At 43.6% G+C, this 115,343-nt stretch carries 110 protein-coding genes and 1 other RNA gene (2 of these 111 cut by a window edge); 63 read left to right on the top strand and 48 right to left on the bottom strand.

What is annotated here, in order from left to right:
• The 4 genes from Q4492_RS04815 to thiO form a co-directional block, all read left to right on the top strand.
• A protein-coding gene (locus Q4492_RS04815; protein ID WP_303416130.1) for a pilus assembly protein crosses the window boundary here: on the top strand, positions 1-3,735 show its 3' portion. Its footprint begins 810 nt before the window's first position; 3,735 of the gene's 4,545 nt are visible here — the last part of the coding sequence; its start codon lies beyond the left edge, outside the window; its stop codon occupies positions 3,733-3,735.
• Positions 3,735-4,127 carry a type IV pilin protein gene (locus Q4492_RS04820; protein WP_303416386.1) on the top strand — a complete coding sequence of 131 codons (393 nt, stop codon included), beginning with the start codon at positions 3,735-3,737 and terminating at the stop codon, positions 4,125-4,127. The genes Q4492_RS04815 and Q4492_RS04820 overlap by 1 nt, the downstream gene beginning before the upstream one ends.
• Positions 4,128-4,178: 51 nt before the next feature.
• Complete coding sequence (locus tag Q4492_RS04825; protein WP_303416132.1) at positions 4,179-4,733, top strand: GspH/FimT family protein; 555 nt, start codon at positions 4,179-4,181, stop codon at positions 4,731-4,733.
• A 77-nt stretch (positions 4,734-4,810) separates the two neighbouring features.
• Complete coding sequence (gene thiO / locus Q4492_RS04830; protein ID WP_303416134.1) at positions 4,811-5,896, top strand: glycine oxidase ThiO; 1,086 nt, start codon at positions 4,811-4,813, stop codon at positions 5,894-5,896.
• 104 nt (positions 5,897-6,000) lie between these two features.
• Here thiO and nadE read toward each other — a convergent pair whose 3' ends face one another.
• On the bottom strand, positions 6,001-6,834 hold the full coding sequence (gene nadE / locus Q4492_RS04835) for an ammonia-dependent NAD(+) synthetase (protein WP_303416136.1): 834 nt from the start codon (positions 6,832-6,834) through the stop codon (positions 6,001-6,003).
• 126 nt (positions 6,835-6,960) lie between these two features.
• Positions 6,961-7,881, bottom strand: coding sequence for an outer membrane protein assembly factor BamD (locus Q4492_RS04840; protein WP_368389431.1), 921 nt, complete (start codon positions 7,879-7,881; stop codon positions 6,961-6,963).
• 155 nt (positions 7,882-8,036) lie between these two features.
• On the opposite strand from Q4492_RS04840, the gene rluD reads away from it, so the two are divergent.
• The 10 genes from rluD (at position 8,037) to Q4492_RS04890 (ending at position 17,976) form a co-directional block, all read left to right on the top strand.
• Entirely contained in the window at positions 8,037-9,005 is a 969-nt protein-coding gene (rluD, locus tag Q4492_RS04845) for a 23S rRNA pseudouridine(1911/1915/1917) synthase RluD (protein WP_303416138.1), read from the top strand.
• Between the two features lie 6 nt (positions 9,006-9,011).
• Positions 9,012-9,743 (top strand): peptidoglycan editing factor PgeF, encoded by a 732-nt coding sequence (gene pgeF, locus Q4492_RS04850; protein ID WP_303416139.1) that lies wholly within the window; start codon positions 9,012-9,014, stop codon positions 9,741-9,743.
• Positions 9,744-9,790: 47 nt separating this feature from the next.
• Positions 9,791-10,417 (top strand): M15 family metallopeptidase, encoded by a 627-nt coding sequence (locus Q4492_RS04855; RefSeq protein WP_303416140.1) that lies wholly within the window; start codon positions 9,791-9,793, stop codon positions 10,415-10,417.
• A 316-nt stretch (positions 10,418-10,733) separates the two neighbouring features.
• The gene (locus Q4492_RS04860) at positions 10,734-11,696 is read left to right on the top strand and encodes an ATP/GTP-binding protein (protein WP_303416141.1); all 963 of its coding nucleotides are present in this window, start codon (positions 10,734-10,736) and stop codon (positions 11,694-11,696) included.
• Positions 11,693-12,043, top strand: coding sequence for a hypothetical protein (locus Q4492_RS04865; protein WP_067862732.1), 351 nt, complete (start codon positions 11,693-11,695; stop codon positions 12,041-12,043). The genes Q4492_RS04860 and Q4492_RS04865 overlap by 4 nt, the downstream gene beginning before the upstream one ends.
• 201 nt (positions 12,044-12,244) lie before the next feature.
• Positions 12,245-13,201: an ATP/GTP-binding protein gene (locus Q4492_RS04870; protein WP_303416143.1), complete on the top strand. Its 957-nt coding sequence runs from the start codon at positions 12,245-12,247 to the stop codon at positions 13,199-13,201.
• Positions 13,185-13,511 (top strand): hypothetical protein, encoded by a 327-nt coding sequence (locus Q4492_RS04875; RefSeq protein WP_303416144.1) that lies wholly within the window; start codon positions 13,185-13,187, stop codon positions 13,509-13,511. The genes Q4492_RS04870 and Q4492_RS04875 overlap by 17 nt, the downstream gene beginning before the upstream one ends.
• Before the next feature lie 170 nt (positions 13,512-13,681).
• On the top strand, positions 13,682-16,261 hold the full coding sequence (gene clpB / locus Q4492_RS04880) for an ATP-dependent chaperone ClpB (protein WP_303416145.1): 2,580 nt from the start codon (positions 13,682-13,684) through the stop codon (positions 16,259-16,261).
• Positions 16,262-16,378: 117 nt separating this feature from the next.
• Positions 16,379-17,059 carry a hypothetical protein gene (locus Q4492_RS04885; protein ID WP_303416146.1) on the top strand — a complete coding sequence of 227 codons (681 nt, stop codon included), beginning with the start codon at positions 16,379-16,381 and terminating at the stop codon, positions 17,057-17,059.
• A 131-nt stretch (positions 17,060-17,190) separates the two neighbouring features.
• On the top strand, positions 17,191-17,976 hold the full coding sequence (locus tag Q4492_RS04890; protein ID WP_303416147.1) for a response regulator: 786 nt from the start codon (positions 17,191-17,193) through the stop codon (positions 17,974-17,976).
• Between the two features lie 76 nt (positions 17,977-18,052).
• Here Q4492_RS04890 and Q4492_RS04895 read toward each other — a convergent pair whose 3' ends face one another.
• Entirely contained in the window at positions 18,053-18,319 is a 267-nt protein-coding gene (locus tag Q4492_RS04895) for a hypothetical protein (RefSeq protein WP_067983930.1), read from the bottom strand.
• Between the two features lie 459 nt (positions 18,320-18,778).
• Between Q4492_RS04895 and Q4492_RS04900 the strand changes: the two genes are divergently transcribed.
• A complete protein-coding gene (locus Q4492_RS04900) occupies positions 18,779-20,500 on the top strand; it encodes an acetolactate synthase 3 large subunit (RefSeq protein WP_303416148.1) in 1,722 nt (573 codons plus the stop codon).
• Positions 20,501-20,502: 2 nt separating this feature from the next.
• The gene (gene ilvN, locus Q4492_RS04905; RefSeq protein ID WP_067862709.1) at positions 20,503-20,997 is read left to right on the top strand and encodes an acetolactate synthase small subunit; all 495 of its coding nucleotides are present in this window, start codon (positions 20,503-20,505) and stop codon (positions 20,995-20,997) included.
• A 141-nt stretch (positions 20,998-21,138) separates the two neighbouring features.
• On the opposite strand, the gene Q4492_RS04910 is transcribed toward ilvN, so the two are convergent.
• Together Q4492_RS04910 and Q4492_RS04915 are read right to left on the bottom strand one after the other, a co-directional pair.
• The gene (locus Q4492_RS04910) at positions 21,139-21,417 is read right to left on the bottom strand and encodes a hypothetical protein (protein ID WP_067862707.1); all 279 of its coding nucleotides are present in this window, start codon (positions 21,415-21,417) and stop codon (positions 21,139-21,141) included.
• 138 nt (positions 21,418-21,555) lie between these two features.
• The gene (locus Q4492_RS04915) at positions 21,556-22,728 is read right to left on the bottom strand and encodes a cytochrome-c peroxidase (protein WP_303416149.1); all 1,173 of its coding nucleotides are present in this window, start codon (positions 22,726-22,728) and stop codon (positions 21,556-21,558) included.
• A 172-nt stretch (positions 22,729-22,900) separates the two neighbouring features.
• On the opposite strand from Q4492_RS04915, the gene Q4492_RS04920 reads away from it, so the two are divergent.
• Positions 22,901-24,337 (top strand): sensor domain-containing diguanylate cyclase, encoded by a 1,437-nt coding sequence (locus Q4492_RS04920; protein ID WP_303416150.1) that lies wholly within the window; start codon positions 22,901-22,903, stop codon positions 24,335-24,337.
• Here the strand turns inward: Q4492_RS04920 and Q4492_RS04925 are convergent, their stop codons facing one another.
• The 3 genes from Q4492_RS04925 to Q4492_RS04935 all read right to left on the bottom strand — a co-directional run bounded on the left by Q4492_RS04925 (position 24,338) and on the right by Q4492_RS04935 (position 27,819).
• Positions 24,338-24,619, bottom strand: a complete 282-nt coding sequence (locus tag Q4492_RS04925) for a peptidylprolyl isomerase (RefSeq protein WP_303416152.1) — start codon at positions 24,617-24,619, stop codon at positions 24,338-24,340. It lies immediately after the preceding gene.
• A gap of 84 nt (positions 24,620-24,703) precedes the next feature.
• Positions 24,704-25,531 carry an NAD-dependent protein deacetylase gene (locus tag Q4492_RS04930; RefSeq protein WP_303416154.1) on the bottom strand — a complete coding sequence of 276 codons (828 nt, stop codon included), beginning with the start codon at positions 25,529-25,531 and terminating at the stop codon, positions 24,704-24,706.
• A gap of 110 nt (positions 25,532-25,641) precedes the next feature.
• A complete protein-coding gene (locus tag Q4492_RS04935) occupies positions 25,642-27,819 on the bottom strand; it encodes a malate synthase G (protein WP_303416155.1) in 2,178 nt (725 codons plus the stop codon).
• Positions 27,820-28,095: 276 nt separating this feature from the next.
• On the opposite strand from Q4492_RS04935, the gene Q4492_RS04940 reads away from it, so the two are divergent.
• Positions 28,096-29,070 (top strand): alpha/beta hydrolase, encoded by a 975-nt coding sequence (locus tag Q4492_RS04940; protein ID WP_303416156.1) that lies wholly within the window; start codon positions 28,096-28,098, stop codon positions 29,068-29,070.
• A gap of 54 nt (positions 29,071-29,124) precedes the next feature.
• Here Q4492_RS04940 and serA read toward each other — a convergent pair whose 3' ends face one another.
• The 3 genes from serA to Q4492_RS04955 form a co-directional block, all read right to left on the bottom strand.
• The gene (gene serA, locus Q4492_RS04945; protein WP_067862693.1) at positions 29,125-30,357 is read right to left on the bottom strand and encodes a phosphoglycerate dehydrogenase; all 1,233 of its coding nucleotides are present in this window, start codon (positions 30,355-30,357) and stop codon (positions 29,125-29,127) included.
• Between the two features lie 258 nt (positions 30,358-30,615).
• Entirely contained in the window at positions 30,616-30,897 is a 282-nt protein-coding gene (locus tag Q4492_RS04950; protein ID WP_067862691.1) for a pyrimidine/purine nucleoside phosphorylase, read from the bottom strand.
• A gap of 83 nt (positions 30,898-30,980) precedes the next feature.
• Entirely contained in the window at positions 30,981-31,862 is an 882-nt protein-coding gene (locus Q4492_RS04955) for a LysR family transcriptional regulator (RefSeq protein WP_303416157.1), read from the bottom strand.
• Between the two features lie 92 nt (positions 31,863-31,954).
• Here Q4492_RS04955 and Q4492_RS04960 point away from each other — a divergent pair, with 92 nt between their 5' ends.
• The 4 genes from Q4492_RS04960 to Q4492_RS04975 are packed head-to-tail and all read left to right on the top strand — an operon-like array spanning position 31,955 to position 35,072.
• Positions 31,955-33,160, top strand: a complete 1,206-nt coding sequence (locus tag Q4492_RS04960; protein WP_303416158.1) for an MFS transporter — start codon at positions 31,955-31,957, stop codon at positions 33,158-33,160.
• A 43-nt stretch (positions 33,161-33,203) separates the two neighbouring features.
• Entirely contained in the window at positions 33,204-33,866 is a 663-nt protein-coding gene (locus Q4492_RS04965; RefSeq protein ID WP_303416159.1) for a fumarylacetoacetate hydrolase family protein, read from the top strand.
• Between the two features lie 53 nt (positions 33,867-33,919).
• Positions 33,920-34,648, top strand: a complete 729-nt coding sequence (locus Q4492_RS04970; protein ID WP_303416160.1) for a DUF2927 domain-containing protein — start codon at positions 33,920-33,922, stop codon at positions 34,646-34,648.
• A gap of 10 nt (positions 34,649-34,658) precedes the next feature.
• Positions 34,659-35,072: a CopD family protein gene (locus Q4492_RS04975; RefSeq protein ID WP_303416161.1), complete on the top strand. Its 414-nt coding sequence runs from the start codon at positions 34,659-34,661 to the stop codon at positions 35,070-35,072.
• Between the two features lie 28 nt (positions 35,073-35,100).
• Here the strand turns inward: Q4492_RS04975 and Q4492_RS04980 are convergent, their stop codons facing one another.
• From Q4492_RS04980 to Q4492_RS05015, 8 genes are all read right to left on the bottom strand, one after another.
• A complete protein-coding gene (locus Q4492_RS04980; protein WP_303416162.1) occupies positions 35,101-35,712 on the bottom strand; it encodes an SCP2 domain-containing protein in 612 nt (203 codons plus the stop codon).
• A 10-nt stretch (positions 35,713-35,722) separates the two neighbouring features.
• Positions 35,723-36,481 (bottom strand): bifunctional demethylmenaquinone methyltransferase/2-methoxy-6-polyprenyl-1,4-benzoquinol methylase UbiE, encoded by a 759-nt coding sequence (gene ubiE / locus Q4492_RS04985; protein WP_303416163.1) that lies wholly within the window; start codon positions 36,479-36,481, stop codon positions 35,723-35,725.
• Between the two features lie 105 nt (positions 36,482-36,586).
• Entirely contained in the window at positions 36,587-36,970 is a 384-nt protein-coding gene (locus Q4492_RS04990; RefSeq protein WP_303416164.1) for a DUF971 domain-containing protein, read from the bottom strand.
• Positions 36,971-36,986: 16 nt separating this feature from the next.
• A complete protein-coding gene (hslU, locus tag Q4492_RS04995) occupies positions 36,987-38,327 on the bottom strand; it encodes an ATP-dependent protease ATPase subunit HslU (protein WP_303416165.1) in 1,341 nt (446 codons plus the stop codon).
• A 15-nt stretch (positions 38,328-38,342) separates the two neighbouring features.
• A complete protein-coding gene (gene hslV / locus Q4492_RS05000) occupies positions 38,343-38,876 on the bottom strand; it encodes an ATP-dependent protease subunit HslV (RefSeq protein WP_303416166.1) in 534 nt (177 codons plus the stop codon).
• Positions 38,877-39,084: 208 nt separating this feature from the next.
• Entirely contained in the window at positions 39,085-39,726 is a 642-nt protein-coding gene (locus Q4492_RS05005) for an SPOR domain-containing protein (protein WP_303416167.1), read from the bottom strand.
• 4 nt (positions 39,727-39,730) lie between these two features.
• Positions 39,731-41,416, bottom strand: coding sequence for an arginine--tRNA ligase (argS, locus tag Q4492_RS05010; protein WP_303416169.1), 1,686 nt, complete (start codon positions 41,414-41,416; stop codon positions 39,731-39,733).
• A 166-nt stretch (positions 41,417-41,582) separates the two neighbouring features.
• Positions 41,583-43,778 (bottom strand): primosomal protein N', encoded by a 2,196-nt coding sequence (locus tag Q4492_RS05015; protein WP_303416170.1) that lies wholly within the window; start codon positions 43,776-43,778, stop codon positions 41,583-41,585.
• A 167-nt stretch (positions 43,779-43,945) separates the two neighbouring features.
• Here Q4492_RS05015 and rpmE point away from each other — a divergent pair, with 167 nt between their 5' ends.
• Together rpmE and Q4492_RS05025 are read left to right on the top strand one after the other, a co-directional pair.
• Positions 43,946-44,161, top strand: a complete 216-nt coding sequence (gene rpmE / locus Q4492_RS05020; protein ID WP_067863299.1) for a 50S ribosomal protein L31 — start codon at positions 43,946-43,948, stop codon at positions 44,159-44,161.
• A gap of 335 nt (positions 44,162-44,496) precedes the next feature.
• Positions 44,497-45,744: a malic enzyme-like NAD(P)-binding protein gene (locus Q4492_RS05025; protein ID WP_303416171.1), complete on the top strand. Its 1,248-nt coding sequence runs from the start codon at positions 44,497-44,499 to the stop codon at positions 45,742-45,744.
• Positions 45,745-45,821: 77 nt separating this feature from the next.
• On the opposite strand, the gene Q4492_RS05030 is transcribed toward Q4492_RS05025, so the two are convergent.
• Positions 45,822-48,173, bottom strand: coding sequence for a penicillin-binding protein 1A (locus tag Q4492_RS05030; RefSeq protein ID WP_303416172.1), 2,352 nt, complete (start codon positions 48,171-48,173; stop codon positions 45,822-45,824).
• A 162-nt stretch (positions 48,174-48,335) separates the two neighbouring features.
• On the opposite strand from Q4492_RS05030, the gene pilM reads away from it, so the two are divergent.
• The 10 genes from pilM (at position 48,336) to Q4492_RS05080 (ending at position 62,633) form a co-directional block, all read left to right on the top strand.
• Positions 48,336-49,397 (top strand): type IV pilus assembly protein PilM, encoded by a 1,062-nt coding sequence (gene pilM / locus Q4492_RS05035; protein ID WP_303416173.1) that lies wholly within the window; start codon positions 48,336-48,338, stop codon positions 49,395-49,397.
• A 6-nt stretch (positions 49,398-49,403) separates the two neighbouring features.
• Positions 49,404-49,955 carry a PilN domain-containing protein gene (locus Q4492_RS05040; RefSeq protein ID WP_303416174.1) on the top strand — a complete coding sequence of 184 codons (552 nt, stop codon included), beginning with the start codon at positions 49,404-49,406 and terminating at the stop codon, positions 49,953-49,955.
• On the top strand, positions 49,955-50,551 hold the full coding sequence (locus Q4492_RS05045; RefSeq protein WP_303416176.1) for a type 4a pilus biogenesis protein PilO: 597 nt from the start codon (positions 49,955-49,957) through the stop codon (positions 50,549-50,551). The genes Q4492_RS05040 and Q4492_RS05045 overlap by 1 nt, the downstream gene beginning before the upstream one ends.
• Positions 50,552-50,561: 10 nt before the next feature.
• Positions 50,562-51,122, top strand: a complete 561-nt coding sequence (locus Q4492_RS05050; protein WP_303416177.1) for a pilus assembly protein PilP — start codon at positions 50,562-50,564, stop codon at positions 51,120-51,122.
• Positions 51,123-51,133: 11 nt separating this feature from the next.
• Positions 51,134-53,236, top strand: coding sequence for a type IV pilus secretin PilQ (gene pilQ / locus Q4492_RS05055; protein ID WP_303416178.1), 2,103 nt, complete (start codon positions 51,134-51,136; stop codon positions 53,234-53,236).
• 6 nt (positions 53,237-53,242) lie between these two features.
• On the top strand, positions 53,243-53,776 hold the full coding sequence (gene aroK, locus Q4492_RS05060; RefSeq protein WP_303416179.1) for a shikimate kinase AroK: 534 nt from the start codon (positions 53,243-53,245) through the stop codon (positions 53,774-53,776).
• 12 nt (positions 53,777-53,788) lie between these two features.
• Positions 53,789-54,883: a 3-dehydroquinate synthase gene (gene aroB, locus Q4492_RS05065; protein WP_303416180.1), complete on the top strand. Its 1,095-nt coding sequence runs from the start codon at positions 53,789-53,791 to the stop codon at positions 54,881-54,883.
• A gap of 41 nt (positions 54,884-54,924) precedes the next feature.
• Positions 54,925-56,487, top strand: coding sequence for an AAA family ATPase (locus Q4492_RS05070; protein WP_303416181.1), 1,563 nt, complete (start codon positions 54,925-54,927; stop codon positions 56,485-56,487).
• Positions 56,488-56,678: 191 nt separating this feature from the next.
• Positions 56,679-61,130: a glutamate synthase large subunit gene (gene gltB, locus Q4492_RS05075; RefSeq protein WP_303416182.1), complete on the top strand. Its 4,452-nt coding sequence runs from the start codon at positions 56,679-56,681 to the stop codon at positions 61,128-61,130.
• An 81-nt stretch (positions 61,131-61,211) separates the two neighbouring features.
• Positions 61,212-62,633 (top strand): FAD-dependent oxidoreductase, encoded by a 1,422-nt coding sequence (locus tag Q4492_RS05080; RefSeq protein WP_303416183.1) that lies wholly within the window; start codon positions 61,212-61,214, stop codon positions 62,631-62,633.
• A 46-nt stretch (positions 62,634-62,679) separates the two neighbouring features.
• Here Q4492_RS05080 and Q4492_RS05085 read toward each other — a convergent pair whose 3' ends face one another.
• Positions 62,680-63,132: a hypothetical protein gene (locus tag Q4492_RS05085; protein WP_303416184.1), complete on the bottom strand. Its 453-nt coding sequence runs from the start codon at positions 63,130-63,132 to the stop codon at positions 62,680-62,682.
• A gap of 99 nt (positions 63,133-63,231) precedes the next feature.
• On the opposite strand from Q4492_RS05085, the gene hemE reads away from it, so the two are divergent.
• Positions 63,232-64,299 carry a uroporphyrinogen decarboxylase gene (gene hemE, locus Q4492_RS05090; RefSeq protein WP_303416185.1) on the top strand — a complete coding sequence of 356 codons (1,068 nt, stop codon included), beginning with the start codon at positions 63,232-63,234 and terminating at the stop codon, positions 64,297-64,299.
• A 48-nt stretch (positions 64,300-64,347) separates the two neighbouring features.
• Positions 64,348-65,076, top strand: coding sequence for a carbonate dehydratase (gene can / locus Q4492_RS05095; RefSeq protein WP_303416186.1), 729 nt, complete (start codon positions 64,348-64,350; stop codon positions 65,074-65,076).
• 98 nt (positions 65,077-65,174) lie between these two features.
• Here can and Q4492_RS05100 read toward each other — a convergent pair whose 3' ends face one another.
• Positions 65,175-66,452, bottom strand: coding sequence for an O-acetylhomoserine aminocarboxypropyltransferase/cysteine synthase family protein (locus tag Q4492_RS05100; RefSeq protein WP_303416187.1), 1,278 nt, complete (start codon positions 66,450-66,452; stop codon positions 65,175-65,177).
• A 173-nt stretch (positions 66,453-66,625) separates the two neighbouring features.
• On the opposite strand from Q4492_RS05100, the gene radA reads away from it, so the two are divergent.
• On the top strand, positions 66,626-68,005 hold the full coding sequence (radA, locus tag Q4492_RS05105) for a DNA repair protein RadA (protein ID WP_303416188.1): 1,380 nt from the start codon (positions 66,626-66,628) through the stop codon (positions 68,003-68,005).
• On the opposite strand, the gene Q4492_RS05110 is transcribed toward radA, so the two are convergent.
• Complete coding sequence (locus Q4492_RS05110) at positions 68,002-68,382, bottom strand: PilZ domain-containing protein (RefSeq protein ID WP_303416189.1); 381 nt, start codon at positions 68,380-68,382, stop codon at positions 68,002-68,004. The genes radA and Q4492_RS05110 overlap by 4 nt on opposite strands.
• Before the next feature lie 215 nt (positions 68,383-68,597).
• Between Q4492_RS05110 and Q4492_RS05115 the strand changes: the two genes are divergently transcribed.
• On the top strand, positions 68,598-69,692 hold the full coding sequence (locus tag Q4492_RS05115) for a diguanylate cyclase (RefSeq protein ID WP_303416190.1): 1,095 nt from the start codon (positions 68,598-68,600) through the stop codon (positions 69,690-69,692).
• Positions 69,693-69,773: 81 nt separating this feature from the next.
• Here Q4492_RS05115 and ettA read toward each other — a convergent pair whose 3' ends face one another.
• Positions 69,774-71,441 (bottom strand): energy-dependent translational throttle protein EttA, encoded by a 1,668-nt coding sequence (ettA, locus tag Q4492_RS05120; RefSeq protein WP_303416191.1) that lies wholly within the window; start codon positions 71,439-71,441, stop codon positions 69,774-69,776.
• Between the two features lie 322 nt (positions 71,442-71,763).
• On the opposite strand from ettA, the gene glyA reads away from it, so the two are divergent.
• From glyA to Q4492_RS05165, 9 genes are all read left to right on the top strand, one after another.
• Complete coding sequence (glyA, locus tag Q4492_RS05125) at positions 71,764-73,020, top strand: serine hydroxymethyltransferase (RefSeq protein ID WP_303416192.1); 1,257 nt, start codon at positions 71,764-71,766, stop codon at positions 73,018-73,020.
• Between the two features lie 200 nt (positions 73,021-73,220).
• Entirely contained in the window at positions 73,221-73,694 is a 474-nt protein-coding gene (gene nrdR, locus Q4492_RS05130) for a transcriptional regulator NrdR (RefSeq protein ID WP_303416193.1), read from the top strand.
• A gap of 9 nt (positions 73,695-73,703) precedes the next feature.
• Positions 73,704-74,840, top strand: a complete 1,137-nt coding sequence (gene ribD, locus Q4492_RS05135) for a bifunctional diaminohydroxyphosphoribosylaminopyrimidine deaminase/5-amino-6-(5-phosphoribosylamino)uracil reductase RibD (protein WP_303416387.1) — start codon at positions 73,704-73,706, stop codon at positions 74,838-74,840.
• Positions 74,841-75,506, top strand: coding sequence for a riboflavin synthase (locus Q4492_RS05140; protein WP_303416194.1), 666 nt, complete (start codon positions 74,841-74,843; stop codon positions 75,504-75,506). It begins immediately after the preceding gene.
• 16 nt (positions 75,507-75,522) lie between these two features.
• A complete protein-coding gene (ribBA, locus tag Q4492_RS05145) occupies positions 75,523-76,641 on the top strand; it encodes a bifunctional 3,4-dihydroxy-2-butanone-4-phosphate synthase/GTP cyclohydrolase II (RefSeq protein WP_303416195.1) in 1,119 nt (372 codons plus the stop codon).
• A 19-nt stretch (positions 76,642-76,660) separates the two neighbouring features.
• Complete coding sequence (gene ribE / locus Q4492_RS05150) at positions 76,661-77,134, top strand: 6,7-dimethyl-8-ribityllumazine synthase (protein WP_067862615.1); 474 nt, start codon at positions 76,661-76,663, stop codon at positions 77,132-77,134.
• Positions 77,135-77,140: 6 nt separating this feature from the next.
• Positions 77,141-77,626 (top strand): transcription antitermination factor NusB, encoded by a 486-nt coding sequence (nusB, locus tag Q4492_RS05155; RefSeq protein ID WP_303416196.1) that lies wholly within the window; start codon positions 77,141-77,143, stop codon positions 77,624-77,626.
• A 5-nt stretch (positions 77,627-77,631) separates the two neighbouring features.
• Positions 77,632-78,591: a thiamine-phosphate kinase gene (gene thiL / locus Q4492_RS05160; RefSeq protein WP_303416197.1), complete on the top strand. Its 960-nt coding sequence runs from the start codon at positions 77,632-77,634 to the stop codon at positions 78,589-78,591.
• Between the two features lie 16 nt (positions 78,592-78,607).
• A complete protein-coding gene (locus tag Q4492_RS05165; RefSeq protein WP_303416198.1) occupies positions 78,608-79,084 on the top strand; it encodes a phosphatidylglycerophosphatase A in 477 nt (158 codons plus the stop codon).
• Positions 79,085-79,086: 2 nt separating this feature from the next.
• On the opposite strand, the gene dxs is transcribed toward Q4492_RS05165, so the two are convergent.
• Genes dxs through Q4492_RS05180 form a run of 3 tightly spaced genes read right to left on the bottom strand, consistent with a single transcriptional unit; the run spans position 79,087 to position 82,001 of the window.
• Positions 79,087-80,859 carry a 1-deoxy-D-xylulose-5-phosphate synthase gene (dxs, locus tag Q4492_RS05170; protein ID WP_303416199.1) on the bottom strand — a complete coding sequence of 591 codons (1,773 nt, stop codon included), beginning with the start codon at positions 80,857-80,859 and terminating at the stop codon, positions 79,087-79,089.
• Between the two features lie 16 nt (positions 80,860-80,875).
• The gene (locus Q4492_RS05175) at positions 80,876-81,757 is read right to left on the bottom strand and encodes a polyprenyl synthetase family protein (protein WP_303416200.1); all 882 of its coding nucleotides are present in this window, start codon (positions 81,755-81,757) and stop codon (positions 80,876-80,878) included.
• A 1-nt stretch (position 81,758) separates the two neighbouring features.
• Positions 81,759-82,001, bottom strand: a complete 243-nt coding sequence (locus Q4492_RS05180) for an exodeoxyribonuclease VII small subunit (protein WP_303416201.1) — start codon at positions 81,999-82,001, stop codon at positions 81,759-81,761.
• 180 nt (positions 82,002-82,181) lie between these two features.
• Between Q4492_RS05180 and pomA the strand changes: the two genes are divergently transcribed.
• Together pomA and Q4492_RS05190 are read left to right on the top strand one after the other, a co-directional pair.
• Positions 82,182-82,940 (top strand): flagellar motor protein PomA, encoded by a 759-nt coding sequence (pomA, locus tag Q4492_RS05185; RefSeq protein ID WP_303416202.1) that lies wholly within the window; start codon positions 82,182-82,184, stop codon positions 82,938-82,940.
• A gap of 19 nt (positions 82,941-82,959) precedes the next feature.
• Positions 82,960-83,901, top strand: a complete 942-nt coding sequence (locus Q4492_RS05190) for a flagellar motor protein MotB (RefSeq protein WP_303416203.1) — start codon at positions 82,960-82,962, stop codon at positions 83,899-83,901.
• A gap of 60 nt (positions 83,902-83,961) precedes the next feature.
• Here Q4492_RS05190 and Q4492_RS05195 read toward each other — a convergent pair whose 3' ends face one another.
• The 5 genes from Q4492_RS05195 to Q4492_RS05215 form a co-directional block, all read right to left on the bottom strand.
• Positions 83,962-84,267 carry a cytochrome c5 family protein gene (locus Q4492_RS05195; protein ID WP_067862597.1) on the bottom strand — a complete coding sequence of 102 codons (306 nt, stop codon included), beginning with the start codon at positions 84,265-84,267 and terminating at the stop codon, positions 83,962-83,964.
• 221 nt (positions 84,268-84,488) lie between these two features.
• Entirely contained in the window at positions 84,489-84,692 is a 204-nt protein-coding gene (locus Q4492_RS05200; protein ID WP_303416204.1) for a hypothetical protein, read from the bottom strand.
• 72 nt (positions 84,693-84,764) lie between these two features.
• Positions 84,765-85,592, bottom strand: coding sequence for a polyphosphate kinase 2 family protein (locus tag Q4492_RS05205; RefSeq protein ID WP_303416205.1), 828 nt, complete (start codon positions 85,590-85,592; stop codon positions 84,765-84,767).
• An 80-nt stretch (positions 85,593-85,672) separates the two neighbouring features.
• Positions 85,673-87,157 carry a diguanylate cyclase gene (locus tag Q4492_RS05210; RefSeq protein ID WP_303416206.1) on the bottom strand — a complete coding sequence of 495 codons (1,485 nt, stop codon included), beginning with the start codon at positions 87,155-87,157 and terminating at the stop codon, positions 85,673-85,675.
• 278 nt (positions 87,158-87,435) lie between these two features.
• Complete coding sequence (locus Q4492_RS05215; RefSeq protein ID WP_303416207.1) at positions 87,436-90,453, bottom strand: EAL domain-containing protein; 3,018 nt, start codon at positions 90,451-90,453, stop codon at positions 87,436-87,438.
• A 167-nt stretch (positions 90,454-90,620) separates the two neighbouring features.
• Here Q4492_RS05215 and Q4492_RS05220 point away from each other — a divergent pair, with 167 nt between their 5' ends.
• Entirely contained in the window at positions 90,621-91,373 is a 753-nt protein-coding gene (locus tag Q4492_RS05220; RefSeq protein WP_303416208.1) for an ABC transporter substrate-binding protein, read from the top strand.
• 102 nt (positions 91,374-91,475) lie between these two features.
• On the opposite strand, the gene ssrA is transcribed toward Q4492_RS05220, so the two are convergent.
• From ssrA to smpB, 14 genes are all read right to left on the bottom strand, one after another.
• Positions 91,476-91,834: a transfer-messenger RNA gene (ssrA, locus tag Q4492_RS05225) on the bottom strand.
• A 65-nt stretch (positions 91,835-91,899) separates the two neighbouring features.
• The gene (locus tag Q4492_RS05230; RefSeq protein ID WP_303416209.1) at positions 91,900-93,315 is read right to left on the bottom strand and encodes a hypothetical protein; all 1,416 of its coding nucleotides are present in this window, start codon (positions 93,313-93,315) and stop codon (positions 91,900-91,902) included.
• Between the two features lie 90 nt (positions 93,316-93,405).
• On the bottom strand, positions 93,406-93,726 hold the full coding sequence (locus Q4492_RS05235) for a hypothetical protein (protein WP_303416210.1): 321 nt from the start codon (positions 93,724-93,726) through the stop codon (positions 93,406-93,408).
• A gap of 12 nt (positions 93,727-93,738) precedes the next feature.
• Entirely contained in the window at positions 93,739-94,317 is a 579-nt protein-coding gene (locus tag Q4492_RS05240) for a PASTA domain-containing protein (RefSeq protein WP_303416211.1), read from the bottom strand.
• Positions 94,318-94,319: 2 nt separating this feature from the next.
• Positions 94,320-95,432, bottom strand: a complete 1,113-nt coding sequence (locus Q4492_RS05245; protein WP_303416212.1) for a PASTA domain-containing protein — start codon at positions 95,430-95,432, stop codon at positions 94,320-94,322.
• A gap of 10 nt (positions 95,433-95,442) precedes the next feature.
• On the bottom strand, positions 95,443-96,099 hold the full coding sequence (locus Q4492_RS05250) for a hypothetical protein (protein ID WP_303416213.1): 657 nt from the start codon (positions 96,097-96,099) through the stop codon (positions 95,443-95,445).
• 27 nt (positions 96,100-96,126) lie between these two features.
• Positions 96,127-97,020 (bottom strand): hypothetical protein, encoded by an 894-nt coding sequence (locus Q4492_RS05255; RefSeq protein ID WP_303416214.1) that lies wholly within the window; start codon positions 97,018-97,020, stop codon positions 96,127-96,129.
• Positions 97,021-97,033: 13 nt separating this feature from the next.
• Positions 97,034-97,591 carry a hypothetical protein gene (locus Q4492_RS05260; protein ID WP_303416215.1) on the bottom strand — a complete coding sequence of 186 codons (558 nt, stop codon included), beginning with the start codon at positions 97,589-97,591 and terminating at the stop codon, positions 97,034-97,036.
• 28 nt (positions 97,592-97,619) lie between these two features.
• Positions 97,620-98,192 (bottom strand): hypothetical protein, encoded by a 573-nt coding sequence (locus Q4492_RS05265; RefSeq protein WP_303416216.1) that lies wholly within the window; start codon positions 98,190-98,192, stop codon positions 97,620-97,622.
• 27 nt (positions 98,193-98,219) lie between these two features.
• A complete protein-coding gene (locus Q4492_RS05270; protein ID WP_303416217.1) occupies positions 98,220-98,714 on the bottom strand; it encodes a hypothetical protein in 495 nt (164 codons plus the stop codon).
• 14 nt (positions 98,715-98,728) lie between these two features.
• A complete protein-coding gene (locus Q4492_RS05275) occupies positions 98,729-99,358 on the bottom strand; it encodes a hypothetical protein (protein ID WP_303416218.1) in 630 nt (209 codons plus the stop codon).
• A gap of 134 nt (positions 99,359-99,492) precedes the next feature.
• Positions 99,493-100,029, bottom strand: a complete 537-nt coding sequence (locus Q4492_RS05280) for a hypothetical protein (protein WP_303416219.1) — start codon at positions 100,027-100,029, stop codon at positions 99,493-99,495.
• A 4-nt stretch (positions 100,030-100,033) separates the two neighbouring features.
• Positions 100,034-101,161 (bottom strand): hypothetical protein, encoded by a 1,128-nt coding sequence (locus Q4492_RS05285; protein ID WP_303416220.1) that lies wholly within the window; start codon positions 101,159-101,161, stop codon positions 100,034-100,036.
• A gap of 305 nt (positions 101,162-101,466) precedes the next feature.
• Entirely contained in the window at positions 101,467-101,940 is a 474-nt protein-coding gene (gene smpB, locus Q4492_RS05290) for an SsrA-binding protein SmpB (protein WP_067862561.1), read from the bottom strand.
• Positions 101,941-102,130: 190 nt separating this feature from the next.
• Here smpB and Q4492_RS05295 point away from each other — a divergent pair, with 190 nt between their 5' ends.
• From Q4492_RS05295 to Q4492_RS05305, 3 genes are read left to right on the top strand one after another with little or no spacing between them, the layout of a single operon-like run.
• On the top strand, positions 102,131-103,495 hold the full coding sequence (locus Q4492_RS05295; protein WP_303416221.1) for a sodium-dependent transporter: 1,365 nt from the start codon (positions 102,131-102,133) through the stop codon (positions 103,493-103,495).
• Positions 103,496-103,510: 15 nt separating this feature from the next.
• Positions 103,511-103,942: a type II toxin-antitoxin system RatA family toxin gene (locus Q4492_RS05300; protein WP_303416222.1), complete on the top strand. Its 432-nt coding sequence runs from the start codon at positions 103,511-103,513 to the stop codon at positions 103,940-103,942.
• A gap of 9 nt (positions 103,943-103,951) precedes the next feature.
• A complete protein-coding gene (locus tag Q4492_RS05305) occupies positions 103,952-104,260 on the top strand; it encodes an RnfH family protein (protein ID WP_303416223.1) in 309 nt (102 codons plus the stop codon).
• Positions 104,261-104,265: 5 nt separating this feature from the next.
• On the opposite strand, the gene Q4492_RS05310 is transcribed toward Q4492_RS05305, so the two are convergent.
• Positions 104,266-104,613 carry an outer membrane protein assembly factor BamE gene (locus tag Q4492_RS05310; RefSeq protein ID WP_303416224.1) on the bottom strand — a complete coding sequence of 116 codons (348 nt, stop codon included), beginning with the start codon at positions 104,611-104,613 and terminating at the stop codon, positions 104,266-104,268.
• Between the two features lie 117 nt (positions 104,614-104,730).
• Between Q4492_RS05310 and fur the strand changes: the two genes are divergently transcribed.
• Positions 104,731-105,156, top strand: coding sequence for a ferric iron uptake transcriptional regulator (fur, locus tag Q4492_RS05315; protein WP_303416225.1), 426 nt, complete (start codon positions 104,731-104,733; stop codon positions 105,154-105,156).
• Between the two features lie 87 nt (positions 105,157-105,243).
• Here fur and recN read toward each other — a convergent pair whose 3' ends face one another.
• On the bottom strand, positions 105,244-106,908 hold the full coding sequence (gene recN / locus Q4492_RS05320) for a DNA repair protein RecN (RefSeq protein ID WP_303416226.1): 1,665 nt from the start codon (positions 106,906-106,908) through the stop codon (positions 105,244-105,246).
• A 195-nt stretch (positions 106,909-107,103) separates the two neighbouring features.
• On the opposite strand from recN, the gene grpE reads away from it, so the two are divergent.
• From grpE to Q4492_RS05365, 9 genes are all read left to right on the top strand, one after another.
• Complete coding sequence (gene grpE, locus Q4492_RS05325) at positions 107,104-107,697, top strand: nucleotide exchange factor GrpE (RefSeq protein ID WP_303416227.1); 594 nt, start codon at positions 107,104-107,106, stop codon at positions 107,695-107,697.
• Positions 107,698-107,853: 156 nt separating this feature from the next.
• Positions 107,854-109,779: a molecular chaperone DnaK gene (gene dnaK, locus Q4492_RS05330; RefSeq protein ID WP_303416228.1), complete on the top strand. Its 1,926-nt coding sequence runs from the start codon at positions 107,854-107,856 to the stop codon at positions 109,777-109,779.
• A gap of 139 nt (positions 109,780-109,918) precedes the next feature.
• Complete coding sequence (gene dnaJ / locus Q4492_RS05335; RefSeq protein WP_303416229.1) at positions 109,919-111,052, top strand: molecular chaperone DnaJ; 1,134 nt, start codon at positions 109,919-109,921, stop codon at positions 111,050-111,052.
• 76 nt (positions 111,053-111,128) lie between these two features.
• Positions 111,129-111,932 (top strand): serine O-acetyltransferase, encoded by an 804-nt coding sequence (gene cysE, locus Q4492_RS05340; RefSeq protein WP_303416230.1) that lies wholly within the window; start codon positions 111,129-111,131, stop codon positions 111,930-111,932.
• 11 nt (positions 111,933-111,943) lie between these two features.
• A complete protein-coding gene (dapB, locus tag Q4492_RS05345) occupies positions 111,944-112,750 on the top strand; it encodes a 4-hydroxy-tetrahydrodipicolinate reductase (protein ID WP_303416231.1) in 807 nt (268 codons plus the stop codon).
• A gap of 211 nt (positions 112,751-112,961) precedes the next feature.
• Positions 112,962-113,216: a hypothetical protein gene (locus Q4492_RS05350; protein ID WP_303416232.1), complete on the top strand. Its 255-nt coding sequence runs from the start codon at positions 112,962-112,964 to the stop codon at positions 113,214-113,216.
• Between the two features lie 6 nt (positions 113,217-113,222).
• The gene (locus Q4492_RS05355) at positions 113,223-113,534 is read left to right on the top strand and encodes a YqfO family protein (protein WP_303416233.1); all 312 of its coding nucleotides are present in this window, start codon (positions 113,223-113,225) and stop codon (positions 113,532-113,534) included.
• A gap of 34 nt (positions 113,535-113,568) precedes the next feature.
• Positions 113,569-114,942: a V-type ATP synthase subunit B gene (locus Q4492_RS05360; RefSeq protein WP_303416234.1), complete on the top strand. Its 1,374-nt coding sequence runs from the start codon at positions 113,569-113,571 to the stop codon at positions 114,940-114,942.
• A gap of 18 nt (positions 114,943-114,960) precedes the next feature.
• On the top strand, positions 114,961-115,343 hold the 5' portion of the coding sequence (locus tag Q4492_RS05365; RefSeq protein WP_303416235.1) for a V-type ATP synthase subunit D. The gene runs 220 nt beyond the window's last position; the window shows 383 of its 603 coding nt (coding positions 1-383); it begins with the start codon at positions 114,961-114,963; its stop codon lies off the right edge, out of view.

Consider the following 115,343-nt stretch of genomic DNA (forward strand, 5'->3'; position numbering starts at 1 on the left):
TATGATAATTTTATCTTTACTGGGCGGATCTATCGTCCTGTCGGCGGGCCTACTAACGGTGGTTCTGATCGATTAGCTTTGTCTGATAGTGATGGGAATGGTTATGGTTTTTCGGTTTCCGGTAGTTCTATCAAGGTAGAAAAGCGTACTAAAAGTGGTTCATCTGTTAGTTCTAATACGCTAGGGAGTAGTGTTTCGATTAGTCGACCAACAGGGAGTTGGTATAGTTTTGTTTTTGAATCTGTATCCGGGAATAAGTTTAAATTAACCGTTTATAATGAAGGCGGTACAGAGTTAGGAAGCGTCACCAGCAGTTCATCTTCATCTCATTCAGATTTTAACTATTTATTTGTTCATGGTGGGTCAGATTATTATATTGATGATCTGAGTATTGTTGAGAGTGATGGAGGCGGTGGTATTGCTTACCATGCTATATCTGGTGATCGTTTTGAAACTAGCGTACGCGTTAAAGTATGCGATCCTGCCGTAGGTGTTGAAGATAACTGTCGGCTGTATGGTTCGAACTGGAAGCCTGAAGGGCTAATTCAACGCTATTCCGATAATGTACGTTATAGTGTATTTGGCTATTTAAATGATGATAACGGCCTGCGAGACGGCGGTGTATTGAGGGCTAAGCAAAAGTTTGTTGGGCCTGAGCAATTAGATCCTAGTTCTGGGTTAATAGCGAATCCAAATAAAGAGTGGGATGAAAGTACCGGTATTTTAATTCAAAATCCTGATGCGAGTGATGCGAGCGATGCCGCTGGTTATTATGGGGTGACCATTAATGATAGCGGTGTGATCAATTATATTAATAAGTTTGGTCAGCTTAATTCTAATTCTTTTAAAAGTATCGACCCTGTTAGTGAGCTGTATTACACCGCGTTGCGTTATTATAAAAATCAATCAAATGTTGCGGCATATTATTCTAAATCCCCTGCTCATAACTCTTCACCTAGCACTGGAACAATCTCGCAGTGGGTAGATAATTTTCCGGTAGTTAGAAGTTGGGATGACCCAATTCAATACGCTTGTCAGAAAAACGTGGTATTGGGAATTGGTGATGTGAACACTCATAGGGACAAAAACTTGCCTGGTAATACTTCAAGCACGAATGAGCCAACAAAACCCGCAGAAGTTAGCAGTGACACTACAGTTAATGTACGAACTGCCACAGATCTTATAGCTGATTTGGAAGGTATTAGTATTGATACGGCGGCAGGTAGTTATTCCGGGCGTAGTAACTCGGCATTTATGGCAGGTCTTGCCTACGATGCCAATACTTCAGATATTCGAGATGATTTTGCCGGTACCCAAACCGTTCAGACCTACTGGGTAGATGTGCTGGAAGGGCAGGTTCTTCAAGATAAAAGGGATAACCAATTTTGGCTAACCGCTAAATATGGAGGGTTTGAAGTACGTGAACACCCTAGCTGTTCTATAGCAAGTTATACCCCAGTAGGAACAGAGTGCGATGAGCAGAGTCTAGGCGACCCTTACTCAAGAACCGATCCGTTACCTGAATGGTGGTGGCATACAAATACAGATGTTTTGGACCCTAATTCGGGCAGCGATTATAAAAGAGCGGATACTTATTACACTGCAGGTGATGCTCAGAAAATGGTGGATGGCTTAACGGAAGCTTTTGCTTCAATCTCTGCATCTGTCCGCGGTGCCGCTTCTGCGTTGACAGCGAATACGTCACGTTTAGGTACTGACTCGGCATTATTCAATGCGCTTATGGATACTACTTTATGGTCGGGTGATTTAGTTGCCCGAGGTATCAGTTCTACAGGCGTATTGGATACAGCTGATACATGGAGTGCAGCAGCCATAATGGATGCTATTCCTGAAGCTGATCTAAGCAATCGGAAAATATTTACCAGTACTTATGCAGCTAAAGACGCTTTAACCGGCGTTACTTTAAATTCTGGAGGGGTAGAATTTAAATGGGCCAGTTTATCTGCTGAGCAGAAAGAAATGCTGCAGGTGACGCCAGCGAGCGGTCCTTTAACTACAGAAGCTGTTGCTCAACAACGATTAGATTATTTACGCGGAAGTCGTACACTAGAACAAACAAATATTAATACATCTAACCCTTTTCGCCAGCGTAGTAGTCGTTTGGGGGATATCGTAAATTCATCACCTCAGTACGTTAATAAAAATAACTATGGCTATAGCGCGTTAGGAACGCCTTTTCCTGCGTCTGTAGGCAGTGATTACCTCAGTTATCGACAATCAGCTACTTATATTGCGAAACCACCTATTATTTTGGTGGGTGCGAATGATGGGATGCTTCATGTATTCGACGCATCCTTAGGAGCTGATGGAGGGAAAGAGCTCTTTGCTTATGTGCCATCAGGCGTATTTAGTAATTTGTATGAGTTAGTCTATCCAGAGTACAGCCATCGTTATTATGTTGACGGTATTCCTCGAGTGTTTGATGCATGGTTTGATCCTGTGGATGTGCCAACGGGAATTAGTTCTGGTTGGAAATCTGTGGTTGCTGTTACGCCTGGAGCTGGTGGCGCTGGGGTATCTCTATTAGATGTTAGTGATCCCGAAAACATGACTAAAGATGAAGTTTTATGGGAGTTTTCTCATGAAGATATGGGGGTGTTGATTCAGCAACCTTATATAACGCCTTTGCATAATGGGAAGTTCGGCGTAATAGTCACAAGTGGCTTTTCTCATGGAGTATCAGAAGGGCATATCTGGGTTTTAAATATTGCTGATGGTTCTATCATTAGAGATATTGTTGTTCCGACTACTGGCGGACTGGGTCAGCCAGCCATTGTTGATTTAAATAGAGATAAAATAGCTGACCGAATTATCGTAGGAGATACTTTGGGTAATGTTTGGCGTTTCGATATTACTAGCTCATTACCTGCCAGCTGGTCGCCACCGGCTTCTTTGCTTAGTGGCGTAACTCCTGTCCCATTTTTTGTTGCTAAAGATGCATCGGGAATACGTCAGCCGATCACAGGGCCGGTCAACACTGCGTTTGATAGTCAAGGTCGTCATATGGTGCTGTTTGGTACGGGTAGTTATTATCTGAGCGGCGACAACCAGATAAATGCCACACCTCAAGTACAATCTTTATATGGGGTATTAGATACGGGTGCAGTTATCAGTGACCGAACCCAGCTTTTACAGCAAGAAGTACTGTTTGAAGGTTATATTGGAGCTAATGGCGCTAGAGTGACAACTGATAATGAGTTGCAGTTGTCCGATAAAGGGTGGTACTTAGATCTGGCATGGAGTGCAGTACAGGGAGGCCCCGGTGGAATAGGTGAATTGGTTGATACTCGACCGGTGTTAAGAATAGGTCAAATGATTGTCGCAACCAAAATACCTTCATCTGACCCTTGTTTGGCTGGAGGTAGTAGCTGGATTATGGCGCTAGATTATGAAACAGGTGGAGCATTAAATAGCACTACATTTGATTATGATGAGGATGGAAACTTTACTGCCTCCGATTTAGTCGCTGTGCCTACTACGGATGAAGATGGGAACCCAATTGTTGAGGATCAAATCGGTTCTGGCTTAATGCTCCAAGGTGGAGGGTTTGCTAACCTAGGGGATGGGTCTTTTGTGAATGAAATCCCAGAAGACGATAGTTCTTCGACAACTATAAGGGCTTGTCTCAGTAATAGTAGTAGTACTGGTATTACCTGTCCTGAATTTAATGGGGCATTTAGCCAAGGGCGAAAAGGATGGAGAGAGGTAAGGTGATGCAAAGGAAACGTGAGCAGGGCTTTTCTTTATTAGAATTAATGATTGTTGTAGCGATTATCGGTATTTTGGCATCGATAGCTTATCCTAGCTATCAGGAAAGTGTTGCAGAAGGGCGTAGGGTTGACGCGCAAGCGAATCTATTGTCGTTGGCTCAGCATATGGAACGAGACTTTACGGAGAATGGTTCTTATGCTGGCGCTGTGCTTCCTTATAATGAGGCACCGAAGGATGGTGATGATAAGTTCTATGATCTCGCTCTGACTGTACAAACAGCTACTACTTATACTATTAGAGCTCGACCTAAGAACGGTATGGCGGGTGATCGTTGTGGTGATATTTCTATTAATCATATAGGACAAAAAACTGCAGCTGAATCTGACTGCTGGTAGGAAGATCTAATAATTTAATTTACCAACCTGCAATGGATTGCGGGGGGATATATGGAAAAGGGATACTCTTCCGGTCGGTGCTGGCCGTTACCTATTGGTTTTTCAAAAGGTTTTTCTCTTATTGAGTTGTTATTGGCGTTAGCCTTGCTTTCAATCGTCTTGTTTGTGGGTGTGCCTAGCTTCTCTGCAGTACTATCAAGAGTGCAGGTTGATGCAGATGTGTCTTCTATTCGAGGAGGCCTTTCTTTTGCACGGATGGTGGCTCTGACCGCACGCAAAGAGGTCATTGTTTGTCGTTGGGATGGGGACAGTAATTGTACGGGTGACAGCGGAAGTGGTTCACTGATATGGCCGGCAGGAATGCTTGTATATATTGATGAGGATACCGATGGGACATGGAACCCTTTAACTGACAGTGTTCTTAAAGTTATTCCGTTTTCAGCTCATAATGAAGTTTCATGGAATAATGGAGAAAAGGTTGTTTTTCAATCTGATGGAAGTAGTCCAGGATATAATGGAACTTTCAGTATAGTTGATGATACAGGCGAGCTTTCGGCGGAGTTAGTTCTTTCAATGACAGGTCGTTTACGTAATAAAACTTTATAATAAAATGATCTTGTTCATGGTATCTACGCTGGCTTACCGGCACAATATAGCCCATTTCTAATGTGTTGGAATTATATATGTCTGACTTTCTAATTATCGGTGGTGGTGTGATCGGCATGATGTTGACGCGTGAGTTGGCGCAGTCAGGTGCGGAAGTAACCATCGTAGATCGTAAAGCCTGTGCAAAAGAAGCTTCTTGGGCGGGAGGAGGAATTGTTTCTCCGCTGTACCCTTGGCGATATCCCGATGCTGTTACTCAGCTCGCTACATGGTCGCAAAGTAGTTATATACATCTATCTCAAGATCTACTTGAAGAAACTGGTTGTGACCCTGAGCTTCGCCAGAAAGGGATGTTTATGGTTGATGTTGAAGATCATGAAGAGGCCCTTGTTTGGGCGAAAAAGTTCCATCGCCCACTTCGGGAAGTGGATGCTTCTTTTGTTTATCAAAAAGAGCCCCATGTAGCTAAAGACGTTGATAATGCCTTATGGATGCCTGAAGTTTGTAGTATTCGAAATCCTCGATTAGGTCGTTCGCTACGAGAAAGTTTGGTAAAAAACCCTAAAGTAACTGTGCTTGAGCATTATGAGGTGGAAAGCTTCTTAACCGCTGGAAATCGAGTTTTAGGTATTAAAACAAATCAGGGAGAAGTTCGTGGCGATAATGTAATTATAGCTGCGGGAGCTTGGAGTGCTGATCTGCTCCAGCTGGTAGGGAAAAGTCTTCCCATTGAACCTGTTCATGGGCAGATGATGTTGTTTAAAGCGGTTCCTGGCTTAGTTAATCGCGTCGTTCTTAAAGGTGGGCGTTATGTTATTCCGAGGAATGATGGGCGAGTATTGGTGGGTAGTACGCTTGAGCATTTTGGATTTAATAAGCAGACCACCGAAGAGGCGGCTAGCTCACTTTATGAAACCGCTTTAGGTATTATTCCTGAGTTAGAAAATTATAAAGTGGAACACCATTGGTCAGGCCTGCGTCCGGGATCGCCAGAAGGAATACCTTATATAGGTTTAGTTCCTGAATTTGAAAACTTGTATCTAAATGCCGGCCAATATAGAAATGGTTTAGTGTTGGCGCCAGCATCTACACGTTTGCTTGTGGATATTTTATTGGGGCAGGAGACGATCATCCCCGCCAGCCCTTATCGAGTGGATCGATAAATTCTAAGATAAGGCTTTGGAAGAAGGTTTACCTCCGATAGAGATCCAGTACCCTTCTGTTCACGGGTGAACTCTTGTTAAAGAGAGCTTACCCTGTTGTCAGCTTAATCGTAGATGGTTGGAATGGGTGCGCGTTTGTGTTCAGTTTTTATATAGATATCGATAATACGTTGCTCGATCTCCTTAGAAACGGGCTTGCCTTCTAGAAAATCGTCTATTTCATCATAGCTAAGGCCGAGCGCGTGTTCATCTGCTTTTTGTGGCGTTAAGCACTCTAGGTCGGCTGTTGGTGTTTTGTCTACCAATTCCATTGGTGCGCCGAGTGTTTTTGCCAATAAACGGACTTGACGTTTGCTCAGTCCAAAGAGCGGAGCTAAATCGCAGGCACCATCACCCCATTTTGTATAAAAGCCAGTTAGATTCTCGGCCGAATGATCTGTACCAAGTACTAAGGCACCTACTATGCCGGCTACTTCATACTGGGCAACCATGCGTGCTCGGGCTTTTACATTGCCTTTCGCAAAATCTACTGCAGCTTCTGAGGCTCTATTTAAACCGAGAGCATTAAGGGACGTGCATACTTCGCTATGAATGCCTTCAACGCCAGGTTTTACGTTGACAGTAATGCGCTGTGTGGGCTGAATAAAGTCGAGAGCCATCTGAGCATCATCTTCGTCATGTTGACTGCCAAATGGTAAGCGCATAGCAATAAAACTATATTCATTGCTGTTACTTTCTGCGTTGAGTTCATCTACTGCAAGTTGGGCAAGTCGGCCACAGGTGGATGAATCCACACCACCACTGATGCCTAATACTAGGCTTTTGAGCTTAGATCTTTTTAGCGTATTTTTTATAAATGCAGTTCTACGCGTGATTTCTGTTGTAGGGTCAACTTCCGCTAAAACTTTCATCTCTTGAATAATGGTTTCGGCCTGCATTGTAAGTCTCTCTGCTTAGTTGAACGCTTTCAATATGATTATGCTACTTGAATTGGGTGTCGTAGGTAAATTATGTTTTAGCATTTAGCCATTAAAAAAGGCACCCTAAGGTGCCTTTGTGATGAGTTAGTTACTTTCGTCATCATCATCGAAGACGCCAAATGTGATAGTGCTAAAAATACCACGTTCAGGCTTTGGTGCCTCTTGGCTCATCCTAATAGGTGTAGCTACAGGGGCTTCTTTAGCGTCACTGAAAAGGTCGAAGGTTGCAGCATCAAATAAGGTTTTTTCTCCTTTGTAGACAGGAGTGTATTGATATTCTGGGAAGTTTTTAGCTAAGACCGATTGGGTATCTGCTGCTAAGTCTTGCTGCCCTAAATGAGTATAGGCTTCTATCATGACGGCAAGAGCATCAGGAACTGCAGGTGTTTCTTGCATATTCTCAATGACGTAACGGCCACGATTGGCGGCAGCGACAAAGGCTTCACGTTGTATATAATAGCGAGCAACATGAACTTCATAGGCGGCTAAACGGTTTTTTAGATAGACCATACGTTTCTGTGAGTCAGGAGCATATTGGCTATCAGGGTAGCGGTTAACCAGCGTTGAGAAGCTTTCAAAAGAATCAAGCGCAGCGCCTGGGTCTCGTTGTGTCTCATCGATAGGTAAATATTGTGTGATCCATGAGATATCTTGTTCAAAGGAGGTTAGGCCTTTGAGGTAGTAAGCGTAATCAATATTTTCATGGTTTGGATGTAATCGAATAAATCGATCCGCGGCAGCGCGTGCAGCTTCAGGTTCGTAGCTGTTATGGTAAGCGTAGATCAATTCTAGCTGAGCTTGTTCTGAAAACCGTCCGAAGGGATAGCGAGCTTCCAGCAGTTGCAGTTTCTCAATTGCTAGATCGTAGTTCTGTTGATCCATCGCAGACATAGCTTCTTTATAAAGCTGTTGTTCGGGGATATCCGGTATCTCTTGGATATCTTCAAACCATGAGCATGCCGTTGTCATAAAACAGAACAAAGCAATAATAAGTAATTTGGTCATTCGCATCTTTTATTAATCCCAGTGTAGTCTCGGGCCCGAACGGTTATACTGGGCACAAAGAGGCTATAAGCAATTCAACGGCCTATTTAACCACAACTGGTTGGGCCTGTTAACACACTCAGGCCTAACAATTAAGAAAGTTCTGCTAGGTTCTGATGTCTGATCAAATACAACTCCAAGCACAAGTGGGAAATGATCTCGTTGGTAAGCGACTTGATCAAGCTGTAGCCCAGCTATTTCCAGATTACTCTCGTTCTCGCCTACAAGGCTGGATTAAAGACGGCTCGCTAACTGTTGATGGGGTCGTGAAACGCCCGCGCGATAAGTTATTTGGTGGCGAAATTGTCGCTATTGATGCTGAACTTGAGATGATCGAAGATCATAAACCGCAAAATATACCTCTTGATATTGTTTATGAAGATGAGCATATTCTGATCGTCAATAAGCCTGCAGGTTTAGTGGTTCACCCTGCCGTTGGACATCGAGATGGTACGTTATTAAATGCATTGCTCTACCATTGTCCAGAGATAGCTCAAGTCCCTAGAGCAGGTATTGTTCATCGACTTGATATGGATACAACAGGATTGATGGTGGTTGCTAAAACAATCGTGGCACAAACAGAGTTAGTTACGCAGTTACAAGAGCGCTCTATGGGGCGTGAATACGAAGCAGTTGTTAATGGTGTAATGACCGGTGGTGGTATGGTCGATGAGCCCATGGGACGTCACTCTAAGCATCGTCAAAAGATGGCGGTGGTCGGTGTAGGTAAAGAAGCGGTTACTCACTATCGCGTATTGAAAAAGTTACGTGCCCATACACATATTCGTTTAAAGCTTGAAACGGGGCGTACCCATCAGATCCGTGTGCATATGGCGCATATTAATTACCCGCTTGTGGGTGATCAGCTTTATGGTGGTCGCTTTCGACTCCCAAAAGGTTGTAGTGAGGATATGCTGCAAACCTTGCGGAATTTTAAACGCCAAGCTTTACATGCTAAAAAACTGGAGCTTTGGCATCCACATAGTGGCGAGTTGGTTTCTTGGGAGGTTGACCTTCCTGATGACTTTAAACATTTGCTGGATGTGCTTACCGTTGACGCAGAAGCATCGAATGATGAGATTTGATAGGACGTGAAATTTATACCGGCTAAGTGGCAAGCTCCCTCCAAGGTTCATGCGCTAACTACAACACGTTTAGGTGGTGTTAGTCAGGGCGTCTATCAAGGATTGAATCTTGGTGATCATGTGTCTGATCGGATTGTTGATGTACAGGACAATCGTCAAAAACTGATAGCTGAACTGAACTTAACGATCCCCCCGCAGTGGTTATCACAAGTACATGGTACCGATTTGATTCAAGCGTGTGGAGATGGGGTTCGACGTGAAGCTGATGGTTGTTGGACGGATGAGCTAGGCTTAGCTTGTATTGTTATGACTGCGGATTGTTTGCCGGTTTTTTTTACCAATTCAGCAGGCAGTAAAGTAGCTGTTGCCCATGCAGGTTGGAGAGGTTTGCTAAATGGGGTATTGGAAAATACGTTAAAAGTTTTCCCAGATCCATCCGATCTGCATGTTTGGTTTGGGCCCGCTATTGGCCCTAAGGCTTTTGAGGTAGGTTCTGAGGTGTACGAGCAGTTCTGTGATTCTAGTTTAGAAGCTCAATCTGCGTTTTCTAAAATTGATGATACCCATAACAAGTATTTAGCAGATATTTATTCTTTAGCTTCACAGCGATTAAAAAAAGCAGGTGTTGTTAATATCACTAGCTCCTCTCTTTGCACTTATTCAGATGCAGAACGTTTTTATTCCTATCGTCGAGATGGTGAAACAGGACGATTAGCCAGTTTGATTTGGATTGAATAATTCAAGTTTTCTAACTTTATCTTATGAATCTTTATTAGGAGACAAGTTTGCCTGAGGTAACTATAAAGCCTGCATCGTTTGTGGACCTGCTCACAGTAATTCCGAACCTATTAATAGATCTCAAATATTTTACTGGGGATAACTTTGTAGGCGTTCCTATCAATGGTTATGAACGAAATGTCGGTTTGATAACAAACCCAGCGGCTCAGGCGTTACTCCGCGTTCAGAATGAACTCGCTCATTTTGGGCTAGGTCTTAAAATATTCGATGCTTACCGTCCTCAACGAGCTGTTAACCATTTTATTGATTGGTGTGAGGAGGAAAACGAGTGTGTGACTCAAGCGCGTTTCTTTCCTGATTTAGATAGAAGTGAGCTATTCAGTAAGGGTTATTTAGTTCGTCACTCTAGCCATAGCCGCGGCAGTACTGTTGATTTGACATTAATTGACCTGTCTAGCGGAGAAGAGCTGGAAATGGGAACTGAGTTTGATTTCTTTGGGGCTGAATCATGGATAGATAGTCAGACGATTTCTTGTCAAGCTCGAGCTAATCGCATGTTGTTACAAGGGTTAATGATGCAACATGGTTTTGTTCCTTATCATCATGAATGGTGGCACTTTACCTTACAGGGTGAGCTTTATACAGATACCTATTTCGACTTTATAATTGAATAAGTGTGTTTTATTTAAATGAATACGAGATAGGAGAATAGGGCTTCTTCACGTTTTGCGGGAAGAGTCTATGGCTTTTTACTATATTAGTAATATCGGATAATTATTTTTTATTTAGGCTGATATCTGTTAAAACCTTAAGTGATTAACGTACAAATTTTCTTATTTAGGCTAAGAATTAGCTTACTTCTTACGTACTTCCCGCCTAAATTGCTGTGAAAGTGGCTATCACTGATATGGCTCAGGTATAGTTAATCTGTTCTGTGTGACAGTGTCTATTGCTTCGTGTTGGTTATTTTGAAGCTATAAGGGATTAATAATGACTGATTATAAAGTTTTATTCACAGGCTCAGTGTGTTCAGGTAAAACTACAGCTATTCGCTCATTGAGTGATATTGAGACGGTTGATACTGATGCCCGCGTAAGTGATTCTGCTATTCGCCGTAAGAAAAAAACCACAATCGCCATGGATTATGGCGTTCTTGATCTATCAGATAGCGCCCGCTTACATCTCTATGGGACGCCGGGACAAGAGCGTTTCAAGTTTATGTGGGAAGTCATGATGAGTGACTTAGTGCATGACGCTGAGGGGCTTGTTTTGTTGGTGGATAATACGCGTAATGATCCTTTTAAAGATATCCGTTTTTATGTGGAAGAGTTCCGAGACTTTATAGTTCGTCGCCGTTTGATTATTGCCGTCACCCATTCCGATGAGAAAGCGGAGCCCGATCATGATTATTATATGCAAGAGCTCAAGGCTATGGGCTTGTTTACAACCGTTATTTTTATTGATGCACGAGACCCAACCTCGGTACTTAAAATAGTAAAAGAGTTGGTTGGGCATCGAGAAAAAGATATTGCTTGGTCTGAACTAGAGCAGCGACTAGCCGTCAATAGCACAATGCCTCAGGCGAATGGGGAGGGCGATTCCTCGGCTATTGAGGTTGATGAAGAGGTTACATTACTTGAAGCTGCGATGAATACACGAGGTATTACAGGCGCAATTCACCTTGGGGCCGATCGCAAAGTTTTGAGCTCTAATGTTAGTAGTAAACAAAATAAAGAATTACTACGTTCAATGATTAATTTGGTGACTGCATTAGAAGCTAAGGCTTCTTTTCTAGGGCATATAGATGATTTGGTTTTATATGGCCCGCAACAAGAAACCCTCTCGGTGTTTGTTGAAGAGGAGCAGGCACTTGGATTGTGTTCCCATAAAGATTTAAGTATCAATGTAGTTAAACAGCAAGCTGTGGATCTTTTGCAGTGGAGTCGGCGATGAATGAATTACTTGGAACAATAGATAAACCTAATGTTGTTGAAAGTAGTTGTTTTCTTGAAGGGAAAGAGGTGACCACATCTTCTTTTACCAAAGCAAATCGACATTATGAGACGGTTGCAAGGCAGACGTTTAGCTATATATTTTTAAATGTTGGTAAGCATAAAAGCAAACATAACGAGGCTCACCTAGAAATAGGTGATAAACGTTTAAGTGGCTTTCTGTTAAAAGCAAATAGAGTGCTCGTTTGTTTATCAGAGAAAGAAACTAATATTTCCGATGTAAGAGCTCATATTCAGCAGGTTCAGCATCTTATTGCAAAAGCTGAAGTTGAGCGCATGCTCGCCTAGATAGGGGCTAAAAGTCTCTATCTATTACGTCCTGTCTAAGGTGTTCGACTTATTCGTCATATCAATCCAGTGTTAAGCATGCGATAAATATCATCTTATCAGATGGAAATCTGAATGTTTTTTGAGGTGTTTTAGTTTTCGTTCAGCTGAGTATTGCTACACTGGCACTACTAATGTTCCTCTGAAATAAGGAATGCATGAATGAAGGATTATAAGATCCTATTCACAGGGTCAGTTTGCTCAGGAAAAACAACAGCGATTCGTTCAGTCAGTGATATTGAAACACTTGATACGGATGCTCAGGCCAGTGATGTAACTGTTAGGCGTAAGAAAAATACCACGATAGTTATGGATTACGGGGTTTTAGACTTAAATGCTGAAACACGTGTTCATCTATATGGCACACCTGGTCAAGAAAGATTTCGTTTTATGTGGGATATGCTAACCAGTGAATTTGCCCACGACGCTATTGGTATGGTCCTTTTAGTAGACAATACGCGCAAAGACCCTTTTCGAGATATACGTTTTTATGCGAAAGCGTTTGGTGATTACCTGCGTAAACGTAGGCTGATTATTGCTGTTACTCATTCAGATGTGGAATCTAACCCAGATTACAATCGTTATTTAAGCGAGTTAAAAGATCTCGGGGTTATGAGTACGGTTATGTTTGTCGATGCTAGAGACCCACGAGCAATTTTAGGTGTTATTGAAGAGCTAATTTCAGCGGTAGAAAGAGATATAGATTGGGACCAGGTTCGGGATCGATTACTGGATACTAATGGTTTCTCCCTTGATTTTTATAAGCCTTTATATGAAGAAACCCTTTTAGATGCCGCGATGAATAAGAGGGGGGTTTTAGGCGCTATGCATATTGGAGAAGGGCAAGATGTACTGTGTTCTAATATTGATGATGCCTCTATTAAATCATTGTTGCTCAATATTAATCGTTTAACTGATGCTATATCAGAAAAGGCGAGTTTTTTAGGTGCGGTTAATAATGTTGTTATTGCTGGCCCTAAGGTCGATACCTTATCGGTCTTTAATGATCAAAATCAGTCTTTATGTTTAAAATCAGATAAGGATATATCGCTACCTGTATTGAAGCAGCAGGCAGGTGATTTGTTGCAATGGAGTATCGACAATGACTATTTGGCATGAAATGCAGGATAAAGGGTTAATACTCTACGGTTGTGTATTACAGAGTGGGGATGTGCAGGCATCTAGCTTCCCTCCTGAAGCTAAAAAACAGCTCTCTGTTGCTAAACAGGCATTGGCATATATCTTTCGGTCTGTTGAAAAAAGCGCCAAAAGTCACGATGAAGCCCACTTAGAAATTGGAGACTGCTTATTTAGCGGCTTTCAGCTAGATCCTAATACGTTACTTATCTTTTTAAGTGAGCATGATACTAATACGTTACAGATCCGTCAGTTTATTGATCAGAATAAAAAACGATTTCTTGATGTGTAAAATGGTCTCAAGTTATCTTAATATAAGAAATGTCTAATTTTTGTTTGCTTGCCTCTTGAAGCCGACCCGGTTCACCCTCATATCTCTGGTATACGATAAATCATTCAATTCTCCCTGTTCTTAAAATACAACTAAGATCGGGGTGAATTGGATTAATCAGCGGAGGGCATATGCGTCCAGATAAATTTACGTCCCAATTGCAAGAAGCTCTGGCAGACGCTCAATCTTTAGCTGTAGGCCGAGATCATAATTACATTGAGCCTGTCCATCTTTTACAAGCATTACTAGATCAGCAGCAGGGTAGTGCTGTGCAGTTATTAGCTCAGGCGGGTGCAGATATGCAGCGTTTGAAAAACCAAACCGCACAGTACATCGACCGTTTGCCGAGTGTGCAAAACCCTGATGGTGAGATTCGTTTCTCTCAAGATGTTGCACGCGTCTTTAACAAGACAGATAAGATCGCCCAGCAACGGGGTGATCAATATATTGCTAGTGAACTGATTCTTTTAGCCCTGCTAGATGATAAATCTGATGCAGGTAAAGCGCTGCGCGAATCAGGTGTCAGCAAAGACAGACTAGAAGCTGTTATCAATCAAATTCGTGGAGGGGAGTCAGTGCAAGATCCTAATGCAGAAAGTAATCGTCAAGCTTTAGATAAGTATTGTATTGATCTTACTGAACGTGCGGAATCAGGCAAGCTCGACCCTGTAATAGGACGTGATGATGAGATTCGTCGAACTATTCAAGTTCTACAGCGCCGTACTAAAAACAACCCTGTACTTATAGGGGAGCCGGGCGTCGGTAAAACTGCCATTGTAGAAGGGCTTGCACAGCGTATCGTTAATGGTGAAGTTCCTGAAGGGCTTAAGCGTAAAAAAGTGCTCTCGCTTGATATGGGATCGCTAATTGCTGGTGCGAAATTTCGAGGTGAATTTGAAGAGCGTCTAAAAGCTGTATTGAATGAGCTATCTAAACAGGAAGGGCAGGTTATTCTGTTTATCGATGAGCTACATACCATGGTGGGCGCAGGCAAAGGTGAAGGCGCAATGGATGCGGGTAATATGTTGAAGCCTGCATTAGCTCGAGGTGAGTTGCATTGTGTTGGTGCCACTACCTTGGATGAATATCGCCAATATGTTGAAAAAGATGCAGCTCTTGAACGTCGTTTCCAGAAAGTAATTGTCGATGAGCCAGATGAAGAATCCACGATTGCTATTTTGCGTGGTTTAAAAGAGCGGTATGAGATTCATCATGCGGTTGATATTACCGACTCTGCAATTATTGCTGCGGCTAAATTGTCCCAGCGATATATCACAGATCGTCAACTTCCCGACAAAGCGATAGATCTAATCGACGAAGCCGCTTCTCGTATTCGTATGGAGATGGATTCTAAACCGGAAGATATGGATCGCTTAGAGCGCCGTTTAATTCAGTTGAAAATGGAACGCGAGGCGCTTAAAAAAGAGAAAGATGCTGCTGCTAAACAGCGATTGAAAGAGCTAGAAGAGACTATAGGGAACATCGAAAAAGAGTTCTCTGATCTGGACGAAGTCTGGAAAGCAGAAAAGCTAGCGCTCCAAGGTTCTCAAAAAGTTAAAGAGGAGTTAGATTTAGCGCGAATCGAACTTGAGAAGTATACCCGTGCGGGTGATCTTCAGAAGATGTCCGAGCTACAGTATGGTCTTATTCCGGAGCTTGAGAAGGAGCTTGCCGCTGCAGCCCAAGCAGAAGAGCAGGGGCAGCAGGGAACTAAATTACTGCGTAATAAAGTGACGGAGGAAGAGGTCGCTGAGGTGGTTTCTCGTTGGACAGGGATTCCGGTCAATCGCATGCTGGAAGGTGAGCGAGAAAAACTATTACGTATGGAATCAGAGCTGCATAAGCAAGTTATCGGGCAGGACGAAGCCGTGATTGCTGTCTCTAATGCGGTACGCCGTTCACGAGCGGGTTTATCTGACCCTAATCGGCCTAATGGTTCATTTCTTTTCCTTGGCCCTACAGGGGTGGGTAAGACCGAGCTATGTAAAGCCCTTGCAAGTTTTTTGTTTGATACAAAAGATGCGATGGTGCGTATCGATATGTCTGAGTTTATGGAGAAACACTCCGTTGCACGTTTAATCGGTGCGCCTCCAGGCTATGTCGGTTACGAAGAAGGGGGGTATCTGACTGAAGCGGTGCGACGTAAACCTTACTCTGTTTTACTGTTGGACGAAGTCGAAAAAGCGCATCCAGATGTTTTTAATATTCTGTTGCAGGTATTGGAAGATGGGCGCTTAACTGATGGTCAAGGGCGGACAGTTGATTTCCGCAATACGATTGTAGTGATGACCTCTAATTTAGGGTCTGATCTTATTCAGAACTTCAGTGATGACGATGATTATCAGCTCATGCATAACGCGGTAATGGAGTCTGTGGGTATGCACTTCCGCCCAGAAGTGATTAACCGTATTGACGAAGTCGTTGTGTTCCACAGTTTGAAGAAAAGTCAGGTGGCCGGTATCGCTACTATTCAGCTACAGCATTTGCAAGATCGTTTGGCTGAACGCGAGTTGAAACTAACGTTAACTAGCACAGCGATGGATAAGCTGGTGGATGTAGGCTTTGAACCTATCTATGGGGCAAGGCCGTTAAAACGAGCCATTCAGCAGTGGATAGAAAACCCGTTGGCACAGGAGATATTAGCGGGCAAGTATCTACCGGGTACAGAGATCGCTGTAGATGTGGAACAAGGGGAGTTTATCTTTCGATAGTATGAACCTCTAAGGGTAACGCCGTAAGCCTGTGAATTGATCTTCGCAGGCTTTTTTATTGGCGGCGATCCGTTATGCTAAGTGTCTGTTATTACTTTTAGATAAGGTAGGGTTTTGATGCGGTTATGGTTTATAGTTTTTTTATTACTGGCTGGATGTGCAACACAAAAGCCGCAAAAGCAGGCTCCGCCCATTTCAAAGGTTACAACCGTCACGCCCATTGAGATCGGTTTACCCACACAATATGCATTTTCACCTTATGCTGATTATCTATCGCCTCTCTTATCTAATTTGAATCAAGAACCTTTCTATCACTTGAGTAACCCCCAGCTACTGGTTAATTACTACCGCTATAGTGATGAAATTAGTGCGAATGACCCACAGAAAACGGTTTATGCATTTACAAGTAAGGCAGGGGGTGAATGGGGCTATATAACCACGAGTGTGGGTCGTTCACCTATTGCTAATGGGTTTGTTATTGAGCATAGCCCTCTCGGAACCGTTTATGCATTAGTGCTGAAACAGACTAAGCTTTGTTTATCGACCCAAGCGAAAGGTTTACCTGTGTTTACACATGGGCGGTGGTTATTTAATGAATCCCCCGGTTTTTTTGAATGTACTGGGTTGACCAATAAGAGCATTTATAAAGTGGGTTCAGGCTTGCCAGGTCTGCTTGGGCCATATTTTGATGACAAAGATACGGTTTTGGTTTTTCGTTCGCGAGGTCAACTACAGCAGATTATCCTTGCGCTTAAATATCAGTTCCCTCAACTACTGGTTCCAGCCATAAATCGTTGATTCTCTGTTTTTAAGCAGCCTAACTGGACGGAAAACAATGTGTTTGTTATACCTGATAGGCTAAAAGATCGTTATTGTTTCTGATGAGTGGCCCAATTTTAGTTAATGGGTGGATGTTGTAGAGGGGAAGAATGAGTCAAATTAAAGTACTGATTGTTGATGATGCTCGATTTATTCGTGATCACGTGTCACGGATTGTAAAAGAGCACTTCCCTGAGTATCAGATTGATTCTGCTGAGGATGGTGAAGCTGGGCGCAAGCAGATGAATAATGAAAATTACGATCTTATTCTTTGTGATTGGGAGATGCCGGGTATGTCTGGCTTGGATCTTCTGCAATGGGCTCGTCAGCAAGTTAACTATGTCGATATACCGTTCATCATGATTACCAGCCGTGGGGAGCGAGATTATGTGCTTAAGGCGATCCAAGCTGGTGTTAACGACTATATGGGTAAGCCTTTCGAAGATAGGCAGTTAGTTGAGAAAATTAAGAAGTACGTGGGTAAGCGTTTCACTACTAGTGCAGAATCACGTCGAAAGGCAGCTCAAATGCTGGCGGCAGGAAAAACTGCTGCCGTGGCAAAGGCGGCGAAAAAACCTAAAGGCTTAGCTCAGCTACGTGTTGCTTCTGGTGTGTTGCGTTGTGCTATTAAAGAGGTAACGTTGCAGTCAGTACAAGTCGTGGTCAAACGGGAGGATGGAGTACCTCAGCTTCTTGAGCAGTCAGTGGTTGATATTGAGCAGGTGAATGGTAATAGTGTTGCTCAGATGAATGGTTTTATTTCAGGTTTACAGGCAAACGAAAAAAGCACACAGACAAACTTTATTAGTGTTGATATACAGTTCGTTGATAATGATCCAGAAAAACTAGAAGTATTAACGCATTATATTGCGAGTTTGACTAAACAGTCGGATTAATGCTGAGGGGGTTCTGGCGTAGTAAAGGCTGCCAAGAAGCAGCCTATAGATCAATTAATAGGTATTGATTGTTCTCTTAATATAGTGCTTTTTCATCTTTTATTACGTCGATCAACACCTCAAGGAAAAGGCGATCGGCTTCGCTGTGTTCTAGCGGTATTTTAATGTTAGTGACTGATGACAGCTCATCCGCGATAACCACCGCTGCATTATCATCATTTATATGCTCTCGAGCTATTTTTAGTGCTGTCTCGCAAATTTCAGGTTCAACAAGTACTTTTCGTATGAACGACATCAGTTCGTTAATCACGCGTTCTTTGTTTTTAATCTCAGCAATACTCATAGGGATCTCCTGTACACGTATAGTTGGAGCGAATTGGATTTTGGCGCTCCGCCTCTGAGTTTTATATAGCAAAACTATAACGCGATCTGGCTGTTCTGGGTAGTAGATTACTACAAACAAGCGCAATGCCTCAGTTTTCCCTCCTTTGGGTTGAAAAAATCAACCTGAATGGGCTACAATTACCGCCTCGAATTTTGAGGCCTTGAGTGTGTAGGTAACCCCGAAACTCAGGGAGACAGCTTTCTGTGAGCCGTTTCTCAAAGGTCTGTCGGTTGGGAGATCCCTAACACCGGCACACACCCGAACGTGAACCTTCAGCTCTACCCCTGGAATGGTTCAGAGTGAGATCGCTAGAGAGTCAAAAAATATTGTCTGGTACAGGCACGTTCAACGTTACAGAAACAAAAACTGTTAATTTCGTCAGTAACGAGACACTGACGTCGTTAGAGGGTGAATAAAGTGGAATTACTTTCAGGCGCAGAAATGGTTGTTCGCGCACTTCGTGATGAAGGCGTTAAATTTATCTACGGATATCCTGGCGGTGCATTACTGCACATTTACGATGCAATCTTTACTCAGGATGACGTCGAACACATTTTGGTCCGCCATGAGCAAGCTGCCACTCATATGGCAGATGCGTATGCACGTGCAACCGGTAAAGCGGGTGTGGCACTTGTAACTTCAGGTCCAGGGGCGACCAATGCCGTTACAGGCATTGCTACGGCTTACATGGACTCAATCCCAATGGTTGTTCTTACAGGTCAGGTTATGTCACACCTGATCGGTGAAGATGCTTTCCAAGAAACCGATATGATCGGTGTCTCGCGTCCTATCGTGAAACACAGCTTCAGTGTTCAGCGTCCGGAAGATATTCCAGAGATTATAAAGAAAGCGTTCCATATCGCTGAGAGTGGCCGTCCAGGCCCCGTTGTTGTCGATATCCCTAAAGATATGACAACCCCAACAGAGCGTTATGAGTATGAATACCCTAAGAGTGTCAAAATGCGCTCTTACAACCCTATCTCTAAAGGGCATTCCGGCCAGATTAAAAAGGCTGTGGATATGCTGTTGGCTGCCAAGCGTCCCGTTATTTATGCGGGCGGTGGTGTCATTATGGGTGATGCGAGTAAAGAGTTGATCGCACTCGCTAAAGAGTTAGGTTGCCCTGTTACAAATACGCTGATGGGCTTGGGTGGTTTCCCAGGTACTGACCCTCAGTTTATTGGTATGTTAGGTATGCATGGTAGCTATGAAGCGAATATGGCGATGCATCATAGTGATATGATTTTAGCGGTCGGAGCTCGTTTTGATGACCGAGTAACGAACGGTACCGATAAGTTTTGCCCAACGGCAAAAATTGTTCATATTGATATTGATCCTGCATCGATCTCTAAAACGATTAAAGCTGATGTGCCAATCGTAGGGCCTGCGCAAGCGGTCTTAAAAGAGATGTTAGAGCAACTGCAAGCGGCGAAAAGTACGCCATCTGCTGAAAGCCTGAAAACATGGTGGGAGCAGATTGAAGAGTGGCGTGGTCGTCATGGCGGTCGTTATAAAACAGATGACTCCAAGCAGATGAAGCCTCAGCAGGTTATTGAGATGCTAAGCAAAGTCACTAATGGTGATGCTTATGTTTGTTCTGATGTAGGTCAGCATCAAATGTTTGCTGCTCAGTATTATAAGTTTAACAAACCTAACCGTTGGATTAACTCCGGTGGCTTGGGAACTATGGGCTTTGGTTTACCTGCTGCAATGGGCGTTAAGCTTAACTTTCCTGAAGAGGAAGTTGTATGCGTAACGGGTGAAGGTAGTATCCAGATGAATATCCAGGAACTATCTACCATTAGCCAATATGGTATCCCAGTTAAAGTTATCTGCTTGAATAACCAGTCATTAGGCATGGTACGTCAGTGGCAGGATATGAACTATGAGTCCCGCCACTCGCAGTCTTATATGCAGTCGTTACCTGATTTCGTCAAACTGGTTGAATCTTACGGTCACGTAGGCATTAAGGTTGAGCGTTATGAGGATCTTGAAGGCGCTATGCGTGAAGCATTTGCTATGAAAGATCGTATGGTATTCATGGATATCGCAGTAGATCCGTTTGAGCACGTTTACCCTATGCAGGTACCGCGTGGTTCTATGCGTGACATGTGGCTAAGCAAAACGGAGAGAACATAATCATGCGTCATATTATTTCTGTATTGATGGAAAACGAACCGGGTGCATTATCCCGTGTAGTTGGATTGTTCTCTCAGCGCAATTTCAATATTGAGTCGCTAACCGTTGCACCGACAGAAGATGAGACATTGTCTCGTTTGACGGTAACTACTATTGGCGATGACCGTGTGGTTGAGCAGATTACTAAGCAGCTGAATAAGCTGATTGATATAGTGAAGGTTGTTGACCTGACTGAAGGCGATCATCTTGAGCGCGAGCTTATGATGATTAAAATGAAAGCCAACAATGGTACTGTTCGCGCTGAGATTAAGCGTACGACAGATATCTTCCGTGGCACTATTATCGATGTGACGCCAAATACTTTTACCGTACAGCTGGTGGGAGCAAGCAGTAAGCTGGATGCTTTTATCGAAGCCTTAGGGACGTCCAATATTATGGAAGTTGTACGTTCTGGTGTATCGGGTATTGCCCGTGGTGAGAAAGTTCTGAGCGTATAAATTCAGACAAAGGTTAGAATCAAGCGGCATTCTGGTAACGGGATGCCGCTTTTTTTATGCCGCAACGATGTGTTTTAGTAGCGCTTTTAGTCTAGAGATCTTTATTTATTATTGGAGAGGAGGCCGGTAACTGACCGAATGTTAGGCAATGAGGAGTTGTTTAAGCTCGGATATTTTCTCGCGAGATATATCTAAATCAACTTTAATTGTTGTATCGGCTGCGCGTCTTCGTATCGTGTGATGTTTATCACAGGCAGGTTTGCGGCGCTCAGGACCTGAATAATTGACGCGCTGTTGTTGCACAAACCAGTCTTCTGCATGGTTCAGCGTAGGGAAATAGGGGCTAGTTCTACCCGCACTTTTATCATACCAATAATAAACAAATTGATAGTTACGAAAATCTTTAATGAGTTTTGGCATCGTTTTCTACAACAGTCAGAGCAAAATATGACTCGTATTCTATGGTAAGAAAGCTGAACAGCAGCTGATAATTGTTGGCTGTTTTAGAAAAATATTAATAAAACAGCCTATGGATAAGTTGTGCAAGGATTAGGGGAGTTATTCTTTATTATTTAACAGATGCTCATAACGTTTATCAGTGAGTGTTTTCATAAATGCAACTAGCGCATCTACGCGTTTATCATCAAGTGCTGGCCCTGTTTCTAACTCTTTGAGTGATAAGTTTTGCGGTACTTCAGGTGTAGCCCAAACCTGTCCTGTTTCGGGATTGATTTGGCGTTTACTACTGCGGCTGTTGTATTTATCGTAAAACAGAACAACAGTACGTAAATCTTGAAAAACACCGTTGTGCATATAAGGGGCTGTTACCGCGATATTACGCAGTGTCGGGACTTTAAATTTACCCGCTTGTTTAGGATCATCAACCTGTGGATGATTGAGTAAGCCTGTATCTGCTGTATCAATAGGAACACTATTTTTCTTGCGTCCCTCAATATTGGTTGGAATGCCAATATTATGATATTCGTAGTTAGTGAATGTCTCTTGTGGATGACGCTGAGATTTATTCAGCTGATGGCATAGATTGCAGTTGGTGAATTGTTGGGAGAAAAATAGCGTGCGGCCTAATTCCTCCTGCTCTGTCATCTTATATTCGCCTTTTAAGTAGCGGTCATATTTTGAATCAAATGGTGCGAATAGTTCAGTACGTTCGAAATGGGCGATGCTGTCGGCCATCGCTGCATAACTGTTTTCCGCATTGGTGAAAATATTATCACCATAAAGTGATTTAAATGCAGAGAGATAAAACGGATTTTCCTGCAAACGTTTAACTATTACTCTTTTGTTGGGCATGCCCATCTCTATAGGATTCGTAGGTGGTCCTCCCGCTTGGCCTGCCAAGTTGCTTTCACGGCCATCATGAAACTGCCCTCCAATATATTTGCCTTCTTTATTGAATGTGAAATCCGGGCTAAACATTGCGTAGGCGGCTGTGGGGGCATTACGATCACCGAGTGAATGACCATCATCACCTAGTGAATAGGCACCTTGAACGCCATTGTCGCGAGGGTCAGTAAAAGCATGACTAGCGGAATGGCAAGTGGCGCAGGATTGAGTTCGATTAAAGGATAGGTTGGTATCAAAAAACAACTGCTGCCCTAGCTGTTCTTTAGTTGGGGTATGTCGGGTATCATCTGTATTATTAGCATTACTGTATGTAGCAAGTAGTAATAGCAAGAAAGGCAAGATATTGTGGCGAGTGCGTATATGCATATGAAATATATTCGATAATGTGAATGTAATTGATAACCGTTATCAATAATACCCTTTTTTGAGATTTTATTATATTGATACTCATCAAATATTATAGATCCAGAGCATCAATACAGAGCTTATCTTGGTATCTTTTAGCGAAGCTAAGATAGAAAGGGTTAGGTGGAAGTTCGTGAAGTTTAAACAGCGTATGCTTGTGGTGGTCAGTTTACTTATTGTTATAGGGTTTATGCTGACGGCTAGTGTAAGTTTTTATCTTTCTCGACAAGCGGCCTTAAATTCGCTTGTTGAGCACGAGATGCCATTAACAAGTGACAATATTTATGCTGAAGTTCAGCGAGATTTGATAAAACCGAGAACCGTTTCTTCCTTTATGGGGAACGATACCTTTTTGAAGGATTGGATTCTGGCGGGTGAGCAGGATTCCACTTCTGTTGTACGCTATTTGAGTGAGATTAAACGGAAATACGGTGCTTTTACCGCTTTTATGGTTTCCGATTTAACTCGAAATTATTATCACGCTGAAGGGTTGCTGAAAGAGGTCTCAGAGAACGATTCACGAGATGATTGGTATTTTCATCTGCGCCAGATACCTGGCAATAGTGAATTAAATCTAGACCCTGATTTAGCTAATGGCGATCAGTTAACTATATTTATCAATTTTAAAATCCGTGCATCTGATGGTACCTTTCTTGGTGCTACAGGACTTGGACTTAATCTAGCCAGTATCACCCAGACGTTTTCTGACTATCGTGCTCGTTATGGCAATAACGTTTATCTCGTAACGCCGACGGGTAATCTGTTGTTACATGACCGTTCAGGCTCGGTGTCGACAAGTCTGTACCAAAAGATTGGCGTTAAATCTGTAGTGGAACAGGTCCTGTCTCTGCCGGAGGGGCGCTTTTCCTATGAGAAAGATGGAAGAACCTATCTTCTTAATACGCGCCATATAGAGGAGTTAAACCTGATTCTCTGCGTGGAAGCGGAAGAGGGGCAGGTTGATGAGGCGCTTTTCCCACCGCTGTTTATTACCTTATTTGTCAGTTTTGTTGTGACGGGTGTTGTTCTCGCACTGCTCTTAAAAGCGATCAACCATTATCAGCAGGAGCTGGAGAGCGTTGCTTGGCAAGATCCATTAACAGGTCTGTTAAATAGACGAGCTTTTACGGAACGTTATGAGCGGATTAAAAGTGGTCATCTACGTAGTGGTAAGCCGCTTTCTTTGCTGATGATCGATGTGGATCATTTTAAAACGATTAATGATAGAGGGGGGCACTCATTGGGAGATCAGGTATTGCAGCATATTGCTGACTTACTGGATGATAACCAAAGACCCACCGATTGTTTAGGCCGTTGGGGCGGTGAAGAGTTTATCCTCTTATTGCCGGATACGGGTTTGGAGCAGGCAGCGCAAATTGCTGAACGTATCAGAGCTAAGCTCGAGGAGCATCAATTAGTGTTTCAGTTGTGTCAGCAAGAGGTGACATTGAGTATTGGCGTGGCAGAGCAGCAAGGTCTGTTTGATTTAGATGCTCATGTATTGGCCGCTGATATGGCCCTATATAAGGCTAAGCAAGATGGTCGTAACTGTGTACGATTGGAAGAGTAATTACTTACGGTAGATTGTTTCGATTAGATGCCAGCCGAACTGGGTTTTTACAGGGCCGTGAACAATATGAAGCGGCTTTTTAAAGACAACATCATCAAAAGGTTTCACCATCTGGCCGCGTCGGAACTCTCCTAGATCACCAAAACGTTTGGCGGAAGGGCAAAAGGAGTGTTTTTTAGCCAATTTCCCAAAATCAGCCCCTCGCTTTAACTGCTTTTTGATTGCTTCTGCTTGGTCGCGTGTTTTTACCAATATGTGTCGTGCGCAGGCGCGATTAGCCATGATTCTACCCCTTAAAATATATCTTTCTATTTTACTGCAAAAGGGTATTAATTGCAGAAAGATTCTATAGACGGGTGACTGTGTTCACAGTAGTGGTAGTGTTGCGGTGAGTGTTTCGCTAATGGGTGCGCTAATTTTCAAGCTGAGTAGGGAGTCAGCTCGAGTGACGCCTAAGTTAAGTGCGGCAATAGGTTTGTTCCCTTCTGCGGCTTTTTTACAGAACCTGAAACCAGAATAAACCATCAGTGAGCTTCCAATAGTGAGCAAAGCATCGGCTTGTTCCAGTGCATCCAGTGCGCTAAAGACTGTTTCTTTAGGTACATTATCCCCAAAGTAAACAACGTCAGGTTTTAAAATGCCTCCACATTCAGCGCAGTCAGGCACTTTAAAGTGTTTAAACTGATCGGTTTCTAAGTCGGCATCGCCATCAGGTTTTGCTGTTGCCTCAAATATCTCAAATTGAGGGTTTGCCTGAGCACTGATTTCATGGATATAGGTTCGATTGTAGCGCTGCGAACATTGCATGCATTTTACTTTGTCGGAACGCCCATGCAGGTCGATAACCTGATGGCTTCCCGCTTTTTGGTGTAAGCGGTCGACATTTTGTGTAATGAGCAAATGGATATGACCTAGTTGCTCTAGCTTGGATAGGGCTAAGTGGGCTGGACTGGGTTGCGCATCGCGAATCATTGGCCAGCCGAGTAAACTCCGTGCCCAATAACGCTGACGGGCATAATGGCTGTTCATAAACTCGTGGTGTTGTACGGGAGCTGTGTGCTGCCAGTTACCCTGTTTATCTCTGTAGGCGGGGATTCCCGAGTCTGTGCTCACACCTGCGCCAGTCAGGACGACTAGCCGTGGGTGCTGGTTAATAAACTCGGCTAGCTGCTCTGCGTAGGTTGAGATATTCATCAAAATTGACTCGTAAACGGTATCTGTAGTCTACCTTATACGAAAAAACCGCGCTCTTGGTTTAGAGAGCGCGGTTTTATGTGTCATTCAGTCGCTATGAGTGAAACTAATTATGCACCAAATTTTGCTTTTGCTTCGATACGGCGACGGTGCAGAACCGGCTCGGTATAACCGTTTGGCTGTTTGCACCCTTCGATAACCAGCTCACAAGCTGCTGCGAAGGCGATGCTGTCGTCAAAATTAGCGGCCATAGGACGGTAAAGAGGATCGTTTTCGTTCTGGCGATCTACAACGGCCGCCATGCGTTTCATGGTTTCCATTACTTGCTCTTCAGAGCAGATACCATGACGTAACCAGTTAGCAATATGCTGGCTAGAGATACGTAGTGTTGCACGATCTTCCATTAAGCCAACATCGTTGATGTCTGGTACTTTTGAACAACCTACACCTTGATCGATCCAGCGAACAACGTAGCCTAAGATACCTTGTGCGTTGTTATCCAGTTCCTGTTGAATCTCTTCAGCAGACCAGCTTGGATTAGCTTCAACTGGGATCGTTAGAATGTCGTCTAAATTTGCACGAGGACGTGATTTTAGTTCATCCTGACGGGCAAAAACATCTACCTGATGGTAATGGGTAGCATGAAGAACAGCGGCGGTTGGTGAAGGTACCCATGCGGTATTCGCGCCCGACATAGGATGACCGATCTTAGCTTTCAGCATGTTTGCCATTTGATCAGGAATTGGCCACATACCTTTACCGATCTGTGCACGACCTTGTAGGCCACAAAGTAGACCGTTATCAACGTTCCAATCTTCGTAAGCACCAATCCAAGAGGCGGCTTTCATGTCACCTTTACGGATCATTGGGCCAGCTTCCATTGATGTATGTATCTCATCGCCGGTACGGTCAAGGAAACCTGTGTTGATGAATACCACGCGCTCTTTAGCTGCGCGGATACACTCTTTTAGGTTGACAGTTGTGCGGCGCTCTTCATCCATTATGCCCATCTTCATTGTGAAGCGTGCAAGGCCAAGTATATCTTCGATACGAGCAAATAGTTCATTAGCAAAGGCAACTTCTTCAGGACCATGCATCTTAGGTTTTACGATGTAGGTGGAGCCTGTTGTTGTGTTGCTAAATTTACCTGTGCCTTTCATATCGTGGATGGAGATAAGTGTTGTAATAACACCATCCATAATCCCTTCAGGAATTTCATTACCGTCTTTGTCCAAGATCGCTTCGTTAGTCATTAGATGACCTACGTTACGAACGAACATTAGACTGCGACCTTTAAGGGCGATGTTGGAACCATCTAGTGCAGTAAATTCACGGTCTGCATTAATGCGGCGAGTAAAGGTTTTACCCCCTTTACTTACTTCTTCAGTAAGATCGCCTTTCATTAGACCTAACCAATTGCGATAGATAACAACTTTATCGTCGCCATCAACAGCAGCAACAGAGTCTTCGCAATCCATGATAGCAGTCAGGGCCGCTTCCATGATGATATCTTTAATGCCGGCGGCATCTTCTTTGCCTATTTGGCTGTCACGGTCGATCTGAACTTCAAAGTGTAGACCGTTATTTTCAAACAGAATAGACAGTGGTGCAGAGGTCTCGCCTGTATAGCCGATAAGCTTTTGAGTATCCGCTAGTGTTGTGGTGCCGCCATTAGTCATAGCAACAACTAGCTGTCCATCAACGATAGTGTAGCCGGCTGAATCTTTGTGTGAGCCTGTCGCTAAAGGTACTGCCTGATCAAGAAACTCGCGAGCAGCGGCGATAACTTTTGCGCCACGTGCTGGGTTATAACCGGCAGTTTTCTCGGCTCCATTCTCTTCTGAAACAGCATCAGTACCGTAGAGAGCGTCGTAAAGACTTCCCCAACGGGCATTCGCTGCATTCAATGCAAAACGTGCATTCATGACAGGAACAACGAGCTGAGGGCCAGCCATCGTTGCCATTTCAGGGTCAACATTTTCTGTTGTCGCGGTGAAATCTTCACCTTCAGGCAATAGATAGCCGATCTCAGATAAGAAATCTTTATAGGCTTCTAGATTGAAAGCTTGACCTTGGCGTTCGCGGTGCCATGCGTCGATCTGCTCTTGGATCGCATCACGTTTAGCTAACAGATCGCGATTTTTAGGTGCTAAATCGTGAACAAGTGCATCAAAGCCAGCCCAAAATTGTTCGCTAGTTACGCCAGTGCCTGGCAGTGCTTCATTGTTTACGAAATTATATAGAGACTCTGCAACTTGAAGGCCGCCGCTCTGTACCCTTTGACTCATAATTACTTGCCCCAGTTATATGTTCCGACAGTCCAGGTGCGAGGCAACCGTGAACTGAGTGGAGTAGAAACTGCTTTTGATTGCAGTTGTCATTGTGCAATGCAACAGTAGCTCAAAGAAGAAAAAAAGTCGCCTAACTAGATCCTAAAGTATGATAAGTACGCCTTATATTCGGTATAAGTTGAGCGAATAGTTATCGTGATAAGCTAGAGTTAAGGGAGTAACTTGTTGTTTTTCTACAGGGCTATTTCCATAGTTGTTTCTCTAGGAGTGTATATGGGTTTGTTCGAACGAGACTTATTGATTAGGAGCTTACCTGCCTACACAGATGCAGCCGCAGGTGTATTGAATGATCAAATTAGGGCTTATTTGAAAACTTATCAGCTGATGCCGTTGGTAAACCGGTCTAAATATAGAATAGGTCGTATTAAGCTAGATGGGATAGAGGTGACCCTTCAGTCCTATTCGCAGGAAAAAGGGAGCGCTTGCCGAGGAACCGTTATTGTTCTTCATGGGTATATGGATCATGTAGGGCTGTATAAACACCTAATTGATAGGTTGCTCAGGGATGGTTTTGATGTGTTGTGTTATGACTTAAGTGGCCATGGCTTATCGGATGGGGATCCTTTATCTGTGGAGGACTTTAAACATTATGCGACTCAATTAGCGGACCTGATCGCTTTTGTTAAATCTGATATTAGAGGACCTTTGCATTTGATTGGGCAAAGTACTGGAGGGGCTGTCATTATGGCTCACCAGTTGTTGTTTACACATGAGAATACGCCTCTTATTGGTGAGAGGGTTTTGTTAGCGCCGTTAGTTCGTTCATCTTCATGGCGTGCCATCCAGCGAAAATTCCGCTGGCTTAAATATATAGTAAAGAGAGTTCCGAGAGGGTATAGCAACAACACGCATGACTTGAAATTTAGGCAATTTATTAATGAGGAAGACCCACTGCAATATAAAGAGATACCCGTGAATTGGGTGGGAGCTATGTTGGCATGGGGGCGTTGGATTGAATCCCATGAACCTGTGAGTGGGATTATTCATATGATTCAAGGTACCGATGATGATACGGTCGATTGGCGTTATAACCTCGCTATACTAGGGCGCTTGTATCCAGAATTGGAGCTAACGTTGATTAACGGTGCAAAACATCATTTAGTGAATGAAACCGCGATCTATCGAGAGGAGGTGTTTGAAAAAGTTGGGCAGATTTTTAATCATTGGGAAAATAAAAACGGGCGCTGATCGCGCGCCCGTTTTATCTAAAGCCGATAAAGACTTATCTTGTTGGTCGATCTATTAAAACAAGCGACGGCAGCGGATTGTGCCTTCGATCTGTTTTAAGTTTTCTAACGCAACTTTAGAACAATCAGCATCTACATCAATTACAACGTAGCCTACTTTTTCGTTTGTTTGTAGGTATTGGCTGCTCACGTTTACACTGTTAGCAGAGAAAACATTGTTAATCGATGCCATGATGCCAGGTACATTGTTGTGAACGTGTAGCAAACGGTGAACATTTGGATGCTCAGGCAGTGCTACTTCAGGGAAGTTCACAGAGGTAATTGAAGAACCGTTATCACTATATTTGATCAGTTTTTCAGCTACTTCGTAGCCAATGTTTTCCTGTGCTTCCATAGTAGAACCACCGACGTGAGGCGTCAGAATAACATTGTCATATTTGCGTAGTGGGGAGATGAACTCATCATTGTTAGAGCGAGGTTCAACTGGGAATACGTCGATTGCTGCGCCTAGCAAGCGGCCTGAATCCAGCGCGTCACATAGGTCATCAATAACCACAACGGTGCCACGAGCGGCGTTTAAAAAGATGGAGCCTTGCTTCATCTCTGCAAACTGAGCTTCGCCCATCATATCTTTAGTTGATGCTGTTTCAGGAACATGTAAGGTAACAATATCACTAATATTTAGCAGTTCTTTTAACGATCCCACTTGTTTTGCATTACCAAGGGACAGTTTTGTAACCACGTCATAAAAGTAAACATCCATGCCCATTGCTTCAGCAATAACACTTAATTGTGAACCTATACTGCCGTAGCCAACGATACCTAGTTTTTTACCACGAATTTCGTAAGAGTTTTTAGCCGATTTTTGCCATTCACCACGGTGGGCTTTAGCACTTTTTTCAGCAACGCCACGAAGCAATATGATCGCTTCAGCAATGACTAACTCTGCTACAGAGCGTGTGTTTGAGAAAGGTGCATTAAAGACGGCAACACCATTCATGGTTGCTGCTTCTAAGTTCACCTGGTTGGTGCCGATACAGAAACAACCTACAGCTACTAATTTTTTAGCAGCATCAAAAACTTTATCCGTTAGCTGAGTGCGGGAACGAATACCAATGAAGTGAACATCTTTTACACGGGCGATCAATTCGTCTTCTGGTAGTGAGCCAGTTAAGAATTCGATATTGGTGTAACCATTCTGATTAAAAGTGTCCACCGCAGATTGGTGTACGCCTTCTAGTAGCAAGATCTTGATTTTGCTTTTATCAAGAGAGGTTGTATTACTCATGGTAGTAGCTCTTTAATTGCGTGGTGATCGCCTATAACAGGTGCGCCACAGGTTTAGTCGCTGAAAATTTATGCGGGCATATTATCACAGCCTAAGTTGAAAAGGATGAATGAACAGTCCAGATTGCGGGAAAAATATTCAACTTAAGTTGAGGCAGATTGTATTGAATAAGGAAATTGTCAAATTTTGCCCGCCAACTAAAAGCGAAAGATTGTGCGATTCTTTTAGTCGGCAGGTGTTCTATAGCTAGGGAATTATTTAGCTATAGAAGCATAAGTAAGCAGTAGGTTGCTCAACTTTTAGTTGGAAGCTTTGATTAGCTGCTACTTTAAATTCAGTACCTGTCGGAAACGATTGGAAGGTTTCAGTACCTGGAAGCTTAACAATAAGTTCGCCGCTGACAACTTTCATTAATTCATCTTCACTGGTGCCGAATTCATATTCACCAGGTGCCATCACACCGACTGTTGCTTTACCTTCAGTGTTTGTAAAACCAATCGATTTGACGGTTCCGTCGAAGTACTCATTTACATCCAACATTATCGTAATCTCCTCAAATTTTCGCGAATCATAGAGATAAAATAAGGTTGCTGCAAGCTGAGTGTTTAGCGGGCTTTATCTTGTTATTTCTTCTCTTGGCTATGTTCTAAAAGAAATTCCACAAAGGTGCGGTTAGCATGTGACAGGTAACCCCCTTTACGCCAAGCAATAGATAGATCAAGCCATACGGATTTGGTGAAGGGCCTAGCTACGAGGTCGGGTTCATCTTGAATCACCATCTCCATTAAGGTGGAGATAGCAAACCCCTGCTTGACGATCGATTTAATGAGCGGGATTAGGTTGGTTTCAAAGCTGATATTAGGTGTGACATCTGATTCGGCGGCAATACGGTCGACAACGTTACGGTGGAAATACCCGCTGTTAAACATGACCAGCTCTTCGGCGAAGAGCTGTGGATAACTAATGCTCTCTAATGCGGCGAAGGGGTGGTCTTTGGGGCATACCACCATCATCTGTTCACGTAGGAATACTTTAGTTTCCAAAAAGTCAGAGGTTGTTTCATCTACAATCACCGCTAGGTCAAGCTCGCCGGTTTCAAGTAGTTGCTGCAGTTTCCCCGCCCCACCATCGATAACGGTAAGGTTTAATTGTGGATAGCGGTGACGAAAAGCCATCAGTATGGGAGGAAAATGATAGGACCCCAACATACTGGGTATACCGACACGGACATCGCCTTGGATTAAGCCTTTCAACTCCTGCATCTCCAGTAATGCATCCTCTGTTGCCTGCAGTATTTTGCATGCATGCTGATAGAGATGTTGGCCTTCATCTGTAAGGCTGATTTTTCGATCCTGGCGATGGAATAGAGTGAGTTCCAACTCAGCCTCTAGCTTTTTTATGGCCATGCTGATCGCCGGTTGGGCTATATGAAGATGTTCGGCGGCTTTTGTAAAGCTGCTGAAGTCGGTGACGGTTTTGAAGTAGGTCAGGTGTTTTATGTCCATGTATAATATTTTCTTATGAAATCAATAAAAAGTATATATTTTTATTATTCGCTGTTGATTGCTAATCTGCATCCATAATTAGAGGTGCAAAGATGATAGAAGTAGGTACAGCCCAGTTTTGGCGAGCTACATTGGCGTTATGTTTAGGCTCATTTATGGTTTTCTCCAATGTCTATATTACTCAGCCACTTCTTCCGATGTTGGCGAATGAATTTCAGATAACACCTTTACAGGCGAGCTGGAGTTTAACTGTTACAACGCTCACTTTGGGTATCTCTTTGCTGTTTTTTGGGCCGATCTCTGATGCTATAGGCCGTACACAGTTGATGCTAGGCAGCATGGCAGGTGTTGTTTTGTGTAGCTTTGCCTTGTCTCAAGTTAGCAGTTTTGAGCAGCTTGTATCGTTAAGAGCTGTACAAGGGATTTGTTTAGCAGGCTTACCCGCTATTGCTATCGCCTATATGGGGGATGAGTTTGGACGAAATGCAGTAAGGGTGGCAGTTGGTTTATATATTAGTGGTAATACACTCGGAGGTATTGGTGGGCGGTTGATCGGCGGTTTTGTTGGCGATTGGCTGGGGTGGCAGGAAGCTTTTGCATTGATGAGTTTAATCAGCTTTATCTGTTTAAGTGTTTTTGCTTGGATGTTACCTATGTCTGAAAACTTTTCGCCAACCCTGTTACGTCCTAAACGCGTCTTCGCTGATATTTTATCTCATTTGCAGAATCCTTTGTTGGTGTTGGCATATATTATTGGCGGGTTAAATTTCTTTATATTTATTAATCAATATAGTTATGCGACCTTCCTGTTAGCCGAGGCGCCTTTTAATCTCCCTGCTAGTTTATTAGGTATGTTATTTCTTACCTATTTAAGCGGTACATTTGGTTCGGCTATTTCTGGCAATATAGCGGCCAAGATACCTCAACCATTGGTGATTGCACTTGGCTGTTTAGTTTTAATGCTGGGAACTCTAGTTACGCTTATACCTTCATTATGGACAATTATAGTTGGCTTCCTGATTAGTGCTTTTGGCTTTTTTGTTGCCCATTCAAGCGCGAGTAGTTGGGTTAGCCAAAACGCGCGGCATGCACGTGCCACGGCTTCTTCTATCTATCTCGTGTTTTATTATTTAGGTGCGAGTAGCGGCGGCTTTTATCTCGATCCTTTTTGGCATTGGCTCGGCTGGCATGGTGTTGTTGTTGGGTCTTTAATTGTGCTGACATTAACCTTTATTTTATCTGTGGGGTTGTATCTACGTTCGCGTCTCTCTCTAGCTACTGGGCAAGGGTGCGGGTAAACTTAGCCTATAAATTGGCCTTTGGAATAGTTGGGGAGCATTGATGAGTTATCAACATCGTTTTATTGACGGTAGATCTGCTGGTTTGCCTACAGGCAAAGTGATTTGTGTGGGACGTAACTATGCTGATCATGCCGCTGAGCTAAATAATCCCATTCCTACTGAGCCAATGTTGTTTATCAAGCCATCAACGAGCGTGGTTGATATGGCTGAGCCTTTTATTGTTCCTCAGGGGTATGGCTCAGTACATTTTGAGACTGAGATGTCTATCTTGATCGGTGAGCGTTTAAGTCATGCATCGGAAGAGGAAGCGCTTGCTGCGATTGCGGGCGTTGGTTTGGGCTTAGATCTTACTCTACGCGATTTGCAAGGTAAGTTGAAAGATAAAGGTCACCCTTGGGAAAAGGCTAAAGGCTTTGATGGGGCTGCACCTTTATCCGTTTTTGTCGCACCTAGCTGTGTTCCGGATTTGCAGAATGTAGATATCAAATTGATGGTTAATGGTGAATTACGCCAGTCGGGTAACAGCTCGCATATGTTGAATCGCGTTTTGCCCTTGATTAGCCATAGTAGTGAATTTTTTACGCTGGAACCGGGTGATGTGATTTTAACGGGGACGCCAGCAGGTGTTGGACCTATCTTGCCGGGTGATCAATTGGAAGTGTCATTAGCTGATCTTCTAAACATCTCTACACGTGCTATTTGATAATGTTTCCGTTCTGTCGGAGATTTCTTTTTTTAGCCTTGTTTAGTTGCTCATTGACTGCCAGTGCTGATTATCGCTGGCAGCAGCCCAGTTATTTAGTACAGGCTTTTACTCAGGTAGCTCTACGGAATGAGTACTCGCAGCAGGGGCGTGTGGTGCGCCGTTGGGAAAAGCCTATCCGTGTATGGCTGGATCACAAGGTTGGCGATAAAAGCCTACATGCCGACTTAGTACGTATGCATGTCACCCATCTATCTTCGTTGATACAGCATCCTATTAGTTTTGTGTCCTCTCCTGAGCAGGCTAACCTGAAAATTGTGTTTACTCAGCAGCGAGACTGGATTGAACAGGTTGGTCAGCTTTTTGGTGAAAATGCGGTAAAAGTTATGCATGGGGCGGTTTGTATGGCTAACTTTCGTGTTAACAGTAGGTATGAAATAGAGAGCGCAGCTATTATTATTCCTGTAGATCAAGCGCGAATGCATGGGAAATTAGTGACCTGTATTGTGGAAGAGATTACTCAAGTGTTGGGGTTGCCAAATGACTCTGAGGAGGTTTATCCCTCAATTTTTAATGATAAAACCCCCGAGAGTTTGCTTTCCGGCTTAGATGGTCTGCTGCTGAAGATGCTATATAGCGCTGAGCTGAAAAGTGGTATGACAGAGAGTGAAGTGAAGCCCTTTTTAAACAAATTAATTCGTAAATGGCAGAATGACGGTACAATCAAGACTGCAAACCGTGATATTCGATCCGGTGAGCTTTACCCTCTTTTAGGCTATTAAGGAGATCGCCATGTTATGGGTTAAAACCTTTCATATTCTTGCGATGACAAGTTGGATGGCGGGGATCTTCTACCTTCCTCGTATTTTTGTACATTATGTTGAAGGTCGTGAGGCGGGACAAGATGTTACGCGTTTAGAGATTATGGCCGGTAAGCTTTATGGTTTTATGAGCATTATGGCGCTCTTTACGCTGGGTTTGGGTTTATGGTTGTGGCTAGGTTATGGTTTTAGTGGCGGATGGTTACATGCCAAGCTTGTTTTTGTGGTTTTGTTAATTGGTTATCATCACTGGTGTAAAGCGTATTTGAAGAAGATGAGAGCGGGAGTTTTAGATCGGAGTGGGCGTTATTTTCGCTTATTTAACGAATTACCATTATTGATCTTTATACCTATACTTATTTTTGTTGTTGTTAAACCTTTCTAAGATGTTTAAGTATTGAGGATGGCTAAGGTTAGCTCTTAACCTTAGCTGCTATCTTGGCGCTTAAGCGCTCTACGCGCTCTCTTAAAACGTCTATCTCGCTGTAAAAATTGTTGATTTCAGGGCGAGTAGGGATCACCTTTAACTCCTCTTTTAGATATTCATCCAGATTCTGAATGACGCTTAGGCCTGCGTTTTTGTACCCGTTTGTTTTCCAAGTAGCATAGATGGCTAATTGGTGAGCCGGCAGCTCTCCAACTAAGTTCGCAAGCATACCCTCCCAGTCAATCTGTGTATCGGCCAAAATCTCTTGTAAACGTGTTGCTAGAGCCGTATCCCCTGAAAGCTGAATTGTTTTGCCAAACATGGCATCTGCTCGGTCTTTAGTTGCCAAAAGCTTAAGGAAGTCGAGAGCCTGTCCACTCAGCGTGGCATCGGGTTTGTCGTTATAAATCGATTGAATTTGGATTCCATCGGCATTAGGGAGTAGAAACAGGTTAAGTCTAGGATTCGTTACTTCTACGGCAATAACTTTACCGCTTAAACGTTCGAGATGTTGTAGTGTGATCGGGTCACGCTGTAATAACTGGCTGCATGCCTCTTCCGCTGTTGTGAGGAGGGTTGCTTGTAACATCTCGATCATTGGGAGACCTTTAAGGTTTAATGCCTGTATGCAGAGCGACAATACCGCCGGTCATATTTTGGTATTTGCAGTTTGTTAGCCCTGCATTTTGCATCATCGATTTGAGTGTTTCCTGATCGGGATGCATACGGATCGATTCTGCTAAGTAGCGATAGCTGTCAGCATCACCTGCAATCATGGAGCCCATCTGAGGTAGGATGTTGAAAGAGTAAAAATCGTAAGCTTTAGTTAATAATGGGTTGTCAGTTTTAGAAAACTCTAGGACCATTACTTTTCCGCCAGGTTTCAACACGCGAGCCATCGAGCGTAATGCCGCATCTTTGTCCGTTACATTACGTAGGCCAAACGCGATTGTAATAACATCGAAGGTATTATCAGGAAAAGGTAATGCTTCTGCATTAGCTTGCACAAACTCGACATTGCCGGTTACGCCTTTGTCCATTAGCTTATCGCGGCCAACTTTCAGCATAGAGTCGTTGATATCTGCTAATACAACTTTTCCCGTTGGGCCAACTAAGCGTGAAAAACGCATGGTTAAATCACCGGTACCACCTGCAATATCTAAAACAGTATTGCCTGTACGTACACCGCTTTGCTCTATAGTGATACGTTTCCAAAGGCGATGAACACCTCCCGACATCAGATCATTCATCAAGTCATATTTGCCAGCTACGCTGTGGAATACATCTGCAACACGTTGAACCTTCTCTTCTTTTTTTACGTCTTCGAAGCCGAAGTGAGTTGTGTCGTCATTGCGCTGGTCGGTCATGTTTAGATGTCCTGATGATGGTCTTAAATATGAATGCTGGAATTGTACCTATATGGAGCGGTATTGTCTTGGGAATGTATTCAAGATTTATTACTCTTAAATCGCTCAGCCTCGACCAATGGCGATAAGCCCGCCATCACGACTTTCGCCTGCGGCTTGGAGTTTTTCAAGGTAGGTTTGCCAGTACTGATCATAATTGTACGCTAGGTCATGTAGGCAGTCCCATGTGTAAAGGCCACTATCATGACCGTCGTCAAACACAATTTTAAGGGCGTAGTTACCCGTTGGGATGAGTTCTTTTATTCCTACCAGTTTTTTACCTGTTTGCAGTACGCCATTACCTATTCCGTGGCCTCGTACTTCGGCAGAAGGTGAGTGCACTCGAAGATACTCTGCTGTTAACTCGAACTTATCGTCTCCATAAGTTAATTCCAGAGTACGAGATTTTTTATGTAATTTAATCTCGTTAGGCAATGGCGCTTTTGACATGTGGATCTCCTTGTCGCTAGAGGATGTAGTGACTTAAGTCTTCATCCTGACTCAACTCGCTGAGTTGTTGGTCAACAAAGGCTTTATCTATCTTAATGGATTGGCCAGAGCAATCTGAAGCTGAGAATGATAGCTCTTCTAGTAAGCGTTCCATCATTGTATGTAAGCGTCTAGCCCCAATGTTTTCGGTGCTTTCATTTACTTGAAAGGCGAGTTCTGCAATACGGTGAATGCCGTCATCGGTAAACTCAACATTTACGCCTTCAGTTTTTAGTAGGGCGATATATTGTTCGGTAAGTGATGCATTCGGTTCTTTGAGGATGCGGCGGAAATCATCCGGTGTAAGTGCTTTTAATTCAACGCGAATCGGCAAGCGGCCCTGTAATTCAGGAATTAGATCTGAAGGCTTAGATAGGTGGAATGCGCCTGAGGCAATAAATAGTATATGGTCTGTTTTGATCATGCCGTATTTAGTGCTTACTGTGCAGCCTTCAATTAAAGGTAGTAAGTCACGTTGCACCCCTTCGCGAGACACTTCACCACTACTATTTGAGCCGTTTTTACAAACTTTATCTATCTCATCTAGAAAAACGATACCGTGTTGTTCAACTAACTCAACCGCACTTTGCTTGAGCTCATCTTCTTTCACCATACTAGCCGCTTCTTCATCGGTCAGCATTTTGAAGGCTTCTTTTATCTTCATGCGACGAGATTGTTTTTTTCCGCCACCCATGCCAGAAAACATGCTTTGTAGCTGATTTGTCATCTCTTCCATGCCTGGCGGTGCCATTATCTCAACGCCCACTTGGGGTTGGGCTACTTCGATATCGATCTCTTTGTCGTCTAACTGGCCTTCACGCAGCTTTTTACGGAAAACTTGGCGAGTCGCGCTATCTTCCCGTTCGGCAGGGGATTGTTGCTCGCCAAAGTTTGCAGGACGGGCGGGTGGCAATAATGCATCTAAAACGCGCTCTTCAGCTGCTTCCTCAGCTCGAAAACGAACCTTTTCCATCTCCTTTTCACGCAGCAGCTTGATGGACATGTCGACAAGATCGCGGATAATGGTTTCTACATCGCGTCCAACGTAGCCAACTTCAGTAAATTTGGTTGCTTCGATTTTTATAAATGGCGCATTAGCTAGTTTAGCTAAACGGCGTGCTATCTCTGTTTTACCTACACCGGTTGGGCCAATCATTAAGATGTTTTTAGGTGTTACTTCGGTGCGTAATTCATCATTTAATTGCATACGGCGCCAACGGTTACGTAGGGCAATAGCGACCGCTCTTTTGGCTTCATCTTGTCCGATAATATGGCGATCCAGCTCGGATACAATTTCGCGTGGGGTCATGTTAGACATATCTTATTAGTTTCCTTAGCTGGCGACAGAATCAAGTTCTTCAATAGTTAAGTTGCCGTTGGTGAAGACACAGATCCCTGCGGCAATATGCAGGCTTTTCTCAACGATCTCTTTTGCGTCTAATTCAGTATTATCAACGAGTGCACGTGCAGCCGCTAACGCAAAGTTGCCGCCAGAACCGATTGCAATGACGCCATCTTCCGGTTCAATAACATCTCCGCTCCCGGAGATTAAGTAGGTTTTTTCTTTGTTAGCAACGAGCATTAGGGCTTCTAAACGGCGTAGTACTCTATCGCTGCGCCATTCACGTGCTAAATGGATTACCGCATTAACGATATTGCCTTGGTGTTTTTCAAGTTGCTGTTCAAATAGATCACGTAGTGTAATCGCATCAGCGGTAGAGCCTGCAAAGCCTGTTATGACGGCGTGTTTAGCGAGCACATTCACTTTTTTTGCGCTGCCTTTCATTACGGTGTTGCCTAAAGATACTTGGCCATCACCGCCGACTACTACTTTGTCTCCACGACGTACGGATACAATCGTTGTCATCTTCTGCTCCTAATGGGAGATTTAATTACCAATAACACGCAAAAAACGATGTGGCGGGCGTGATATTGCTTTCTTTAAGGGGTTTACAGAAAGATGGTGACGCTGAGATGAATTTCAAGGCTTAATTGACTAAAAAGCCCAGCTTTATCGCTGGGCTTTATCGCTGGGCTTTATCGCTGGGCTTTCTCGTTTGTTTCTGTATTGCGCCTTATTGCTTGATGCGCAGAGGTTGGATATTGAGTTGCACAAGCTTATCGTAGGCTTTAGATAATTTAGATCGATTATCAAAAGGCCCTAAACGAACTCGATACCAAAGGGTACCGTCTTTGTTTTTACTGGTATCTGTATGGACATCGGGCAAGCCTTGAAGGATGAGTTGTGCGCGCATTCTTTCTGCATCAGCCTTCACTTTGAAAGAGCCTGCCTGTAAAAGGTATTTGTGTTCAGACTTTGCGTTTTTAGGCGTCGATTTATAAGCGTCAACCTTGACGGTTTCTACTTCACTCTCTTTTAGCATTTCGTAAAATTCGAAGCGGTTGGTGTTCTCTGTCGTAGTGGCTGCCGTTGTTGTTGATTTCTCAACTACCGGCGCTTTGCTTTCAGGTGCTTTCTTTACGCTGGGTTTAGGAGCCGAATGATTAGCTATAGGTGTTGTACTCGGATCCCTATCGATTTGGGTGAGTTTGAATAATCCATAGCCTAGGCCTCCCAGTAAGATAAGGGTGATTGCAAGTAGACCTGTGGGAAAGCGCTTTTTAGCTTTAGCGGGCGCTTTTTTAGTAGAGGGTCTAGAGCGGCTAGCCGAAGCTGCGCCGCGTTTGTTTTTTGCATAGTCCTTACGGGAGGCCATAGTGTTACATCTGCTCCGGTGCGGTAACGCCAAGTAGATCTAAGCCGTTTGCTAAAACATGACGTACGGCAACGGCCAGAGTTAGGCGTGCATTACGTAGGTTTTCATCATCGACTAAGGTTTTTTCTGAATTATAGTAAGTATGGAAATCACCGGCTAGATCACGTAAGTAGTTGGCGATCTGGTGAGGCTCACGGGCACTGGCTGCATTTTTTACCACTTCTGGATAGCGTCCAAGGTTGATAACCAAGTTCTTTTCAGATTCTAGTTCTAAGCAAGATAGAGCTGCTTTACCTGTTTCAAGATCCCAGTCTAAATTGTTCTCGGCGAGTTTGCGGAAAATGGAGCAAACACGGGCGTGGGCGTATTGAATATAGTAAACCGGATTGTCTGCGGATTGAGAGCGGGCAAGATCTATATCAAACGTTAAATGACTATCTGATTTGCGCGCAGCCAAAAAGTAGCGTGTTGCGTCACGGCCGACTTCATCGATAAGGTCTCGCAGGGTTAAGTAGCTGCCTGCACGTTTGGATATTTTTACCTCTTCTCCGCCGCGCATAACGGTAACCATCTGGTGAAGGACGTAATCAGGCCAGCCTTTAGGGATGTCTGCATTAAGTGCTTGAAGGCCTGCGCGGACACGAGTGATAGTGCTGTGATGATCGGCGCCCTGTTCATTTAATACGCATTCAAATCCGCGTTGCCATTTGTCCAAGTGATAAGCAACATCTGGTACAAAGTAGGTGTAGCCCCCATCTTTTTTGCGCATTACTCGGTCTTTGTCATCACCAAAATCGGTTGTACGTAACCAAAGTGCGCCACCATCTTCATAGGTGTAACCGTTTTTGATTAGTGTTTGTACAGTACGTTCTACTTTTCCTTCCTCGTAAAGGGACGATTCAAGGAAGTAAACATCAAAATCAACAGCAAACGCTTTTAGGTCGAGGTCTTGTTCGCGTCTTAAATAGGCAACGGCGAAATGACGAATCGCTTCTAGATCTGCAGAATTTTTTGTCCCAGTAAAGGATTGGTCTTCAGATTTAACGGTATCACCGCGCATAAAGCTTTCGGCAAGGTCGATAATGTAATCACCACGGTAGCCATCTTCAGGCCAGCTTGCGTCATCAGGTGTTAGGCCCTTGCAGCGAGCTTGTACCGACAGTGCTAAGTTGTTGATCTGTTGGCCAGCATCATTGTAATAAAATTCACGGGTTACATCCCAGCCATTGGCATCCATTATGCGACATAGGCAATCACCTACAGCGGCGCCACGGCCATGGCCAATATGCAACGGACCTGTTGGGTTTGCCGAGACGAATTCGACCTGCACTTTACGTCCCGCACCGTCGTTGTTGCGGCCATAACTCTCTTTCTGATCCAAAATAGTGGTTAGTAAACTGTTGGTTGAGGCTTCACTAATGAAAAAGTTAATAAAGCCTGGTCCTGCTATCTCAGTACGCGTTAGATTGTCAGATTGAGGCAACGCGGCAACTAGTTTTTCTGCTAATTGGCGAGGATTGCTACGCGCAGGCTTAGCTAAGGTCAGTGCAATGTTGGATGCGTAATCACCATGTGACTTGTCACGTGTGTTTTCAACCATGATATTTGGTTGTACATCTTCCGGCAAAGTGCCATTTTCAATCAGTGTTTTTAGGGCAGAATCGATAAGTCCTGCAATAACTTGTTTCATTAGCGTACATGTACCGTTTGGATGAATCGGTGGGCCTGAAGGCGGTTTTGGTTTTAGCAAGGGTATTATACGCTTGCGGCTACCATCATCGAAGTTAGGCCTCTGAAGAACCGCGTATTATCCCTGTAAATCAGAATTTTGTTAAGAGGTAGAAGGGTTCTTTGGTTTAAAAAGTATCTGCAGGATCTACATCTATAGACCAACGGACCTTTCTGGACTCTTTGTTTTGCTCTAAATACCAGCACAAGTTAGCCAAAAGCTGGTGGAGTACTTTTCTGTTTTCAGCATAGATCATAAGCTGTGCACGGTGCATGCCTGCTCGTTTTTCCATAGGTGAAGGGAATGGGCCTATCCAGTGAACGTTTTCAGGGAGGAGAAGGTCGTCTTCTAGTTGTTGTCTTAGCGCGGCTAAAAATGATTCTGCTCGATACTGCGTTGTTGTTTCTGCGCGAAGCAAAGCATAGTGAGTATAAGGTGGAAGTTTTGCGGCTTTGCGGTTGTGAAGTTCTTCGAGTGCAAAGGCGCTGTAACCATGCTCGACAAGCGTTTGCAAAATAGGGTGGTCGGCATGATAGGTTTGCATTAAAACTGTGCCAGGGTCTTCAGCTCTGCCTGCACGTCCAGCTACTTGGAGTATGAGTTGTGCGGTTCTTTCCATGCCTCGAAAATCAGAACTAAAAAGTCCGCTATCGGCATTGATAATTGCAACTAATGTTACTTTTGGAAAGTGGTGGCCTTTAGCGAGCATTTGCGTGCCGACAAGGATGCATGGATCGCCGGAGTTAACTTTGTCCATAATGTCATGCATGGCATTTTTTCGTTGAGTACTATCTCTGTCAACACGAATAACGGGGAAATCTGGAAAGAGTTTCTGTAATGCTTGCTCGCTACGCTCAGTGCCTACGCCTACTGGTTGTAATTGATCGCTATTACACTCGGGGCAAACGCGTGGGATGCCTTGTTGTTTATCACAATGATGGCAGTGAAGGTGTGGCGGCTCTCGGTGTAATGTCATATGGGCGTCGCAGCGACTACAGTCAGCTATCCAGCCACAGTCGTTACAGCTTAAGGTGGGAGAATAGCCGCGGCGATTTAAGAATACGAGCACTTGAGTGCCGTTATTTAAATGTTGGCCGATTGCGCTAATTAATTGTGTTGAAAGCCCTTCGCTTAATTTCTCTTGGCGTATATCTAATAGTTTAAAAGTAGGTGCTAGCGATGTACCTGCGCGCTGTGTCATTTTTAACCATTGGTAACGGCCTTCTTTTGCATTATGTAGCGACTCTAAGGAGGGGGTCGCGCTACCTAAAACGATAGGAGTATCTTCTGCGCGAGCACGCATTACTGCTAGATCTCTAGCTGAATAGCGAAAGCCATCTTGTTGTTTAAATGAGGCATCGTGCTCTTCGTCAATAATGATAATACCCGGGTTTTTTAGTGGCGTGAAAATAGCGGAGCGTGTCCCTATAACTATTTTTGCGACGCCTTCTCTTGCTTGTAGCCAGGCGTCGAGTCTTTGTCGGTCGGAAAGGTTTGAGTGTAGAACCGCCATAGGTAGATTGAATCGCTGCTTAAAGCGCATAACAGTCTGCGGGGTTAGACCTATTTCAGGTACCAATACTAGGGCCTGCTTACCTTCGTTAAGGGTCTTTTCAATTGCTTGTAGATAAACTTCTGTTTTACCTGAGCCGGTAACACCTTCGATTAAGCTAGCGGTAAAACCGGATCGCTTGTTGATCTGAGTTAGGGCGGATTGCTGCTCTCCATTTAGTGTTAGTGGTGCTTCATGTAAAACTTGTTCGTGATGTGATTTGTGGGGACGATGGAAAGACTCCGCCAGTTTTTTGTCTTCAAGGGAACGTAGTGTATTGAGATTCCCGCCTTCAGCTTTGATTGCGTCTAGGCTAATGCCTGAAGGGTGTTCCTTAAGTAGCTTAAGTAATTCGATCTGACGGACTGCGTTGGCTTTTAAAGTGTTAATCTGCGCATCAGAGGTGGCTCGCCAAAGTAATTCGTGTTGATATTCGCAGGCTTGCCCTTTTCTTAGTAATACCGGCAGTGCTTGTTGTAAGGCATCACCCTCGGGGTGTTGGTAATAAGATGCGGCCCAGCGCGCTAGTTTGAAAAGATGGGCGGGAAGGGGTGGGGTTTCGTCTAATATTTTTTTTGCGCGCTTTAGTTTGCTTATCTCAAACTGTGTTTCGGTGGTTGTCTCAACTAAAATACCAATTAAGTCGCGGTTGCCAAAAGGGACGAGTACTCTTAGCCCAGGCTCGAATGAGGTTTGTTCGGATCCTGCGGGAGGCAGATAATCAAACAGTTTGCGGAGTGGGCTAGGTATGGCAAGGCGTAATATGATCATAATTGTTTATCGTTGCTCACTTTTTAAACGCTTTTAAGTTGATAAGCTGTATCTGCATGCGTATAATCCGCCGCCTACTTAACGTACCGGTGATTTTCGCTGGTAGTTTAAATCAATGCGGTGCTTGGCAGAAGATCAAGTGGCGGCATGAATACATGAGGTTTACCATGAAAGCGGATATCCATCCTAATTACGTTGAAATTTCTGCTACTTGTTCTTGCGGAAATGTTATTAAAACCAAGTCTACTCTTGGTAAAGACCTTCACTTAGATGTTTGTTCTTCTTGTCACCCGTTCTACACAGGCAAGCAGAAAGAAGCAACTTCTGGTGGTCGTATCGATCGCTTCAACAAGCGTTTCGGTGCTCGCGGCGTGAAAAAATAAGCTGCATAGTCTACGAGAATTCTAAAAAAGGCGCTTCCGTTATGGGGCGCCTTTTTTGTTGCCCTTAATTTGGTTTTTGATTGTTTATAATCTTGTTTGGCGCTTAAGTTTAGTCGCTGCTGTGGTGGCGGCTATTGGATAAAGAGATCTCATTTATTCCACTATCTTTACTTATTATGGCGCGTGATGCTTGATCATAAGTCGCATATTGAGTTTAGTACTTTAGGTTTGGCTGAGTGAAAAAAGATCAATAGAGTCGCCCCTAAGGTTGTTCGATACAGGGGTTTTCTATATAGTTCGGGGTTCGAATTTTTAACTAGATTGGAACAGCAGCTATGTCTGATGATATGAAACAAGCAGCTCTTGATTACCATGAGTTTCCACGTCCAGGTAAGATCAGCGTTGAGCTATCTACACCAGCTGAGTCTCAGCTTGATCTTTCTTTGGCATATAGCCCAGGTGTAGCTGAGCCGGTTCGTGAAATCGCAAAAGACCCTGAAAATGCATACCGTTATACGGCTAAAGGTAATTTGGTAGCGGTTATTACAAACGGTTCAGCGATTCTAGGTCTTGGTGATCTAGGTCCGCTAGCGTCTAAGCCTGTAATGGAAGGTAAATCATTACTCTTTAAACGTTTTGCCGGTATAGATTCTATTGATATTGAAGTTGATGCAGAAAGCCCGCAGGCGTTTATTGATACAGTTGCCCGTATTGCAGAAACTTTTGGTGGTATTAATCTAGAAGATATTAAAGCGCCTGAATGTTTTGAAATAGAGCGTGCGCTTATTGAGCGTTGTAATATCCCAGTTTTCCATGATGATCAGCACGGTACAGCGATTGTTACGGCTGCAGGCATGATCACAGCATTGGAAATTGCGGGTAAAACTCTTGAGGAAGCTCAGATTGTTTGTCTAGGCGCGGGTGCGGCAGCGAATGCCTGCATGAAGCTACTTGTAAGCATGGGCGCTAAGATCGAAAATATCTTTATGATTGACCGTACGGGTGTTATCCACTCTGGTCGTGAAAATCTAACGCCAGAAAAAGCAGCGTTTGCTTCAGAAACAGATAAGCGCACTTTAGATGATGCTATTGATGGTGCAGATGTGTTTGTTGGTCTATCTGGACCAAATCTACTTTCTGCTGAACAGCTTGCTAAAATGGCGGCTAATCCTGTTGTATTTGCTTGTGCAAACCCTGATCCTGAAATTCGCCCAGAGCTTGCTCATGCAACGCGTGATGATGTGATTATGGCGACAGGTCGTTCTGATTACCCTAACCAAGTTAATAATGTAATCGGCTTCCCGTTCATTTTCCGTGGTGCTTTAGATGTTCGTGCATCAGCGATTAATGAAGAGATGAAAGCTGCTGCAGTTCGTGCGTTAGTTGATTTAACAAAACAGCCTGTTCCGCAGGATGTGTTGGATGCATATGGATTAGATTCGTTGGAACTTGGTCCTGAATATATCATCCCTAAAGCAACAGATTCTCGTTTGTTGGGTGCTGTATCTACAGCAGTTGCTCAGGCGGCAATTGATTCTGGTGTTGCGCGCTTACCTTTACCTGATAACTACCCACTTTCTTAAGTTTGGTTGTTAGGCATAAAAAAAACCGGCGTATGCCGGTTTTTTTTATGCCTAAATTTTTGATAATAAGATTAGATTTAGAAAAGTTCTTCAGTTGAGTTTGTTCTTTTTATGCTCGCAGGGGCTGCATAGTTGGATGGAACGTTTTCTTTGCGAAAGAACTCATAGATTGCGTCGCTCTGGCCCGGGTAAGCACGTTTCCCGCTTTTAGGGTCTATCTTCACGCTAACAATGCCTTCCGGTGGTGTAGGTGGGTTTTCAGGCGTGTCTTTAAGAGCTTCGCGCATAAAATCGATCCATATAGGTAATGCGGCCGTCCCGCCAAACTCTCTTCTGCCTAATGTTTTTGGTTGGTCAAACCCTACCCATGCTGTTGCGATGTAGTCTTGGTTGAAGCCTGAGAACCATGCGTCTTTTTGATCGTTGGTTGTGCCTGTTTTTCCTGCAATGTCTCGACGGTCAAGTACTAATGCCTTTCTTCCTGTCCCTCTACGAATAACATCTTGTAAGATGCTGTAAATAAGGAAAGTCACTTTTTCGTCATATATTCTAGGTGCTAGTTGTTGAAGGTTCTCGGTATCTACGCAGCTGTTGCACGCTATTTTTGGTTGGGCTGTAAAAAGGTTTTCACCGAAGGCATCTTCAATGCGTTCGATGAAGAAAGGTTCAACCTTGAAACCGCCGTTTGCGAAAGCGGCGTAGCCTGTTGCTAAGGTAAGTGGTGTAACGTCGGCGCTGCCTAAGGATAGCGAAAGGTTATTAGGCAGTTTGCTTCGGTCAAAGCCGGCAAGCTCCAGATAGTCTTGTGCTGTGGGGATGCCTATAGCTCGTAATAATCTAATGGATACTAAGTTTCTAGATTTGTAGAGTGCTTGGCGAAGGCGTGTAGGGCCATAAAACTTCCTGCTTGAGTTTTGAGGTCTCCAGTTTCCTTCGAGTGATGTGTCATGGAAAACAATGGGAGCGTCATTTATGAGTGAGGCGGGAGAGTAACCTTTATTAAGCGCTGCAGCATAAATGAATGGTTTGAAGTTGGATCCTGGTTGCCGTACGGCTTGGGTGCTGCGATTGAATTTATTATGTGTGAAGTTGAAGCCGCCAACAAGGGATAGTATGGCCCCTGTTTTTGGGTTAAGGGCAACTAATGAACCTTGTACTTTCGGTATTTGTGAAAGGTGAAGTTTTCCTTCTTTGTCCCTTACTCGGATTAGATCACCTATTTTCAAAATATCTGTTGCTGCTTTTGGGGTTTTGCCTGTGCGATTAACGTTTTTATAAGGTTTTGCCCATGACATGCCTTCCCATTCTAAGGTGGCTGTTTGGTTGTTTTTTAGAAGTAGCTCAGCGCTTTTTTCGGAAACATTAAGTACTAGCGCTGGTTTGAGTACGCCGTAGCTAATAACCTTGTTTAAGCGTTTTTGTAAGGTTTCTTGTGGTTCTGTAGTGTCCCAGTTGTCTTCTGCGCCGAAATAACCATGCCTTTCTGAATAAGCAATTAAACCATTTGAGACGGCATCGTTTGCTGTGGTTTGAAGATTGCTCTGTAGTGTTGTATATACTACGTAGCCGTCAGTATAGAGCGATTCGCCGTATTGTTCGTAGAGTTGTTGTCTAACCATCTCTGCTACATAGAAGGCTCTAAGCTCGATGTCGCTTGTGTGATACTTTGCGCTAACAGGTTCGTTTGTCGCATTTTCCAATTGCTGATCGTTAATGAAGCTTAAGGAGTGCATGCGTCTAAGAATCCAGTTTCTGCGTTCAATTGCTCTATCTGAATTTGTAATTGGATTGTATGCGGATGGTGCTTTAGGTAGGCCTGCTATCATTGCGTGTTGAGCAAGGCTCAAGTTTTTGATGTCGGTGCCGTAATATACATTAGCCGCTGCTTGGATACCGTACGAACGATGTCCTAGATAAATTTTATTAATATAGAGTTCGAGGATTTCTTCTTTAGATAGTTCTTGCTCTATTCGGAGTGCTAGCAAGATCTCCATGAATTTTCGGCTAAATGTACGTTCGCGAGTAAGGAAGAAGTTTTTAGCGACTTGCATTGTTATTGTTGAGCCACCGCTTTGGATATGGCCGGTGGTTGCTAATTGAAAGGCTGCACGAAAAAGGCCTTTTATGTCGATGCCGTGGTGGTCAAAGAAACGACTGTCTTCTGCTGCGGTGAGGGCTTGGACAAATTGAGGTGGAATTTCCTCGAATGTAATGGGTGTTCTACGTTTTTCGCCAAACTCTGCAATGAGTTTTTGATCCTGAGAATATATACGTAAGGGGGTCTGAAAACGTATATCTCGTAATGTTTCGACATTCGGGAGTTGCGGCGAGTAATAATAATAGGCGCCCGCAGCGGATATTAGTCCGATGAGGAAACAAAAAATACCTAATTTAAACAAAAGTTTGAAAAGCGAAAACATAGGTGACATGCTAATCTGATAATTGAGGGTTTTAGTAAAGGTCTATTATATAGACAGCTTACCACTTTGCTCTAGCGTATATTGAATTTTAATTTGTTTTAATACGGGTTAGAGTTAGGTAATAGAGTAGTAAACACACATTAACGCAGTATTAAGTTAGGGAATATATTTGTGTTTGGCTTATTGGGGAATAAATCGGGAAGCTTAGTAGGGCTAGATATAGGCTCTTCTTCGGTTAAGCTAGTTGCCTTGTCTAAGAGTGGACAGAGCTATTCGTTGGAAGCTTATGCTGTGGTGTCTTTGCCTCCTACTGCCGTCATTGATGGGAATATTCAAGACGTAGGGGAGGTTGCCTCTACGATTGAAAAAGCAATCAAGGTTGCTGGAGGGAGGATGTCCTCGGCGATTGCTGCCGTACCCGCCTCTGCAGTAATCACTAAACGTATAGAAATGAGCAATGCCTTTTCTGAATTTGAATTGGAAGATCAAATAAAAGTAGAGGCAGACCAGTTTATTCCTTATTCTTTAGATGAGGTTGCCTTGGACTTTGAGGTGCAAGGGCCTGTTGAGAATAATGATAATCTAAATCGAGTGCTGCTTGTTGCTTGTCGTAAAAGTGATGTAGAGCAGCGTGAAGATGCGATTAATAGCGCGGGTCTGCAGTGCCAAGTGGTTGATGTAGATACGTACGCAGTCGAGCGCACATTTCCTCTGATCTCTTCTGAACAAAGGAGCACCGATTACCTGATCGGTGTTGTTGATATTGGTGCGGCAACCTTAACCTTGAATGTTTTCAAGGGGAAAGAGATTGTTTATAGCCGAGAGCAAGCCTTTGGCGGCAATGATCTTACGAACTCTATTCATCAGCAATATGGGATGAGTATCGAAGAAGTTGAGCAGTCATTGCGCCTTAATGATCTGTCACCTGAAATTAATGAGATGGTTGTCCTCCCCTTTAGAGGTACAGTTGCACAGCAAGTATCTCGATCATTGCAGTTTTTCTATTCTTCTGGTGCGCATAGTGAGCTATCCGCGCTTTACCTCTCAGGCGGTACCGCGACGATTGATGGGCTTGCGGATCAATTATCCGAAGAATTGGGTATAACAACTAAAATGGCTAATCCTTTCGTCTCAATGGCTGTTAATTCGAGAGTTAATCGATCTAGACTTGAACGGGATGCGCCTTCGTTAGTGAAAGCGTGTGGGTTAGCGATGCGTGGATTTGAGGGTTAGGGACAGATGGCAACTATCAATTTAAGACCCTGGCGTGAAGAGCGCGCTGAAGAAAGAAAGAAAAACTTCCTGATGAACCTGTTAGGAGCAGCATTATTTGCTGGCCTTATAGTGTTTGCGGTCGGTTACTATTTTGACTTTATGAAAGATCGTCAAAATGACCGAAATGATTATTTAAAAACTGAAACGAAAAAACTTGATCGTGATTTGGCAGCCATTAAAGAATTAAAGGAAAAGAGGGCGAAACTGCTTGAGCGCCTTACTGCAATTCAAGAGTTACAAGGTTCAAGGCCCCTTATTGTTAGAAACTTTGATGAGTTGGTGCGTGTAATGCCGGATGGTCTTTACTACTCATCTTTGTCGCGTAAAGCTAACAATGTGGTGATAGCTGGTTTGGCTCAAGATAACTTAGATGTATCGACGTTGATGAGGAATTTGGATACATCGATTTGGTTTGGTGAACCCAATCTTAGTGGGGTTGGTAAAGGTAAGGAGAGTTTGAATACGTTTAATCTTTCTGTGCCTGTTACTAAACCTAAAGCGGATGAGGCTAATTAATGAGTGCGTTAAGGAATGCGTTTAAAGGATTTGATCCTAATGATATGGACTTCAATGCGGCGGGTAACTGGCCTATAGGCGTTAAGATTGTCTGTTATCTAATTGTATTGGTAGCTATCTGTGCTGCAGGCTGGCATTTTTATATTACAGATAAACAAAGTGCTTTGAAGAAAGAGATATCTAAAGAGCAAGGTTTGAAGGCCGTTTATAAAGAAAAGGCTTTTCAAGTGGCTAATCTCGATGCTCTTCGAAAACAGATGGAAGATGTAGAGGAAAAGTTTAGCGAACTAAAAAAACAGCTCCCTACAGAGAAAGAAGTGCCAGGACTTTTAGATGATATTACCAACCTAGGCACGGATAGTGGTTTGGATATTGGGTCGATCAAGCTTGCGGCAGAGTCAAAAAAAGAGTTTTACATTGAGCTGCCTATAAATATTAATGTTTCCGGTTCTTACCATCAGTTAGGGCAGTTTGTAAGTGGAATCGCTGGTTTGCCACGTATCGTGACTCTGCATGACTACACAATAAAACCCTCAAGCGGTAAGGTTTCTATGCAGATTAGTGCTAAGACTTATCGTTATGATGAAACTAAGTAAGGGGGTAGGGATGACTCATCATAGTAGGATTATTATCTTGCCACTATTGTTTTCTTTGCTTACAGGGTGTGTTGAGTGGGTTGAAGATACAAGTGATTTAAAGGAATTTATTGTTAAGGCGCAAGCTAGACCTGCCGGTTCAATTAAACCCCTTCCGGAATTTAAGCCTTACCATAGTTTTGTGTATAAAGGTGCGTCTATGAGAGAGCCTTTTGTGCCTCTGATTCCGTTATCTGTTAGTGATAATGTGGATGAAGAGGTCAATGCAGAACCAGATAATGGGATTAAGCCTGATGAGGCAAGAGATAAAGATTATCTTGAATCTTTTGCTTTGGATCAGTTGGATATGGTCGGAACAATCAATCAAAAAGCGGATAATACGCTATGGGCTTTAGTTCGAGATCCTAATTCCGAGATTCATCGGGTTACGGTCGGTAGTTATATGGGTTTGAATTTTGGCGAAATTGTTTCGCTAGATGAACGTAAAATAGAGTTAGTTGAAATTGTAACGAATGGGCGTGGTGGTTGGATGAAACGATCACGAAACCTTGCCTTGGCTGAGCAGGAATAAGGGATATTATTGTGAAAATTTGGGTCCCCATGATGACTAAAGTACGTGTGTATACGAATCTCCGTTGGTTGAGCATAGCTTTGGTCAGTCTTTTATTGTCGGAGTGGGCGGCAGCAGACGTTTTAATGAAAAATGCTAACTTTGTAGCCCTGCCAGGAGGGAAAGTAGAAATTCGTTTTGACTTCGATTCTGCACCACCTTCTCCGCAAGCTTATATGATCAATCAACCCGCTCGTATAGTGATGGATTTATGGGGTGTTGAAAGTGATTTAACAAGCCGTTCTCTGGATGTGAAAACAGGTCAAGTAGATGGTATTAGCTTTGCTCAGACGGAAGGTCGGTTAAGAATTGTTGCTAATCTTTATGAACCCTCAAGTTATAAGACCTTCTCAGAAGGTAATAGCTTGTTTGTCGTTGTTCAAAGTAATAACTCAGGGCTTCCTTCAACGTCAGAAACATCAGAAAATGTAGTATCGAAATCATCTGATTCTGGAAGTACTACAGCGTTTGTCGATGCCCGTTCTAAAGTACAAGGTATGGACTTTGAACGAGTTGAAGGTGGTGTTGGTCGAGTCACCATTACCATGTCTGATGATAAGGCTGGTGTCGATATTCAGGAAGAGGGTAATAATGTTGTCGTTAACTTGGTGGGCGCCGATCTGTCACGAGCGCTGGAGCAGCGGGTTGATGTACAAGATTTTGTGACGCCGGTTATGTTTATCGATTCGATGGCTAATGGTGGCAATACAAGTATTTTGATTAAACCAAGTGCCGAGCCTTATGAATATTTAGCTTATCAAACAGATAACCAATTGATTCTTGATTTTAAACCGTTAAGCCAAGCGGAAAAAGATGAAAGAACTAAAGAGTTATTTGAGTTTACCGGTGAGCAGATAGATCTTAATTTCCAAAATGTGGAGTTACGTTCTGTTCTGCAGATTATTGCTGAAGTTGCCGAGTTGAACTTGGTGGTGAGCGATAGTGTTGGCGGTAATATCACTTTGCGCCTTAAAAATGTTCCTTGGGATCAAGCACTTGATATTGTTTTGAAAACAGAGGGACTTGATCAGCGTACAGTAGGTAATGTATTGCTTATTGCACCTGCCGATGAGATTGCGCAGAGAGAAAAGGCAGAGCTGGAGAGTTCGCAGCAAGTTGAGCAGCTTGCACCCTTACGCACTGAATTTATACAAGTGGATTATCGCAAAGCATCTGAAATGATGGGTACGATTCAGGGGGCTAAGCTTGTTTCTGAGCGTGGTTTTATCATGGCTGATGATGAAACCAATGTTCTGATGGTGAGAGAAACATCCAATGCAATTCAAGAGATTCGTGAAACTTTGCATCGTTTTGATGTGGAAGTGGAGCAGGTCTTGATTGAAGCGCGCCTTGTTAATGCTACCTCAAATGTAACTAAAGACTTAGGTATTAAATGGGGATTCGGCTATAACGATGTGGATAACGGTAAAGGCTGGATTGTCAGCCAAGATCAGAGTTCTATCGATTTCTCTAGTACATCTCCAACCAGTGGTTTGAACGTGGATCTGGGTGCTACAGCTACTAATGTTGGGCAGATAGCAATTGGTTTTGCGCCAGGTGCAAGTACACTGATCGGACTAGAGTTGAGTGCATTAGAAGCTGATGGTAAAGCGGAGATTGTTTCTCAGCCTAAAATCCTAACGACTAATGGTAAGAAAGCTTTAATTCAGTCGGGTTCCGAGATTCCTTATCAGACAGTTGAGGATGGGGAAGTTAGTATTGAATTTAAAGATGTAGTGCTTAGTTTGGATGTGACGCCGCGTATTAATCCGGGTGATCGTATCGCAATGGAACTACTAATTAAACAAGATTCTATAGGTCAAGTTTTGGCCAATGGTGAGTTGAGTATTGATAATAATGAACTGCAGACAACAGTGGTTGTGCCTGATGGGCAAACGATTGTTCTTGGCGGTGTGTTTAAGCATGAAACGAGTGATAGTGTTAACAAGGTTCCATTACTTGGTGATCTGCCTATTATGGGCGCACTATTTAGGAATAAAGAGAGCACTTCTGAGAAAACAGAATTATTGATTTTTATTACACCGAAGTTGGTGCGTAATTCCTTATCTCAGTAGTTATGGTTGTGTGAATTGAATATATTTTTGATTGGGCCTATGGGTGCTGGGAAAAGCACCATAGGTCGTTTGTTATCCCAAGAATTAAAGCTTGAGTTTGTTGATTCTGATCGTGAGATTGAGAAACGAGCGGGTGCTGATATACCTTGGATCTTTGATGTCGAAGGCGAGTCGGGCTTTAGGGACAGAGAGGAGGGAGTGATTGAAGCGCTCTCTCTGCGTAAGGATATTGTTTTGTCTACGGGCGGGGGAGCTGTTCTAAGGCCTGAGAATAGAACAATGTTGCAAGCTAATGGTACCGTAGTGTACTTGGAAACATCGGTCGAACAGCAGTTGGATCGAACGTCTAGGGATAAGAATCGTCCTTTGTTGCAGACGGAAAACCCACAAGCTGTTTTGGAAGAGTTAATGTCTATTCGGCATCCTTTATATCTTGATACAGCCGATATTGTTGTAGTTACAGATAAACGTCATCCTAAAACAGTTGTTACAGAAATTATTAGGCAGTTAAAGGCCAAGTCTCCTCTCGAAGTAGAGTAATAAGTAGGTAGTATGCAAACGTTGAAAGTAGACCTAGGGGAGCGTAGCTACCCTATTTTTATTGGCCAAGGGTTGTTAGATAAGGGCCTGATGGTGCCTTATATTTCTGGTAAACAAGTTTTAATTGTTACTAATGAAACTATAGCGCCTTTGTATCTTGAGCGACTTAAAGCGACTTTGAATAAAAAGTTTCAAGTTGATGAAGTGATATTGCCGGATGGAGAGCAGTATAAAAACTTAGAACAGATAAATAGTATTTTTACGGCCCTGCTTGATAAACGGCACAATCGGACAACAACTTTGATTGCGTTAGGTGGTGGGGTGATTGGTGATATGACAGGGTTTGCTGCTGCATGCTATCAGCGAGGCGTTGATTTTATTCAGGTTCCCACAACGCTTTTGTCGCAAGTCGATTCTTCTGTTGGTGGTAAAACGGGCGTCAATCATCCCCAAGGGAAAAACATGATTGGTGCGTTTCATCAGCCTCAATGTGTCGTTATAGATACAGATGTACTAAATACTCTGCCTGAGAAAGAGCTTTCCGCTGGAATGGCAGAAGTTATCAAATACGGTCTTATCTATGACGAAGCTTTTTTATGCTATTTGGAAGACCATATTGATGGTTTGATGGGATTGCAATCGGACCTTCTTGAGCAAGCAATATTACGTTCTTGTGAGATAAAGGCTGAAGTTGTTGCTCTGGATGAGCGAGAAGAGGGAATTCGCGCTTTACTTAATTTAGGCCATACCTTTGGGCATGCTATCGAGGCTGATCAAGGTTATGGTGAATGGTTGCACGGTGAAGCAGTCGGTGCCGGTACTATGATGGCTGCTGATATGTCTTTCCGTTTAGGAAATATTTCAGCTACTGATGTGGCTCGAGTGAAGGCTATTTTGGAGGCGGCAAATCTTCCTTTATACCCACCTGAGGCAATGACGCCGGAACGTTTTGTGGAGCTTATGGGTGTCGATAAAAAAGTTATTGATGGCAGTATTCGCTTAGTGCTCCTAAAAGAAATCGGTAAGGCTGTAGTGACCTCCGATTTTTCTTCTTCCATTTTGTTGGAAACGTTAAGTGCTGGAAAAAAATTAGCAACGTGTTGCTAGTCTGAATTAGGCGCTAATGCCATGGGTTTCGAACGGGTAAAATGAAGAAAAATATATATTTTGAGCCGTCCAGTCGTCTTCAATTATTAGATAAATTGAAGCATTTTATTCGTTTTTCTGACTTTCTTTTGCTTGTTTCAGGTGAGCATGGTGCTGGTAAGAGTACATTGCTTGCCCAGTTAAAGCCGAATGCAGAAGACAGTACCTTATATTATTGTTCTATTCGCCCCGAGGTTGAGTTAGGTGAGCAGCAACTACTAGCATTGTTAATGCAGCAATTTCCTTCGCATGAGCAAAGTGGAGCTAGCTTTGCTGATCAATTAAGTGCCTTTCATCTCCAATTAAAATCTATACAAGCTGCGGGTCAGAAATGCCTGATTACTGTTGATGATGCAGAATATTTGTCAGAAGGGGCACTGGCGTTATTGTTGAATTTACATGCTGCTGATGCGCAAGTGTTGCTTGTATCGAATAATGATTTTGTAGATAAATTATTTACCAGCAGTGATGTTAAACACCTTGAGGGGCGAATTCATCATCTTAAGATAGAACGTATGACTGTTGCGGAAACAGCAGAATATATTGAATTATGTCACCCGGCTGTTTCGACTTTATCGGAAAAGAAAAAAAATGAACTAATTAAGTTATCGGAAGGGATGCCTGGAAGGGTAGAAACGTTATTGGCTGGGGGCAAGGTATCCTTGTCTTCTCTGCCTGCTCAGCGATCATCCTTTCCGCTGCCTGCTTTGCATATGTTGGGCGTTGGAGTGCTTTTAATTGCTATTGTTGCTGTCTCCTTATGGCAGTTTTTGCCAGAAAGCACAGAAACTCCGTCTGAGGTAGTGACTGATGAGCGGGTTTCGGTTCCTCTTTCTCTTGCTGTTACAGCGTCAGTTGAAGGTGAAAAGGCTGATATAGTTTCTGTAGAACCTACTGCGGACGCTAGAGATGAGTTGATAGAGCAAGTACCTGCCGTTACTGATACGCAAGTCGTTGAAGCGGATATTCCTATATCTGCTGTTAAAAGCGATCTAGCTCTCCGTTTACAACAGCAAGAAGAAAAACTTAATAATGAAAATGTGATTGTGGTAGAAGCAAAACCGTCTCCATCGGAGGTTAAGCCAACCCCGCTGGAAGAGGAGTTAAGAGCTGTAGTGAAGCAAAATAGTCCTTCTGCTAAAAATGCTACTGTTGCAGTGAAGGAGCAATCTCCTTCGCTATCTTCGGCACCAGAAAAGAAAACTGTGTCGGCTGTGCCCCCGAAGAAAGAGCTAGCGCCACAAAATAAAGTGGCAGCTATTGCGCCCAGTGAGAACGTTCTTCTCTCTTGGGAATCATCTGGCTATACCTTGCAAATGACGGGAGCAAGATCAAAACAGAGCGCTTTGGAGTTTATTGCCGCCCAGTCTGATCCTAGCAAATTTCACCATTTTGAGACTATTTATAAGGGCTTGCCCTGGCATGTGGTTGTTTATGGGCAATATCCTAACCGTGATATTGCTAATGCTGCTATCCGAAAACTACCTAAAACGCTGCAAAATGTGAAACCTTGGGCAAGAAGTGTACAAGGTGTTCAACTTGATATAAGAAAGAAAAAATCCTAATGAAACAATAAGATATACTTGGTTTTACACCTGTTTTTAGTGATTTAATCCTCCCTCGCTGCTGTTTGGAATTTGTTCCGAACAGACTTCGCGTGTAGAATAGCTGTCCCTTTTTGCTGACTGGCGTATATATTGCAGCAGAAAGATTATTAAGACATTGATTTCGAAGTATTTTTAAGTGGGAATGGCTTATGAGCAAAGCTCTTTATTGCCCCGGTGAATTTAAAGATAACTGCGGTTTTGGCCTTATGGCACACATGCAGGGTCAAGCTAGTCACGATTTGCTAGATAAAGCAATCGAAGCGCTTGCCTGCATGACGCACCGTGGGGGTATAGCTGCAGATGGTAAGACAGGTGACGGTTGTGGCCTGTTGATGCAGAAACCTGATAGCTTCTTGCGCACAGTCGCACAGGAAGAGTTAGGCACCGAACTAGGCGAATTTTATGCAGTGGGCATGGTGTTTTTACCGCGCGAAGCTGCCAAAGCAGAAGCTGCACGTGTTGCAGTTAATACTGCTATTACTAATGAAGGTCTAGGTGTTGCAGGTTGGCGAGTGGTGCCAACGGATGACTCATGCCTTGGCCCTATAGCAAAAGATACTCTTCCTCTTATCGAGCAGGTTTTTATTACTGCTGGAAGCAAGAGCGAAAGGGAGCTTGCTATTAGTTTGTTTATTGCTCGCCGTAAATCTGAAATTGCTATGGCGGCAGATGAAGATTTTTACATCTGTAGTTTCTCTGACAAAGTTATCTCCTATAAAGGATTAACTATGCCGGTGGATCTGCCTGTGTTTTATCAGGATCTAGCAGATCCTCGACTAGAAACAGCGGTATGTACTTATCATCAACGCTTTTCTACAAATACAGCACCTCGCTGGCCTTTGGCGCAGCCATTCCGATTCTTGGCACATAACGGTGAAATCAACACAGTTGAAGGTAACCGTAACTGGGCGAAGGCGCGTGCAAGTAAGTTTGCAACCGATCTATTGCCTAACTTGGATGAGCTACAACCGATTGTAAATACGACCGGTTCAGATTCATCAAGTATGGATAATATGCTGGAATTCTTGTTGGTTGGCGGTATGGATATTTATCGTGCTGTACGCATGATAGTGCCGCCTGCGTGGCAGAATGTTGAAACAATGGATGCTGATTTACGAGCGTTCTATGATTTCAACTCTATGCATATGGAACCTTGGGATGGCCCTGCCGGCATGGTAATGACCGATGGTCGCTTTGCCGTCTGTATGTTGGACCGTAATGGTTTACGTCCATCTCGTTGGGTAATGACTAAGCAAGGTTACATCTGTACAGCATCAGAAATAGGTGTGTTCAGCTATAAGCCTGAAGATATTGTGGCTCAAGGTCGTGTAGGACCAGGCCAAATTCTGGCGATTGATACGGCAACTGGCGATGTTTTACATACGCAAGACGTAGATAACCGTCTGAAAGCTGCGAAACCCTATAAAACTTGGTTGAAAGAGAATGCGCTACGTCTAGAGCAGACGATGAACTTAGATGAAGAGTCTAAATCATTTGTAGAGATGTCTGCAGATGAAGTGAAGACTCACATGAAAATGTTCCAAGTGACATTTGAAGAGCGTGAACAGATTTTGCGCCCATTGGGCGAAAGCGGAATGGAAGCGATAGGTTCTATGGGTGACGACAAGCCGATGGCTGTACTGTCCCATAGAGTACGCTCTGTCTATGATTATTTCCGTCAACAGTTTGCTCAAGTAACCAATCCACCGATCGACCCTCTTCGTGAAGCGATTGTTATGTCTCTAGAGACATGTATTGGTGCTGAGCGAAACGTATTTGAAGAAACGCCAGAACATGCACATCGTGTAATTTTAACGACCCCTGTTTTGTCGGCCAGTAAATTTAATCGTTTGCGCGATAACAATGAGCCAGGCTTTGACGTTATTCAAATCGATCTGAATTATGATCCTGAGAAAATTTCTTTAAAAGAAGCGATTGAAGGGATTGCAGATAAAGCGGAACAAAGTGTACGTGATGGTAAAGTTATTCTGATCCTCACGGATGCTAATATTACACGCGGTCTTTTGCCTGTTCATGCTGCGTTAGCTACAGGCGCTGTACACCATCGTTTGGTCGACAAAGGTTTACGTTGCGACGCTAACCTTGTGATTGAAAGTGGTACAGTACGTGATCCGCATCATTTTGCTGTTTTGTTTGGCTTTGGTGCGACCGCTGTTTATCCGTACCTTGCGTATCGTGTGTTGAATGACTTGTGTTCTACTGGAGAGATTCAGATGGAAACCCTGCATTCCCATGAAAATTACCGCAAAGGTATCAATAAAGGCTTAATGAAGATCCTTTCTAAGATGGGTATCTCAACGGTAGCATCTTACCGCGGTGCTCAGTTGTTTGAAGCGATTGGTTTAAGCTCGGAAATTGTTAGTTTATGTTTCAAAGGCGTAACAAGCCGTATTGAAGGTGCTCGTTTTGAGGACTTCCAATTTGAGCAAGGCTTATTAGCTAAAGAAGCATGGACTGCGCGTAAGCCTATTCAGGCTGGCGGGTTGTTGAAGTATAAACATGATGGTGAGTATCACGCATACAATCCTGATGTAGTTCGTACTATCCATGAAGCTGTTCAGACGGGTAATCCAGAAGCGTACCAGCGTTATGCTGAGCTAGTTAATAACCGTGGTTATGCAACTTTGCGTGATATGTTGGGGCTGCGTAAAGATGTGCAGTCTATCTCCATTGATGAAGTTGAGCCGATAGAGAATATCTTTAAACGCTTTGACTCGGCAGCAATGTCTCTAGGTGCGCTATCCCCAGAAGCTCATGAAGCTTTAGCTGTTGCCATGAACGAATTAGGTGGCCGCTCTAACTCTGGTGAAGGTGGTGAAGATCCTGCTCGTCACGGCACCATGAAGCGCTCTAAAATTAAACAGGTTGCTTCAGGGCGTTTCGGCGTTACACCTGAGTATCTGTCGAATGCTGAAGTACTACAGATTAAAGTTGCTCAAGGTGCAAAACCGGGTGAAGGTGGACAATTACCAGGTGGTAAGGTCAACGATCTTATTGCTCGCCTACGTTTCTCCGTACCGGGTGTTACTCTAATTTCACCACCGCCTCATCACGATATTTATTCTATCGAAGATTTGGCTCAGTTGATTTTTGATCTGAAACAGGTGAATCCAGAAGCATTAGTTTCTGTGAAGCTAGTATCACGCCCAGGTGTTGGTACTATCGCATGCGGTGTAGCTAAAGCTTATGCCGATCTGATCACTATCTCTGGTTATGACGGCGGTACAGCGGCATCTCCTATTACCTCTATCCATTATGCTGGTTCTCCTTGGGAGTTAGGTTTAGCGGATGCGCATCAATCGCTTCGTGGAAACCAGCTGCGCGGTAAGATTCGTCTACAAACCGATGGTGGTCTTAAGACGGGTCTAGATGTAATTAAAGGTGCCATATTAGGTGCTGAAAGCTTTGGCTTTGGTACTATGCCGATGGTTGCTCTAGGTTGTAAATACCTTCGTATTTGTCATTTAAATAACTGTGCGACCGGTGTGGCAACCCAGAATGAAAAGCTACGTGAAGATTACTTCCGTGGCACCGTTGAAATGGTTAAAAACTTCTTTAGGTTTGTTGCAGAAGAAACCCGTCAACTTATGGCTCAACTTGGTGTTCGCACTATGGAAGAGCTTGTTGGTCGAGTGGATCTTTTGGAAACCTTGGAAGGTGATACGCCACGTCAGAAGAACTTAGATCTAAGTCCTATTTTGGCTTCAGCTGGCGATGAGTTCCCGAACACTTGCCAAGTTGAGCGTAATGAGCCTTACGATACTGCCCAGTTGAATAATCAGATGATTGAGTTAACTCAGTCAGCTATCGATTTGAAACAAGGTGGTGAATGGACGCTAACGATTACCAACTGCGATCGCTCTGTCGGTGCTCGTACATCGGGTGCTATTGCTAAGAAACATGGCAATCTTGGTATGTCTGATAAGCCAATGACCTTTAACTTTAAAGGACATGCGGGACAGTCTTTCGGTGTATGGAATGCCGGTGGCCAGAACTTGTACCTTGAAGGTGATGCTAACGATTATGTTGGTAAAGGTATGGCGGGCGGCAAGATTGTTATCCGCCCATTTGCTGAAGTGACCTTTAAATCAAATGAAACTGCCATTATGGGTAACACCTGTTTATACGGTGCGACGGGCGGTAAATTATTTGCTGCAGGTCAAGCCGGTGAACGTTTTGGTGTTCGTAACTCTGGTGTTCATGCGGTTGTTGAAGGTGCGGGCGACCACTGTTGTGAATATATGACAGGCGGTTTAGTCACAGTTCTTGGTGCAACGGGGTATAACTTCGGTGCAGGTATGACTGGTGGTTTTGCGTATGTATTGGATGTCGATAATAACTTTGTGGATAAGTATAACCATGAGTTAGTTGAGATTCAGCGCATCCATACTGAAAGTATGGAAGCATATAAAAATCATCTACGTTCAGTCATTATTGAATTTACCAAAGAAACTGGCAGTGCTTGGGGTCGAGAGATTGTTGATAATCTTGATGACTATATTGGTCGATTCTGGTTGGTTAAACCGAAAGCGGCTAGTTTAAATGATTTACTGACTAGTATTCGTACACGCCCAGAATAAGTGCTACGTACCATTTGGTATATGAAGAATAATCTGCAATCTCCTAATTTATTGGGAGGTTGCTTTTAAGAGGTGAGGATTATGGCTGGCCGTTTAAATAACGATTTTCAGTTCCTCGATGTAGGCCGTAAAGGGCCTCAGAAAATTGATGCTGATGTGCGTAAAGAAGGATTCGGTGAAATATACGAGCCTTTTGATAAACCCGATGCATCAGAACAGTCGCATCGATGCTTAGAGTGCGGTAACCCGTATTGCTCATGGAAGTGTCCAGTACACAACCATATTCCTGATTGGTTAAAGCTGATTTCGGAAGGAAACATTATTGAGGCGGCTGAACTTAGCCACCAAACAAACTCATTACCTGAAGTGTGTGGTCGAGTTTGTCCTCAGGATCGTTTATGTGAAGGGGCTTGTACTCTTAATGATGGTTTTGGTGCGGTAACTATTGGCTCGGTTGAAAAATATATTACAGACACCGCTTTTGCGATGGGCTGGAAACCTGATATGTCTAAGGTTTCAGCGACTGATAAAAAAGTGGCAGTTATTGGTGCAGGTCCTGCGGGCCTTGCAGCGGCGGATATACTTGCACGTAATGGCGTGAAAGCTGTTGTCTTTGACCGCAATCCAGAGATTGGCGGCTTGTTAACATTTGGTATTCCAGAGTTTAAGCTGGAAAAAAATGTTATGTCTCGTCGCCGCGAAATCTTTACTGAAATGGGTATTGAGTTCCAGTTAAATACCGAAGTTGGTAAAGATGTACTTATGCAAGACCTTGTCGATCAATATGATGCGGTTTTCCTAGGTATGGGTACTTATACCTACATGAAAGGTGGTTTTCCAGGTGAAGAGTTGGAGGGTGTTTACGATGCACTTCCATTTTTGATCTCTAATGTTAATCACTGTTTGGGTTTTGAGAAAGATCCTGCCGACTTTATCGATCTTAAAGATAAGAAGGTTGTAGTGTTAGGTGGTGGTGATACAGCGATGGACTGTAACCGTACCTCTATCCGTCAAGGTGCAGAATCTGTTATCTGTGCTTATCGTCGTGATGAAGCAAACATGCCTGGCTCTAAACGCGAAGTTGAGAATGCGCGAGAAGAAGGGGTTCAATTTCAGTTTAACCGTCAACCTATAGAGGTTGTTGGTGAAAACGGTAAAGTGACCGGCATTAAAGTTGTTAGCACTCAGATGGGTGAGCCGGATGAAAATGGCCGCCGTCGTGCTGAGGTGGTACCTGGATCTGAGGAAGTTATTCCAACCGATGCGGTCTTGGTGGCTTTTGGCTTCCGCCCAAGTCCTGCACCTTGGTTTGCTGACTTTGGTATAGATCTGCATGAAGATGGTCGGGTTAAGGCACCTGAGCAGCATGCATACCCATTCCAAACTACCAACGAAAAGGTATTCGCGGGTGGTGATATGGTACGTGGATCTGATCTAGTTGTGACGGCGATTGCGGAAGGTCGTAAAGCGGCTGAAGGAATCTTAGATTATTTAGAAGTGTAAGCTTTTAGATTATCTTGAAAAAAGGCCGCATTCGCGGCCTTTTTTATTACAAGTATTTATCAGCATTGACTATTTTTTGGTGAATAGACATTAAGAACTTATTAATAGCGACCTCTTCGCCTTCCGGTGTATTAGGGTAAGAGCCGCGAATGAGTTCCCTATTCTCACGTAAGATAGATAGTTGGTAAGCGTCTTCCTCATTATCTGTATTGATTTTACTGATAATAATTAGCCCCTTATTTGATGGGCTAGCCTTATTGATAGTCTGTACATTATTGGCACCATACATTTTCAGACGATCTTTTAGCTTAAGGTTAAAGCTATTAACTTGTTGTTTCTGAGAGGTACTGGAGGTTGAAGTTGTTAACCAAACTATTTCGTGTGTGAAAACGGCCAAAGGTTGAGGTGTCAGCGGCAGCTCTTTTACTGAATGGCTTTGGCAGCCAGTCAATATGCCTAAGAGCAGTAAAAAATAAAGTGGTGATTTAATCTGTATCATCAGTTATTAAAATTGTTTATACATTTGCAGGTAATTCCTGTCAGAAATCGTTAGAATATCGGCCAATTCGAATTTACAAGATATAAGTGGCTGACACAAATGGCTGAACTCAAAAATGATCGTTTTTTACGTGCTCTTCTTAATGAACCTGTAGATGCAACACCAGTATGGATGATGCGTCAGGCGGGACGTTACCTCCCAGAATATAGAGAAACGCGTGCTAAAGCAGGTGATTTCTTAAGCCTTTGCAAAAATAAAGAGCTTGCTTGTGAAGTAACTATTCAGCCATTAGAGCGTTATGATCTTGATGCCGCAATTCTTTTCTCTGACATTTTAACGATCCCGGACGCAATGGGATTGGGACTTTACTTTGAAGTAGGTGAAGGTCCACGGTTTAAGAAAATCGTTCGTACAGAAAAAGATGTTGCAGACCTACCGGTACCTGATGCTGCAACAGACCTTGATTATGTGATGAATGCAGTGAAAGAGATTCGTCGTGAGTTAAACGGGCGTGTTCCACTGATCGGCTTTTCTGGTAGCCCATGGACTTTAGCCACATACATGGTTGAAGGTGGTTCTAGTAAAGATTTTCGCCACGTTAAACAGATGATGTATGCAACACCTGAAGTTATGCATGCTCTTTTGGATAAGTTAGCTCAATCTGTCACTGCATACTTGAATGAGCAGATTCGTTCTGGTGCGCAAGCCGTACAGATATTTGATACTTGGGGTGGCGCATTAAGTGGTCCTTGCTACCAAGAATTTTCGTTAAAGTACATGAAGCAGATTGTTGATGGTTTGATTCGTGAACATGATGGACGCAAAGTACCGGTTATTCTGTTTACTAAAAATGGTGGGCAGTGGCTTGAAGTAATGGCGGAAACCGGTGCGGATGCCTTAGGTTTGGATTGGACGACAGATATTGGCAATGCACGCGCTCGAGTGGGCGATAAAGTTGCGCTGCAAGGAAATATGGATCCAAGTGTCTTATATGCACCGGCAAGCCGTATCGAGCAAGAGGTTGAATTTATTTTAGGCCAGTATGGTAATGGGTCTGGGCATGTATTTAACCTTGGCCATGGTATTCACCAGTTTGTTGACCCGACACAGCCAAAGGCGTTTGTTGATGCGGTGCATGAGTTAAGTGCTAAGTATCATCAATCATAATGAACATTTTAAAAGGGCTGCGGCCCTTTTTTATTATTAGATGTAGCGATGAAACGGCTAACTGAATTACTAGAAAGTAACCGCCAGTGGGCGGATAAGATCAACAAGGAGGATCCACTCTTTTTTGAAACATTGGCGCAGCAGCAGGCTCCAGAGTATTTATGGATTGGGTGTTCTGATAGCCGTGTTCCCGCTAATGAAATTGTGGATATGTTACCTGGTGAGCTTTTTGTCCACCGTAATGTTTCGAATTTAGTCATTCATACTGATATGAATTGTATGTCTGTTATTCAGTATGCGGTCGAAGTTCTCAAGGTTAAGCATATTATGGTTGTTGGTCATTATGGTTGTGGTGGGGTTAAAGCTGCAATCGAGACTGAACCACACGGTTTAATCGATAACTGGTTGCGGCATATTCGCGATGTATATAAAAAGCACCGTGAGCTTTTGTCTGTTTGGGATCACTCTCATCAGCAGCTTGACCGCTTATGTGAGTTGAATGTGATTGAGCAAGCAAGCAACGTCTGCGAAACCACTATAGTTCAGGAAGCTTGGACTAATGAGCAGGAGCTCACTGTTCACGGTTGGATCTATGGTCTTAATGATGGTCTTGTTAACGACCTTGAATTTAACGCATCGTCTCTAGATGAAGTTGATGAACAATATGGTTTAGCCATCAGAAAAATAGAGAAACTAAAAGAGCTTGCTCAAAGTTCAGATAAAGATAACCAAAATGCACGCTCATTGTGGAACAAATTACGCGCGTTATTTAATTAAGTGTGTTTTGGACAGCCTATAAAAAAAACGGTTGGAGCTTTCGCTACCAACCGTTTTTTTTGTTTTGAATTCAATGCTCTGAGTTTAATGCTCAGGCTTTAGTTATTGATCGCTGCTAATGCCTGATCTAGATCGGCAATGAGGTCATCAATATGCTCTATACCTATAGATAAGCGAATCATTTCTGGCGAGACACCCGCAGATGCTAACTCTTCATCATTTAGCTGGCGATGTGTAGTTTCAGCAGGAATCGAAGCGAGTGATTTGCAGTCGCCGATATTTACTAAACGTAAGAAAATTTGCAGTGCGTCATAGAATTTACGTGTGCCTTCTCTGCCTGCTTTTACGCCAAAGCTTAAAATGCCAGACGCTTGGCCGTTCATGTATTTTTGAGCGAGTGCATAGTCTTTGTGGCTTTCGAGCCCCGCGTATTTAACCCAGCCAACCGCATCGTGGTTTTCTAAAAAGTTAGCGACTTTACGTGTGTTTTCATTTACGCGTTCCATGCGTAGGCTAAGTGTTTCTAGTCCTTGTAGTAATAAGAAAGCATTCATTGGGCTAAGTGCGGCTCCCATATTGCGAAGCGGTACAACGCGGCAGCGTCCAATAAATGCAGCAGGACCAAAGGCTTCAGTATATACCACGCCGTGGTAGGAGATATCAGGCGTGTTTAATAAAGGGAAGCGTTCAGCGTTATCAGCCCAAGGGAAGTTACCAGAATCGATGATGACGCCACCGATTGAGTTACCATGCCCACCAATATATTTGGTTGCCGCTTGTACAATAATGTCTGCGCCGTGTTCGATCGGACGCCACATGGCAGGGCTAGGCACTGTATTGTCAACGATAAGTGGGATGCCGTTACGATGGGCGATCTCTGCTAAAGTTTCAATATCGGCGATGCCACCAGATGGGTTACCGACGGATTCACAGTAAATGCCTTTAGTTCGCTCATCTATTTGCGCTTCGATAGCTGCTGCATCGTCTTTATTTACAAAGCGGCATTCAATGCCTTGGCGGGGCAAAGTATGAGCAAATAGGTTATATGTACCGCCGTAGAGTTCGCTGGTAGATATGAAGTTATCGCCGGTTTCTGCAAGTGTTTGTATGGTGTATGTAATAGCCGCCATACCGGATGCAACGGCAAGAGCGGCAACACCTCCTTCCATCTCTGCAACACGTTTTTCCAGCACATCGTTGGTGGGATTCGTAATGCGGGTGTATATATTGCCGGGTACTTTTAGGTCAAACAGGTCTGCACCGTGTTGAGCATCATCAAAGGCATAAGATGTGGTTTGGTAAATAGGAACCGCGGCAGATTTAGTGGTTGGGTCTACTTCATATCCGCCATGTATCGCTACAGTTTCCAATTTCATGTTTATCTCCTAAGGGCAGGCCTGCATTATTGTTAGGCAACTGATTGTAGTGCATCTATTGAATAAATGAAGGCTGTTTTCGGTATTTATCAAGATCGACGTAAAGATCAGTAGGTTATAGGATTTAGGTTGGGTAAAATTCTAAAATATTTACAGCAATTTGGAGAGGCTTAATGGCACGTCAGAAAACGGCTTACGTTTGTAATGACTGTGGAGCGGATTACACAAAATGGCAAGGCCAATGTACGGAGTGTCATGCGTGGAATACTCTGACGGAAGTCCGGTTGTCGACCGCAAAATCAAATGCAAATGAAACACGTAATGTTCGCTTTGATGGTTATGCTGGTGGGGCAAAGCAGCAGAGTGTTGTTAATCTTTCTGAGGTTGCTTTGGAGGAGATGCCGCGCTTTTCATCTGGAGCGGGTGAGCTGGATCGTGTGTTAGGCGGTGGTTTAGTACCTGGTTCTGCTGTGCTTATGGGCGGTCATCCGGGGGCAGGTAAAAGTACTCTATTGTTGCAAACTATGTGTTATCTGGCTGAGCAGATGCCAGCCCTATATGTAACAGGTGAGGAATCGTTGCAGCAGGTTGCTATGCGTGCGAGCCGCTTAAATTTACCGACGGGGCAGTTAAAAATGCTGTCGGAAACCAGTGTGGAAACTATCTGTGATGTGGCGCAAACACTCAAACCAAAAGTGATGGTAATTGATTCCATACAGGTAATGCATATGGCAGATGTACAATCTGCGCCAGGCTCTGTATCGCAGGTACGAGAGTCTGCTGCTTACTTGACCCGCTTTGCAAAGCAGACCGGTACCGTACTCTTTTTGGTAGGGCATGTTACTAAGGATGGCTCGTTGGCAGGCCCTAAAGTCTTGGAGCATATGATTGATTGCTCGTTGCAGTTGGAAGGTTCAGCTGATTCCCGTTTTCGGACACTTCGCTCGCACAAAAACCGTTTTGGGGCTGTGAATGAGCTCGGTGTGTTTGCAATGTTGGAAACCGGCCTTAAAGAGGTTAAAAATCCAAGTTCAATTTTCTTAAGCCGTGAAGAGGGGCCTAGCCCTGGTAGTGTTGTAATGGTTGTTTGGGAGGGGACTCGTCCTCTCTTAGTTGAGATTCAAGCGCTGGTTGATCAATCCCATATGAACAACCCTCGACGGGTGGCGGTTGGCCTTGAGCAAAATCGTATGGCGATGTTATTAGCTGTATTGCATCGTCATGGTGGTTTAATGACAGGCGATCAAGATGTGTTTGTTAACGTGGTGGGTGGTGTAAAAGTGCTGGAAACCAGTGCAGACCTTGCGTTATTGCTGGCGGTTGTTTCTAGTTTTAGAGATCAAGCATTACCCCATGATCTTATGGTATTTGGCGAGGTGGGTTTGTCGGGTGAGATACGGCCTGTACCTAATGGACAGGAGCGTATTAGAGAGGCGGCAAAGCATGGTTTCAAGCGGGCTATTGTACCTAAAGGTAATGTGCCTAAAGAAGCTTTAGCTGGAATGCAGATTGTCCCTGTTACTAAATTGACCGAAGCGCTTGAGGCGCTTTAATCTGTTTCTGTAGTAAAAAGGTGGTCGAGTTCCCGCTCTAGTAAAGAGGGCTCACCTAGATTTAGCTCGACTAACCGGCGTAGTAAAGTCAGTGAATCTAGATCTAAGTTTTCTATTAAAAAACCATACTCATCTTCGTGTTTGTGGGTCAGGCTCACGGGGGTGCGTATACTCAGGTTATCCCCTTGTAGGTGGATGGTAGCGAACGCTTCCTCGCCTAAAGATAAGTTAAGGGGGCGAGCGCTTTTTATTAATATACCGTTAAACGATATATCAATTAGGGTTACCTCGTAGATATGATCACCTTGCTGTAGTTCCGTTCTTGCATCAAAGTCAATGCGAGTAAAGCGGCGGCGCTCAGTATTAGGTGTAGTCACAATATTGGTTCCCCTGTGGTCCGTAGCGATAATGTCATCTTAGTATAGACGTGAATGAAAAATAAATAACTGTGCTTGCCGTATTGTTGTTTCTAACCCAGCTTGATTGGCTGGGTTTTTGAGTAATTGCTTATAAACTGAGCTATATCATGGTTGTACTACAGGTTTGCCCTTAAGCTTCGCAACAAAAAAACCTTTTAATGAGTAAGGTTATTATGTTTTTAGAAACTTTGTTGGATGTGTCTAGCGGCAGTCGTCATTCGCGGTATTTTAATCAAACGCGTAGCTATTACTTATTTCGTCGAGTTCGAATAATTGCTCTTTTATTAGCCCTTGTTCAGCCGGCGTGGTTTTTGGTTGATTACTTTCTATTGCCTGAAGATATGTTGGACTCTATAGCGCTTGCGCGGGCTGTCGGAGCATTAGGCTGTTTGTTTCTCTCGCTGTGGAGTTTTAAACGCTACAGTTTAAAACTCGCGCAACTGCGTTTGGTGATTCTCGTGATACTGTTATCGGGATTCCAAACAGCCTCTAGCTCACTTCTGCTGATACATGGTTATGATTCTAATGTGGCGGGGTATCATTTCTTTCCTTTTATGATTATTACGATGATGGCTATTTTCCCGCTCGCCATTAGTGAAACTTTATGCTTTACCTTAGGTGTGCTTTTAATTGAATTTGTCACGCAGTTGTTGAGAGGAACGGTAGGGGATGTAGAGGCGATTAATAGTCTATGGCTGTTATCTGTTCTTGGTTTGATTGCTGGTTGGGCTGCGGTTAATCAGCTGAATATGCTATTAGGTTTATATCGACAGGCGACGCGAGATCCTTTGACTGGGTTGTCTAATCGCCGTCAGGCAATGGAGCAATTATCACTTGATATACTTCAGGCTCGCGAGCGGGGGCAAGCATTAAGCGTATTGTTGTTCGATTTAGATAAGTTTAAAAACTTAAATGATAGTTATGGTCATGCAGCGGGTGATCTTGTCTTAAAGTCTTTTGCTAAAGTCATGCGAAAACACGCCCGTAAACGTATAGATCTGGTATGTCGGTATGGGGGGGAAGAGTTTTTGATGGTGCTGCCAGGGATGAGTGCTATAGAAGCTAAAGAGGTGGCGGAGGTTATTCGGTTAGCTTGCCATACTGAAAAAGTGACTGCCCCAAATGGTAATAAAATCGGTTTTACTGCGAGTATAGGCATTGCCGAGCTGAATAACAGTGATGATATAGAGTCTCTGTTGAAGCGTTCAGATGACGCGCTTTATGCAGCAAAAGATGCGGGAAGGGATCGGCTTTATGTGGCCACTTGATGTTTTTTAATAATCTATTATTTTTCATATGATTATAAAAAAACCGAGGCTATACCTCGGTTTTTTGTTACTCGTAATCGTTTAACCTAGATCGACCATACGTTTGTATTTGATACGCTCAGGCTGGTGCTCTTTACCATAACGACGTTTGTAGTCGTCTTGATATTCAGTGTAGTTACCTTCAAAGAACTCAACCTTAGAGTCACCTTCATAGGCCAACATGTGTGTACAGATACGGTCTAAGAACCAACGGTCATGGGAGATAACAACTGCGCAACCAGGGAAGGCAAGTATAGCTTCTTCCAAGGCGCGTAGTGTTTCTATGTCTAAATCGTTGGTCGGCTCATCAAGAAGAAGAACGTTTCCGCCCTCTTTAAGTAGTTTCGCCATATGTAAGCGGTTACGCTCACCACCGGATAGATCTTTGACAAATTTTTGCTGATCGCCGCCTTTAAAGTTAAAGCGACCGCAATAAGCGCGTGATGGTGTTTGGTAGTTGCCTACAGTAATAATATCTTGGCCATCTGATAGCTCTTCAAAAACGGTCTTATCACCATTAAGGTCACGAGACTGGTTAACGTAAGCTAGTTCAACGGTTGAGCCAATTTCAATCTCACCGGAATCAGGTTTTTCTTCGCCACTGATCATTTTGAAGAGTGTTGATTTACCCGCACCGTTACCACCGATGATGCCGACAATAGCTCCTTGGGGAATAGAGAAGCTAAGGTTCTCAAACAGTACTTTATCACCGTAGGCTTTAGAGATATTGATCGCATCGATCACTTTATCACCGAGGCGTGGTCCAGGTGGGATGTAGATCTCTTGGGTTTCGTTACGTGTTTGGAACTCTTTTGAGTTCATCTCTTCAAACTGTTTTAAGCGTGCTTTTGATTTAGATTGACGTCCTTTTTGTCCCTGGCGAACCCACTCTAGCTCAGAAGACACCGCTTTATGGTGAGCGGCTTCCTGTTTGGCTTCCTGCTCTAGGCGCTGCTCTTTTTGTTCCAGCCAAGAGGAGTAGTTGCCCTCGTAAGGAATACCGCGTCCGCGGTCAAGTTCCAATATCCAACCAGCGGCGTTATCAAGGAAGTAACGGTCATGGGTGATCGCAACAACAGTACCAGGGTATTCTTGAAGGAATCGCTCAATCCAAGCTACTGACTCTGCATCCAAATGGTTGGTAGGCTCATCAAGTAGTAGCATGTCAGGCTTATCTAACAATAAACGGCATAAAGCAACACGACGACGTTCACCACCAGATAAGTTTTTCACCTCTGCATCCCAAGCGGGAAGGCGCATGGCATCAGCGGCACGTTCAAGTGTTGTTTCTAAGTTATGGCCATCTTTTGCTTGAATTAGATCTTCAAATTCAGCTTGTTTCTTTGCTAATGCGTCGAAATCTGCATCAGGTTCTGCATAAGCAGCATATACCGCCTCTAAACCATCTAGTGCTTCTTTTACATCAGCGACTGATTCTTCGATAACTTCACGAACAGTTTTGCTCTCATCGAGTTCTGGTTCTTGAGGTAGGTAGCCTATATTCAGGCCCGGCATAGGATGCGCTTCACCAAGAATTTCGGTATCAAGTCCTGCCATGATTTTTAAAAGGGTAGATTTACCTGAACCGTTCAGCCCTAGTACGCCGATTTTAGCGCCGGGGAAGAAGGAGAGAGAGATATCTTTCAGAATTTCGCGTTTTGGCGGTACAACTTTGCCTACGCGGTTCATTGAATAAACGAACTGAGCCATGCAGTAACCTGTCTGTTTTGTCAGAAATTAATGCATCAATTTTAACGGAAATAGCAGGTAGAAGGCTATCGCCTGAGTAAATCAATCTATAAAAGTAGAGATTATCTGTCCTCTTTAAGGAGGAATAATCCTAGATGTTTGCAAGTTGAGTACAATTGAAGTGGTTTTGAGTCTGTTTCAAGTGTAACCCCGCAAATGTTTCGCTATAATACGCGCTTTCCCAATTCTTAAGTTGTTCGTTGCTGCTAATTGATCAGCGGTTTGACCGTTGCTGTTTTCAGTTGAACAGAGCCCATATTGTATTCAGGGGACAGAAAATACAATGTTTAGCAAAGATATGACAATCGCTGATTTTGACGCGGACCTATGGTCTGCAATGCAGGCTGAAACTGTACGTCAGGAAGAGCACATCGAACTGATTGCGTCAGAAAACTATACTAGCCCACGTGTAATGGAAGCTCAGGGTTCTGCGCTGACTAACAAATACGCTGAAGGTTATCCCAACAAGCGTTACTACGGTGGCTGCGAACACGTTGACGTTGTAGAGCAGTTGGCGATTGATCGTGCTAAAGAATTGTTTGGTGCGACATATGCCAATGTTCAGCCTCATTCAGGCTCACAGGCCAATGCGGCTGTTTATATGGCGCTTTGTAAGCCAGGTGATACTGTTTTAGGTATGAGTTTAGCTCACGGTGGTCACTTGACTCACGGTGCAGCCGTGTCTTTCTCTGGTCGTATCTATAATGCGGTGCAGTACGGTTTGAACCCAGAAACAGGTGAAATCGACTACGATGAAGTTGAGCATCTAGCGCTTGAGCATAAGCCAACAATGATTGTTGCTGGCTTCTCTGCTTATTCACGAGTAGTTGATTGGCAGCGTTTCCGCGATATTGCGGATAAAGTAGGTGCATCTCTGTTTGTTGATATGGCGCACGTTGCAGGCTTAGTGGCTGCAGGTGTTTACCCATCGCCAATCGGCATTGCCGATGTTGTAACAACAACAACGCATAAGACGCTAGGCGGACCACGTGGTGGTTTGATCTTATCGGCGCGTGCTGATGAAGAGCTACAGAAAAAGCTAAACTTTGCTGTTTTCCCTGAGTCCCAGGGTGGCCCTTTGATGCACGTTATCGCGGGTAAAGCGGTTTGCTTTAAAGAAGCGATGGAGCCTGAGTGGAAAGAGTATCAAGCTCAAGTGGTTAAGAATGCACAGGCGATGGCTGATGCATTTATGAAACGCGGTATTAAAATCGTTTCTGAAGGAACAGATGATCATCTTTTCCTTGTTGATCTGATCGATAAAGAGTTTACCGGTAAAGATGCTGATGCGGCGCTAGGTCGTGCAAATATCACCGTTAACAAAAACTCAGTGCCTAACGATCCACGTTCACCGTTTGTAACATCTGGTTTACGTATAGGTACACCTGCGGTTACTCGTCGTGGCTTTAAAGAAGCTGAAGTTACAGATCTTACAAACTGGATCTGCGATATTCTTGACGATATCAACAATGAAGAGGTTATCACACGGGTTAAATCTCAAGTTAAAGAGATCTGCGCACGCTACCCTGTATATAAGTAATCTCTATAACCGGCTATAACTTATAGCCGGAAAAATGTACAATCGCGGGGCTGTCCCGAACTTGCTTGCAAGTTCTTTAGACAGCCCCTTTTGTTCTCTGTCTTTTTTATATTTGAGAGCAAATAAATACCCCTATATTCGGAATATCTGTTGCCTTGTTTAAGCACTGATATTCCTCGCTCTTTACGCAGGAAAGGTTGATGCATTGTCCGTTTTGTAATGCCACTGAAACCAAAGTAGTCGACTCCCGTCTGGTAGCAGAAGGTCAGCAGGTGCGTCGTCGCCGTGAATGTGTAAATTGTAATGAGCGTTTTACTACCTATGAAGCTGCCGAGCTTCTTATGCCCCGCCTCATTAAAGCCGATGGATCTCGCCAACCTTTTGATGATGAAAAGTTACGTGCAGGTATTCATCGAGCGCTAGAAAAACGTCCTGTATCTATTGAAGAAGTTGAAGCATCAATCAGTCGTATTAAACAGTGTTTAAGAGCGACGGGTGAGCGAGAGCTGCCTTCTCGACAGGTGGGCGAAGAGGTGATGTCGGAACTCCGTAAATTAGACGAAGTTGCTTATGTACGATTCGCATCGGTTTATCGCAGTTTTCAAGATATCAATGAGTTTAAAGAAGAGATCGAACGCTTATCTGAGCAGCATAAGAAAGAGGGCGGAAATTAAGTGTCCCTTATCGATTCACAGTGGTCTGTTGCTGATCGTGAGTATATGGCACGGGCTATTCAGTTAGCGCGTAAAGGCTTATATACCACCCACCCCAATCCACGGGTTGGCTGTGTTTTAGTTAAAGATGATGTGATTGTTGGTGAGGGCTTTCATTTTAGAGCCGGAGAGGGGCATGCCGAAGTGAATGCCCTTGCTCAAGCGGGTATTAATGCTAAGGGCGCAACGGCTTATGTCACGCTTGAGCCTTGTAGCCATTATGGTAGAACGCCTCCTTGTGCTGAGGGTTTGATTAAGGCTGGAGTTGTTCGAGTTGTATCCGCGATGGTTGATCCAAACCCTCAAGTGGCTGGTCGAGGTATAGCGATGCTGTGTAAGGCTGGAATCCAAGCCTCATCGGGTTTGCTTGAAGCTGAAGCCCGAGCGCTGAATCCAGGTTTTATCAAGCGTATGGAGACAGGCAAGCCATTTGTTAGGATAAAGTTGGCTTCAAGCCTTGATGGTCGTACCGCTATGTCCTCTGGGGAATCTCAATGGATAACAGGGCCGGCTGCGCGCCGAGATGTACAAAAGTTACGAGCGCAAAGTTCAGTTATTGTTACCGGTGTGGAATCGATTATCCATGATGATTCGGCTCTAACTGTACGTGAAGAGCAGTTAGGTTTGCCTGACGCGGCGGAGATCGTAAAGCAACAGCCATTAAGGGTTGTGTTAGATTCATCTTTACGTACCCCAACAACAGCTAACATTCTAAAACAGCCTGGGCGTACGCTAATAGCGACCTGTTCTACCGATAAAGGATTGCAGCGAGCATTAGAAAGTGAAGGCGCCGAAATAGTGCTTTTACCTGACGAACAAGGTCGAGTCTCATTGAATGCATTGCTTGAGTGGCTGGTACAAAATGAACAGTGTAATGATCTTCTAGTTGAGACGGGTGCAACGTTGGCGGGTGCTTTTATGGCGCAAGGTTTAGTGGATGAATTACACCTTTATATAGCTATGAAACTACTTGGCAGCGATGCAAGACCAACCTTTAGTTTGCCGTTGACGAAAATGGCTGAGCAGATCGAATTAAAGCAGATTGATAGCCGGATGATGGGTAGCGATCTAAAACTGGTATTAACGCCCGTGTATGGAGAACAGTAGATGTTTACCGGAATAATTGAAGCGGTGGGTTCCATTGCCTCAATCGATGAGCAATCAGGCGATATGCGTCTGTATGTACGTACCGGAAATTTGGATCTCAGCGATGTTAAACTAGGTGATAGTATTGCAACTAACGGGGTTTGTTTGACTGCGGTTGAACTGCCTGGGGATGGTTTTATTGCCGATGTCTCGCGTGAAACATTAGCCCATACCCGTTTTCATACATTGAGTATAGGTGAACGTGTTAATCTTGAAAAAGCATTGATGCCGACCAGTCGATTAGGTGGGCATATTGTCACTGGGCATGTAGATGGCTTAGGTGAGATTGTCTCTCGTCAGGAAGATGCACGTTCCATACGTTTTAGTGTTAAAGCACCGAAAAATTTACAGCGCTATTTAGCAGCTAAAGGATCAGTGACAGTTGATGGCATTAGTTTGACGTTGAATGCTATTGACGGTGAGTGCTTTGAGTTGAATATTGTGCCTCATACAGCGCAAGAAACAATTATGACTGAGTATGTACCTGGGCGCTTGATTCATATAGAAGTGGATATTATTGCTCGCTATTTAGAACGCTTATTGGGTCATACTCAAGATATTAATAATGAACAAAGTGATCAAGGTTTAACAATGGAAACTTTGATGGCTTGCGGCTTTAACCGCTAACGATGGTATAAATTTGATGAAACTAAATACACCAGAAGAGTTATTGGAAGATATTCGTCAAGGTAAGATGGTTATCTTGATGGATGATGAAGATCGTGAAAATGAAGGTGATCTAATCATCGCGGCGGAAATGGTGCGTGCTGATGATATTAATTTCATGGCAACACACGCCCGCGGCCTTATCTGCTTAACGTTGACCCGTGAACGTTGCGAGCAGTTAAAGCTTCCACTGATGGTACAAAGTAATGGTGCTCAGTTCGCTACCAATTTTACTTTGTCCATTGAGGCTGCTGAAGGGGTAACAACGGGCATTTCTGCTGCTGATCGTGCACATACAGTTCGAACAGCGGTTAAGGCGGATGCCACAGCTGAAGATATTGTTCAGCCGGGTCATATCTTTCCTTTGATGGCCCAGCCCGGTGGTGTATTGAGCCGAGCGGGACATACTGAAGCGGGTTGTGATTTAGCGCGTATGGCAGGTTTCACCCCAGCGGCTGCAATCGTTGAAGTAATGAATGATGATGGCACTATGGCACGTCGCCCTGACTTGGAAGAGTTTGCTCAAAAGCATAATCTAAAGATTGGTACGATTGCAGATTTGATCCACTACCGGACGGCCAATGAGCATACAGTACAGCGTGAAGATGCTGGTGTGATGTCTACTGAGTATGGTGAGTTCAACTATATTACCTACAAAGATGAGATTCAGAACTGCACTCATTTAGCGATGACGCTTGGAGAGATTAAAGAAGATGAACCCACTTATGTACGTGTACATAATCGTAATGAGGTCCTACGTGATGTAGTAGGAGCCGTTACACCGGGTGAAGAGCCTAAGTGGACTATGCGTAAAGCCTTAGAGCGTGTTGCGAAAGAAGGCCAAGGTGTTGTTCTACTGTTAGATAATGGCGAAAAGATTGATATAGGTGACTCATTGGAGCTTATGCTTAATAGTCATCAGAAATCAAAAGTAAACGTGAGTGCATCAGGTGCCTACCTAACGGTAGGAACGGGCTCACAAATACTGCGTGATCTGGGTGTAGGTAAAATGAACTTACTCAGTGCACCAATGAAGTTTAATGCGATCTCTGGGTTTGACCTTGAGATTGAAAAATATATTCCTTGTGAAGACTAATTAGACCGGTACTTGAATCATGGCTGTGAAAACCATCGAAGGTGATTTTGTGAACGCTGACGGCAACTACGCTATCGTAGTCGGTCGTTTTAATGCATTTGTTGTAGAAAGCTTATTAGAGGGTGCAATTGATACCCTTAAACGCCATGGTATCAACGAAGAAAATATTCGTGTTATCCGTGTTCCAGGTGCTTTTGAAATTCCGTTGGCTGTTAAACGTCTTGCTGCTCAGAAAAAAGATGATGCGATTATCGCATTAGGTGCAGTTATTCGTGGTGGTACGCCTCATTTTGAATATGTTTCAGGTGAAAGCTCTAAAGGCGTAGCTCAGGTTTCTTTGGACTATGATGTGCCTGTTGCTAACGGTATTTTAACGGTTAATAGTATTGAGCAAGCGGTTGAACGCTCAGGTACTAAAATGGGCAATAAAGGGGCTGAAGCAGCACTATCTGCCATTGAAATGGTTAGTTTGCTTAAGCAGCTTGAGGTTTAATTTTAGATGAGTGACAACGAAAATAAACCAGCGACTAAGAAGAAACCATCTTTAACCACACAGCGTCGTAATGCGCGTAGTTATGCACTGCAAGCGTTGTATCAGTGGGAGATCGCTGGACAACCGGTGAACGAGATAGAAGCACAGTTTAGAGTTGATAATGATATGCGTGATACGGATATCAAACTATTTTCTGAGCTTCTGCATGGCATTGCCGGTGCAAAAAGTGATCTAGATAAGTCCTATCTTGATTTCCTTGATCGCCAAGTTGAAGAGCTTGATCCAATTGAGCTGACAGTTCTTCGTATTGGTGCCTTTGAGCTTGCCCAGCGTATTGAGGTACCTTACCGTGTGGCCATTAATGAGAGTGTTGAGTTAGCTAAGAAGTTTGGTGCGACTGACAGTCATCGTTATGTTAATGGTGTATTAGATAAATTGGCTCAGCGCGTCCGTATGGCTGAGATCCGAGATCAACGTCAGCGCAAGTCTTAAACTCCATGTCACTAGGTGAGTTTGAGCTGATTCAGCGCTACTTTGCAGAAGCATCTACGGATGCTTCTGTTGCACTAGGCATAGGCGATGATTGTGCTGTACTTTCTGTGCCTGCCGGTTATCAGTTAGCTGTATCTATTGATACGCTTGTTCAGGGTACACACTTTCTTGAAGGTACCCCTGCTGATCTACTCGCTAGTCGACTTTTTGGCTCGGCGTTAAGTGATTTAGCTGCAATGGGGGCAACGCCTGCGTGGATTACTTTAGCGCTTACACTGCCCGAAGCGGAAGATGATTGGCTACTGTTGTTTAGCCGTCGCTTGGCGCAGTTGTGTGCTGAATACAGTGTTTCGCTTGTAGGGGGTGATACTACAAAGGGGCCGTTAGCACTCTCTGCACAAGTACATGGTTTCCTACCGCATGATCATCGCTTAACGCGTGCAGGGGCTAAAGTCGATGATCTTATCTGTGTCAGTGGTTGCTTAGGTGATAGTCGAGGTGGTTTAGAAGGTCTGCTGAATGGCTTTGAGGATCATAGCTATGCAGACTATCTACTAGAGCGTTTTTATGCGCCGACGCCACGTATTGAGCTTGGTAAAGTACTGTTAGGTAAAGCCAGTAGCTGTATTGATATATCCGATGGGCTGTTGTCCGATCTTTCGCATATTCTAAAAGCGAGTGGTGGTTTAGGGGCGCGTTTACAGTTAGAAGCGGTGCCGATCTCCTCTCAGTTGATTTCTGCGTTTGGCGAAGAGAGTGCTCGACAATGGGCACTGACGGGAGGGGAGGACTTTGAGTTGTGTTTTACGCTCCCACCTAATTACCTTGCTCTTTTATCGCAGTTATCCGTTCCTGTGGCTGTCGTAGGTAAAGTTACAGACAGGGCAGATATAGAGTTATTTCTTCGTGGTGAGCCTTGTCAGATACAGGGCTCAGGCTACGATCATTTTCAGCGTACAGATTAATAGATAAGGATTATGTGTGAATAGAGTGCCAGCAAGTGTTTGGAAAAACCCAATTCATTTCTTAGCATTTGGTTTAGGTAGTGGGGCAGCGCCATGGGCGCCGGGCACTTTCGGTACACTCGCTGCTGTCATTCCTTATTTCTGGTTTCAACAATTGAGCTTGCCTTGGTATCTTTTAATGTTGGTCGTAACAACATTGATTGGGATTTGGCTGTGTGACCGTACCAGTAAAGATATTGGTGTACATGATCATGGTGGTATCGTCTGGGATGAGTTTGTTGGTTTCTGGATTACGATGACCTTAGCGCCCGCTGGCTTTTGGTGGATTGTTATAGGTTTTGTCCTGTTTCGAATCTTTGATATTTGGAAGCCTTGGCCGATAAAATGGGCCGATCAAAAAGTTTCCGGGGGGCTGGGGGTGATGCTGGATGACGTTATTGCAGGGGTATTTGCGGCAATAGTTTTGCAGTTTATTGCGTTTCTCTGGTTATAAATTTAATGGCTGAGTGCATGTGTTATAGCCTGTTCTATGCCTGCTTCATCTAATCCACATTCAGTCAGTTGCTCCGATCTAGTGGCATGGCTTATCCATTTATCAGGAATGCCTAAAGTTAAGAGCTGTGTGCTATTTTTGGTTCTGTGTAAATACTCACTTACTTCTGATCCTGCGCCACCAATAATGCTGTGATCTTCTATAGTGACGAGTAGTTGGTGTGAATTTGCCAATTCTGTAACCATTTCACTGTCAACCGGCTTCACAAAACGCATATCTACTAAGCTGTAGCCATGTTTGTCAGAAACCGCTTGTGCTGTTTTTAGTAGCGGTCCAAAGTTTAGTAGCGCCACTTTTTTACCTGTAGTGATTAGTTGGCTGCGGCCAATATCGAGTGCTTCCATCTCACCCTCCACATGGTTAATGGCTGAGCCTCTTGGATACCTTACACTCGCCAACCCCTTATAGAGGTAACCCGTGTAGAGCATGTTACGCAGCTCTTGAGCATTAGAGGGCGTCATAATAACGGCCTTAGGTAAGCAGCGAAGCATACTAATATCGAGTACGCCGCTATGGGTTGAACCGTCTTCACCCACAAGTCCTGCTCGATCTATTGCCAGTAGAATGTCGAGCTCTTGAATCGAGATATCATGGATAAGCTGGTCATAGGCCCGTTGTAAAAAGGTGGAGTAGATAGCGACAACCGGTTTTATCTTCTGGCAAGCCATTCCTGCTGCAAGGGTCAGTGCGTGTTGTTCGGCGATAGCCACATCAAAAAATCGTGCAGGGAAACGGTTGGCAAATTCAACGAGATCGGAGCCTTCTTTCATCGCTGGGGTTATAGCGGTTAGGTAGGGGTGAGACTCCGCCATATGGCAGATCCAGCGGCCAAAAATATTAGAATAAGTGACCTTCTTTTCTTTTGGCTGGTGGATCGGATTTATCTTAGTGATTGCGTGGTAACCTACAGGGTCTTCTTCTGCAGGTTTAAATCCTTTGCCCTTTTTCGTAATAAGGTGAAGGAATTGCGGTCCTGATTTGGCTAATACGTCTGAAAGTTTTGCTAAGAGTAAAGGTAGGTCATGGCCATCTATAGGGCCTGTGTATTCAAAATCTAAAGCTTCAAACAGTGCCGCAGTGGTTTCGCCTTCAGTTTTATGTTTTATGTTTTTAGCTAAATAGGTTGCCAGACCACCCTCATTTTGGGAGATCGACATATCGTTATCATTTAAAATTACAAGCAAGTTAGTATCGGTATGCGCGGCGTGATTGAGAGCTTCAAAGGCCATGCCCGCTGTCATAGCACCATCACCAATGACGGCAACCGTCTTGTTTTTTAAGCCCTTTAACTTATCGGCAATTGCCATACCTAAGGCAGCACTAATTGAAGTACTGGAGTGGCCGACACCAAAGTCATCATAGGGGCTTTCTGAGCGTTTTGGAAAAGGGGACGGACCTCCTTTTTGACGGATGTTAAGCATTTTCTCTCTTCGTGCCGTCAAAATTTTATGGGGATAAGATTGATGGCCTACATCCCAAACCAGATGATCCTCAGGGGTGTTTAATAGATAGTGTAAAGCGATTGTTAACTCTACAACCCCAAGCCCTGCGCCAAAATGTCCACCGCTCTGTCCAACGCTATAGAGTAAGAAAGCTCTTAGCTGCTCCGCCAGTTCAGGTAGCTTTTCAGCGGACAACTGCCGTAATTGGTCTGGATCATTAATCTGATCTAGCAGGGGGGTACTAGGACGAGATGGTGGAATTGTGAGAAACATAAAGGGTCTTTTGCAGTTAATGATCGCGATGAACGATAAAATCAGCCAAGGCTTTGAGTTCAGATGCTTCTGAACCAAATGGGGCTAAAGCTTGTTTAGCATCTTCGTGTAGCTGTTGTAGTTTCAGCTTAGCACCTTCAAGGCCTAATAGTGCAGGATAGGTGGGTTTGTTTTGCGCCATATCTGAACCTTGAGGTTTTCCTATTACCGCAGAGTCACCCTCAATATCCAGGATGTCATCTTGTACTTGGAAAGCTAAGCCTATAGCTTGCGCATAATTGGTTAATGCACTGAGCTGGTCTTGATTGGCTTTACCGCTAGCGATTGCCCCCATAATGACAGAGCATTGTAGAAGAGCTCCTGTTTTATGTTGATGCATCGCTTCTAATTGCACGAGGGTTAAAGGCTTTCCTACATTGCGTAGATCAAAGGATTGACCAACGGCCATGCCTTGATAGCCGGAAGCGATGCTTAGCTCTTTTACGAGCTGCACTTTAGCGTCGGCAGAAAGGTACTTATCCACAGCGATCAATTCGAAAGCTAGGCTTTGTAGTGCATCGCCAGCCAATATTGCGGTGGCTTCATCATAGGCGATATGACAGGTTGGTTTACCCCGTCTGAGATCATCATCGTCCATGGCTGGCAAGTCATCGTGTACTAACGAATAGCTATGAATACACTCTATCGCTGCAGCTGCGCTGTCAGCATGGCGCATGTCGCCGTCCAGCATAGTATTCACCATGTGTACTAACGTGGGCCTGACACGCTTGCCACCATTAAAAAGAGAATAGAGCATCGATTCTTGTAAAATCGGATCGATACTTTTCTGTACTATGCATGCTTTAAGATAACTATCGACACGTTCGCTGTATTGGTTGAGCAGGCTCTGAATCTCCAAATCAGCTATCCTCTTCAGGCTCAAATGGCTCTGTTTTTAGCTCGCCGCCTGACTCGATTAAAAGCTGCACTTTTTGTTCCGCTTGTGCAAGGATATTTTGGCATTCGCGGGTGAGACTAACCCCCTCTTCAAATGCTTTAAGAGAGTCCTCCAAAGACAGGTCTCCCTGTTCCATTTGTGTGACTATTGATTCGAGTTCCTGCAAGGATTGCTCAAAATCGGTTGTTTTCTTTTTACGAGGCATGGGAATAAATCCACATTGAAAGGGCTAAACTTACCGAAGCATCGGTCTAGAATCAATTATACCTAAAGAATAACCGTTAAACCTATGAAGAGTGGGTGATTGTTGAGACTTTTTTGCTATGATAAGCAGTTCGTTAAGTAAGGCTTGAACGTGTTCATTGGCTGGTATGAGGAATCCTGAGTGGATATAGCTACGCTCGTCGGTTTATTAGGCAGTTTTGGTATTGTCATCGCTGCAATTATAACGGGTGGTGATCCAGGTGTTTTTGTTAATCCACCGTCATTGTTGATTGTTATTGGCGGTAGTATTTTTGTCGTTTTAATGAAATTTACCTTAGGCCAGTTTTTAGGTGCGGGTAAAGTGGCTGCTAAGGCCTTCATGTACAAGTCTTTAAATCCTGAAGAGATTATTGCTGAAACTGTTGAGTTAGCCGATGCCGCACGTAAAGGTGGGTTGCTCTCGTTGGAAGATAAAACCGTTAGCAGTGATTTTATGCAACGTGGTATTCAGTTATTGGTTGATGGCCATGATCCTGAAGTGGTCAAAACGTTGTTGAAGAAAGAAGCAAAATTAACCAGTGATCGCCATGAATTTGGCGCATCAGTATTTTCTGCTGTGGGGGATGTAGGTCCTTCAATGGGTATGATCGGTACATTGGTTGGTTTAGTGCAGATGCTTTCTAACATGAGTGACCCAAAATCTATTGGTCCGGCGATGGCCGTAGCACTTCTGACAACGCTTTATGGCGCCATGCTTGCGACTATGGTGGCGTTGCCTATGGCAGACAAGCTGAATGTTAGGAAAAATGAAGAGGCGCTTAATGCGGCTTTAGTTATTGATGGCTTACTTGCCATCCAAGCAGGTCAAAACCCGCGTGTGATCGAACAGATGTTGAGAAACTATCTGCCAGAGAAAAAACGTGTGGCGGCTGAAGGTTAATTCGGTAAGGAGCTGAGCAATGAGTGATGATACCGAAGAGCATGAATGCCCCCCCTGTCCTGCAGGGTTGCCTGGTTGGTTAGCAACCTTTGGCGACTTAATGTCGCTGTTGATGTGTTTCTTTGTTCTGCTTCTATCTTTTTCAGAGATGGATGTACTGAAGTTTAAGCAGCTTGCGGGTTCAATGCGTGAAGCCTTTGGTGTGCAAAACCAGATTAAGGTTGAAGATATACCTAAAGGCACATCAATTATTGCTCAAGAGTTTAGCCCTGGTCGTCCCGAACCAACTCCCTTGAACGAAGTCCGTCAGATGACGGTTAATAATGATATGAATACATTAGATGTTCGTTCAAAAGAGGGAGAGAGTGATACACCAGATCTAGAAGCCGGTATTGATCAAGCACTGCAAAAAGAGCAAGAACAGCAGGCGAAAGAGGATGCAGTCGAGTTTGCCGCAGCATTGGCAGAGGAGATCGGTGATGGCAGCGTCGAAGTTGAAACGGATGGTAAAAAAATTATTATTCGTATTAAAGAGAAAGGCTCTTTCGATTCAGGTTCCGCAGAGTTGAAATATGAATCTATCCCTGTGTTAGCCAAGATTAGAGACGTGCTGTTAGATGTGAAAGGCAACGTAGCGATTGAAGGGCATAGTGATAACATTCCTTATGCTGGACGCCGTTTTGAATCTAACTGGGATCTTTCGGTAGCACGTGCATTGGCGGTTGCCCACGAGTTGTTTGGTGATCCGCGTATTGAGCAGTCACGCTTTAGGGTATTAGGTTATGCTGATACTAAACCCCTCGTTCCTAACACAACGCCGGCGAATAGAATTAAAAACCGCCGTGTAGAAATTATTGTGCAAAAGGGTAAAGATCAGGAGTTGTTAGAGAAAATTCAAGCGAGAGAGGAGGGTGATCCTACAGGTGAGCTACGTAACCTTTCGCCGACGGAGATATTCTAGCTAGTGGCTGAGACAAAAAAACCGCCTTAATATGGCGGTTTTTTTATGTGAATTCGGTGCTTATTTTGAGTTGTCTATCATGTATTGGATAGCGGACTTAAGTTCGTTATCGTTACAATCCATACATAGACCAGAAGGAGGCATAGCGCCTTTACCTTTTTTAGCAGTCGCTAATAGGGTATCCATACCTTGTGTTGCACGTGCGCCCCAATCTGCTGCGTCACCTACTTTAGGTGCGCCAGCGGCGCCTGAAGCATGGCATACACCACATTTGGTGTTGTATACAGTTAGGCCATCACGTTCAGCCATAGCTGCAGTAGGTAACATCAAAGTAGCAGCTGCTGCTGCAATAAGTACTTTTTTCATTGTAATTTTCCTATAAGTGCTCATCAATTTGTTATTGGGACTAACGGGCCTTCCCCCACAAAAATCAGCCTGCCACCCTTGGAGGTGAGTTATTACTCTCCTCAAGTAGCTAACATTAATACACCAAACGAGGTGAATTGTATCTGAATGAAATCAATAGAAGAAATGAATATTGCTAAAGATAATAGGAAAATTATTCAAAAGGAGGGGAGGTGGCTAAATTAACCACCTAAGCGCATAGCGAAGCTTGCCTGATTGTGTTGAGTACTTAGTGTTTGGTCTTGAATGCGTTGGTCTGCTTTGTATTCGGAAATGGCTTGATCAATCAGATATTTAGGTGCAATTCCTAAGTTTAAAACGTCAATCTCTGAGTAACCACGATTCAGCAACTGTTTCAGCTGAGTTTTTAAAGTATTTTCTGTCATATTTATTAGCCTCTTTGTAATTGAGGCTAATAATGACGATTAATTATTTCAGAATTGTTGCAAAATAAGAGATTAATCAGAAATCTTTATACCTAAAGCTTGATAGGCTTCTTTAATCACCGCTGGATCTACGGGAGGTGGGCTTATATCCATATCTTCAGATAGTTGTGAAGCTATGGTTTTTAGGACATCAGTACGGGCATACCATTTATGGTTTGCAGGGATGATGTGCCAAGGCGCAGCCTCTGTAGAGGTATATTTAAACATATCATTAATAGCTTGATGATAATCTGTCCACTTAGCGCGATTTCTAATATCTTCACTGGTTAGCTTCCAGCGTTTTACTGGATTATTTAATCGCTCTTCAAAGCGCTTAAGTTGTTCCTCTGGGCTAATGTGCATAAAGATCTTTATGATCTTCACACCATCATCAATAAGGCTTCGTTCAAATTCATTAATCTCTTGATAAGCGCGTTGCCACTCCTGTTTCGAAGCGAAGTCTTCAACCCGCTCAACTAAAACTCGGCCATACCAAGAGCGATCAAAAAGTGCGAGCGTCCCCGCTTTGGGTAAGCGAGTTTGAAAGCGATACAGGTAATGCTTACTTTGTTCTTCTGGAGTGGGTGCACCGATTGGATGAACCTTCACACCACGAGGATCTAACTTTTCAGTTAAGCGTCTTATAGCCCCCCCTTTACCGCTGGCATCCCAACCTTCAAAAACCAAGATTGCTCGGCGCTTTTGGTGGTAATAAGCTTGTTGGACGCTGAGTATCTTTTTTTGTGATTTCTTGAGTGTTTTTAAATACTCACTTTTTTCGGCTATTTGGGTGTTAGTTAGGTCTATTTCATCTAACGATGGAGGATTTTTTTGTAAAATGATAGGGCTAGGTTGATACATGTTCCGACTCCAGCAAGGTATGAGATGAGCTTATGTGAAGCGGGATAAAACATCAATTGGCTATAGGTTAGGGGTTTGGCCTAACTGGAGTGCGTTCCTTTATCTTTATACATCGAAATATCGGCATGGGATATCCATTGTTGAAGTGTCTCCACAGTAGCATCAATTTCGTATACACCATAAGAGATACCAATTCTCAGGGGCTTGCCGGATAAGTTGCAATCTACCTGAATGCTATTACCTACGCGGTTAAAAAACTCTTGAGCATGTTCAGTTGAGCTATTGTTGAGCAGGACTACAAACTCATCTCCACCATAGCGGCCGAGAACATCGGTTTGTCTAATATTGTCTGATAGCTTATTAGCGAGCGCTATTAGCGTATTATCACCGGTGATATGACCATGATTGTCATTAATCTCTTTGAATTGGTTAAGGTCGATAAAGATTAATGTTGCGGGTGTTTTATAGCGCTTATAACGTTCATGAGCATCGCTGAGGTGTTCTAAAAAGGTTGAGCGATTGAAGACACCGGTCAGTCCGTCTTTTTGTGACAACTGCTCTAAGGATTTGTAAGCCGCTTCAAGCTTGAGAATAGATTCGTCTAATTGCTGCTGACGATTCATTATATCGGTACGGTCAACAGCCGAGCCGACAAGATAAAGGGGTTCACCGTTTTCAAGGATACCAAAGCCGACGTTGTGAATATGACGTATTTCGCCATCATCTCGGATGATGCGGAAGTCTATATTCCAGTTGCTATCGGGGCTTAGTGTAAATATTTGTTCAACTGCGTCTTTGTCATCAGGATGGATAATATCTAAAAAACTTTTTGGGTTTTCATATAATGTGTCAACCGAGCGTCCCCATTGCTTTTCAAACCCTTGGTTAACATAGAGCATCTCCTGCATACCTGTTGTCGACATCCATATAACAACCTCATCAGATACCGCTTCTATTATTGTTTTAAATTTCTCTTCTGATTGGCGAAGAAGCATCTCTGTATTTTTTAGTTCTGATATATCTTGAATGGAAGAGACGAAGTAATCAGGCTCGTTGAGCTCATTTTTAACTAGTGTTGTTGTAAGTTTTGCCCAAACTAAACGACCATCTTTATGGTAGTAACGTTTGATCTTCGAGAAATCTTCAACCTCTTCGCCTGCTAAAACAGCTCTGATCCATCTAAAGCTTTCTTCTAAGTCGTCGGGAAGGGAGAGGGATTGAAAAGTGGTTTCGAGGAGTTCCTGCTCTGGATAACCTAAAAACTGGCATAGGTTATTATTTACACGAATAAACTTACCTTGTAGATCTACATGGGCTAATCCAATAGCGGCTTTTTCAAAGGTGTCTTGAAAGCTTTGTGCTGTATGGCTTGATGAGTTAAGGGTGTGTAATTTTTTGGCTTTACTGGAAAAGTAATAATGGGGAATAAGGCTGCTCGCACCTGCGCCTATTAAGATTAATGCGATGGAATTGTCGTGATTATTGAGGTTGAGATATAACCCAGCCATAACCATAGAGGCGCTAATAAGGATGAGTATAAAGTTCAAAGCCTGTCTGCTATCCATGTTTCGACCAGTTTGTTAGCGTATCGTTACCACTTAATGAGATACGGATCCTGTATCTCTTATTGGACTACAATAAATTATATTGTAGAGGCGGTTCAATAACTGTCCTTAATTAAAACTATAGGTGTGTGGCTTGCTTATTCTTATGGTGCTCTGTGGAAAGTGTTTATAATTGTGCTACATTACCTTACCTTAAATGTCTGCACGGGGTTTAGAATTAGAGCGTATATTGCATGCTTTTCTTACCAAGAGGCAATCATATTATCAAAAATATCAATTTATGCTTTGTTGTCTAATAACTCAAGTATTTGTTCCCCTTTAATCGGTTTGGAAAACAAATAACCTTGTATCATAGGGGAGCCTAAGCCTCTTATTATAGCTAATTGACTCTCTGTCTCGATCCCTTCAATTATCGTTAATAGTGATAAAGATTCAGCTAGTGATAAGATGCCCGATACTAACGCTTGATCATCCATATCCGAAGCAATTTCATCGATAAATATTTTATCAACTTTTAGTCTTTTAATGGGATACTTTTTCAGATAGCTAAGGGATGAGTATCCTGTACCAAAGTCATCTATCGCAAGGTCTACGCCGACAGAGACAATCTCTTTAAGCTGCGTATAAATATCTTCTTGCTCTGATAAAAGAACGTTTTCTGTAATTTCTGCGACTAAGCTTGAACCTGGCAGGTTATTGGCGGCTAACTCCCTTTGTATGATCTCGGCTACACGGCCTTCCATAAATTGAACACTGGAAATATTGACGCTCACTGAGGGAGGATGCGTTGCCTCTTTTCTGAGTATCTGAGCAAACTTGCAAGCCTCTTTAATTACCCATTCACCTATAGCTAAGATTTGTCCTGATTCTTCAGCAATTGGGATAAAATGAGAGGGTGGTACAAGGCCTTTTTGAGGATGTTGCCATCTTATTAATGCTTCAATTGAACGTATATGCTTACCATCAATACTCCATATGGGTTGGTAAGTTAGATAGAATTCGTTACGTTCAATGGCATTATAAATATCGTTTTCTAGCAAATTACGTTCTTTGTTTTTAGTGCTTAGGTCTTTATCAAAAAACTCGTATCGATTGCGTCCTTTTGTTTTCGCCTTGTACATAGCGCTATCTGCGTTGGCGATAAGCTGTTCTGAAGTCGTGGCATCACAGCTATGCGTTACTATACCAATACTGCAGGAAATATAGGCTTGATTACCTTCCAATATAAAAGGCTGAGTTAGGCTGGCTAGAATTTTCTTAGCGATTTTTTCAACAACGCTTGTGTGGCTTATCTCAGGAATGATGATTGCAAATTCATCCCCTCCTAAGCGCGCTACGGTATCACTTTTACGAATGCAGGATTCTAGTCGGGTAGAGACTAATTGCAGCAATAGGTCGCCTGCGAGGTGACCAAATGTATCGTTTACATATTTAAAGCGATCTAAGTCGATAAAAAAGAGGGCGGCTTCTGACTTGTTTCTTTGACAGAGTTTTTGAGATTGTTTTAAGCGGTCTTCAAATAAGTTTCTGTTAGGTAAACCTGTTAATGCGTCATAATTTGCTTGGTGAAGAATAATTGCCTCATCACTTTTTCTTTTTGTGATATCGCTAAACAGTGCAACATATCCCTCAATATTTTTATCTAAGTCTAAGCGACAGGAGATCACGATCCACTCAGGATAAAGCTCCCCATTTTTTCGTTTATTCCAGATCTCACCTTCCCACTTATGCTTGCTGTTGAGCTGTTCATACATGTCTTTATAGAACTGAGGGCTATGTTTCCCCGATTTTAATATCGCAGGGGTTTGGCCAATAACTTCTGCTTCAGAATAACCTGTGATTTTTTGAAAGGACGGGTTAACCATTTGTATACGGTTTTTCGCATCGGTGACCAATATAGCTTCGGCCGCCGCATTAAAAACTGCTGAAGCTAAGCGCAGTTTGTTTTGAGCTTTGCGCTCCTCTGTTATCTCTTGCTTCAGGGCAATAAAGTGGGTGATCTCATTATCATCATTAATGAGCGGGCTGATGGATGCTCTTTCCCAATAGAGTAAACCGTTTTTGCGTCTATTATGAAATTCCCCATACCAGCTTTTTCCTCTTTTAAGCTTTTTCCACATATCGTCATATTGTGGCTCAGGCATATGGCCTGATTTGAGAATGCGTGGGGTTTGCCCTAATACATCATTCTTCTTATATCCAGTGATCTGCTCAAAGCTCCTGTTCACATACTGAATATCACCGGTATTGTCGGTAATGATAATAGCGGTCGGGTTCTTTTCGACGACTTCAGATAATAGGTGGACATTTTCCCTCATCGCGAATGCTTTTTTATTAATTCTAACGATATAAATAGCACCAATAATGAGCGTGACAATGGCTAAGCCAATAACTAATAGGAAGGTGCTTTTCCGTTTTACCCAAAGAAAAAAGGCATCTTCAAAATTGGTGACAATGGCGATTGCTAAGGGGTATTTTGTTGAGAGCCGCGTAGTGGTTGTGTAAGTAGGAATATAGGACGATGAGTTGATACTGACATCCTCATCTTCTCCACTTTCCAGCACTGTTGAGAGATGCTGAGTAATACTGTCTCTGTTGGGGCCGAACAAACCTGTTTGAACAAGCGCGTTACCGTGAAAATCAATCAAATAAACATTATCATTTCTTTCTATATCAAGGTCTTTAATATATCGAGTTAGGTAATTGGAATTAAATGCGGCAAGAATCAGCAGATCCTCCCCAGAGTGTGTGCGGGTCGAAAAGCCGATCGGAATAAGCTCAAGCCGTGCGGATTCATCGGGGTATTCGTAGGTGGTTGGTAAGTAACGTCCTTTGATCGTTGTCCCTATATTAAGACCAAGACTATAGGCATTAGACGGTTTTTTTTTAAAGCCTAATATCTCTAAGTTAATATTATTTATTGGGTTTTCGCTATTGTCAGCATTAGTATTAACAATCGTTTTATTGTTTTTTATTATGACGATTTGTCTTAATTGGGGGGCGAAATTGAGAACATTTAATGCTCTTTCCCGCACATCGTTGAAATGATCAGGGCTTGCTTCGTGAGCTTCTAACTCATCTGATAACGAGAGAAGGCTGATCTCTAGTGCTTCTAATGTTCGGGTGACCGTCGCCTCAATCATTCTTGCATAGAGCGCCGATCGTTCGGTACGTTCTGTTATGTTTTGAATAAGGCTAAACCATAAGACACTAGCGATTAAGAGTATGGAGCTTATTACACCTGAAAATATCCATCTTGTGATGGATCGGGATTTAATAGCGCTATAATCTTTCATTCAGATTTGGCTCGGTAGTATCGATCATGCTGAGTATAACGAAGAATTATCTAATTGTGTTTGTTATCAGTAATGAAACGGAAAAAACTTGGACGTAATGGATTATCTAAATGAGAGCAACTAAGTATAAATGTAGGCTGATTCAACTTATAGCATTGTGTCTAATATTGCTTATAAATCAATCTGCTGCTTCAAGTTTAAGAGGTGAAAAAGTACGTGAATTAGGCGAGCTTAAAGTGTGTTATTGGCCTGATTATTTTGCCATTAGTTATAAAAACCCCAGAACTGGCCGCCTCGAAGGCATCGACATTGATATGGCCAAAGCGTTAGCAACCTCTATGGGGGTAAGCTTAAAACTGGTGGAAAGTTCCTTCTCAAGCCTAATTGAAAACTTATCTAATAATGCCTGCGATATCGCAATGCATGCGGTTGGGATAAGAGACGATCGTAAACCTTATATGGAATTCTCTTCTCCTTATTTAAAAAGTGATATTTATGCGGTAGGTACAAAAGATAGCCAGTATATCGCTAGCTGGGAAGATATAGATGAACATGGCAATGTCGTTGTTGTACAACGGGGGACTTTTATGGAACCCGTGATTAAGGGTTATATTAAAAACGCTAAAGTGACAATTGTAGACAGCTTTAAAGCCCGAGAACAGGAAGTGCTAAGTGGCCGAGCGGATGTATTTATGGCGGACTACCCCTACGGGAAACGCATGACACAGCTTACCTCATGGGCGGTGCTTTTTAAGCCTAAGGAATCACTCGCACCTACGGAATATGCCTATGCTGTACCTAAAGGGGAGTTAGACTGGTTGCAAGAGATTAACGATTTCCTTTTAATCATGAAGAAAACCGGCAAACTCGCCCAATTTGCGGAAAAAAATGGCCTGAGTGAAATTGTTGTGAATGATTAAAATATGATGGCCGAACCGGATTAAGCGTAGAACGAAGTGTGTGAGTATTTGAGATAGGCTAGATAACAAAAAGCCCCGATTAACGGGGCTTTTTGCGGTATTTGGTGGAGATGGCGGGGGTCGAACCCGCGTCCGTCAATCCTCCGCCTCAAGATCTACATGTTTAGGCTTCTCTATTTAATTAACCCGTCACGACCCGAGAGCCAGGGTGTTATGGGCGAGCCTCTTTAGTTTTAACCGTTCAGCTTGAGGCAAAGCGTCCGGGCGATTCTGTCTCGAATGATACCGCAAAATCCTCTAGTTACAGACACCTGAAGGAGCGGCACAAGCCGGCTTAAGCGGCTAGAGCGTAGTTATCGTCGTTTGCAACTATAACTGTGTAGTGAGGGATTTACGAGAATCACTACATTCTCGACATGCACCTAAGGTTTTGTAATCAGCGTCGAAGCCAAGTCATCCCCAGATGGGCGTATTATAGCGGTTGTTTCCGTTTGTGCCTAAGTCTTTCTTTAATAAATTTATTTATCTATTGCTGACGACCTAATTGGTCACAATATTCTTCTAGGTCTTTACTCGCTTTTGATGTGGTTTTATCGAGCGAGGCTAAGTTATTTTCAACAAAGGCGGCGAGTACTGCAGGCCTTGCGTTTTGAGGGATATTTTTCTGTTCCATAACCGTATCGAAGGCAATTGAGAGCTCTTCGCGTTTTTCCGGCGTCATCGAGTTAAGTTTTACCCATAGGGCGGTGAAGCCTGCGCTTTCGCGGCTAGAGGGGGCGAGCGCGCCAATGACTTCTAAAATTGCGGATAAACCGGCTCCCGCCGCTATGCCATTATTGCCGCCTATGTAAGTCCCCGCACCATTAGGTATTAATATCCCTGCAATGTAGGTGCCCACAGCCCAGTTTTGGGCTGAGCTTGCTCGCTCTATGGCTTGATCATCCATAATGCCAGAGGCTTCACCTATGCGTGCTTCATCAATGGCATAGACTGATTGGAGTACGCTAGGAAGCCCCAAGGTTGCACTCATACCCGCGCCTGCAGCTGTTGCTGCGATAGGTCCTGCTCCGCCGGTCATAATACCTACAGCTATGCCCGCCATAATGCCTACGGCTGCCCTAAACCAGTTTTCTGTGCTGAGCTGTGATTCTCCTGTACTAATGGCTTGGTTTATACAGAGAAAGGTAAAGCTACTTTGGCTAGCGCCGAGTGAGCGGATAAGGTTTTCTTTAGCGCCGGAAAGTTGGGAGATAGTTTTAAATAGGTGTTGTGGGGCGATAATACGAAAATCTTCGAGAGTGTCGGCTACGAGGCGGCTTGTGGCGATAATAGCACTAGCCATTCTGTCGGTGTTATCTAGCACTACAACGGATTCTATTCCTAAGCCCTCCATCAGCTGTTGCCCAGCATCTTGGATGGAGCGATCACGTGAAGATAGCATCGCTTTTAAACGATCTTTCCATTCCTGTAGTTGTGCGTCGTTAGATGCCAGCGCATTGAGTGATCTAACTGCTTGCGCCATCATCTCTACGGCTTGAGAGTGGATTTCCCATGCGAGTTGGCCGCTTAATGATTCTTTTACTTTACCATGTAGGAATACGTTGATGGTTCCTTTATGTTCTTCGCTCATGTTCGCGTAGCGGCGTCCGATGGCATTCCAGATATTATTGTTTACTTGGTCTTGAGTGTGGCTAGCCGCAAAGGTTCTAAATGCTTGGGCGCGAAGTGCTCGGTTAAATGAATCGGTATGGTCGACGTAGTGTTCAAGGCTGTTAACCGAATCCCAGAAGTAACCCTCATCAATAGGGTGCGCACTAAGCGTGGCGACAATGCGGTCAAATGCACTAATCGTAAGTGATTGTTGGGGCGTAATTCGGTTGTTTAAACCATCGCTACCGGCGCGGGATAGCGCGGCTGATACATCGTGTCCTGGATTGCACATGTTGCCTCCTTCTGGCGATTTATAGCCAATTTTTTATATAGGTATTTACTGCATTTGATCCATCAATTTAGTGCTTTAACCTGTGTCTTTTTATTGGTCGGAAAACTGACCATTCTTGATCGCATTTTCTATGTGGGGTGTTAATTGTTCTGATAGTGCATTTAACTGTGAGGCATCTAAGTTAGATTGGTTACTTAGCTGTCGAAGAGAGTTTTGTAATCTAGAGCTACCCAGTAGATCGTTTTGTGCAGGTGATGATAATGAGCTCCCTAGTGAGCTTAGTAATTGCTCAGGATTTAGGGCTTGCTGTAGGGACTGCTCTGGTGTTTGCTGCTCGCTTTGTCTTTGTTGTGATGATTGACTAGCAAGGCTTCGCAGCATATTTGCGAGTTGGGTAGCTGAAATATTCATAATATTTGTCCGTTAAACCTTTATGGTTAAGACTTGCTCCGCTTCTATCAATTCGCCCGCCTGTGGAGCTGTGGCGGTGACGATTTTGCTATCAGATACATTTTTAGGGCTAACGTTGTAACTAATACCTAAGCGTTGGAGTAGCACTTTTGCGGTGGCCAAAGGCTGCCCAGTTATATTCGGGACAATATTAAGATCATCCACCTGCGTAGGTGCGGGCACAGGTAGGAATTTAATGGTCAGTTTGCTACTGGCCTGTACATTAAAATCGTACTGGTTTTGGTAGCTAGCATCGACGGTCGTGCCTTGTAGTTCAGTGGTTCGTTTGCCATTGCTGTCTAAGGTTTGTCTCAATGAGAGGGCCATATTGATCTCAGCGGTAGCCTCTGGGATAACATACCAAGTAGGGCGGTAACCGATGTTTCTTAACTCGGTGATGGTTTCGTCATCACTGCGGTAGATTTCCTTCATGTTTTCGATGGTTTTAGCGTCGATGGCGTACTGAGCATTAGCTATGCCTGTACCGATTTCGGCGACCATATCACCAAGGGGTGCTGCTAACACATCCTGAAAGATATTCTTTTGTGACATGTTTAAGCTCCTGTACTGGGGGAAACCCCGATAATTAACATGATTTCAGTGTCGCTATCGATTGCTGTGCCAGCTTTAGGTGATTGGCTAATAATTTTGCCGGTTTCACTTTGCTGTTCTTTTGTTAGTTGTTGGTTGTACCACTGGGCATCGAGCTGCATCTCATCGAGTCTTCGATTAGCTAAGCTGCGGGTATAGCCGGTTAAATCTGGCATTTTGGTTTGTTGGTGAGTAACGGGTTCTTGGTGGCCTGAAACATCTAAATCGAGTATCAGTGTTGAGAGCATAGCGGGATCAATTAAGGTTAGACTATTCGCGTCTTTGACGAGTCGAATCTTATCTTTACTGCTACCGGGCAGTACTTTTAGATCCATGCGGGCGCTTTTTAGTTGGAAGCGGCCATTGTTGGCAGTATCGGCTTTGTTAAGCGCAGCCATAGCTGATGAGATCATTTCATCCTTATTAAACTCTTCTGTTTTTAAGGTTGCTTTGGCATTTGGATCTATTCTTTCGAGCTCTTTTATGCGGCCATCTTTTGTTTTTAGTTGTTCGGCTAGATTTTTATTTTGTAGCTGAAGCGTAGAGAGTTGCTTTGTTATGGCAGGATCTATCTTTGCTGTTTGAGTGACTTTTCGTAGCTGGTCAATCTCAAGCTTTAACGTAGATTCCGCTTTTTTAGTTGCTTGTAGCTGTTTTTCTAGTGCTTGATTAGATGTCTTAAGGGTGTTTAATTGTTTTACGCTTTCGGTGTTACTGGCTGCTGGAATCCCAGTAATTGATGTTGGGATTGTATGGAAGATGGTGTTAGCAACCGTTAGAACAGGACTGAAACTGACTTTTACGTTGCCAAAATCTAATTTTGCGCTGCTATAGCTTTTCGGTGTGTTGGTTAGGTTGAGCCAGTTATTTTTGTGTTGAGTTCGTAGCAAGACGCGCGGTAAATATCCTGTAAGGTTTACACTGCCTTGTGCTTTGAATAGACCGCTTGCGAGTGTTTTACCCGAAGCAATACGTTGTATTCGACCATTTGCAGCGTAGAAACAGACATCTACAAAGGCATTTTTCAGGGCTTTGCCGTTACTATCAAGAAGTTTGGCTGTAATTGTCAGTGCCATTATTTATCTCCTATTGATGTCTGTATAGCAGTGTTTCGGTTTGCGAAAACAGGTCAGCAGTAATGGCGATGATCTGGTTTTTTGCTTCTGTTTTGGCAATCTGGAGTTGGCAGCTGGCGTAACCCTGGGCATCGAGCTCTAAGGTGGCTAGATTGAGTTTTGTGCCACGGTTTAATGAGCCTCTTTTCTCTTGTTTGTTAAGCTTGTTTGATAGTTCTCTATCTATATTGATCTCTGCTGTGCTGTTGCCTAATGGTTCGCCTAAACTGTCTTGGCAACGTATCTCTATCTTCACTTGGTTTGTGGCACTTTTTACGGCAGATAAGGTAATGATGGGCGTTGGGCGTCCCGAATCGATTGGTGTTGCGATCATTACTCCACGGATGACGCTACTGGCACTTTGTGTCTGATTAGTGGATGTGGAGGGTCTGAAAGCTAGTTTTGTCTTTTTGTACGAGCTTTGATTGTTGCCTTCAGATGAGGCGGTTGATGTCATATCAAGCTTTAGCTCAAATTCCATTTTAGGAATGTGGTAAACAAGCGCTTCTTGGCCGTATGCATTAAGCACGGGAGTTTTGTTAAGCCTGCTTTGGGCTTGGGTTAGGCCATCAGCCAGATTGATCAGGAAGTCATCTAAATTTTGCCCTTGGGCAACCTGATTTGACATGTTATCTACTCCACCTATTCATTGGATCTAAAATCCCCAGCGGGCATTTTCTGCTCGCCTATCCATTTGTTTTTGCAGTGCGCGTTGTCGCCGTTTCTCATCGTCTAACCGCTGCTGGCGCGCTTCTTCTTTTCTACGAGCTAAGAGCGTTTGAAGTCTGTTTTGGCGTTGTTCTAGCTCTTTTTCCTCTCTGGCTTTTCTATTATCCTGCTCTTGATTGGTAGGCTTTTTCTGTAGCCTCTCTTCCCGCAGTAAGTATTCGGCCAGACGTTGTTTGTTTTCTAGCGCTACCTTCTGTGCTTGTTGTTTTTGTAGTTCTATACGTTGCTGCTCAGCCGCTAAACGTTTTAATGCTTCCTGTCTTTGTATTGCTAAACGTTCTTGACGTTCACGTTGTAACGTTTCGCTGCGTTGTCGCTGTAGTTGTTGTTGATTTAAAGCCTCGCGTTTTAGTTGGTCGAGCTTTTGTTGGCGTTGCAGTTTGTTTTTATGGTCAATTTTTTTGCGAATAAGCTGCGCCGTTTTTAACGCTTTTGCTTGCTCTTCTTTTTGTTGTTCTTGTTTACGTTTTAGCTTTGATTGTTCTAGCCATCTTTTCTTTTGTTCTGCCAAGAGTAGTTCGGCTTTGGCTGCTTGCTTATCTTGTAGGCGCGATTTAGCCGTGTGAACAGGCATAGGGAAACGTAGGCTATCCCAGCTATTCTCTTCTGCTTTTGTGCGCCCTAATAACTGATCCATCTCCTGTTCAAGGGTTTGGTGGTGCTCTATCAGATGTTTAAGCTCATCTGAGACTTGATCCATTTGCAGTAGATCAGCCAGTGATTTTTTTTCGCTTTCAAATAGCGGCGTAGTGGAAGATTGAGGTGAATCGTTTACATCCTCTTCTTCCAGTAAGTCGCTCCAGTCAAGGTAGTCACTCATCGCTTAGGCTTTGTTATTCTGAGTCAGGTTGGTTTCTCTCAACAATAGCTCTAATGCGCTCTTCTAAAACCGCCGGTGGTGGCGTAGGCATAATGCGGCTTCGCATTAAACTGGAGCCTTCTGCCGAGTAGTTGTATTTGTTGGCATAGCGAGCACTGACTGAGGTGGTTCTCACTTTGGCATGTGCGCCTATGATAAAACCGGTCGCTGTTGCGCTCACCGACTTGCTCGAACTTTTACGTTCGAACTCGGATTGTTCGGTAAAGCTGATCGATATTTTTATCTCTATGGTGGTGTCGGTAAATTGATAAAATGTGGGTGTGAAACCCAGCTCAATTAGGGACATTTTCTGGCCATCAAAATGAACAAGGGATTCTTTTTTGGTGACTGATGTAGCGCCTGTAATGGGGTCTATTTCGGTGACTTCATATTCACCGCTCATCATCTGGGCGAGGCGTAGACCGCTTTCATCCATCGCATATTGTGCTTCTGCGATTGCCATCCCCATACCGGTGATCATTTCGCCAAAAGGTACATCACTTAATTCACGTCCAATGCTTCTGCGAGGCATAATCTGTTGCTCCTATATTAGTTTGACATTAGGTCTCATCGGATGGGTTGTCGTTATCGAGTAGTGCACGAACACGCTCTTCAAACATAGCCGGTGCAGGAATTGGGACTAAGTTACAGCGTAATAAACTGGCCCCTTCGGCACTGTAGTTGTATTTGCTTGAATAGGTAGCATCGACAGTGGTTGTACCTACTTTTGTTTTGCTGCCAAATAAACGGCCAAAGAAGCTTGAACTTTTTTTGTAGTTGTCGCGGGTGCTATTAGTTGTGGTTGTACGTTCAATTTCATGAGACATTTTGATCGCAATTTTTACTTCAATAATGTTATTAGTGAATTGGTAGAACGTAGGTGAAAAGCCTAATTCCATCATGCTGAGTTTTTGTGATTTACCCTCTTCATCTTTACCAAAATATACCCGTGTATCTTCAGTACCAGTGATGTTACCGCTGTCATCGAGTATAGGTAATCGCCCGCCCATCATTTGGGCTACATGGACACTGGCTTGGTCTAATTCATACTGAGCATCAGCGATAGCAAAGGCCATCTCTCGGATCATCTCCCCCATGGGGACATTTAATAAATCTCTTCCTATGTTTGACATGAGTTAACTCCTATAAATACCGCGAATTTATTCGTTGGTGTCGTTGTTATTGGTTGAGACGGGTTGCCGACTGGCAAGCCAATTTTGAAAAGCGTTAGGGGGTGGAATTGATGAAATTCTGGCTGTGATTGAGCTGCTTGCTTCAGAAGAGAAGCTATATTTGTTACTGAAAGATGCACTGACGGTTGCAGCAAACATAACGAAATAAGCGGTTCCACCTGCCATAACAGAAGTGCCAAAGCGAGTTTTGGTGCTGGTTGAGGACGATAGGGATACTTTTAGGTCGATGGTGGCTTCAGTGAAGTGATAAAACACGGGGGCAAAGCCAAGGCTAATCAGCGATTGTTTTTCGCCATCACCTACATCGACACCGTGACCTTCAGCATCGCCGAGTTGCATCGCCATATTGATAGAGTTGATATCGAGTTCACGTTGCGCTGAGGCAATAGCGGTACCCAACTGATTAAGAAGTCCTGGCAGTGGAGATTGTTCTAAACTTGCCATCACTTTGCTATGTGACATTTTAGTGCTCCAGGTTAGCCGTCGGTGTCTGTATCGCCATTGTCGGTCGGTGTGTCGTTATCCGTAGGCGTATCACTATCAGCTGGGTTAACCGGAATAGGGTCAACTAATGGCGCGGGGTTAGGATCGGATGAGATGCGCCCACCGCCGTTGGCCGCGTGTGTTTTTATGGCATCTAAAAATGCTTGCGGTGGTGGAACTGAGCGCATAGTGGTTTTTATACGGGAGACGGCCTCCATATCAAATTCATATTTGTGATGTAGGTCGAATGAGATGCTGCCAGCAAATGCGACAGGGAAGCTTGAATTTTCTGGTGTTCCGGCTTCTAGTTCACCGCCAATATCTATGCCTGATTCAACACGTACGGAAATGGTTACTTTGAATTCCATCTCTGTTTCGGTGAAATGATAAAATTGCGGGATAAAGCCTAGTTCAAGTAGGCTCCTATCTCGTGGTACGCCTTGCGCATCGTTGAAGGTTACTTGTGTCTCACTAAGTAGGGTAGCTGCGCGCACGGAGGTCGCATCGAGTTCATATTGTGCGGAGGCGATTGCTTTCGCTGTGTTTTCGATAAGCTTAGGGATAGGCACATCCATGAGTGCCTGTCCCGGTGTCATTCCGGCGACTTCGTTATCAAAATTCATCATACTCTCCCTTTGTTGATTAGCTTGGGCTAATCGGTTGACCTATGCACAGATCTATTGCGTTTATTACTGCACTTATGCAGTAAGAGAATTCCTTTCTACAGCAATGTATAAATTTGTATTGGCGCTCAGTTTTAAGCTAAGCCAAAGGCTTTAGCGCCTTCTCGAACAAGTCGGTCTGATAGATGAAATAACCCTAAGCCTTGTTGTTCTTGAGTTAAGCGGCCTGATGAGGCGCTGCTATACCTATTTATACGGTTTAATATGGGTTGCAATGTTGCTTGTTGTTGGGCAGTGCAGAGTGAAATGAGGTGTTTGTTCTGAGCGCTAAGTTGATCGCGCATATCAAGTTTGACTAACAAGCAGAGCTTCCTCATCTCCAGTGTAATCTGATCTTTTTTGGCTTCTGTAGATAAGCTATCTTCAGCTTCAGCATATTGTTGAAGGCAGTGTTCGCAAATATCGAGTGCTGTATTGAGCTGGCCACATAATTCTAAGCATTCCATGCTTAATTCGGCTAAATAGCGTTGTAATATCAGTTGAATATTTTGCCGCATCGCTGCTTGGCTTAGCACGTGGATAGCTTGAACTGCGGGTTCATATTGTCGCCGTTTTAGAAGGGAAGCGATCTCCTCTAAGGCGCCGCCAAAACTGATTTGTTCAGCATCCATGACTTTATTGACCTTTAGATTCGGTTGTTGGAATTAAGCGTGCCATTAGCCCTGCTTTCTTTGCTTCGTGTGTAATCCACTGTGCTTGATGGATAGTAGCGGCTAAAGGGATTGTGCTTGTGCCCTCTTTAGGTACTGGTAGCAGTATTGTTCTTCCCATAATGCTGTTAAGCAGATTACTTAGAGCTTGTTGGGTGTTTGAGGTGAGATTTTTGAATTCGATATTATATTTCTCTCCCGCCACTGATATTGCGCTACCTTGGCAGCCCAGTTCGTACATTGCTGCGAGATGGGTTTGGGCGTTCTCAAGTGGAATAGAACGTTCTAATACAATAGGTAGGGAGTCGATTAGTTTTCTATGAATCTTTTCTGGAATTGAGAACTGTTCAGTTAACCAATTTGAAAAAGAGTCGAAATCTAGTTCTGAAGACACGCTATCAAGGGTGAGGTTAAACCTAAAATAATCATGGTTCTGGATAATTACAGGGAGATGAAGTGATGTGGCTTTTTGCCAGATATCTTGTGCTGAGCTGTAGCTTAAGTTGTTAGCTGACCACTGTTTACAGGTGACTTCATTCGTATTGGGTTTAAGGCCTAGGCTGATATATTGACTTCGGATTGACTCATTATAACTAGGCATAAAGGCCATTACAGTATAAAGCGCCGTTGCAGGTGCTGAGGCCACTAACTCTATACCCGGTTTACTAAAGCGTCGGATAAGGTCTGCGGCAACCGTTTTGGATAGACGTCCCAAAAGTATTGCCGGAACTTGGGTCAGGCTTTTGACAATTTCTTCGCCGGTTTGTCCTGTAAATGCTGCAATTTCAGCAGCAAACTCGGCGGCGTGATCAAACTTTTTGATGTGAGCCGCTAGTTCATACTGTGTTGTATCGGTATTTATAACGACATCATTGCCGACAATTTCGCAAGGTAGTTTGAAGTCGCTGAGCGCAGCTTTTAGTTGTGATGCTCGTTCTTGGCTGAGATTAGATTGGAGTATAGAGGGCGAGGTAAGTATTCGTTGAATACACTCTTGTTTAGAAAGACCGAAATGTTGATGAGCTGCACTAATGGTCAATGCATTAGCGTCACCTATGCTGTTAACTTGTAACTGATATCCCTGTGACTGCACGTTATTCTCCCTGAATGCCCTGCTGCATAAAACACACTGTGATGTGCTTTGTGGAGTAAACTATTGCACTAGAAATGATCAAAATCAAGAGATGTAAACGTATATTTTAAACGCTTGTTTGTCTGAGTATAAAATAGGGGATTAAGAGAAATAAGCTGAGTGCTTAATAAGTTGTTGATTCTATGAATGGTTGTCGATTTTTACGTTGCAGTGCAGCGTGATTGAAGTTCATTAAATTGAGCGATGACATGAGAAAACGTATACACGAGAGGAGGGCGGCACTTAGGCAAGTACCGCTGCTCAATTTATCTAGCCGCCATTAAACGCTGTTTTTGTAGTGCCCAGTCTTTATCTTTATCAGCAGCACGCTTGTCATGCTGTTTTTTACCTTTGGCTAAGGCTATTTCACATTTAATGTGATTACCTTTCCAATAGAGCGCAAGTGGGACGCAGGTAAGACCCTTGGCATTGATCGCGCTAATGATTTTAACTAGCTCTCGATGATTTAAGAGTAGTTTTCTTTGACGTGTAGGGTCCGCGACCACGTGGGTGCAGGCTGTCTTTAATGGTGTGAAATGGGCGCCAACAAGCCACGCTTCTCCCTTATGAATATTCACATAAGATTCAACGAGCTGTGCGCGACCTTCGCGTAAACTTTTTACTTCCCATCCAGTCAGCACTAAACCCGCCTCGAATTTATCCTCAATAAGGAACTCGTGACGTGCTTTTTTGTTTTGACAGATGGTGTTGCCTGATGGGGCTTTTTTCTTTTTAGCCATGGCGGGCGATTATATAGTGCAGATCAAAGCAAAGAAAGCAGTTCTAATAATATTTACCGTTGTGTTAAATGGCGTTGCTGTACTTTATTTAATGGATGGCAAGTGATTATTTTTCGTTGTGCTTTTGAGGTATAGATGAAAGAATTTCGCTATCTGTTGATCATAAGAAGAAATAGAGAGCTATCAGCTTATGCAAGACAAAACATCTATTCATGGTGCTTGGACATCTCGTTGGATCTTTATATTAGCGGCTACGGGATCAGCTGTAGGCTTAGGTAATATTTGGAAGTTTCCCTATATCACGGGTGAAAACGGGGGTGGGGCGTTTGTTTTAGTTTACCTCTGTTGCATTCTTCTGGTGGGGGTTCCCATCATGATGGCCGAAGTGCTTATCGGACGTCGGGGGCGTCAAAGTCCTATTAATGCGATGAAAAGTGTGGCGCTTGAAGCCGGACGTCCTCAGTACTGGTCGCTTGTCGGTTGGACAGGTGTACTTGCGGGTTTTATGATTTTTTCTTTCTACTCTGTTGTCGCGGGTTGGGTGTTGTTTTATATCGCGGGGATGGGGGTTGGGGACTTTATCGCTATAGGGAGTGCGGATGCAGGCACTGTATTTAATGACCTGTTAGGCGATCCTCAGACGTTGATTATCTGGCACTCGATTTTTGTCATGATGGTGATGTTAGTTATTGTCGGCGGCGTTAAAAAAGGTTTGGAAAATGCGGTTAAATTTCTTATGCCCGCATTGTTTTTCTTATTGCTTGTTATGTTGGGTTACTCTTCGCAAACGGAAGGATTTGCGGCGGGTTGGGACTTTTTGTTTCATTATGACCCATCTGAATTAAGTTGGGATTCTGTGCTGGTGGCGTTAGGGCACTCCTTTTTTACCTTATCTTTAGGTATGGGAGCGATCATGGCCTATGGGTCATATATGCCGAAGAAAACTTCTATTGGTGGTGCGGTTATCTGGATCGCGATCATGGATACTTTGGTTGCTTTGATCGCGGGATTGGTTATTTTTCCTATCGTTTTTTCTAATGGTATGGATCCAGGGGCTGGGCCCGGTTTGATGTTTGTGACTCTGCCTGTTGCGTTTGGTCAGATGCCCGGCGGTCAGATTTTTGGTTTTGTGTTCTTCTTGCTGGTGGGTATCGCTGCTTGGACCTCTGCGATCTCTCTAATGGAGCCTGCGGCGGCTTGGTTAGTTGAAAAGTTTAATTGGCATCGCATTCCCGCATGTATTGTTTTGGGTTTGATTGTTTGGGGCATGGGGATTGCTGCTTTAGGTTCATTTAACTTTATCTCTGATGTGAAATTACTTGGATTTAATGTATTCGATTTCCTCGATTTCATGACAGCCAATATAATGTTGCCACTGGGTGGTTTGTTTATTGCTATCTTTGCCGGCTGGATTATCACGCGGAATATGGTGGCCAATGAGTTGGCAATCTCTTCCCCTCTGCTGTTTAATGCGTGGTATATTGCGTTGCGTTTTATTGCGCCTATAGGCGTGTCAGTGATTTTTGTTCTCAATTTAATTGAGAAACTTAAGTAGGGACATTTTGTTGGTATGGCTCAGGTAGATCGCAGTGCATTGGTGTTGCACACTGCAGAACAGATGTTTGATCTTATTAATGATGTAGAGCGTTATCCTGAGTTTTTGCCTTGGTGCTCTAAAACTGAAGTTGTCAGTCGCTCGGATGAGGAGTTGATCGCAACTCTGTATTTGTCTAAAGCAGGGCTCAAATACAGCTTTACGACACGTAATGAATTAAAACGCCCTAACCAAATGACGCTTGAATTAGTAGAAGGCCCTTTTTCCTCTTTAGTTGGTATTTGGGATTTTAAAATTCTCAGTGATGAGGCATGCAAAGTAAGCCTTAATCTTCAGTTTGAATTTTCTGGTAAAATTGCATCCCTTGCGATGAGCAAAGTATTTAATCAAGTAGCGACGACTTTAGTTGATGCTTTCGTAAGTCGCGCTGATGAAATTTACGATTAAGAGCACGATATGATTGTAGAAGTTGCGTTTGCATTACCCACAGAACAGAAAATCATTTCATTAAATGTGCCGGATGAATGTACAGCTTATGAAGCCGTGATTAAATCTGGTATCGTCGAGATTTTTCCGGAAATTGATCCAGAAACGGCGCCCATGGGTATTTTTTCCAAAGCGATTAAAGATCCTAAGGAAACTGTTTTGCGTGAAGGTCAGAGAGTAGAGATCTATCGACCTTTGATCGCAGATCCTAAAGAGGTTAGGGCAAAACGCGCAGCTAAAATGAAAGCAAAAAAAGAAGCTGAAGCTGCTGCGCGCTAGCGGGTTTAATTTTCGCTTTTACCACCGCCTGGGCGGAAGTCACCATTCAGGCCGGAGAGCTTGCCATCTTTAAAGTAGAGGGATATACGCTCGCGAATATAGCCTTCATCGTTTTCTGATCCGCTTTTCTTGCTATATAGATAATCCCAGCGGCCTTCATGGAAGGTATCGGTCATTAGTGGGCTGCCCATAATGAAGCGGACTTGGTTTTCAGTCATTCCTGGGCGTAATTGGTCAACCATCTCTTGGTTAACAACATTGCCTTGTGGAATATCAATTTTATAAACCCCAGGAAAACCGGAACAGCCAGACAGTGCTATAGTGAGCACTGCGATAATAAGTAGTTTTTGCATCTGTTTTTGCTTCCACAATTGTGCGTAAATGCGGATAATAAAGATTCGTACGCATTTGAACAAGTTATTAAGCTTGTTATGCTTACTTGTTAACACCAAATAGCCTAGAGAATTATTATGTCACTTGAAAATCAGGAACTTCGAAAAGCGGGCCTTAAAGTTACCCTGCCTCGTGTAAAAATTTATCAAATACTGGAACAAGCCGGTGAAGGTGATCATTTCAGTGCTGAAGATATTTATAAGTTGCTGATGGAAAAGGGTGAGGATGTAGGCTTAGCAACAGTTTATAGAGTATTAACTCAGTTTGAAGCTGCAGGTTTAGTGACACGTCATCACTTTGAAGGTGGGCACTCTGTTTTTGAATTGGCGCGTGATGAAGCACATGATCATATTGTTTGTGTTAAAAGCGGTATGGTAAGAGAGTTCAATGATCCGCGTTTGAATGTTCTATTAAACGAAATTGCTGAGTCTATGGGTTTTGTTGTTACGGATAGAACACTTTACCTATACGGTATCCATAAAGATTCTATAGGTAAAAAGTAAGCGTTAATTCTCAGCTACGGTGAATCCTAAAAGACCAGCTATTAAGCTGGTCTTTTAGTGTTTGTTATAACCATTTTATTTTTAAGGTTAATGCTGTAGATCTAACATCTCCTTAGCATGCTCAATGGAACGTTCGGTAATGGATATGCCGCCAAGCATGCGAGCGACCTCTTCTATCCGTCTTTCTTCTGTTAATTGATCTATCTGGGTATGGGTCTGCTGCTTGTCGCTACGTTTGCTGACAAATAGGTGTTGATGCCCTTGTGATGCAACTTGTGGTTGGTGGGTGACACAAAGAATCTGTGCGCTTTGGCCTAATGTTCTTAATAGTTTACCGACAACCTCAGCTATAGCTCCACCTATACCTACATCAACCTCATCAAAAATAAGTGTGGGGGTCGTAGATGTTTGTGCTGTGATCACTTGAATAGCAAGACTGATACGGGACAGTTCACCGCCGGACGCTATTTTGTTGAGAGGTTTTGCTGGCTGCCCTTGGTTGGTCACGATTAAAAACTCAATATCCTCTAATCCATTAGCGGTTGGTTTTTCTAAAGTGGATAGTTGTACAGTTAATGACGCTGCTGGCATGCCTAAGCTATGTAGCTGCTGATCGACAAGTTTACTTAACTGTTTAGCGCCTTTGTTTCGTTTTTCGCTGAGTTTTTTTGCGAGTTCGATGATCTTTGAATATGCACTCTCAACGGACGCTTCTAACTGTTCAAGTTCTTCATCAGTACGACTAAGAGAGTTGAACTCCTGTTGAAGTTCTTTGTGCAGTGTTGTGATCTCGTCTGGTTTGATACGGTGTTTGCGTGCAATTTCAAAAATGGTTGATAAGCGTTCTTCAACCTCTTGCTGGCGTGTTGGGTTTATCTCCACTCTGTCTAGGTAGTGACGAATTTCGGCACTTGCTTCTTCCACTTGGATTAAGGCTGAATCCAGCATTTCGGCTGCTTGGCGAACCGAGGGGGATTCGGACTCAATATTAGTGAGAAGCTGACGACAGTGGTTTAGTGATTGCACACAGTTACTATTTTCGTTGTCACTGGCGAGTCCTATAAACTCATGGCCAGTGCTCAGTATCTCGCCAGCGTTGGACAAGGTTTTTTGTTCTTGTTCTAGTTGCTTTAATTCGTTTTCTTGTAGAGCGAGTTGATCAAGCTCTTCAATTTGATAGCTCAACAATTGAATGCGGGACGTTTGCTCAGCGCTCTGTTCTGATAAGCGGGTCAGCTCTGTATTCAGTTTTGACCAGTGTTGGAATGCATGGCGTGTCTGCTCGGCCAGCTTATTGAGTCCCGCAAAGTCATCCAGTAGTGTGCGGTGATAATCTCTTTTTAATAAGCGTTGATGTTCATGTTGGCCATGAATAGCGATTAGGTGTTCGCCTAAGGCTTTGACCATGTTGGCTGGTGATGGGCGACCATTGATATAGCAGCGAGAGCGGCCATCTTTAGTGATCACGCGTCTTAAAATGCACTCTCCGCAGTTATCTAGATCATTATCTTGTAGCCACTGTTCTGCGCTAGGTATCTCAGCAATATTGAAACTTGCTGTAATATCCGCTTTTTCAGCGCCTAACCTTACAGTGCCAGCTTCGGCACGGTTACCCAAAGTGAGGCCTAATGCGTCCAGCATAATGGACTTGCCTGCCCCTGTTTCACCGCTTACGACAGTCATGCCTTGATTGAGTTCTAGATCAAGGCTTTCAACAATTGCAAAGTCACGAATAGTCAGTTGATTCAGCATAATAAATTACATGTGTTTTTATACAGTACTTTTATATAAGCTTTTTTGTGTGCTGATGCAATATTTATCTGAATTTACCTGAAAAAAAGTGCCTTCAAGTGTTGAAAGGTGTCTCTTTGGCCCCATATATGCTGCAAATGAAATTAACACCTAGACTTTCCGTGACGTTAACGCGGAGCTGGCTGGAGAGTAGCAATGGCACATGAAGAACAGACACCACAAGATAAGCAGCAAACAGAATCTGTAAATGATGAGCAACTTGATGCTGCAGAAGCAGCAGCGGAAAAGCTTGTTGATGAAAATGAAGTAAGCGAAGAGCAAGATGCTGAGAAATTAGCACAGGAGTTGGCTGCTGCTGTAGCAGAAGTTGAATCCCTGAAAGATCAGATGCTTCGAATTCAAGCGGAAGCTCAGAATGTTCGTCGTCGCGCTGAGCAGGATGTCGAAAAAGCACATAAGTTTGGTGTAGAAAAGTTTGCCAATGAAATGCTTCCAATTGTTGATAGCTTAGAACGCGCAATTGAGGCTTTTGGCGATGATGAAGCGCTTCAGCCTGTGCGTGAAGGCGTTGAGATGACGATGAAGATGTTTTTGTCTGGGCTTGAGAAGTTCAAGATGGAACAGGTTAGCCCTTTAGGTGAAACGTTTGATCCTGCATTACACCAAGCGATGTCTATGGTTGATGCGCCTGATGCGGAGCCTAATAGCGTTATAGCTGTCATGCAGAAAGGCTACACATTACATGGCCGTTTGGTGCGTCCGGCGATGGTTGTGGTTGCAAAAGGATAAGTTTTTTTTCGCTTGTAACCCTTGAAACCTCATAAAACGTACTTATATAGATTGCATAGCATGAGAGATAGTTGAGAGCACGACAGTGTAGCTATCTTTTACAAGTTTTAAATACTGTCCGTCGTAATCGGGCAGCGCGAATTGGAGCAGATACAAATGGGTAAAATCATCGGTATTGACTTAGGAACCACAAACTCTTGTGTTTCTGTTTTAGATGGTGACACAACTAAAGTTATTGAAAACGCTGAAGGCGATCGTACTACACCTTCTGTTATCGCTTATACAGATGACGGCGAGATTCTAGTAGGCCAGCCGGCTAAACGTCAGGCGGTTACTAACCCAAACAACACATTGTTTGCGATCAAGCGTTTAATCGGTCGTCGCTTTAAAGATGAAGTTGTACAGAAAGACATCAAGATGGTGCCGTACAAAATTATCGAAGCAGACAACGGCGATGCTTGGGTTGAAGTAAAAGGTGAAAAATTAGCTGCACCTCAGATCTCTGCTGAGATTCTGAAAAAGATGAAGAAAACAGCTGAAGATTACCTAGGTGAAGAAGTCACTGAAGCTGTAGTTACAGTACCTGCATACTTTAACGACGCTCAGCGTCAAGCAACAAAAGATGCAGGCCGTATTGCGGGCCTAGACGTTAAACGTATTATTAACGAGCCTACAGCCGCTGCACTGGCTTACGGCATGGATAAGTCTAAAGGCGATAAAACAATCGCGGTTTATGACTTAGGTGGTGGTACGTTTGATATCTCTATCATCGAAATTGCTGAAGTTGATGGCGAGCACCAGTTTGAAGTGCTATCTACTAATGGTGATACATTCCTTGGTGGTGAAGACTTTGACTCGCGCTTGATTGAATTCTTAGCTGCAGAGTTCAAGAAAGATACAGGTATTGATCTGCACAACGATCCTCTTGCGCTACAGCGTCTTAAAGAGGGTGCTGAAAAAGCTAAAGTTGAGCTGTCATCTGCACAGAGCACTGATGTTAACCTGCCTTACATCACAGCTGATGCGTCAGGTCCTAAACATCTTAATGTTAAAATTAGCCGTTCAAAACTTGAATCTTTGGTTGAGGAACTTGTTGAGCGTTCACTTGAGCCTTGCCGTTTAGCACTTAAAGATTCTGGCTTGAGCATGTCTGAAATCGACGAAGTTATCCTTGTTGGTGGTCAGACACGTATGCCAATGGTTCAGGCAAAAGTATCTGAGTTCTTCGGTAAAGAGCCACGTAAAGATGTTAACCCTGATGAAGCGGTAGCAATGGGTGCTGCGATTCAAGGTGCGGTACTTGCCGGCGATGTTAAAGACGTTCTACTTCTTGACGTAACGCCGCTAACACTAGGTATCGAAACTATGGGTGGCGTTGCTACTCCAGTTATTGAGAAGAATACGACTATCCCTACGAAAAAGTCTCAGATCTTCTCAACTGCCGATGACAACCAGAACGCTGTGACAATTCACGTTGTTCAGGGTGAGCGTAAGCAAGCATCACAGAACAAATCACTAGGTCGTTTTGACTTGGCTGAGATTCCACCGGCACCACGCGGTGTTCCACAGATCGAAGTAACTTTCGATTTGGATGCAAACGGTATCTTGAATGTATCAGCTCAAGATAAAGCGACAGGTAAACAGCAATCTATCGTGATTAAATCATCTTCCGGTTTAAGTGATGATGAAATTGATCAGATGGTTAATGATGCTGAAGCACATGCTGAAGAAGATAAGAAGTTTGAAGAACTAACTCAGGCTCGTAACCAAGGCGATGCCATGGTTCACTCCGCTAAGAAAACAATGGAAGAAGCGGGTGATAAAGCGACTGAGGAAGAGAAAGCGGCTGTTGAAGCAGCGACTGCTGAATTGGAAGAAGCTTTGAAAGCGGATGATAAAGACGCGATTGAAGCTAAAACAACAGCATTAACTGAAGCGATCTCTGTTGTTGCACAGAAAATGTATGCTGAAGCTGCACAGCAAGCTGAAGCTGCTCAAGGTGCAGCAGGAGAGGAACAGACCGGCGGTAACGATGATGCAGTAGATGCAGAATTTGAAGAAGTTAAAGACGACAAAAAATAAGTCGTATTAAACTGATTTAAATGATCTATCTAGCATTGGCTTTCCGGTTTTTATAGCCGGAAAGCAGTATTACTCGGCACCGCGGGCTTTATGCCCGCGTTGTCATATCCGGCATTAAGCCCTGACAAGTGTTGTGACCATGTCGAAACGAGATTATTACGAAGTATTAGGTGTTTCCCGAGATTCATCTGATCGGGATATCAAAAAAGCTTTTCGCCGCATGGCGATGAAGTATCATCCGGACCGTAATCCGGATGATAAAGAGTCTGAAGATAAGTTCAAAGAGGTGAACGAAGCCTACGAAGTACTTTCGGATGCCCAGAAAAAAGCAGCTTATGATCAATATGGTCATGCAGGTGTAGATCCCAACATGCGTGGTGGTCAAGGTGGCGGTTTCGAGGGTAACTTCTCAGATATCTTTGGGGATGTCTTTGGGGATATCTTTGGCGGCGGTGGTGGCCGTGGCGGTCGTAGCTCCGTGCAGCGTGGCGCTGATCTGCGTTACAACATGGAGATGACGCTAGAAGAGGCGGTTCGTGGTGTTGAAAAAAGCATCCAGATTCCTACGCTTGTAGCCTGTGAAACTTGTGATGGTACCGGTGCTAAGCCTGGGACCTCTGCTAAAGTCTGTGGTACCTGCGGTGGTCAAGGCCAAGTGCGTATGCAGCAAGGCTTCTTCTCTGTACAGCAAACCTGTCCTACCTGTCACGGTGAAGGTAAAGTTATCTCTGATCCCTGTACTGATTGTCATGGACATGGACGCAAAGAGAAAACTAAAACCTTGTCCGTTAAAATTCCTGCTGGTGTTGATACGGGTGATCGTATTAGGCTGGCTGGTGAAGGTGAAGCGGGTACTCATGGCGGTCCAGCGGGTGATCTTTATGTGCAAGTGCATGTTAAAGAGCATCCAATCTTTGAACGTGACGGCAAACATCTCTACTGTGAAGTGCCAATCAGTTTTGTAGATGCTGCTTTAGGGGGTGAACTTGAAGTTCCAACCCTTGATGGTCGCGTGAAACTGAAAGTTCCTACCGAAACACAAACAGGTAAAATGTTCCGTTTACGTGGAAAAGGTATTGCCCCTGTTCGTGGTGGTTCTGTTGGCGATCTGCTGGTTAAAGTGGTTGTGGAAACACCCGTTAAACTAAGTAGCCGTCAAAAAGAGTTGTTACGTGAGTTCCAAGATGAAATGGAACAAGGTACGCGTAAGCACAGTCCTAAAAAGCATGGCTTCTTTGATTCCGTGAAGAAATTCTTTGAAGACATGACCTAAAAAGTTGTCCTAAATATCTACGTTGGCAGAATCACCTTCTGCCAACGAAGATGTTTACAAGATCATCGGAGATGGCATGAGCCTGAATCCAGAATGCCGAGATTGGCTTTGGCAAGAAATTACCGCAGAAGCTGAACAGGAAGTGATTGATGAGCCTGTTTTAGCGGGTTACTACCACGCCAATATATTGGGCCATCAAAGCTTATGCTCTGCACTTGCCTACCTATTAAGCCGAAAACTCTATGACGATGCCGTGCCTGCGGTAACTTTCCGTTTAGTTATAGAAGAGGTCTTTCGTGATGCGCCGGAAATTATCGCGGCTGTTTGTGCTGATATAGCGGCGGTACGTACACGTGACCCTGCTATCGATAAATATTCTACTGTTCTGCTTTACCTTAAAGGTTTTCATGCTATCGAAGCCTACCGTGTCGCCCATTATATGTGGAATCATGGACGTAAAAGCATGGCGATGTATATTCAAAGTCGTGTCAGTAGCGTGCTTCAGGTGGATATTCACCCTGGTGCGATCATCGGCCAAGGGGTTATGTTTGATCATGCAACCGGTATAGTTGTGGGTGAAACCAGTGTGATCGAAAATGACGTATCTATTCTGCAGTCGGTTACTTTAGGCGGAACGGGTAAGGCGACAGGCGATAGACATCCGAAGATTCGAGAAGGTGTTATGATCGCGGCGGGTGCAAAAATCTTCGGCAATATTGAAATTGGTGCTGGGGCTAAAGTTGGTGGAGGAAGTGTAGTGCTGGATGATGTTGCGGCACATACAACAGTTGTGGGTGTACCTGCCCGTGCTGTAGGTCATCCATCTTGTGATAAGCCTGCATTGGATATGGATCAAAATATTCTGCATGACAAAGACTAATGGAAAAACGCATGATTAAAGTGGCAGTGACTGGTGCAGCGGGTCGAATGGGTAAAGCTAATATTGAAGCTATCCAAATGACTGAAAATGTAGAATTAGGGGCCGCTATTGTTGAGCCTACAAGTACCTTGATTGGTGCTGACGCAGGTGAAATGGCCGGCGTTGGTAAGTTAGGTGTTGCTATTAAAGGATCTTTGGCTGAGGCTGTGGATGATTTTGATGTGCTTATCGATTTTACCGCTCCAGAAGTAACATTACAGAATGTGGCTTTTTGTGCTGAAAATGGTAAACAGATTGTTATCGGAACAACCGGCCTAAACGATGAGCAAAAAGCGGTATTACAGGAGCGTTCGAGTGACGCTGCTATCGTTTTTGCGCCCAATATGAGTGTAGGTGTTAATTTATGCTTCAAGTTGTTGGAAGTTGCCGCTCAAGCATTAGGTAATGATGATTACGATATTGAAGTGATTGAAGCTCACCATCGTCATAAAGTTGATTCACCTTCAGGTACTGCGTTACGCATGGGTGAAGTCGTTGCTGATACTTTAGGTCGAGATCTAAAAGAGTGTGCAGTCTATGGCCGTGAAGGGATTACTGGCGCGCGACCACGTGGCGAGATAGGCTTTGAAACAATTCGCGCAGGCGATGTGGTGGGCGATCATACCGTAATGTTTGCTACTGAAGGTGAGCGTATAGAGATCACTCATAAAGCCAGTAACCGTCTAACCTTTGCGAAAGGTGCGGTACGCGCATGTAAATGGCTAGAAGGTAAAAAATCTGGCTTGTTTGATATGCAGGATATTTTAGGCCTGAAATAACCCAGGTTGATGATTGATAACGAAAACCGCTTTTTAAAGCGGTTTTTTTATGCCTGCTTGTTCAGGTTTTGTGAAATAGCTGGCGCTGCCTAAAGGTGTGCAAGATTTGCCTAACTGAATCCTTCGATAATCCTCCCTTTCTATGAGCTTAGGGGCCGTAGGTGCTTAAGTCGCTATTACTGCTTGATTGTGATCTGTAATGGGGTTTTATATGAATCTTGCTAAGATTTTAGTAAGCAGATTAACACTCTTCTGCGAGGGTAAAATAAATGTGGAAATTAGCCAAATAACTTGGACGATCAATGCCGCAGATCAATTTGTTTGTTATCCATATAAAGCAGACTGGAGCCATGACTCTATCTCTGATCGGTTAGGTGATAGATTGCCTGAATTAGGCTTTGAACTTGAGTGGTTGTTGCTTACTTTATGGGTGGCAGATCCTTATAGGTGTGATATAAACAGGTAAAAGTACGTGTATAAATTGAGTTTTTTTGTACCTGAAGATCATTTAGAAAGTGTTAAATCGGCCATTTTTACTACAGGTGCGGGCCGTATTGGTAATTACGATCAATGTTGCTGGCAAGTGCTTGGTCGTGGGCAGTTTAGAGCCTTAGAAGGTAGCACCCCTTTTATAGGTAAGTACAACGAGTTAGAAACCGTTTCAGAATGGAAAGTTGAATTGGTTTGTGATGATGAGTTTATTAAGCAAGCAGTCATGGCTTTAAAGCAGGCGCATCCATATGAAGAGCCAGCCTATGAAGTTTGGAAATTAGAAACGTTTTAACTCATATTCGCACAATTATGATAGGGAGAAAGTTGTGACGCAGCTGCTGGTTAGGTATTCACGAATTCTTGAGATAGTGGGCGATATAGTCAAAGTTCATGTGCCACTGTCTGAGGAAGGTATTTCACCTATATGTTTTGGTGATCTGGCGTTAATCGAAAATGATGAGAATCGTGGTCAGCATGCCAGCTTGGCGCAAGTAATTTTACTCGACAAAGATGCCGTCTCCCTTCAGGTGTTTAGTGGTACTAAAGGTCTCTCTACTCATTCTGTTATTCGCTTTTTAGGGCGATCAATGGAAGTTACATTCTCTCCTAATATTCTGGGTCGCGCCTTTTCTGGCACAGGGAGAACTATTGATACGGGCCCCGCATTAACAGAAGAACCTAAAATTGAAATCGATGGGCCGACAGTGAACCCCGCACGTCGAGTCTTAGCCTCTCATATGATTCGCACTGATGTGCCGATGATTGATGTTTTTAATTGCCTAGTTGAAAGCCAAAAGATCCCTATATTTTCAGTAGCGGGAGAACCCTACAATCAGCTATTGGCTCAGATTGGTACGCATGCTGATGCTGATGTGGTTGTGTTTGGTGGGATAGGGTTAATCTTTGATGATTACTACTTTTTCCGTCAAGCCTTTGAAGAGGCGGGTGTTCATGCACGTACAGTTATGTTTGTACATCAAGGTTCAGATCCAACTGTTGAAGCGTTGCTTGTACCCGATATGGCTTTGGCTGTAGCGGAACGATTTGCTGTAGAAGAGGGTAAACGTGTTCTTGTTTTACTAACTGATATGACAGCTTATGCGGATGCGTTGAAAGAGGTAGGCATCTCTATGGAACATGTGCCTTCTAACCGAGGCTATATAGGTGATCTATACTCTCAGTTAGCCCGCCGTTATGAAAAGGCTTGTGATTATAAAGGCGCAGGTTCAGTGACCATTCTCTCAGTGACAACTATGCCCGGCGATGATGTTACACATCCTGTACCGGATAATACGGGTTATATTACCGAGGGGCAGTTTTACCTACACAATGGTGTGATTGATCCTTTTGGCTCTTTATCTCGCTTGAAACAGCATGTAATCGGTAAAGTTACGCGCGAAGACCATAGCCAAATTATGAACACTATGGTGCGCTTTTATGCAGAAGCGCAAGATGCCGTTCAGAAACAGGCTATGTCATTTGAACTGAGTGAATATGATGAGCGCCTTCTGAAATTTGGTGAACTCTTCCGTCAACGATTTATGGGTATAGACGTTACTTTGCCTTTAGAAGATGCGTTGGATCTGAGCTGGGAAACCTTAGCTGAATGCTTTCATGATCATGAGTTGTTAATGAAACAAGTGCTGATTGATAAGTATTTCCCGAAAAAAGCCGATGTTCAAAGTAGTGAAACTCTTTAACAGTAAGGTAGATAAATAGTGGCAAAGTTAGCGCTTAATAAAACCACGCTCAATAAAGAGGGGCGGCGCTTAAAGGCTTTTAAGCAGTTTGTACCTGCGTTGGATCTTAAGCGTAAACAGCTATTGTCGGCCCGCCAAGAAGCGGTTGCTGCCTTGGCAAATAATCAACAACAGTTGGCGTTATTGCAGCAGCAAGTGGTTGAACAGTTACCTATGTCTGCGGATTCAAAAATTGATTTAAACTCACTGATACAGGTTAAACAGCTGTCTATTAATTATGTGAATCTAGTCGGATTAGAGTTACCAAAACTGGCAGTGTTTGAAGTTGAAATAGCAAAATATTCTGTATTGTTGCTACCCCATTGGGTCGATGATTTCTTAAATTTGCAGACCAAAGCCTT

This window comes from Neptuniibacter sp. 1_MG-2023, from assembly GCF_030547185.1.
GTDB lineage: Bacteria > Pseudomonadota > Gammaproteobacteria > Pseudomonadales > Balneatricaceae > Neptuniibacter.

What these genes read in the sequence shown, in the direction of transcription:
- Q4492_RS04820 (WP_303416386.1), top strand. Translation starts at nt 3,735, where the DNA reads ATGCAAAGGAAACGTGAGCAGGGCTTTTCTTTATTAGAATTAATGATT.
- Q4492_RS04825 (WP_303416132.1), top strand. Translation starts at nt 4,179, where the DNA reads ATGGAAAAGGGATACTCTTCCGGTCGGTGCTGGCCGTTACCTATTGGT.
- thiO (WP_303416134.1), top strand. Translation starts at nt 4,811, where the DNA reads ATGTCTGACTTTCTAATTATCGGTGGTGGTGTGATCGGCATGATGTTG.
- nadE (WP_303416136.1), bottom strand. Translation starts at nt 6,834, where the DNA reads ATGCAGGCCGAAACCATTATTCAAGAGATGAAAGTTTTAGCGGAAGTT.
- Q4492_RS04840 (WP_368389431.1), bottom strand. Translation starts at nt 7,881, where the DNA reads ATGACCAAATTACTTATTATTGCTTTGTTCTGTTTTATGACAACGGCA.
- rluD (WP_303416138.1), top strand. Translation starts at nt 8,037, where the DNA reads ATGTCTGATCAAATACAACTCCAAGCACAAGTGGGAAATGATCTCGTT.
- Q4492_RS04860 (WP_303416141.1), top strand. Translation starts at nt 10,734, where the DNA reads ATGACTGATTATAAAGTTTTATTCACAGGCTCAGTGTGTTCAGGTAAA.
- Q4492_RS04865 (WP_067862732.1), top strand. Translation starts at nt 11,693, where the DNA reads ATGAATGAATTACTTGGAACAATAGATAAACCTAATGTTGTTGAAAGT.
- Q4492_RS04870 (WP_303416143.1), top strand. Translation starts at nt 12,245, where the DNA reads ATGAAGGATTATAAGATCCTATTCACAGGGTCAGTTTGCTCAGGAAAA.
- Q4492_RS04875 (WP_303416144.1), top strand. Translation starts at nt 13,185, where the DNA reads ATGACTATTTGGCATGAAATGCAGGATAAAGGGTTAATACTCTACGGT.
- clpB (WP_303416145.1), top strand. Translation starts at nt 13,682, where the DNA reads ATGCGTCCAGATAAATTTACGTCCCAATTGCAAGAAGCTCTGGCAGAC.
- Q4492_RS04885 (WP_303416146.1), top strand. Translation starts at nt 16,379, where the DNA reads ATGCGGTTATGGTTTATAGTTTTTTTATTACTGGCTGGATGTGCAACA.
- Q4492_RS04890 (WP_303416147.1), top strand. Translation starts at nt 17,191, where the DNA reads ATGAGTCAAATTAAAGTACTGATTGTTGATGATGCTCGATTTATTCGT.
- Q4492_RS04895 (WP_067983930.1), bottom strand. Translation starts at nt 18,319, where the DNA reads ATGAGTATTGCTGAGATTAAAAACAAAGAACGCGTGATTAACGAACTG.
- ilvN (WP_067862709.1), top strand. Translation starts at nt 20,503, where the DNA reads ATGCGTCATATTATTTCTGTATTGATGGAAAACGAACCGGGTGCATTA.
- Q4492_RS04910 (WP_067862707.1), bottom strand. Translation starts at nt 21,417, where the DNA reads ATGCCAAAACTCATTAAAGATTTTCGTAACTATCAATTTGTTTATTAT.
- Q4492_RS04915 (WP_303416149.1), bottom strand. Translation starts at nt 22,728, where the DNA reads ATGCATATACGCACTCGCCACAATATCTTGCCTTTCTTGCTATTACTA.
- Q4492_RS04925 (WP_303416152.1), bottom strand. Translation starts at nt 24,619, where the DNA reads ATGGCTAATCGCGCCTGCGCACGACACATATTGGTAAAAACACGCGAC.
- Q4492_RS04930 (WP_303416154.1), bottom strand. Translation starts at nt 25,531, where the DNA reads ATGAATATCTCAACCTACGCAGAGCAGCTAGCCGAGTTTATTAACCAG.
- Q4492_RS04935 (WP_303416155.1), bottom strand. Translation starts at nt 27,819, where the DNA reads ATGAGTCAAAGGGTACAGAGCGGCGGCCTTCAAGTTGCAGAGTCTCTA.
- Q4492_RS04940 (WP_303416156.1), top strand. Translation starts at nt 28,096, where the DNA reads ATGGGTTTGTTCGAACGAGACTTATTGATTAGGAGCTTACCTGCCTAC.
- serA (WP_067862693.1), bottom strand. Translation starts at nt 30,357, where the DNA reads ATGAGTAATACAACCTCTCTTGATAAAAGCAAAATCAAGATCTTGCTA.
- Q4492_RS04950 (WP_067862691.1), bottom strand. Translation starts at nt 30,897, where the DNA reads ATGTTGGATGTAAATGAGTACTTCGACGGAACCGTCAAATCGATTGGT.
- Q4492_RS04955 (WP_303416157.1), bottom strand. Translation starts at nt 31,862, where the DNA reads ATGGACATAAAACACCTGACCTACTTCAAAACCGTCACCGACTTCAGC.
- Q4492_RS04960 (WP_303416158.1), top strand. Translation starts at nt 31,955, where the DNA reads ATGATAGAAGTAGGTACAGCCCAGTTTTGGCGAGCTACATTGGCGTTA.
- Q4492_RS04965 (WP_303416159.1), top strand. Translation starts at nt 33,204, where the DNA reads ATGAGTTATCAACATCGTTTTATTGACGGTAGATCTGCTGGTTTGCCT.
- Q4492_RS04975 (WP_303416161.1), top strand. Translation starts at nt 34,659, where the DNA reads ATGTTATGGGTTAAAACCTTTCATATTCTTGCGATGACAAGTTGGATG.
- Q4492_RS04980 (WP_303416162.1), bottom strand. Translation starts at nt 35,712, where the DNA reads ATGATCGAGATGTTACAAGCAACCCTCCTCACAACAGCGGAAGAGGCA.
- ubiE (WP_303416163.1), bottom strand. Translation starts at nt 36,481, where the DNA reads ATGACCGACCAGCGCAATGACGACACAACTCACTTCGGCTTCGAAGAC.
- Q4492_RS04990 (WP_303416164.1), bottom strand. Translation starts at nt 36,970, where the DNA reads ATGTCAAAAGCGCCATTGCCTAACGAGATTAAATTACATAAAAAATCT.
- hslU (WP_303416165.1), bottom strand. Translation starts at nt 38,327, where the DNA reads ATGTCTAACATGACCCCACGCGAAATTGTATCCGAGCTGGATCGCCAT.
- hslV (WP_303416166.1), bottom strand. Translation starts at nt 38,876, where the DNA reads ATGACAACGATTGTATCCGTACGTCGTGGAGACAAAGTAGTAGTCGGC.
- Q4492_RS05005 (WP_303416167.1), bottom strand. Translation starts at nt 39,726, where the DNA reads ATGGCCTCCCGTAAGGACTATGCAAAAAACAAACGCGGCGCAGCTTCG.
- argS (WP_303416169.1), bottom strand. Translation starts at nt 41,416, where the DNA reads ATGAAACAAGTTATTGCAGGACTTATCGATTCTGCCCTAAAAACACTG.
- Q4492_RS05015 (WP_303416170.1), bottom strand. Translation starts at nt 43,778, where the DNA reads ATGATCATATTACGCCTTGCCATACCTAGCCCACTCCGCAAACTGTTT.
- rpmE (WP_067863299.1), top strand. Translation starts at nt 43,946, where the DNA reads ATGAAAGCGGATATCCATCCTAATTACGTTGAAATTTCTGCTACTTGT.
- Q4492_RS05025 (WP_303416171.1), top strand. Translation starts at nt 44,497, where the DNA reads ATGTCTGATGATATGAAACAAGCAGCTCTTGATTACCATGAGTTTCCA.
- Q4492_RS05030 (WP_303416172.1), bottom strand. Translation starts at nt 48,173, where the DNA reads ATGTCACCTATGTTTTCGCTTTTCAAACTTTTGTTTAAATTAGGTATT.
- Q4492_RS05040 (WP_303416174.1), top strand. Translation starts at nt 49,404, where the DNA reads ATGGCAACTATCAATTTAAGACCCTGGCGTGAAGAGCGCGCTGAAGAA.
- Q4492_RS05045 (WP_303416176.1), top strand. Translation starts at nt 49,955, where the DNA reads ATGAGTGCGTTAAGGAATGCGTTTAAAGGATTTGATCCTAATGATATG.
- Q4492_RS05050 (WP_303416177.1), top strand. Translation starts at nt 50,562, where the DNA reads ATGACTCATCATAGTAGGATTATTATCTTGCCACTATTGTTTTCTTTG.
- aroB (WP_303416180.1), top strand. Translation starts at nt 53,789, where the DNA reads ATGCAAACGTTGAAAGTAGACCTAGGGGAGCGTAGCTACCCTATTTTT.
- Q4492_RS05070 (WP_303416181.1), top strand. Translation starts at nt 54,925, where the DNA reads ATGAAGAAAAATATATATTTTGAGCCGTCCAGTCGTCTTCAATTATTA.
- gltB (WP_303416182.1), top strand. Translation starts at nt 56,679, where the DNA reads ATGAGCAAAGCTCTTTATTGCCCCGGTGAATTTAAAGATAACTGCGGT.
- Q4492_RS05080 (WP_303416183.1), top strand. Translation starts at nt 61,212, where the DNA reads ATGGCTGGCCGTTTAAATAACGATTTTCAGTTCCTCGATGTAGGCCGT.
- Q4492_RS05085 (WP_303416184.1), bottom strand. Translation starts at nt 63,132, where the DNA reads ATGATACAGATTAAATCACCACTTTATTTTTTACTGCTCTTAGGCATA.
- hemE (WP_303416185.1), top strand. Translation starts at nt 63,232, where the DNA reads ATGGCTGAACTCAAAAATGATCGTTTTTTACGTGCTCTTCTTAATGAA.
- can (WP_303416186.1), top strand. Translation starts at nt 64,348, where the DNA reads ATGAAACGGCTAACTGAATTACTAGAAAGTAACCGCCAGTGGGCGGAT.
- Q4492_RS05100 (WP_303416187.1), bottom strand. Translation starts at nt 66,452, where the DNA reads ATGAAATTGGAAACTGTAGCGATACATGGCGGATATGAAGTAGACCCA.
- radA (WP_303416188.1), top strand. Translation starts at nt 66,626, where the DNA reads ATGGCACGTCAGAAAACGGCTTACGTTTGTAATGACTGTGGAGCGGAT.
- Q4492_RS05115 (WP_303416190.1), top strand. Translation starts at nt 68,598, where the DNA reads ATGTTTTTAGAAACTTTGTTGGATGTGTCTAGCGGCAGTCGTCATTCG.
- ettA (WP_303416191.1), bottom strand. Translation starts at nt 71,441, where the DNA reads ATGGCTCAGTTCGTTTATTCAATGAACCGCGTAGGCAAAGTTGTACCG.
- glyA (WP_303416192.1), top strand. Translation starts at nt 71,764, where the DNA reads ATGTTTAGCAAAGATATGACAATCGCTGATTTTGACGCGGACCTATGG.
- nrdR (WP_303416193.1), top strand. Translation starts at nt 73,221, where the DNA reads ATGCATTGTCCGTTTTGTAATGCCACTGAAACCAAAGTAGTCGACTCC.
- Q4492_RS05140 (WP_303416194.1), top strand. Translation starts at nt 74,841, where the DNA reads ATGTTTACCGGAATAATTGAAGCGGTGGGTTCCATTGCCTCAATCGAT.
- ribBA (WP_303416195.1), top strand. Translation starts at nt 75,523, where the DNA reads ATGAAACTAAATACACCAGAAGAGTTATTGGAAGATATTCGTCAAGGT.
- ribE (WP_067862615.1), top strand. Translation starts at nt 76,661, where the DNA reads ATGGCTGTGAAAACCATCGAAGGTGATTTTGTGAACGCTGACGGCAAC.
- nusB (WP_303416196.1), top strand. Translation starts at nt 77,141, where the DNA reads ATGAGTGACAACGAAAATAAACCAGCGACTAAGAAGAAACCATCTTTA.
- thiL (WP_303416197.1), top strand. Translation starts at nt 77,632, where the DNA reads ATGTCACTAGGTGAGTTTGAGCTGATTCAGCGCTACTTTGCAGAAGCA.
- dxs (WP_303416199.1), bottom strand. Translation starts at nt 80,859, where the DNA reads ATGTTTCTCACAATTCCACCATCTCGTCCTAGTACCCCCCTGCTAGAT.
- Q4492_RS05180 (WP_303416201.1), bottom strand. Translation starts at nt 82,001, where the DNA reads ATGCCTCGTAAAAAGAAAACAACCGATTTTGAGCAATCCTTGCAGGAA.
- Q4492_RS05190 (WP_303416203.1), top strand. Translation starts at nt 82,960, where the DNA reads ATGAGTGATGATACCGAAGAGCATGAATGCCCCCCCTGTCCTGCAGGG.
- Q4492_RS05195 (WP_067862597.1), bottom strand. Translation starts at nt 84,267, where the DNA reads ATGAAAAAAGTACTTATTGCAGCAGCAGCTGCTACTTTGATGTTACCT.
- Q4492_RS05200 (WP_303416204.1), bottom strand. Translation starts at nt 84,692, where the DNA reads ATGACAGAAAATACTTTAAAAACTCAGCTGAAACAGTTGCTGAATCGT.
- Q4492_RS05205 (WP_303416205.1), bottom strand. Translation starts at nt 85,592, where the DNA reads ATGTATCAACCTAGCCCTATCATTTTACAAAAAAATCCTCCATCGTTA.
- Q4492_RS05210 (WP_303416206.1), bottom strand. Translation starts at nt 87,157, where the DNA reads ATGGATAGCAGACAGGCTTTGAACTTTATACTCATCCTTATTAGCGCC.
- Q4492_RS05215 (WP_303416207.1), bottom strand. Translation starts at nt 90,453, where the DNA reads ATGAAAGATTATAGCGCTATTAAATCCCGATCCATCACAAGATGGATA.
- Q4492_RS05230 (WP_303416209.1), bottom strand. Translation starts at nt 93,315, where the DNA reads ATGTGCAATCCAGGACACGATGTATCAGCCGCGCTATCCCGCGCCGGT.
- Q4492_RS05235 (WP_303416210.1), bottom strand. Translation starts at nt 93,726, where the DNA reads ATGAATATTTCAGCTACCCAACTCGCAAATATGCTGCGAAGCCTTGCT.
- Q4492_RS05240 (WP_303416211.1), bottom strand. Translation starts at nt 94,317, where the DNA reads ATGTCACAAAAGAATATCTTTCAGGATGTGTTAGCAGCACCCCTTGGT.
- Q4492_RS05245 (WP_303416212.1), bottom strand. Translation starts at nt 95,432, where the DNA reads ATGGCACTGACAATTACAGCCAAACTTCTTGATAGTAACGGCAAAGCC.
- Q4492_RS05250 (WP_303416213.1), bottom strand. Translation starts at nt 96,099, where the DNA reads ATGTCAAATCAGGTTGCCCAAGGGCAAAATTTAGATGACTTCCTGATC.
- Q4492_RS05255 (WP_303416214.1), bottom strand. Translation starts at nt 97,020, where the DNA reads ATGAGTGACTACCTTGACTGGAGCGACTTACTGGAAGAAGAGGATGTA.
- Q4492_RS05260 (WP_303416215.1), bottom strand. Translation starts at nt 97,591, where the DNA reads ATGCCTCGCAGAAGCATTGGACGTGAATTAAGTGATGTACCTTTTGGC.
- Q4492_RS05265 (WP_303416216.1), bottom strand. Translation starts at nt 98,192, where the DNA reads ATGTCAAACATAGGAAGAGATTTATTAAATGTCCCCATGGGGGAGATG.
- Q4492_RS05270 (WP_303416217.1), bottom strand. Translation starts at nt 98,714, where the DNA reads ATGTCACATAGCAAAGTGATGGCAAGTTTAGAACAATCTCCACTGCCA.
- Q4492_RS05275 (WP_303416218.1), bottom strand. Translation starts at nt 99,358, where the DNA reads ATGAATTTTGATAACGAAGTCGCCGGAATGACACCGGGACAGGCACTC.
- Q4492_RS05280 (WP_303416219.1), bottom strand. Translation starts at nt 100,029, where the DNA reads ATGGATGCTGAACAAATCAGTTTTGGCGGCGCCTTAGAGGAGATCGCT.
- smpB (WP_067862561.1), bottom strand. Translation starts at nt 101,940, where the DNA reads ATGGCTAAAAAGAAAAAAGCCCCATCAGGCAACACCATCTGTCAAAAC.
- Q4492_RS05295 (WP_303416221.1), top strand. Translation starts at nt 102,131, where the DNA reads ATGCAAGACAAAACATCTATTCATGGTGCTTGGACATCTCGTTGGATC.
- Q4492_RS05300 (WP_303416222.1), top strand. Translation starts at nt 103,511, where the DNA reads ATGGCTCAGGTAGATCGCAGTGCATTGGTGTTGCACACTGCAGAACAG.
- Q4492_RS05305 (WP_303416223.1), top strand. Translation starts at nt 103,952, where the DNA reads ATGATTGTAGAAGTTGCGTTTGCATTACCCACAGAACAGAAAATCATT.
- Q4492_RS05310 (WP_303416224.1), bottom strand. Translation starts at nt 104,613, where the DNA reads ATGCAAAAACTACTTATTATCGCAGTGCTCACTATAGCACTGTCTGGC.
- fur (WP_303416225.1), top strand. Translation starts at nt 104,731, where the DNA reads ATGTCACTTGAAAATCAGGAACTTCGAAAAGCGGGCCTTAAAGTTACC.
- recN (WP_303416226.1), bottom strand. Translation starts at nt 106,908, where the DNA reads ATGCTGAATCAACTGACTATTCGTGACTTTGCAATTGTTGAAAGCCTT.
- grpE (WP_303416227.1), top strand. Translation starts at nt 107,104, where the DNA reads ATGGCACATGAAGAACAGACACCACAAGATAAGCAGCAAACAGAATCT.
- dnaK (WP_303416228.1), top strand. Translation starts at nt 107,854, where the DNA reads ATGGGTAAAATCATCGGTATTGACTTAGGAACCACAAACTCTTGTGTT.
- dnaJ (WP_303416229.1), top strand. Translation starts at nt 109,919, where the DNA reads ATGTCGAAACGAGATTATTACGAAGTATTAGGTGTTTCCCGAGATTCA.
- cysE (WP_303416230.1), top strand. Translation starts at nt 111,129, where the DNA reads ATGAGCCTGAATCCAGAATGCCGAGATTGGCTTTGGCAAGAAATTACC.
- dapB (WP_303416231.1), top strand. Translation starts at nt 111,944, where the DNA reads ATGATTAAAGTGGCAGTGACTGGTGCAGCGGGTCGAATGGGTAAAGCT.
- Q4492_RS05350 (WP_303416232.1), top strand. Translation starts at nt 112,962, where the DNA reads ATGAATCTTGCTAAGATTTTAGTAAGCAGATTAACACTCTTCTGCGAG.